At 69.5% G+C, this 112318-nt stretch carries 105 protein-coding genes (2 of these 105 only partly in view); 52 read left to right on the top strand and 53 right to left on the bottom strand.

Annotated features, from left to right (window positions below; genetic code table 11):
* Positions 1-285: the 3' portion of a hypothetical protein gene (locus tag AC6CHX_RS09515; protein WP_498272609.1), read on the top strand. It extends 15 nt beyond the left edge of the window; 285 of the gene's 300 nt are visible here — the last part of the coding sequence; the start codon falls outside the window, past its left edge; the stop codon is at positions 283-285.
* A gap of 28 nt (positions 286-313) precedes the next feature.
* On the opposite strand, the gene AC6CHX_RS09510 is transcribed toward AC6CHX_RS09515, so the two are convergent.
* Both AC6CHX_RS09510 and AC6CHX_RS09505 read right to left on the bottom strand, forming a co-directional pair.
* Entirely contained in the window at positions 314-1765 is a 1452-nt protein-coding gene (locus tag AC6CHX_RS09510) for a Na+/H+ antiporter NhaC family protein (protein ID WP_498272608.1), read from the bottom strand.
* Positions 1766-1861: 96 nt separating this feature from the next.
* Positions 1862-3475, bottom strand: coding sequence for an amidohydrolase (locus tag AC6CHX_RS09505; RefSeq protein WP_498272607.1), 1614 nt, complete (start codon positions 3473-3475; stop codon positions 1862-1864).
* Positions 3476-3558: 83 nt separating this feature from the next.
* Here AC6CHX_RS09505 and AC6CHX_RS09500 point away from each other — a divergent pair, with 83 nt between their 5' ends.
* Genes AC6CHX_RS09500 through AC6CHX_RS09480 form a run of 5 tightly spaced genes read left to right on the top strand, consistent with a single transcriptional unit; the run spans position 3559 to position 6469 of the window.
* Positions 3559-4215, top strand: coding sequence for a TetR/AcrR family transcriptional regulator (locus AC6CHX_RS09500; protein ID WP_498272606.1), 657 nt, complete (start codon positions 3559-3561; stop codon positions 4213-4215).
* A gap of 9 nt (positions 4216-4224) precedes the next feature.
* Positions 4225-4857: a metal-dependent transcriptional regulator gene (locus AC6CHX_RS09495; RefSeq protein ID WP_498272605.1), complete on the top strand. Its 633-nt coding sequence runs from the start codon at positions 4225-4227 to the stop codon at positions 4855-4857.
* Between the two features lie 53 nt (positions 4858-4910).
* Positions 4911-5723: an HAD-IIA family hydrolase gene (locus tag AC6CHX_RS09490; protein WP_029261258.1), complete on the top strand. Its 813-nt coding sequence runs from the start codon at positions 4911-4913 to the stop codon at positions 5721-5723.
* A gap of 3 nt (positions 5724-5726) precedes the next feature.
* Positions 5727-6305, top strand: coding sequence for a YdeI/OmpD-associated family protein (locus AC6CHX_RS09485; RefSeq protein ID WP_498272604.1), 579 nt, complete (start codon positions 5727-5729; stop codon positions 6303-6305).
* Positions 6302-6469 (top strand): hypothetical protein, encoded by a 168-nt coding sequence (locus AC6CHX_RS09480; RefSeq protein WP_498272603.1) that lies wholly within the window; start codon positions 6302-6304, stop codon positions 6467-6469. Before AC6CHX_RS09485 ends, AC6CHX_RS09480 begins: the two co-directional genes overlap by 4 nt.
* A gap of 138 nt (positions 6470-6607) precedes the next feature.
* On the opposite strand, the gene AC6CHX_RS09475 is transcribed toward AC6CHX_RS09480, so the two are convergent.
* The 8 genes from AC6CHX_RS09475 to AC6CHX_RS09440 all read right to left on the bottom strand — a co-directional run bounded on the left by AC6CHX_RS09475 (position 6608) and on the right by AC6CHX_RS09440 (position 15390).
* On the bottom strand, positions 6608-8236 hold the full coding sequence (locus AC6CHX_RS09475; protein WP_498272602.1) for an ABC transporter ATP-binding protein: 1629 nt from the start codon (positions 8234-8236) through the stop codon (positions 6608-6610).
* Positions 8233-9315, bottom strand: a complete 1083-nt coding sequence (locus AC6CHX_RS09470) for a serine hydrolase domain-containing protein (RefSeq protein ID WP_498272601.1) — start codon at positions 9313-9315, stop codon at positions 8233-8235. Before AC6CHX_RS09470 ends, AC6CHX_RS09475 begins: the two co-directional genes overlap by 4 nt.
* A 13-nt stretch (positions 9316-9328) precedes the next feature.
* Complete coding sequence (locus tag AC6CHX_RS09465) at positions 9329-9832, bottom strand: GNAT family N-acetyltransferase (RefSeq protein WP_498272600.1); 504 nt, start codon at positions 9830-9832, stop codon at positions 9329-9331.
* Entirely contained in the window at positions 9829-11019 is a 1191-nt protein-coding gene (locus AC6CHX_RS09460) for an anhydro-N-acetylmuramic acid kinase (protein ID WP_498272599.1), read from the bottom strand. The genes AC6CHX_RS09465 and AC6CHX_RS09460 overlap by 4 nt, the downstream gene beginning before the upstream one ends.
* Positions 11019-11924, bottom strand: a complete 906-nt coding sequence (gene murQ / locus AC6CHX_RS09455; protein WP_498272598.1) for an N-acetylmuramic acid 6-phosphate etherase — start codon at positions 11922-11924, stop codon at positions 11019-11021. Before murQ ends, AC6CHX_RS09460 begins: the two co-directional genes overlap by 1 nt.
* A complete protein-coding gene (locus AC6CHX_RS09450; RefSeq protein WP_029261265.1) occupies positions 11921-12808 on the bottom strand; it encodes an ABC transporter permease in 888 nt (295 codons plus the stop codon). The genes murQ and AC6CHX_RS09450 overlap by 4 nt, the downstream gene beginning before the upstream one ends.
* Positions 12805-13776, bottom strand: coding sequence for an ABC transporter permease (locus tag AC6CHX_RS09445; protein WP_091031746.1), 972 nt, complete (start codon positions 13774-13776; stop codon positions 12805-12807). The genes AC6CHX_RS09450 and AC6CHX_RS09445 overlap by 4 nt, the downstream gene beginning before the upstream one ends.
* 66 nt (positions 13777-13842) lie before the next feature.
* Positions 13843-15390: an ABC transporter substrate-binding protein gene (locus AC6CHX_RS09440; protein WP_498272597.1), complete on the bottom strand. Its 1548-nt coding sequence runs from the start codon at positions 15388-15390 to the stop codon at positions 13843-13845.
* Positions 15391-15556: 166 nt separating this feature from the next.
* On the opposite strand from AC6CHX_RS09440, the gene AC6CHX_RS09435 reads away from it, so the two are divergent.
* The 6 genes from AC6CHX_RS09435 to AC6CHX_RS09410 all read left to right on the top strand — a co-directional run bounded on the left by AC6CHX_RS09435 (position 15557) and on the right by AC6CHX_RS09410 (position 18668).
* Positions 15557-16459, top strand: a complete 903-nt coding sequence (locus AC6CHX_RS09435) for a MurR/RpiR family transcriptional regulator (RefSeq protein WP_498272596.1) — start codon at positions 15557-15559, stop codon at positions 16457-16459.
* Complete coding sequence (locus AC6CHX_RS09430; protein ID WP_498272595.1) at positions 16456-17604, top strand: MFS transporter; 1149 nt, start codon at positions 16456-16458, stop codon at positions 17602-17604. Before AC6CHX_RS09435 ends, AC6CHX_RS09430 begins: the two co-directional genes overlap by 4 nt.
* A gap of 119 nt (positions 17605-17723) precedes the next feature.
* Entirely contained in the window at positions 17724-17918 is a 195-nt protein-coding gene (locus AC6CHX_RS09425) for a hypothetical protein (protein WP_498272594.1), read from the top strand.
* 4 nt (positions 17919-17922) lie between these two features.
* The gene (locus AC6CHX_RS09420; RefSeq protein WP_498272593.1) at positions 17923-18162 is read left to right on the top strand and encodes a hypothetical protein; all 240 of its coding nucleotides are present in this window, start codon (positions 17923-17925) and stop codon (positions 18160-18162) included.
* Between the two features lie 4 nt (positions 18163-18166).
* Complete coding sequence (locus tag AC6CHX_RS09415) at positions 18167-18394, top strand: hypothetical protein (RefSeq protein ID WP_498272592.1); 228 nt, start codon at positions 18167-18169, stop codon at positions 18392-18394.
* A gap of 4 nt (positions 18395-18398) precedes the next feature.
* Positions 18399-18668, top strand: a complete 270-nt coding sequence (locus AC6CHX_RS09410; RefSeq protein ID WP_498272591.1) for a hypothetical protein — start codon at positions 18399-18401, stop codon at positions 18666-18668.
* A gap of 18 nt (positions 18669-18686) precedes the next feature.
* Here the strand turns inward: AC6CHX_RS09410 and AC6CHX_RS09405 are convergent, their stop codons facing one another.
* Positions 18687-19589, bottom strand: coding sequence for an ROK family protein (locus AC6CHX_RS09405; RefSeq protein WP_498272590.1), 903 nt, complete (start codon positions 19587-19589; stop codon positions 18687-18689).
* Positions 19586-20146: an orotate phosphoribosyltransferase gene (pyrE, locus tag AC6CHX_RS09400; protein ID WP_091227717.1), complete on the bottom strand. Its 561-nt coding sequence runs from the start codon at positions 20144-20146 to the stop codon at positions 19586-19588. Before pyrE ends, AC6CHX_RS09405 begins: the two co-directional genes overlap by 4 nt.
* 37 nt (positions 20147-20183) lie before the next feature.
* Between pyrE and AC6CHX_RS09395 the strand changes: the two genes are divergently transcribed.
* The gene (locus AC6CHX_RS09395; protein ID WP_498272589.1) at positions 20184-21047 is read left to right on the top strand and encodes an exodeoxyribonuclease III; all 864 of its coding nucleotides are present in this window, start codon (positions 20184-20186) and stop codon (positions 21045-21047) included.
* Between the two features lie 11 nt (positions 21048-21058).
* A complete protein-coding gene (locus AC6CHX_RS09390; RefSeq protein WP_498272588.1) occupies positions 21059-21868 on the top strand; it encodes a Cof-type HAD-IIB family hydrolase in 810 nt (269 codons plus the stop codon).
* Positions 21869-21884: 16 nt separating this feature from the next.
* Here the strand turns inward: AC6CHX_RS09390 and AC6CHX_RS09385 are convergent, their stop codons facing one another.
* The 3 genes from AC6CHX_RS09385 to AC6CHX_RS09375 are packed head-to-tail and all read right to left on the bottom strand — an operon-like array spanning position 21885 to position 23663.
* Entirely contained in the window at positions 21885-22535 is a 651-nt protein-coding gene (locus AC6CHX_RS09385; RefSeq protein ID WP_498272587.1) for a dihydrofolate reductase family protein, read from the bottom strand.
* On the bottom strand, positions 22532-23224 hold the full coding sequence (locus tag AC6CHX_RS09380) for a winged helix-turn-helix transcriptional regulator (protein WP_498272586.1): 693 nt from the start codon (positions 23222-23224) through the stop codon (positions 22532-22534). Before AC6CHX_RS09380 ends, AC6CHX_RS09385 begins: the two co-directional genes overlap by 4 nt.
* A gap of 1 nt (position 23225) precedes the next feature.
* Entirely contained in the window at positions 23226-23663 is a 438-nt protein-coding gene (locus AC6CHX_RS09375) for a VOC family protein (RefSeq protein WP_205820227.1), read from the bottom strand.
* Positions 23664-23803: 140 nt separating this feature from the next.
* Here AC6CHX_RS09375 and AC6CHX_RS09370 point away from each other — a divergent pair, with 140 nt between their 5' ends.
* The 5 genes from AC6CHX_RS09370 to AC6CHX_RS09350 all read left to right on the top strand — a co-directional run bounded on the left by AC6CHX_RS09370 (position 23804) and on the right by AC6CHX_RS09350 (position 29164).
* Positions 23804-25066 (top strand): sensor histidine kinase, encoded by a 1263-nt coding sequence (locus AC6CHX_RS09370; RefSeq protein ID WP_498272585.1) that lies wholly within the window; start codon positions 23804-23806, stop codon positions 25064-25066.
* A complete protein-coding gene (locus tag AC6CHX_RS09365; RefSeq protein WP_498272584.1) occupies positions 25063-25761 on the top strand; it encodes a response regulator in 699 nt (232 codons plus the stop codon). Before AC6CHX_RS09370 ends, AC6CHX_RS09365 begins: the two co-directional genes overlap by 4 nt.
* Before the next feature lie 35 nt (positions 25762-25796).
* Positions 25797-26984: a benzoate/H(+) symporter BenE family transporter gene (locus AC6CHX_RS09360; protein ID WP_498272583.1), complete on the top strand. Its 1188-nt coding sequence runs from the start codon at positions 25797-25799 to the stop codon at positions 26982-26984.
* 210 nt (positions 26985-27194) lie between these two features.
* Positions 27195-28079: an ABC transporter ATP-binding protein gene (locus AC6CHX_RS09355; RefSeq protein ID WP_136040891.1), complete on the top strand. Its 885-nt coding sequence runs from the start codon at positions 27195-27197 to the stop codon at positions 28077-28079.
* On the top strand, positions 28076-29164 hold the full coding sequence (locus tag AC6CHX_RS09350; protein WP_136040883.1) for an ABC transporter permease: 1089 nt from the start codon (positions 28076-28078) through the stop codon (positions 29162-29164). The genes AC6CHX_RS09355 and AC6CHX_RS09350 overlap by 4 nt, the downstream gene beginning before the upstream one ends.
* A gap of 137 nt (positions 29165-29301) precedes the next feature.
* On the opposite strand, the gene AC6CHX_RS09345 is transcribed toward AC6CHX_RS09350, so the two are convergent.
* Positions 29302-32793, bottom strand: a complete 3492-nt coding sequence (locus AC6CHX_RS09345) for a proline dehydrogenase family protein (protein WP_498272582.1) — start codon at positions 32791-32793, stop codon at positions 29302-29304.
* A 133-nt stretch (positions 32794-32926) separates the two neighbouring features.
* Here AC6CHX_RS09345 and AC6CHX_RS09340 point away from each other — a divergent pair, with 133 nt between their 5' ends.
* From AC6CHX_RS09340 to AC6CHX_RS09320, 5 genes are all read left to right on the top strand, one after another.
* A complete protein-coding gene (locus AC6CHX_RS09340) occupies positions 32927-33835 on the top strand; it encodes a LysR substrate-binding domain-containing protein (protein WP_498272581.1) in 909 nt (302 codons plus the stop codon).
* A gap of 104 nt (positions 33836-33939) precedes the next feature.
* Positions 33940-34527, top strand: coding sequence for a nitroreductase family protein (locus AC6CHX_RS09335; RefSeq protein ID WP_498272580.1), 588 nt, complete (start codon positions 33940-33942; stop codon positions 34525-34527).
* A 66-nt stretch (positions 34528-34593) separates the two neighbouring features.
* Positions 34594-36864 (top strand): ATP-binding cassette domain-containing protein, encoded by a 2271-nt coding sequence (locus AC6CHX_RS09330; protein ID WP_498272579.1) that lies wholly within the window; start codon positions 34594-34596, stop codon positions 36862-36864.
* 80 nt (positions 36865-36944) lie between these two features.
* Positions 36945-38456: an APC family permease gene (locus AC6CHX_RS09325; RefSeq protein ID WP_136040879.1), complete on the top strand. Its 1512-nt coding sequence runs from the start codon at positions 36945-36947 to the stop codon at positions 38454-38456.
* Between the two features lie 318 nt (positions 38457-38774).
* Positions 38775-40010, top strand: coding sequence for a hypothetical protein (locus AC6CHX_RS09320; RefSeq protein ID WP_498272578.1), 1236 nt, complete (start codon positions 38775-38777; stop codon positions 40008-40010).
* Between the two features lie 109 nt (positions 40011-40119).
* Here the strand turns inward: AC6CHX_RS09320 and AC6CHX_RS09315 are convergent, their stop codons facing one another.
* A complete protein-coding gene (locus AC6CHX_RS09315) occupies positions 40120-42339 on the bottom strand; it encodes an ATP-dependent Clp protease ATP-binding subunit (protein ID WP_498272577.1) in 2220 nt (739 codons plus the stop codon).
* A 138-nt stretch (positions 42340-42477) separates the two neighbouring features.
* Positions 42478-43677, bottom strand: a complete 1200-nt coding sequence (gene coaBC, locus AC6CHX_RS09310; RefSeq protein WP_498272576.1) for a bifunctional phosphopantothenoylcysteine decarboxylase/phosphopantothenate--cysteine ligase CoaBC — start codon at positions 43675-43677, stop codon at positions 42478-42480.
* A gap of 68 nt (positions 43678-43745) precedes the next feature.
* On the opposite strand from coaBC, the gene AC6CHX_RS09305 reads away from it, so the two are divergent.
* Together AC6CHX_RS09305 and AC6CHX_RS09300 are read left to right on the top strand one after the other, a co-directional pair.
* Positions 43746-44447 (top strand): NRDE family protein, encoded by a 702-nt coding sequence (locus AC6CHX_RS09305; protein WP_498272575.1) that lies wholly within the window; start codon positions 43746-43748, stop codon positions 44445-44447.
* A 119-nt stretch (positions 44448-44566) separates the two neighbouring features.
* Entirely contained in the window at positions 44567-45574 is a 1008-nt protein-coding gene (locus tag AC6CHX_RS09300; protein ID WP_498272574.1) for a LacI family DNA-binding transcriptional regulator, read from the top strand.
* A gap of 23 nt (positions 45575-45597) precedes the next feature.
* On the opposite strand, the gene AC6CHX_RS09295 is transcribed toward AC6CHX_RS09300, so the two are convergent.
* On the bottom strand, positions 45598-46581 hold the full coding sequence (locus AC6CHX_RS09295) for a GlxA family transcriptional regulator (protein ID WP_498272573.1): 984 nt from the start codon (positions 46579-46581) through the stop codon (positions 45598-45600).
* A gap of 85 nt (positions 46582-46666) precedes the next feature.
* On the opposite strand from AC6CHX_RS09295, the gene AC6CHX_RS09290 reads away from it, so the two are divergent.
* From AC6CHX_RS09290 to AC6CHX_RS09280, 3 genes are read left to right on the top strand one after another with little or no spacing between them, the layout of a single operon-like run.
* Positions 46667-46828, top strand: a complete 162-nt coding sequence (locus AC6CHX_RS09290) for a hypothetical protein (protein ID WP_168429585.1) — start codon at positions 46667-46669, stop codon at positions 46826-46828.
* Between the two features lie 32 nt (positions 46829-46860).
* On the top strand, positions 46861-47493 hold the full coding sequence (locus AC6CHX_RS09285; RefSeq protein ID WP_498272572.1) for a LysE family translocator: 633 nt from the start codon (positions 46861-46863) through the stop codon (positions 47491-47493).
* A 48-nt stretch (positions 47494-47541) separates the two neighbouring features.
* Positions 47542-48177, top strand: a complete 636-nt coding sequence (locus AC6CHX_RS09280; protein WP_498272571.1) for a hypothetical protein — start codon at positions 47542-47544, stop codon at positions 48175-48177.
* Positions 48178-48190: 13 nt separating this feature from the next.
* On the opposite strand, the gene AC6CHX_RS09275 is transcribed toward AC6CHX_RS09280, so the two are convergent.
* A complete protein-coding gene (locus AC6CHX_RS09275; protein ID WP_498272570.1) occupies positions 48191-49420 on the bottom strand; it encodes a glycosyltransferase family 4 protein in 1230 nt (409 codons plus the stop codon).
* 74 nt (positions 49421-49494) lie between these two features.
* Complete coding sequence (locus AC6CHX_RS09270; RefSeq protein WP_498272569.1) at positions 49495-50727, bottom strand: glycosyltransferase; 1233 nt, start codon at positions 50725-50727, stop codon at positions 49495-49497.
* 126 nt (positions 50728-50853) lie between these two features.
* Here AC6CHX_RS09270 and AC6CHX_RS09265 point away from each other — a divergent pair, with 126 nt between their 5' ends.
* The 3 genes from AC6CHX_RS09265 to AC6CHX_RS09255 are packed head-to-tail and all read left to right on the top strand — an operon-like array spanning position 50854 to position 52646.
* A complete protein-coding gene (locus tag AC6CHX_RS09265; RefSeq protein ID WP_498272568.1) occupies positions 50854-51441 on the top strand; it encodes a hypothetical protein in 588 nt (195 codons plus the stop codon).
* Positions 51442-51498: 57 nt separating this feature from the next.
* Entirely contained in the window at positions 51499-51957 is a 459-nt protein-coding gene (locus AC6CHX_RS09260; RefSeq protein WP_498272567.1) for a MarR family winged helix-turn-helix transcriptional regulator, read from the top strand.
* A complete protein-coding gene (locus AC6CHX_RS09255; protein ID WP_498272566.1) occupies positions 51954-52646 on the top strand; it encodes a hypothetical protein in 693 nt (230 codons plus the stop codon). The genes AC6CHX_RS09260 and AC6CHX_RS09255 overlap by 4 nt, the downstream gene beginning before the upstream one ends.
* A gap of 19 nt (positions 52647-52665) precedes the next feature.
* Here AC6CHX_RS09255 and AC6CHX_RS09250 read toward each other — a convergent pair whose 3' ends face one another.
* From AC6CHX_RS09250 to AC6CHX_RS09240, 3 genes are all read right to left on the bottom strand, one after another.
* Positions 52666-53076, bottom strand: a complete 411-nt coding sequence (locus AC6CHX_RS09250) for an MmcQ/YjbR family DNA-binding protein (protein WP_498272565.1) — start codon at positions 53074-53076, stop codon at positions 52666-52668.
* Between the two features lie 143 nt (positions 53077-53219).
* On the bottom strand, positions 53220-56228 hold the full coding sequence (locus tag AC6CHX_RS09245) for an alpha-mannosidase (protein WP_498272564.1): 3009 nt from the start codon (positions 56226-56228) through the stop codon (positions 53220-53222).
* A 156-nt stretch (positions 56229-56384) separates the two neighbouring features.
* A complete protein-coding gene (locus tag AC6CHX_RS09240) occupies positions 56385-57515 on the bottom strand; it encodes an MFS transporter (RefSeq protein WP_498272563.1) in 1131 nt (376 codons plus the stop codon).
* A 314-nt stretch (positions 57516-57829) separates the two neighbouring features.
* Between AC6CHX_RS09240 and AC6CHX_RS09235 the strand changes: the two genes are divergently transcribed.
* On the top strand, positions 57830-58861 hold the full coding sequence (locus tag AC6CHX_RS09235; RefSeq protein ID WP_498272562.1) for a LacI family DNA-binding transcriptional regulator: 1032 nt from the start codon (positions 57830-57832) through the stop codon (positions 58859-58861).
* Between the two features lie 7 nt (positions 58862-58868).
* Here AC6CHX_RS09235 and AC6CHX_RS09230 read toward each other — a convergent pair whose 3' ends face one another.
* Positions 58869-60179 (bottom strand): glycoside hydrolase 5 family protein, encoded by a 1311-nt coding sequence (locus AC6CHX_RS09230; protein ID WP_498272561.1) that lies wholly within the window; start codon positions 60177-60179, stop codon positions 58869-58871.
* 215 nt (positions 60180-60394) lie between these two features.
* On the opposite strand from AC6CHX_RS09230, the gene AC6CHX_RS09225 reads away from it, so the two are divergent.
* The 4 genes from AC6CHX_RS09225 to AC6CHX_RS09210 are packed head-to-tail and all read left to right on the top strand — an operon-like array spanning position 60395 to position 66797.
* Entirely contained in the window at positions 60395-61696 is a 1302-nt protein-coding gene (locus AC6CHX_RS09225) for an ABC transporter substrate-binding protein (RefSeq protein ID WP_498272560.1), read from the top strand.
* Positions 61697-61699: 3 nt separating this feature from the next.
* A complete protein-coding gene (locus AC6CHX_RS09220) occupies positions 61700-62629 on the top strand; it encodes a carbohydrate ABC transporter permease (RefSeq protein WP_498272559.1) in 930 nt (309 codons plus the stop codon).
* A complete protein-coding gene (locus tag AC6CHX_RS09215; protein WP_376101351.1) occupies positions 62626-63561 on the top strand; it encodes a carbohydrate ABC transporter permease in 936 nt (311 codons plus the stop codon). The genes AC6CHX_RS09220 and AC6CHX_RS09215 overlap by 4 nt, the downstream gene beginning before the upstream one ends.
* Positions 63558-66797, top strand: coding sequence for a GH92 family glycosyl hydrolase (locus AC6CHX_RS09210; protein WP_498272558.1), 3240 nt, complete (start codon positions 63558-63560; stop codon positions 66795-66797). Before AC6CHX_RS09215 ends, AC6CHX_RS09210 begins: the two co-directional genes overlap by 4 nt.
* A 17-nt stretch (positions 66798-66814) precedes the next feature.
* Here AC6CHX_RS09210 and AC6CHX_RS09205 read toward each other — a convergent pair whose 3' ends face one another.
* Positions 66815-68020: an endo-beta-N-acetylglucosaminidase H gene (locus AC6CHX_RS09205; RefSeq protein WP_498272557.1), complete on the bottom strand. Its 1206-nt coding sequence runs from the start codon at positions 68018-68020 to the stop codon at positions 66815-66817.
* 226 nt (positions 68021-68246) lie between these two features.
* Here AC6CHX_RS09205 and AC6CHX_RS09200 point away from each other — a divergent pair, with 226 nt between their 5' ends.
* Positions 68247-68492, top strand: a complete 246-nt coding sequence (locus AC6CHX_RS09200; protein ID WP_498272556.1) for a hypothetical protein — start codon at positions 68247-68249, stop codon at positions 68490-68492.
* 81 nt (positions 68493-68573) lie between these two features.
* Here the strand turns inward: AC6CHX_RS09200 and AC6CHX_RS09195 are convergent, their stop codons facing one another.
* The 14 genes from AC6CHX_RS09195 to AC6CHX_RS09130 all read right to left on the bottom strand — a co-directional run bounded on the left by AC6CHX_RS09195 (position 68574) and on the right by AC6CHX_RS09130 (position 83551).
* Positions 68574-70208 (bottom strand): fucose isomerase, encoded by a 1635-nt coding sequence (locus tag AC6CHX_RS09195; RefSeq protein ID WP_498272555.1) that lies wholly within the window; start codon positions 70206-70208, stop codon positions 68574-68576.
* Positions 70205-71734, bottom strand: coding sequence for an FGGY-family carbohydrate kinase (locus AC6CHX_RS09190; RefSeq protein ID WP_498272554.1), 1530 nt, complete (start codon positions 71732-71734; stop codon positions 70205-70207). Before AC6CHX_RS09190 ends, AC6CHX_RS09195 begins: the two co-directional genes overlap by 4 nt.
* A 104-nt stretch (positions 71735-71838) precedes the next feature.
* Complete coding sequence (locus AC6CHX_RS09185; protein WP_498272553.1) at positions 71839-72828, bottom strand: LacI family DNA-binding transcriptional regulator; 990 nt, start codon at positions 72826-72828, stop codon at positions 71839-71841.
* A 67-nt stretch (positions 72829-72895) separates the two neighbouring features.
* Complete coding sequence (locus AC6CHX_RS09180) at positions 72896-73819, bottom strand: dihydrodipicolinate synthase family protein (protein WP_498272552.1); 924 nt, start codon at positions 73817-73819, stop codon at positions 72896-72898.
* Positions 73816-74649, bottom strand: coding sequence for an SDR family oxidoreductase (locus tag AC6CHX_RS09175; protein ID WP_452326281.1), 834 nt, complete (start codon positions 74647-74649; stop codon positions 73816-73818). Before AC6CHX_RS09175 ends, AC6CHX_RS09180 begins: the two co-directional genes overlap by 4 nt.
* Before the next feature lie 27 nt (positions 74650-74676).
* Complete coding sequence (locus tag AC6CHX_RS09170; RefSeq protein WP_136042396.1) at positions 74677-75549, bottom strand: carbohydrate ABC transporter permease; 873 nt, start codon at positions 75547-75549, stop codon at positions 74677-74679.
* Positions 75546-76511 (bottom strand): carbohydrate ABC transporter permease, encoded by a 966-nt coding sequence (locus AC6CHX_RS09165; protein WP_498272551.1) that lies wholly within the window; start codon positions 76509-76511, stop codon positions 75546-75548. Before AC6CHX_RS09165 ends, AC6CHX_RS09170 begins: the two co-directional genes overlap by 4 nt.
* Positions 76512-76587: 76 nt before the next feature.
* Entirely contained in the window at positions 76588-77880 is a 1293-nt protein-coding gene (locus AC6CHX_RS09160; RefSeq protein WP_498272550.1) for an ABC transporter substrate-binding protein, read from the bottom strand.
* A gap of 228 nt (positions 77881-78108) precedes the next feature.
* Positions 78109-78549 (bottom strand): DoxX family protein, encoded by a 441-nt coding sequence (locus AC6CHX_RS09155; RefSeq protein WP_498272549.1) that lies wholly within the window; start codon positions 78547-78549, stop codon positions 78109-78111.
* Between the two features lie 126 nt (positions 78550-78675).
* Positions 78676-79545, bottom strand: coding sequence for a dihydrodipicolinate synthase family protein (locus AC6CHX_RS09150; protein ID WP_498272548.1), 870 nt, complete (start codon positions 79543-79545; stop codon positions 78676-78678).
* Positions 79542-81197 carry a tripartite tricarboxylate transporter permease gene (locus AC6CHX_RS09145; RefSeq protein WP_498272547.1) on the bottom strand — a complete coding sequence of 552 codons (1656 nt, stop codon included), beginning with the start codon at positions 81195-81197 and terminating at the stop codon, positions 79542-79544. Before AC6CHX_RS09145 ends, AC6CHX_RS09150 begins: the two co-directional genes overlap by 4 nt.
* A complete protein-coding gene (locus tag AC6CHX_RS09140; protein ID WP_498272546.1) occupies positions 81194-81748 on the bottom strand; it encodes a tripartite tricarboxylate transporter TctB family protein in 555 nt (184 codons plus the stop codon). The genes AC6CHX_RS09145 and AC6CHX_RS09140 overlap by 4 nt, the downstream gene beginning before the upstream one ends.
* Before the next feature lie 62 nt (positions 81749-81810).
* A complete protein-coding gene (locus tag AC6CHX_RS09135) occupies positions 81811-82779 on the bottom strand; it encodes a tripartite tricarboxylate transporter substrate binding protein (RefSeq protein WP_498272545.1) in 969 nt (322 codons plus the stop codon).
* Between the two features lie 109 nt (positions 82780-82888).
* Positions 82889-83551: a GntR family transcriptional regulator gene (locus AC6CHX_RS09130; protein WP_136042389.1), complete on the bottom strand. Its 663-nt coding sequence runs from the start codon at positions 83549-83551 to the stop codon at positions 82889-82891.
* A gap of 101 nt (positions 83552-83652) precedes the next feature.
* Here AC6CHX_RS09130 and AC6CHX_RS09125 point away from each other — a divergent pair, with 101 nt between their 5' ends.
* Genes AC6CHX_RS09125 through AC6CHX_RS09110 form a run of 4 tightly spaced genes read left to right on the top strand, consistent with a single transcriptional unit; the run spans position 83653 to position 87502 of the window.
* Positions 83653-84813 (top strand): PP2C family protein-serine/threonine phosphatase, encoded by a 1161-nt coding sequence (locus tag AC6CHX_RS09125; protein WP_498272544.1) that lies wholly within the window; start codon positions 83653-83655, stop codon positions 84811-84813.
* Complete coding sequence (locus tag AC6CHX_RS09120; RefSeq protein ID WP_498272543.1) at positions 84810-86774, top strand: glycosyltransferase; 1965 nt, start codon at positions 84810-84812, stop codon at positions 86772-86774. The genes AC6CHX_RS09125 and AC6CHX_RS09120 overlap by 4 nt, the downstream gene beginning before the upstream one ends.
* Positions 86758-87090: an STAS domain-containing protein gene (locus tag AC6CHX_RS09115; RefSeq protein ID WP_498272542.1), complete on the top strand. Its 333-nt coding sequence runs from the start codon at positions 86758-86760 to the stop codon at positions 87088-87090. The genes AC6CHX_RS09120 and AC6CHX_RS09115 overlap by 17 nt, the downstream gene beginning before the upstream one ends.
* Positions 87080-87502 (top strand): ATP-binding protein, encoded by a 423-nt coding sequence (locus AC6CHX_RS09110; RefSeq protein WP_498272541.1) that lies wholly within the window; start codon positions 87080-87082, stop codon positions 87500-87502. Before AC6CHX_RS09115 ends, AC6CHX_RS09110 begins: the two co-directional genes overlap by 11 nt.
* Positions 87503-87564: 62 nt before the next feature.
* Here the strand turns inward: AC6CHX_RS09110 and AC6CHX_RS09105 are convergent, their stop codons facing one another.
* From AC6CHX_RS09105 to AC6CHX_RS09080, 6 genes are all read right to left on the bottom strand, one after another.
* Entirely contained in the window at positions 87565-87978 is a 414-nt protein-coding gene (locus AC6CHX_RS09105; protein ID WP_498272540.1) for a heat shock protein transcriptional repressor HspR, read from the bottom strand.
* 154 nt (positions 87979-88132) lie between these two features.
* Entirely contained in the window at positions 88133-89116 is a 984-nt protein-coding gene (locus AC6CHX_RS09100) for a DnaJ C-terminal domain-containing protein (RefSeq protein WP_136042387.1), read from the bottom strand.
* Between the two features lie 7 nt (positions 89117-89123).
* Entirely contained in the window at positions 89124-89795 is a 672-nt protein-coding gene (locus AC6CHX_RS09095) for a nucleotide exchange factor GrpE (RefSeq protein WP_498272539.1), read from the bottom strand.
* 2 nt (positions 89796-89797) lie between these two features.
* Entirely contained in the window at positions 89798-91663 is a 1866-nt protein-coding gene (gene dnaK, locus AC6CHX_RS09090; protein ID WP_105711538.1) for a molecular chaperone DnaK, read from the bottom strand.
* A gap of 228 nt (positions 91664-91891) precedes the next feature.
* Complete coding sequence (locus AC6CHX_RS09085) at positions 91892-93205, bottom strand: HNH endonuclease signature motif containing protein (protein WP_498272538.1); 1314 nt, start codon at positions 93203-93205, stop codon at positions 91892-91894.
* An 89-nt stretch (positions 93206-93294) separates the two neighbouring features.
* Positions 93295-94044 (bottom strand): phosphotransferase, encoded by a 750-nt coding sequence (locus tag AC6CHX_RS09080; protein WP_498272537.1) that lies wholly within the window; start codon positions 94042-94044, stop codon positions 93295-93297.
* A gap of 97 nt (positions 94045-94141) precedes the next feature.
* Between AC6CHX_RS09080 and AC6CHX_RS09075 the strand changes: the two genes are divergently transcribed.
* Positions 94142-94942, top strand: coding sequence for a MerR family transcriptional regulator (locus AC6CHX_RS09075; protein WP_498272536.1), 801 nt, complete (start codon positions 94142-94144; stop codon positions 94940-94942).
* A gap of 19 nt (positions 94943-94961) precedes the next feature.
* Positions 94962-95624, top strand: coding sequence for a hypothetical protein (locus AC6CHX_RS09070; RefSeq protein WP_498272535.1), 663 nt, complete (start codon positions 94962-94964; stop codon positions 95622-95624).
* Between the two features lie 27 nt (positions 95625-95651).
* On the opposite strand, the gene AC6CHX_RS09065 is transcribed toward AC6CHX_RS09070, so the two are convergent.
* Positions 95652-96113, bottom strand: a complete 462-nt coding sequence (locus tag AC6CHX_RS09065; RefSeq protein WP_498272534.1) for a DUF3817 domain-containing protein — start codon at positions 96111-96113, stop codon at positions 95652-95654.
* Positions 96114-96267: 154 nt separating this feature from the next.
* Between AC6CHX_RS09065 and AC6CHX_RS09060 the strand changes: the two genes are divergently transcribed.
* Positions 96268-97185: a helix-turn-helix domain-containing protein gene (locus AC6CHX_RS09060; RefSeq protein WP_136042380.1), complete on the top strand. Its 918-nt coding sequence runs from the start codon at positions 96268-96270 to the stop codon at positions 97183-97185.
* Between the two features lie 228 nt (positions 97186-97413).
* Here AC6CHX_RS09060 and AC6CHX_RS09055 read toward each other — a convergent pair whose 3' ends face one another.
* On the bottom strand, positions 97414-98610 hold the full coding sequence (locus AC6CHX_RS09055) for an MFS transporter (protein WP_136042379.1): 1197 nt from the start codon (positions 98608-98610) through the stop codon (positions 97414-97416).
* A gap of 126 nt (positions 98611-98736) precedes the next feature.
* On the opposite strand from AC6CHX_RS09055, the gene AC6CHX_RS09050 reads away from it, so the two are divergent.
* Positions 98737-99855 (top strand): hypothetical protein, encoded by a 1119-nt coding sequence (locus tag AC6CHX_RS09050; protein WP_498272533.1) that lies wholly within the window; start codon positions 98737-98739, stop codon positions 99853-99855.
* A gap of 189 nt (positions 99856-100044) precedes the next feature.
* Positions 100045-100932: a serine protein kinase RIO gene (locus AC6CHX_RS09045; RefSeq protein WP_498272532.1), complete on the top strand. Its 888-nt coding sequence runs from the start codon at positions 100045-100047 to the stop codon at positions 100930-100932.
* Between the two features lie 130 nt (positions 100933-101062).
* Here AC6CHX_RS09045 and speB read toward each other — a convergent pair whose 3' ends face one another.
* The 4 genes from speB to AC6CHX_RS09025 are packed head-to-tail and all read right to left on the bottom strand — an operon-like array spanning position 101063 to position 106750.
* Entirely contained in the window at positions 101063-102010 is a 948-nt protein-coding gene (gene speB, locus AC6CHX_RS09040) for an agmatinase (RefSeq protein ID WP_498272531.1), read from the bottom strand.
* 59 nt (positions 102011-102069) lie between these two features.
* Entirely contained in the window at positions 102070-103686 is a 1617-nt protein-coding gene (locus tag AC6CHX_RS09035; RefSeq protein WP_498272530.1) for a thiamine pyrophosphate-binding protein, read from the bottom strand.
* Positions 103687-103696: 10 nt separating this feature from the next.
* Entirely contained in the window at positions 103697-105364 is a 1668-nt protein-coding gene (locus AC6CHX_RS09030) for an amidohydrolase (RefSeq protein WP_498272529.1), read from the bottom strand.
* A 48-nt stretch (positions 105365-105412) separates the two neighbouring features.
* Complete coding sequence (locus AC6CHX_RS09025; RefSeq protein ID WP_498272528.1) at positions 105413-106750, bottom strand: MFS transporter; 1338 nt, start codon at positions 106748-106750, stop codon at positions 105413-105415.
* A 210-nt stretch (positions 106751-106960) separates the two neighbouring features.
* Between AC6CHX_RS09025 and AC6CHX_RS09020 the strand changes: the two genes are divergently transcribed.
* From AC6CHX_RS09020 to AC6CHX_RS09005, 4 genes are all read left to right on the top strand, one after another.
* Complete coding sequence (locus AC6CHX_RS09020) at positions 106961-107869, top strand: Lrp/AsnC family transcriptional regulator (RefSeq protein ID WP_452326293.1); 909 nt, start codon at positions 106961-106963, stop codon at positions 107867-107869.
* Positions 107870-107927: 58 nt separating this feature from the next.
* A complete protein-coding gene (locus AC6CHX_RS09015; RefSeq protein ID WP_498272527.1) occupies positions 107928-108443 on the top strand; it encodes a DUF3253 domain-containing protein in 516 nt (171 codons plus the stop codon).
* Positions 108444-108593: 150 nt separating this feature from the next.
* On the top strand, positions 108594-110000 hold the full coding sequence (locus AC6CHX_RS09010) for an MFS transporter (RefSeq protein WP_498272526.1): 1407 nt from the start codon (positions 108594-108596) through the stop codon (positions 109998-110000).
* Between the two features lie 159 nt (positions 110001-110159).
* A complete protein-coding gene (locus AC6CHX_RS09005) occupies positions 110160-111077 on the top strand; it encodes a cation diffusion facilitator family transporter (RefSeq protein WP_498272525.1) in 918 nt (305 codons plus the stop codon).
* A 12-nt stretch (positions 111078-111089) separates the two neighbouring features.
* On the opposite strand, the gene AC6CHX_RS09000 is transcribed toward AC6CHX_RS09005, so the two are convergent.
* Positions 111090-111692, bottom strand: coding sequence for a MarR family winged helix-turn-helix transcriptional regulator (locus AC6CHX_RS09000; RefSeq protein ID WP_498272524.1), 603 nt, complete (start codon positions 111690-111692; stop codon positions 111090-111092).
* A gap of 103 nt (positions 111693-111795) precedes the next feature.
* Here AC6CHX_RS09000 and AC6CHX_RS08995 point away from each other — a divergent pair, with 103 nt between their 5' ends.
* On the top strand, positions 111796-112318 hold the 5' portion of the coding sequence (locus tag AC6CHX_RS08995) for a MarR family winged helix-turn-helix transcriptional regulator (RefSeq protein ID WP_498272523.1). It continues 335 nt past the right edge of the window; only the first 523 of its 858 coding nucleotides appear in the window; it begins with the start codon at positions 111796-111798; the stop codon falls past the right edge of the window.

The raw sequence follows: 112318 nt of genomic DNA, 5'->3' as shown, positions 1-112318 counted from the left end.
GCCCGCCGCAACGTCCGCATCCTCACCTGGATCGGACTCGCGACGGGCGTGATCGGCGGCCTGCTGATCGCCTTCCCGAACGTCATCGGCCCCGGCAGCCCGTGGGTGCAGCTCGCGCTCGGCGTCGCCACACTCGTCCTGGCGTTCCGCGCGCGCAAGATCGGCATCGCCGAGATCGAGGGATTCGACGGCCGGCTCTCGCTGGCCGCCGCCCTCCTCGGCTTCCTGGTCCTGTTCTTCGCCGGTCAGGCCGCCTACAGCCTCCTGGCCGCCGCGACGAGCTGACCCCCGCCGCCCGAACCGGTCGGTCGCCCTACGCCGTGACGAAGCCCGTCACCAGGTACATCACGAACGACAGTCCGGCGGCGATCCCGGCGTAGGGCAGGATCGCGAGCATGAGGTTGATCGGCTTGATGCCGATCGACCGCGACGCGAGGATGATGCCGTCGCCGTAGAGGCAGGTCGTGCTGCCGAGCGCCGCGCCGGAGAACACGGCGGCGCCCGCGAGGATCGGGTCGGCACCGAGGGCCAGCGCCAGCGGGAGGACGACCGGGGTGATCACCGCAGCGAGATCCCAGAACGATCCGGTGGCGTACGCGTAGATCCCGCACACCGCGAAGACGATGGCCGGCAGCAGCGCCGGGGTGAGCACCGGTTCGGTGACCTGGATCACGAACTCGGCGAGCTGCAGGGCGATGTTCATCTCCTGCACCATGAACGCCAGCACGGTGAGGATCATCACGAACAACATGCTCTCGATGCCCTCCAGCGCGGCATCCAGCACCCCGCGGATGCTGAGGCGGCGCTGCACGAGCACGATCACGAGGGTCACGGCGAGGGCCGCGGCGGTGCCGGCGACGACGTTGGCGTTGGTCGCGATCGTGACGCCGACGAGCACGACCATCGCGATCAGGAAGCCCCACGGCTGCGGCTTGCGCCCCGCATCCGCCTCGGCCGACGTCGCGAGCGCGGTGGCGACCCGCTGCGCGGTCGACCCGTCGGGGTCGTCGGCCTCGAGCTCAGCCAGGAGCGCCACCCCCTCGGCTCGCCGTTCGTCATCGGTGGTGCCGAGCGGGAAGACGTCGCCGTCGCGCTCCGCGCGGATCGCATCGCGCTTGATCACGCCGAGCTTCGGCAGCCATCCGATGCTCATCAGCAACGCGACCGCGAGGGCCGCCCACCCGAAGAAGATGAAGGGGATCGCCTGCAGGTAGGCGCCGAATCCGGTGCCCCCGACCGTGACGCCCTGCGCCTCGAAGAGTCCGGAGAAGAACAGCGCCCACGTCGACACGGGGACGAGGACGGCGATCGGCGCGGCCGTCATCTTCATGATGGCGCCGAGCTGCGTGCGCGGCACCCGGTAGCGGTCGGTGACCTGCTTCATCGAGGTGCCTGTGGTGAGCACGTTGAGGTAGTCGTCGACGAACAGCACGACCGACAGCAGGAAGGTCAGCACGGTCGACTTGCGGCGCGAGGTGACGAACCGCTCGGCCCACCGCGCGAAGTCGGTGACGATGCCCGACTTCTCGAACAGCATCATGAGGATGCCGAACAGCGCGACGATCAGCAGCAGCCACTGCGCCGTGGCGTTGGACAGCGCCTTTCCGGTGTACTCGACCCAGACGTCGAAGCCGCCCCAGCCGCCGAGGATCAGCGCTCCGGCGACGGTGCCGCAGAACAGGGCGAAGAGCGTGCGTCTGGTGGCGACCGCGACGATCAGGATCACCACGATGGGGAGGAGCGCGAGAGCGCCGAATTCGGGCATGGAGGTCACCTCAGTGTGAAGGGGGCGAGTGTGCGAAGGGGGCGGAGGAGAAGGGGCGAGTGCGAAGGGGGCGGAGGAGTGCGGTCGAGCCGGGGGTCAGGGCTCGGTGCCGCCGACGGCCGTCCCCTGCACGGGCAGGTCGGGGAGGTCGTCCGGGGAGACGTGCAGCGGGTTCTCCGCCCACACGGCGTAGTCGGCCCGGAACCCGGGGGCGATGCGACCGAGATCGGCGTCCCCCTGGGCCAGGGCGGCGCCCACGGTGTAGCCGTGCAGCGCCTGGTAGGGGGTGAGCGCCTGCTCGGGTTCGAAGACCGGGGCGTCGCGGTCTCCGGGACGGCGGCGCAGCATCGCCCAGGCGAGGCCGATGCGCGCGTCGTTCTGCGCGATGGGCCAGTCGGAGCCGAGCGCGAGCGGCGCCCCTGCGTCCCAGTAGTCGCGGGCGCGCCAGGCGCGGGCGGCGCGGGCCGGCCCCAGCTTGCGGGACCAGTCGTCCGAACCGTCGGCCTTGCGCCACTGCATGTGGAGGGGCTGCATCGAGGCGGTGATGCCCGCGGCGGCGATGCGGGCGACGTCACGGTCGGTCGTGGTCTCGAGGTGCTCGATGCGATGCGGGGCTCCCCCGGCGCTGCGGATGCCGGCAGCCAGGTACGCATCGACGACCTCCCCGACGGCACGGTCGCCGATGGCATGCGTCGCCACCTGGAATCCGGCCTCGGCGTAGCGTCGCACGGTGCGCGCGTACGCCGCGGCATCCTTCCAGAACGGCTCCAGCCCCGTGCCGGCGGTGTCCGGCTCGTACAGCCAGGCCGTACCGGTCTCGACCACGCCGTCGGCGTAGAGCTTGACGACGCCGCCCCGCCAGCGGTCGCCGCGCCGGTCGCGCATCGCGAGGTTCGCGCCCGTCCGCTCCTCGTCGAAGCCGGGCTCGTGGTCGATGGCCGAGACGATGCGGATCGGCAGCCCGGGCCCCTGCTCCAGAGCGTCCAACAGCTCGAGGGTGGCGAAGCCGCCGTCCATGATCGTGCCACCGGTGAGGCCGGAGTCGCGCAGACCCCGCAGGAGCTCGTGACCGACCGCCAGGGTCTGGTCGCGGGTCAGCGCGGGCGCGCTCAGCCGCACGGGCTCGTAGGCACCGAGTTCGCGCAGTTCGCCGGTCGGCACCCCGTTCACGTCGAGGACGACGCACGACGAGTCCTCGAACTCTCGCGCGCCGGTGATGCCCGCCCGGGAAAGTCCCGCGTGGCTCGCGAGCGCGGTGTGTCCGTCGAACAGGATGAGCAGCGCAGGCAGGCCGCGCACCGCATCCTCGATCGCGGCCGCCGTCATCGGCAGGTCGTGGAACACGTCGTAGTCGACGTTCCACCCGCGTACCCACGGGTCGGCGTCCTCGGCGAGCGCTCGATCCGCTTCGGTCCGCAGCGCCGCGAGGAGGTCGGCAGCGGTGGTCAGTCCCCCGAGGTCGATGCCGGCGGTCAGCTCGATCCCCTGGATCGGATGCAGGTGTGCGTCGATGAGTCCCGGCGTCACGGCCGCACCGCCGAGGTCGTGAACGACGGTGCGCGGGCCGCGCAGCTCACGGATCAGCGCGTCGTCGCCGACGGCGAAGAACCGCCCGTCGCGCACCGCGAAGGCCGTGGCGTGCGGGCGGCGCGGGTCCATCGTCACCACGTGTGCGCCGGTGACAATGGCGTCGGCGTCGAAACCGGTCATGACTGTACCTTCGTCGGTAGTGAATCGTTCGGTATTGAAAGAGTTTCAATAAAATACCAGACGCCTGAGCAGAATCGAGCACGATGACGAAATCTCCGCGCAGCGTCGGCCGACCGTCGACGCAGGTGCTCACCGAGGAACGCATCCTGAAGGCCGCCTTCCGGCTCAGCGCGCAGCGCACCCCGCGTCAGTTCACGATGACCGCGCTCGCGGAATCCCTCGGCGTGCGCACCTCCGCGCTCTATCACCACTTCGCCAACCGCGACGCCGTGATCCGCGCCATGCGCGGGCAGGTCAGTCGTGCGCTCGTCTCCCCCGTGCTGCACGAGATGCCCGTCGAAGACGCGCTCCTGACGTGGGCGCACAGCTACCGCGAGGCCGCCATCCGCGCCCCGGAGGCCATGGTGATGTTGGCGACCTCGCCGATCGACGCCGACGAGGCCTCCTTCGCCGACTACGAGCAGATCGCCCGCCTGCTCACTGACGACGGCTGGCCGACCGACACGATCGTGGATGCCATCGTCGCCCTCGAGGCCTTCATCATCGGCTCCGCGCTGGATGCCCTCGCGCCTGCGGACAACATGGCACCGGGCGAGCTCGCTCCGACGTATCCGACCTTCGCGGAAGCCGAGAGCGCCCGGGCGCGACTCAGCTCCGACCCCGCCCGCCGCACCTTCGAGATCGGGGTGCGGGCACTGATCCACGGCCTCACCTCATGGGCGCGCGAGCGCACCACGTAGGCTGGTCCGGTGGCATCCCCTGCAGCTGACGACTACCTGAAGACCGTCTACGCGCACACCGAGTGGCAGGACGCCCCCATCACCCCCTCGGTGCTCGCGGCGAAGCTCGGCATCGCTCCGTCGTCGGTCACCGAGATGGTGAAGAAGCTCGCCGCCGCCGGTCTCGTCTCGCACGTGCCGTACGGTGCGGTGCGGCTGACGGATGCCGGCACGCTCCGTGCCCTGGCGATGGTGCGCCGGCACCGCCTGATCGAGACCTGGCTCGTGAAGGAGTTCGACTACGGCTGGGACGAGGTGCACGACGAGGCCGAGGTGCTCGAGCACACCATCAGCGATCGGCTGCTGGAGGGCATCGATGCGCGCCTCGGACGCCCGCGGTTCGACCCGCACGGCGATGCGATCCCCGACGCCGACGGTCAGATCGAGCGCGAGCCGTTCGTGCTCCTCGCCGACGCTCCGGCCGGGCACGCCGGCCGTGTGCTGCGTGTGGATGACCGCGATCCGGAGTTGCTCCGGGCACTCGAGGCGCTGGGCCTGGCGGTAGCATCGACTGTCACGGTGACGGCATCCGGGGTGGAGATCGACGGCGTGCAGACGGCCCTGCCCGACGGTGCGGCACAGGTGGTCTGGCTCAGCGCCTGACGGCTCCGCAATACGGTCAGGTGTGCGTCGCCTGCGGCCTCTAGGCTGTGCACATGGCACAACGCGACGACATCGAATGCTGGCTCACCGACATGGACGGCGTGCTCGTCCATGAGAACGACGCCATCCCCGGAGCATCCGAACTGCTCGCCGGATGGGAGAGCGCGGGCATCCCGTACCTGGTGCTGACGAACAACTCGATCTTCACCGCGCGCGACCTCTCCGCTCGCCTCCGCACCAGCGGGCTGCACGTGCCCGAGGAGCGCATCTGGACCTCGGCCCTCGCCACCGCCGACTTCCTGAAGCAGCAGCTCCCCGGCGGCTCGGCGTTCGTGATCGGCGAGGCCGGCATCCTCACCGCCCTGCACGACGCCGGCTTCATCATGACGGAGACGAACCCCGACTTCGTGGTCGTCGGAGAGACCCGCAACTACTCGTTCGAGGCGATCACCAAGGCGATCCGCCTCATCATCGGCGGTGCGCGCTTCATCGTCACGAACCCGGATGCCACGGGCCCGAGCGCCGACGGACCGCTGCCCGCCACCGGCGCCATCGCCGCCCTGATCACGAAGGCCACCGGCAAGGAGCCGTACGTGGTCGGCAAGCCGAACCCGATGATGTTCCGCTCCGCTCTGAACAAGATCGGCGCACACTCCAAGCGCACCGGCATGATCGGCGACCGCATGGACACCGACGTCGTCGCGGGCATCGAGGCGGGTCTGCACACGATCCTGGTGCTCACCGGCATCAGCGACCAGGCCGAGATCGAGAAGTACCCGTTCCGCCCGGATGAGATCGTGCAGTCGGTCGCCGATCTGCTGCCGCGGATCACCGAGACGATCACGACGGTCAAGATCAAGAAGTAGCCGATGGGCGCACTCGACGAGGGCGAGCGGTTCCGAGCGGCGGATGCCGCGGCCTGGCGTGCCTGGCTCGAAGCGAACCACGAGCGGACGGCGGGCGTCTGGCTGCTGAGCGTGCGCGGCTCGTCCGACGGCGTCGGCTACGAGGATGCCGTGCGGCAGGCGCTCTGCTTCGGATGGATCGACGGCCCGGTACGTGTCTTCGACGACGGGACCGACGACCGCGCCAACGGACAGTGGTTCTCTCCGCGCCGCCCCGGCAGCGGGTGGGCCGCGACGAACAAGGCGCGCATCGCGGAGCTCGAAGCGGAGGGGGCGCTCGCTCCCGCCGGCATCCGCGTGCTCGAGATCGCGAAGGCGAACGGCTCGTGGACCCTGCTCGACGGACCGGAGGCCGGGATCGAGCCGGAGGAGTTCGCGGCCGCGCTCGACGCGGTGCCGGCCGCGCGCGAGAACTGGGACGCGTTCCCGAAGTCGGTCAAGAAGTTCGGGCTCACTCACATCGCGATGGCCAAGCGCCCGGAGACCCGCACGGCCCGCATCGCGAAGATCGTGGCGGATGCCGCAGAAGGGAAGCGTCCGTGAATCAGAGCGACGTACTGTTCCTGGTGGTCTTCCTGATCCTGCTCAGCTCGCTGACCGTGTTCGTCGTGCAGTTCGTGCGCTCACGGCGCGGACGCGGTGGCTCGGACGACGGCCGCGCCGGCTGGTGGGAAGGCCCCTGGGACGAGGACGACAAGTCCCGCTGAGTCCCTGCATCCGCTTCGCGTGCCCGTTTTCCGGTACGGATGTCGGGAGATCGCACGGATGTCGGACGAATGACGGGCTTTCGCCCCCGATCCGGCGCATCCTCCCGACAAGTGGACAGGCGCGGGCGACCCCGCCGGTCAGGACGCGAGCGTCGCTCCGGGGATCGCGGCGAGCAGCTCCCGGGTGTACGGATGCTGTGGGGCGTCGAAGATGCGCTCGGGGGTGCCGCTCTCGACCACGACGCCGCGCTGCATGACATGCACCTCGTCGGAGATCATCCGCACGACCGCGAGGTCGTGGCTGATGAACAGGTAGCTCAGCCCCAGGCGCTTCTGCAGGTCGGCGAGCAGGTCGAGGATCTGCGCCTGCACCAGCACGTCGAGTGCGGAGACGGCCTCGTCGAGCACCACGAGCTCGGGTTCGAGCGCGAGCGCCCGCGCGATGGCCACGCGCTGACGCTGACCACCCGACAGCTCGTGCGGCAGGCGCTCGGCCATCGCCGCGGGCAAGGCGACCTGCTCGAGCAGTTCGAGAACGCGGGAGTGCCGGGTGACCGCGGTGCCGATGCGGTGCACGCGCAGCGGTTCGGCGATGGACTGCTCGACCGTGTAGCGGGGGTCGAGTGAGGCGTACGGGTTCTGGAACACCGGCTGCACACGGCGGCGCAGGGCGAACAGCTCCTTGCGACGCAGCGTGGTGAGGTCGAGCCCGTCGAACAGGATCGACCCGGAGGTGGCGTCTTCAAGCCCGAGCACCATGTTCGCGGTGGTCGACTTGCCCGAACCCGACTCGCCCACGATCGATACCGTGGTGCCGCGACGGATCTCGAAGCTCACCCCGTCGACGGCCGTGAACGTCTGCGGCTCGCCGGCCTTGGGGGCGCGGAGGGCGAACTCCTTGCGGAGATCGCGGATCTCGACGAACGGCGTCCCGGTGGCGGCCTCGCGCTGCGGCAGTGCGTCGCGGCGGGAGGCGAGGCTCGGCGCCGCGGCGAGCAGCTGCTTCGTGTACTCGTGCTGCGGGTTGCCGAGCACCTCGGCCGACGTCCCCTCCTCCACGATGTGACCGCGGAACATCACGACGATGCGATCCGCGCGCTCGGCGGCGAGGGCCAGGTCGTGCGTGATGAGGAAGACCGCTGTTCCGAGCTCGTCGGTGAGAGTGTCGAGCTGGTCCAGGATGCGCCGCTGCACGGTCACGTCGAGGGCGGAGGTGGGCTCGTCGGCGATCAGCAGGCGCGGCTTGCAGGCCAGGCCCATTGCGATCAGCACGCGCTGGCGCATGCCGCCGGAGAACTCGTGCGGGTACTGGTGCGCCCGCTGGGCGGCATCCGCAATCCCCACCATTTCGAGCAGCTCGACGACCCGCGCCTTCGTGGCGTCGCCGTGCGTGTGGCCGTGCACCTCGAGCGCCTCGCCGATCTGCTCGCCCACACGCATGAGCGGGTTGAGGTTCGACATCGGATCCTGCGGCACGAGTCCGATCCCGGCACCGCGCAGGGAGACCATCGCGTTCTCGGGCAGGTCGGTGAGCTCGCGGCCGTCGAAGCGGATGCTGCCGGCGGTGATCACGCCGTTCTCCGGCAGCAGTCGGTTGACCGCGGCGGCGGTGGTCGACTTGCCCGACCCCGACTCGCCCACGATCGCGACGGTCTCCCCGGCGGCGACGTCGATGCTGATGTCGCTGATGGCGGTGACCAGTTCGGAACCGGTCCGGAAGGCGACGGCGAGGCCGCTGATGCTCAGCACGGGCTCGGTGGTGCTCATGATGGTGTTCCTTCGTTGTCGTCCAGGAGTGCGGGGAGCGCCGAGCGCCACAGCGCCTCGGTCGGTGCGGGTTCGGGGGCGAACAGGCGGTTGCTCAGCAGGACCGCGGCGGTGCCGGTTCCCGGAAGGAATCCCAGCGCGCAGCCCGTGAAGCCCGGGTGCCAGAGCATCCGGGTCGGTCGGCCGCCGACCACGACCGTGTCGCTGCGCCAGCCCAGCGCCTGCCCGGCGTCGGGACCGTCGCGGAACAGCTCGGCTGTAGCATCCGGATGCCACAGCTCGGGATGCCGTTCGGGAGCGGCGAGTGCGGCGCCGAGGGTCAGCAGGTCGTCGGCGCTGCTGAAGAGCCCGGCATGGCCGGAGATGCCGCCGCACGCGTGGAAGCAGTTGCCGTCGTTCACGGCGCCGACGATCTCCCGCTCGCGCCAGGCGAAGTCGCGGTCGGCGGTGAGGATCGGGTACGGCTCGCCGGTGGCGACCATGCGGCGCTCGGCGGAATCACCGATACCGGACGAGGCCACGGGGGCTGATACCGGGCCGAATCCGGTGCGGTCGAGACCGAGGGGCGCCGTGACGAGTTCGCGGACGGCCGCGTCCAGAGGCAGCCCGGTGACGGCGGCGACGATGCGGCCGAGGAGCATGAAGCCGAGGTCGGAGTAGTGACGCCCGTCGTCGAGGCCGTAGCGCAGCGGGATGGCATCGGCGGAGGCTGAGGGGTCGCCGGCGTGCGCGCGGTCGAGGTAGAGCGGCTGCCACTCCCAGAGACCTGCACGGTGCTGCAGCAGGTGGCGAACGGTCGTTCCCGGTGCGCAGGCCGTGCCCCGGACGAAGCGGTCGACCGGGTCGTCGAAGCCGAGGTCGCCCCGGCTGACCAGCCGCAGGATCGCCGTCGTGGTCGCAGCGACCTTCGATACCGAGGCGATGTCGAACGCGGTCGCGGTGGTCATGGGCACTCCGGCGAGGTCGGCCAGACCCCCGGCGGCGATGTCGCGCCCGGTGCCGGTGACCACACCCGCGACGGCGCCCCGCGGGGCGGACTCCGTGGCGAGGACCGCGGCGACGGCTGCGGCGGCAGTCATCTCAAGACCTCGCTCATGTCCACTCCCTGCGCATGCGCTGCTCGGGCTCGCCGAACTCCGGCTGCGTGCGGGTGGCTCCGTCGGCGTGCCAGCCCTTCGATTCGTAGAACCCGATCGACGGCGCATTCGCGGTGAACACCCACAGCGTCGCCGCCTCGGCCCCGGCGTCCTGCAGCTCTGCCGTCGCCTGCGCCAGCAGCACCCCGCCGATCCCTCCGCCGTGGGCGCGGGGCGAGACGTAGAGGGAGTGCACGGCGCCGTCGATCCGACCATCTCCCTCAGAGGTCGCGGCGTAGCGGGTGATCCCGACGATCCGGCCGTCCCGCTCGGCGATGAGCACGACGCCCACCGGATCCTCGAGCACCCGGCGCCACAGCGCCTCGGCCCGCTCGTCGGTCATCGCATCGATCGCCACGTCGGGGAGCACACCCCGGTAGCTCTCGCGCCAGCACGCGAGGAACACCTCGAGCACCCCGGACAGGTCGTCCGGGGTGGCGGGGCGCACCTGCAGGCTCACGATGCCGCGGCCTCCGTGAGCGAGAGGGAGTCGATGGCGGAGACGGGCTCCGGCATCTGCAGCGGGCCAACGCCGGGCGTGATGGTGCCGAGGATCCGCGGCTCGCGCGCACCGGTGCCGCCGGGGACGATCGCGGGGACTCCGTGCATCGTGGACCAGCCGATGAGGGCGAGGAGGATCGCCTCCTTGCTGTCGGCCGCAGCCCCGAGCTCGTCGGCGAGCACGACCTCGGTCTCGGGCAGCGCGGCTCGCAGTCCGTCGAGGATCAGCGGGTTGCGGCATCCGCCGCCCGACACGGCGAGGAACCCGATGTCGGCGGCCTCGACGTCACGTGCGACCGTGCGGACGGTGAGCTCGGTGAGGGTGCGCACGACGTCGGCGACGGCGATCTCGCGGCCCTGCGCGGCCAGGTGCTCGTGCACGTAGCCGAGGTGGAAGTGCTCCTTGCCGGTACTCTTCGGCGGGGTGAGGGCGTAGTACGGGTCGTCGAGCAGCGCGGCCAGGAGCCGCTCGTCGACCTGTCCGGTGCGGGCGATCGCGGCGTCGTCGTCGTAGCCGAGCGGGTTGAGGCCGTGCTCCACGATGACCGCGTCGACCAGCGCGTTCGCCGGACCGATGTCGTAGGCGACGAGGCCATCCTGACGCACCACGGTCATGTTCGAGATGCCGCCCAGGTTCAGGGCCGCCGAGATGCCGGCGCGCGAGCGCAGCAGCAGCTCGTCGAGGAACGACACCAGCGGGGCACCGTGTCCGCCGACCGTGATGTCGCGGATGCGGATGTCGGACACCACGGGGGCGCCGACCTTTTCGGCGATCCAGGCGGGCTGCCCGATCTGCAGGGTGCCCAGCGCGTGCGCACCGTCGACCCAGTGGTACACGGTCTGCCCGTGCGAGCACACCGCGTCGACACCGCCGACCTCGGCCGCGATGTCGGCGGCGACCTCGGCGAACGCCTGACCGATGAGGGTATCGAGCTCGGCCACCTCGGCGAGGGTCGTCTGCGCGGGCGGGAGCGCCGCGATCAGCCGCGCCCGCAGCTCGGGGGCGTAGGGCACGCTCGTCGCCGCGAGCACCCTGCCGTGCAGGTCCACCCCGTGGGCGGTGAAGCCGCCGCTGGTCGTGAAGTCGACGACGGCGGCATCGATCCCGTCGTGCGAGGTGCCGGAGATCAGTCCGAGGACGCGCATCAGTTCTCCTCCAGTGCGGTGCGCAGCCGGCCATCGGCTGCGTCCAGTCGTGCGGTGGCCGCGGCGAGGTCCTCACCGCGGCGGATCATGACCGACGCGAGCTTCACGTCGTAGGCGGCGGTCTCCAGAGCAGCCGCCGCCGTGTCGCGGTCGACATCCGCGATGGTCTGCACCATCCGGATCGCCCGCTCGCGCAGCTTGTGGTTGGTGGCCTTCACATCCACCATCAGGTTGCCGTAGGCCTTGCCGTTACGCACCATCGAGATGGTCGAGAACATGTTCAGCACCAGCTTCTGCGCGGTCCCCGACTTGAGCCTGGTCGAACCCGACAGCACCTCGGGACCGACCTCGACCTCGATGCCGTGCTCCGCCGCCGCGCTGAGCGCGGTGCCGACGTTGCAGGAGAGGCCGATGCTGAGCGCTCCGAGTTCGCGCGCCCGGCGGACCGCCGCGATCACATACGGTGTGCGGCCGCTGGACGCGATCCCGATCACGGTGTCGAGCGGGCCGATGCCGGCGGCGTCGATGGCCGCAGCACCCGCCTCCGCGTCATCCTCCGCACCCTCGACGGGGTTGACGATCGCGCCGGGCCCTCCGGCCATGATCGCGAACACCAGCTCCGGCGGGGTGCTGAACGTGGGCGGGCATTCCGAGGCGTCGAGCACGCCGATGCGGCCGGGGGTCCCTGCACCGACGTAGACCAGGCGTCCGCCCTGCGCCATGCGGGCGGCCGTGGCCTCGATCGCGGGGACGATCTGCCCGAGCGCGCGCTGCACGGCGGCCGGTACCGTGGCATCCGCCTCGTTCATCGTCTGCGCGAGTTCGGCCACGCTCATCAGGTCGAGCTCCGCGTAGCGGGGATCGCTGGCCTCCGTGGCGAGTCCGCCGAGGTCTTCCACCGTCATCGCTTTCCTCTGTTCCGGGGATCGAGACTGTCGCGCAGGCCGTCGCCGAGCAGGTTCAGACCGACGACGAGGAGCACGACGATCACGCCGGGCGCGATCATGGTCCACGGGGCGATCGTGACGAGCGTGCGTGCCTCGAAGATCATCGATCCGAGCGAGGGCGCGGGCGGCGGGGTGCCGAGTCCGAGGAAGCTCAGCGAGGCCTCGGTGAGCACGGCCCAGGACAGCGAGAGCGTGACCTGCACGATGATGATCGACGTGATGTTCGGCAGCACGTGCCGGAACATCGTCGCCATGCGGCTCTGACCGGTGCTCTTGGCCGCCTTGACGTACTCGACCTCGCGCAGCGACAGCACGGGCCCGCGGGTCACGCGGATGAAGATCGGCACGTAGACGATCGCGATGGCCACCGCGATCGTGAACCAGTTGCGCTCGAACACCGAGGCCAGCGACAGGGCGAGCAGCAGCGGCGGGAAGGCGAACAGGACGTTCGTGACCGCGGTGATCGCCCCGTCGGAGAAACCGCGGTAGAAGCCGGCGATGAGCCCGCACACGGTGCCGACGACGGTGGCGAAGGCGACCGCGACGACCGAGATGAGCGCCGAGTTCGCGACTCCGGCGGCGACGCGGGAGAACACATCGCGACCGAACTGGTCGGTGCCGAACCAGTGCACGGCCGACGGCGGCTGCAGGCGGGACGGCGGGTCCTGGGCGAGCGGATCGAACGGCAGCAACCCGAACGCCGAGACGAGGCTCAGCACCGCGAGCAGCACGACGATGATGAGGCCGGTGAGCCCGCTGCGGCTGCGCAGCAGGAGGCGCACGCGCTCCATGGTGCGCCCGCCGCCGGGGGCGAGGGCCGAGGTCTGAGAGATGTCGGTCATGCGGCACGCACCCGAGGATCGATGACCCGGTAGAGCAGGTCGGTGAGCAGGTTGACGATGACGAAGGCGAGCGCGATCACGAGGACGGTGCTCTGCACGAGCGCGTACTCCTTCTGCTGGATGCCGAGCAGCACCTGTCGTCCGATGCCGGGGAGCGAGAAGATCTGCTCCACCACGACGGCACCGCCGAGGAGGTAGCCGAACTGCAGGCCGGTCATCGTGACGATCGGCACGAGCGCGTTGCCGAGCACGTGGCGCACCTGCAGGCGGCGCGGCGGGACGCCCTTCGCCTTCGCGGTGCGGATGAAGTCGTTGGCGCGGATCTCGAGCACCGCGGTGCGGGTCGTGCGCATGATCGGTGCGGCGATGCCGAAGCCGAGCACGATCGACGGCAGCAGCATCTGCTGGAGGTTGAGCAGCGGGTCCTCGAAGAGAGTCGCGTAGGCCTGGCCATTGGGGTTGAAGCCGAACGACGAGGCGAGCACCGCCAGCAGAGCGGTGCCGAGCAGGAACGCCGGGATCGAGAGACCGGCGAGGCCGACAACCTGGCCGAAGCCGTCGCGCACCGAGTCGGGCTTCGAGGCCGAGAGCATTCCGAGGGGGATGCCGATGGCGAGGGCGATCACGATCGAGAAGATCGCGAGCTCGAAGGTCACGGGGAGGGCGGCGGCGGTCAGCTCGAGCACGCTGGTCTGCGCCCGGGACGAGAAGCCGAGGTTGCCGGTGAAGATGTTGCCGAGCCACGAGAAGAACTGCACGAAGAGCGGCTGGTCCAGACCGTAGTAGGCCTCGAGCGCCGCGCGCTGGGACGGCGTGAGGGCGGCGGCCTCGGTGCCGAGGCCGGAGCTGATCTGGTCGCCGGGGATGGCGCGCAGCATCAGGAAGACGAAGATGGCGACGCCGAGGAGCGTGCCGAGGGCTGCGAGGATGCGTCGCAGCACGCTGTTGCGGAGGAGCTGTCTGAACATGCGCGTGTGGGGCTGCCTGTCGTCGGGGAGGGAGGGGGCGCGGGGTGGCCGCGCCCCCTCGATCCGCTACTTGATGGAGGTGGTCCGCAGGTACTGCAGCGAGCCGTTCACCATGGGGACGAAGCCGTCGACGGTCGAGGCCGTCGCCGTGTAGGTGTAGCTCGTGAACAGCCAGATCCATGCGGCGTTGTCCTCGAGGTTCTCGGAGACCTGCGCGTAGATGTCCTTGCGCTTGTCCGGGTCGGCCGTCTGGCGCCCCTCGGCGAACAGCGCGTCGAGCTCGGGCGAGGAGTAGCCGGCGACCTTGTTCAGGTTTCCGGTGCTGGTGAAGTAGCGGCCGTACATGCCGTCGGGGTCGGGACGACCGCCGTTGAGCGCGACGGCGGCGTCGAAGTCGGCCGCGATCCAGCGGTCGACGAAGGCACCGGACTCGAGGACCTCGATGTCGAGCGTGATCTTCGCGTCGGCGAGCTGGGCCTTGAGGTTCTGCGCCTCGTTGACCGAGGTGGCGTACTCACCCTGCGAGACGATCGTCCTGACGGTGACGCCGTCTTCCTTGCCCGCCTTCTTCAGGTAGTCGGCGGCCTTGTCGAGGTCGCGCTCCGGGCACGGCCGCGCCTCGGGGTCGGACTTGTACGCGGGAGAGGTGATCGGGCCGGTGACCTCACCCTCGCCGAGGGCTGCGGTGTCGAGCACCTCCTGGCGGTCGATCGCGCACTGGATGGCGAGACGCACGTTGACATCGGCGAGGTCGCCGCGCGTGGCGTTCAGCTGCAGCGCGTGGTAGCTCAGCTGCGGGGTCGTGGCGACCTCGACGTTGGCACCCTCGGCGGTCTGCGCGACCAGCGGGTCGTCGAACACCGCGAGCTGCACGTTGCCGGACTGCATCGCCGAGACGATCGACGACTCGTCGGGGATCACGCGGAACTCGACGGTGTCGAGCAGCGCGGCGTCGCCCCAGTAGTCCTCGTTCTTGGCGAGCGTGATCGACTGGCTCGCCTTGCGGCTGTCGAGGACGAACGGACCGGTGCCGTTCGGGGTGGTGTTGAGTGCCTCTTCGGTGTCGTCCGAGGACAGCATGGCCATGTTGATCACGGCGAGGTTGGCGGGAAGGGCGGCGTCGGGAGCGCTCAGCGTGAGGGTGACGGTCGTCTCGTCGGTGGCCTCGACCGCGGTGACGGAGGCGAGGGAGCTGCTCGCGACGGCGGCGGTGGCCTCGGCGGCGATGGCGTCGAGCGAGTACTTGACGTCTTCGGAGCCGAAGGTGCTGCCGTCGGCGAACGTGACGCCTTCACGCAGGTGGAAGGTCACGGTGAGGCCGTCGTCGGAGACGTCCCACGACTCGGCGAGGCCGGGGACGACGTTGAGATCCTCGTCGAACTCGGTCAGCGTGCCGTACAGGTTCTGCAGCACGTTGACGGCCTGGAACTGCGTGGCCTTCCAGGGGAACAGGGTGTCCGGGTCGCTGGTGACGCCGATGACGAGGTCGCCGCCGGCCGCGCCCTCCGAGGAGCCGGAGGTGGATGCCGGTGCGGAACAACCGGTGATCACGAGCGCCAAAGCGGCGGCCGTGGCGGTGAGAGCGCCCAATGACGCTCGCCGTGCTGTGCTCATTACAGATTCCTCCTGGCTGGGACGCGTCGCCGTGGCGTCGGGTCAGGCGCTGTTGCCTGCCGCCCCGTGAACGTCGTCGGTCTTGGTTGGTACCAAAAGTACACGAACGTCACTACAGATGTAACAGAAGTTCCTCTACTGTTATGAACAGCGATCGGAGACCGCCATGTCCAATGAAGCTGCCCGCGAAGAAGCCGGCGCACACCCCGTCCTCGTCCGCATGCGCGCGATCCGTCCCGAGCTGCGTCCGAGCGAACAGCGCATCGCCGACCTCTTCCTCGCCGATCCTGCCGGCACCGCGGGGCTGTCGATCGCCGAGCTCGCGCAGCGCTGCGACACCTCGACCACCTCGGTCGTGCGGTTCTGCAAGCGGCTCGGCTACGAGCACGTGCGAGAGCTGCGCAACCACGTGCTGCGCGACGTGGAGCGGGAGACGTTCGACACCGCAGCCCTCCCCGCCGTCTCCGGAGACATCGACCGCAACGACACGCTGGCCGACATCGTCGCCAAGGTCTCGCTCGCCGAGACGCTCTCCCTCGCCGACACCGCGAAGGTGCTCGACACCGAGTCCCTGCGCGCCTCGGTCGAAGCCATCACGTCCTCGACCAGGGTCGACATCTTCGGCGTCGGCGCGAGCTCCATCGTCGGGCTCGACCTGCAGCGCAAGCTCACCCGCATCGGTCGCACCGCACTGGACTGGTCCGACCCGCACGCCGCCTGGACCTCGGCGGCGACGCTCGGCCCGGGCAACGTCGCGATCGCCGTGTCGCACAGCGGCGCGACCACCGACACCATCGAATTCCTGCTGCTCGCCCGTCGGGCAGGAGCCACGACCATCGCGATCACCAACCACGCCGGGGCACCGCTGGCCGACCAGGCCGACATCGTGCTCACGACGGCCGCGCGCGAGACGGGGTTCCGCTCGGGTGCACTCGGAAGCCGGATCGCGCAGCTCATGGTGGTCGACTGCATCTTCATCGGCGTCGCCCAGTCGAACTACGACCGCTCGATGGAGGCGCTGCGCGACACGTTCGCCGCCGTGCACCGCGTGCGGGCGGCCGGGGCGTGACCGACCGGGAAGGGCACGTGCGGGCAGGACTCTTCGCGGCGTTCGCGGGGCTCGGGGTCACGGCGGCCTTCGTCCCGGCGGTGCTCCCCTCCGCAGAGCGTGCGATCGGGGCCGATCTCAGCGCCGCCGTCCCCGCGCTCTTCGCGGGGCTGCTGGTGGGCGTGCTCGTCTCCGGCCCGCTCCTCGTCCGCTTCCCACCGCGGATAGCGCTCATCCTCGGCAGCGCACTCCAGGCTGCCGCCGTCATCGCCGTTGCGGTCGCGGGCACTCCCGCGCTGTTCATCGCCGCGGCGGCCGTCGCCGGGTTCGGGTTCGGGCTGGTCGAGGCCTCGGGTTCGGTGGCGGCGAAATCCGTGGCGGTCGGCAGTGCGACGGGGCTGCTCAGCGCACTACTGGGGACGGTCGCGGTCTGCGCCGCGGTCACGCCGCTCCTGGTCGCCGTCGCGTCCGATGCGCGTCCCGTGCTCGGCCTCCTCGCGGTGGTGCCCCTCATCACGGTCGTGATGCTCGACGGCCCGACTCCTGCGGTCTCCGTCGCCGAGGCTCCCGCGCATCGCGACGTGCGGGGGCTGCTCGTGCTGCTGCCATTTGCAGTGGCGCTGCCGCTGTACGTCGGCGTCGAGACCGTGCTGTCCGGCTGGTCGGCCGTGATCCCGGAGCGCATCCTCGAGGTCGATCCCGCTCTCGCAGCTCTCGGAACCTCGGCGTTCTGGACGCTGATGGCCGTCGGCCGTTTCAGCGCGGCGGCGCTGCGCCGAGCGTCCGTGTCACCGATCGTGATCCTCGTCGCCGCGACGACCGGGGCCGCCGTCCTGATGGCGACGGCCGGGATGCTGGTGGGGTCCGAGCCGGTGTGGGCGCTGGTCGCGCTGGCCGCGGTGGTCGTGCTCCTCGCCCCGAGCTACGGACTCATACTGGGGCTCGCCCTCGACCGGCTGGATCCGGCTCGCAGCGCGGCAGTGACCGGAGCACTCGTGGCCTGCGGCGCGGTGGGCGGCACGTTCGTCCCCACGCTGATCCTGCTGGTGGGCCGCGACCCGGCCTCGAGCACGACCTTCTTCGTGTCGGCTGCGCTGTGCGCACTGGTGCCGGTGCTGGTGCTGGGGGCGGTTCGGAATCCCGGACCGGCGACCGCGGCGACCTGACCTCTTCTCCACACCTCGCACCATCCGCGACCTCTTCACAGATGCTGGAATACCGGCGCGCGCACCGGGAAGGGCGGCGTAACGTCGTCGATACACCTATCCGGACAAGGAGAGCACGCGTGTCCACGGAGACCCTCGCGATCATCATCAGCGCCATCGGTGTCGTGGTGACGCTCGGCACGAGCATGTTCGTCGGCGCCGCCTGGATGGTCCGCCGCATCGACGCCGTCGCCGCCGACGTCAGCGACCTGAATCTCTCCGTCGCGCGAATCGAAGGCCCGCCACGGCACTTGCTCACCGCAGAACGGAGATGAGACGGTGACCACCGAGACCGCCACGATCGTCGTCAGCGCGATCGGCACCGTGCTCACCCTCGGCGCCAGTCTCTTCGCCGTCGGCACCTGGATGATCCGCCGCATCGACGACCGCATCGACGCCGTCGACGAGAAGCTCAGCACCCGCATCGACGCCGTCGCCGCCGACGTCACCGATCTCAAGATCTCCGTCGCCCGACTCGAAGGTCCGCCACGGCACCTCCTCACTGTAGGAAGGGGATGAGGCCGTGACCACGGAGACCTGGACGATCGTCGTCAGCGCGATCGGCATCGTGCTCACCCTCGGCACGAGCACGTTCGTCGGCGCAGCCTGGATGGTTCGCCGCATCGACGCCGTCGACGAGAAACTCAGCACCCGCATCGACGCCGTCGCCGCCGACGTCACCGACCTGAAGATCTCCGTCGCCCGCCTCGAAGGTCCGCCACGGCACCTCCTCACCGCAGGACGGGGATGACGCCGTGACGACCGAGACCTGGACCATCGTCATCAGCGCGATCGGCATCGTGCTCACCCTCGGAACGACCCTCTTCGCCGCCGGCGCCTGGATGATCCGCCGCATCGACGACCGCATCGACGCCCTCGACGAGAAACTCAGCACACGGATCGACGCCGTCGACGAGAAGCTCAGCACCCGCATCGACGCTGTCGCCGCCGACGTCACCGACCTGAAGATCTCCGTCGCCCGACTCGAAGGTCCGCCACGACACCTGCTCACCGCGAGTCGCTGAGCAGCGTCCCGGACGAACCTACCGCAGCACGAGGGCGGCGGCGCCGATGAGCGGCCCTTCGTCGCCGAGCCCCGAGCGCACCACGCGGGTGCGGCGCGAGTACTCGTGCACCGCGCTCGCGGTGAGCGCCTGCTGCACGAGGTCGATGTAGTCGGCAGACACACGTGAGAATCCGCCCCCGATGGCCACGACGTCGAGGTCGACGAGGGTCGCAGCGTCCGCGAGAGCCTCGCCCACGGCGCGCGCCGAGCGCTCGATCGCCGCCCGGGCGACGGGGTCGCCGGCAGCCGAATCACGCGCGAGGTCCTCACCCGTCGCCCCGGTCCATCCTTGCTGCTGCGCCCAGGCGGCGCTCGCGGGACCCGAGGCGATCTCCTCGAGAGTCAGCCCGCCTTCACGGCGCACCTGTCCGAGGTGTCCGGCGTTGCCCGTCGCACCGGGGATGTACGCCCCGTTCGCGACGAAGCCGCCGCCGACGCCGGTCGAGACGACGATCGACAGTGAGGCACCGGCGCCCTGGGTCGCCCCGAGCCAGGATTCGGCGAGGGCGAGCGCTCCGCCGTCGTGGCCGAGGATGGTGCGCACATCTCGCCCCACGACCGTGGATGCTGCCGCGTGAACCGCCTCAGCGAGCGCGAAGCCGCGTGCGAGTGGCATGTTGACGGGCATGATCGTGCCGAGGGTCCGATCGACGGGGCCGGCGCTGCCCGCACCCGCACCGACGAGCTCGGCATCCGCGGGCAGCGCGGCGAGCGCGTGCTCGACGATCGCGACGACGGCGGCGTTCAACGACTCGAACGTGGCGTCCCGACCGGTCGCCTGCCGGCTGCGGCTGCCCGTGACGAGCACGCCGTCCTCCGCGACGAGCGCGGCCTCCATCTTCGTGCCGCCGACGTCGACGGCCAGCGCGTAGCGCGTCACTGCGGGTCGAGTCCGAGGTCATCGAGGTCGAAGGCGGCGCGCCACTCGAGTCCCTCGGCTTCGATGGCGGCCTGCGCCCCGGTCTTGCGGTCGACGATCACGGCGACGGCGACGATCTCGGCGCCTTCCTTGCGCAGTGCCTCGACGGCCTTGAGCGCCGACTGTCCGGTGGTCGAGGTGTCTTCGAGCACGACGACCCGCTTGCCCTTGACGTCGGCCCCCTCGATCTGACGGCCGCGGCCGTGGTCCTTCGGCTCCTTGCGCACGACGAACGCGTCGAGCGGGCGCTCGGTGGCGACCGAGGCGTGCAGCACGGAGTTCGCGATCGGGTCGGCCCCGAGCGTGAGACCGCCGACGGCCACGACGTCGAGGTCGCCGATCAGATCGAGCATGATGCGGCCGATGGCGGGGGCCGCCCGATGGTCGAGCGTGAGCTTGCGCATGTCGACGTAGTACGTCGCCTTCTTGCCGCTGGAGAGGGTGAAGTCGCCGTGGAACACCGCCTCGTCCTTGATCAGGTCGAGGAGGGTCTGGCGGTCTGCGTCGAGTGCGGTCACGGCATCCAGTGTAGGAGGTGGGCTCTAGGCTTGACGCATGCGCTTGGCCACCTGGAACGTCAACTCCATCCGCACCCGCGTCACCCGCACCGTCGAGTTCGCCGTCCGTGAAGACATCGACGTGCTCGCGATGCAGGAGATCAAGTGCAAGCCCGAGCAGTTCCCTTACGCGCCGTTCGAAGAGGCCGGGTACCACGTCGAGGTGCACGGGTTGAATCAGTGGAACGGCGTCGCGATCGCGAGCCGCCTGCCCATCACCGACGTGCGCACCGCGTTCGACGGGATGCCGGGGTTCGCGAAGGGGCACGAGGGTCCGGATGCTCCGCTCGAGGCGCGCGCGCTCGGCGTGATGGTCGACGGGGTGCGGGTGTGGAGCCTGTACGTGCCGAACGGCCGTTCGCTCGACGACCCGCACTACCTCTACAAGCTGCACTGGCTGGAAGAGCTCAAGAAGTCGACGGCCGCCGAGCTGTCGGCGAACCCCGACCTGCCGCTCGCCCTGGTGGGCGACTTCAACATCATCCCGTTCGATCACGACAACGGGGATCCCGACATCGTGGTCGGCCGCTCGACGCACGTCTCGCAGCCCGAGCGCGATGCGTTCTTCGCGTTCGCCGATGCCGGAGTCACCGACGTGGTGCGCCCGCTGCTTCCGGAGGGCTTCACCTACTGGGACTACCAGCGCCTGAAGTTCCCGCGCAACGAGGGCATCCGCATCGACTTCGTCCTGGGCTCGCGCACTCTGGCTGAGGCGGTGACGGGTGCATCGATCCACCGGAACGAGCGCAAGGGCGAACAGCCCAGCGATCATGTTCCTGTGGTGGTCGACCTCGACGGTCGCCGTCTAGGAACAGGCGGCGACGCTGACGATGACGACGACCTTCCGATGATCTTCTCCTGACGGCCGTTCCTGTGACCGTGCGGCTGATCGCCACCGATCTCGACGGCACGCTGCTCGACTCCTCTTCCACTGTCACGCCGCGCACGCGGGTGGCGCTCGATGCGGCCCGCGATCGCGGCATCCACGTCGTCCCGGTGACCGCGCGCCAGCCCATCGGGCTGCGTGCCATCGCCGGCGATGCGGGTTTCGACGGCTGGGCGCTGTGCAGCAACGGCGCCTACGCCGTGCGTCTGGACAACGGACGGATGCTGTTCGCCGAGGAACTTCCGCCCGACACGATCCGCGCCCTGGTCGAGGCGCTGCGCGCGAGCATCCCGGGCCTGCTGTTCGCGAGCGTGCGCGAGGGCGGGGAGACCTTCGTGGCGCAGGACGGCTACGCCGAGATCGCCCAACTCTCCGACCACAAGCGCGACCCTCGAACGATGGGTGGCGTGCCGCTCGAGCAGGTGCTCGCGGCGCCGAGCCTGAAGCTCGTCATCCGGCATCCGGAACTCGCCCCTGCCGCGCTCTTCGACACGCTGCGCAGCCTCGGGCTGACCGGGTTCGAGGCGACGCTGTCCGGCGCTCCGTTCGTCGAGGTGATGGCCGAGGGCGTCACGAAGGCCACCGGGCTCGCCCGCCTCTGCGACCACCTCGGCATCGGCCGCGCCGACGTGGTCGCCTTCGGCGATGCGCTCAACGACGTCGAGATGCTGCGCTGGGCAGGGCACGGCGTCGCCATGGCCCATGCGGAACCCGTGGTTCAGGACGCGGCTGACGAGACGACCACCTCGAACGACGACGACGGCGTCGCTCAGGTGATCGAGCGCCTGCTCGGCTGACGCGGCACGCCCATGCTCACCCGAACGTGCCGACCTCCGGCACGCGATCGGTGCGCCCGTAATGGAGGAAAGTCACGCCGGCCTCGTCGGTGACCGGCGGCCGCAACAGGCGCAGCACCGACGGCAGTGCCCCGTCGTCGAACACCTTCTTGCCCGCGCCGAGCAGGATCGGGTAGACCCAGAGGTTCAGTTCGTCGAAGAGGCCCTCGGCGAGAAGGGTGTGCACGAAGTCGATGCTGCCGATCACGTGCACCTCGCGGTGCGCCTTCCGCATCGCGCCGATCTCGGCGGCGAGGTCATCCCCGACCCGGGTGCTGCCCTGCCAGTCGAGCGCGAGATCTGCATCCCTCGTCGCCACGTACTTCGGGACGCGGTCGAACAACCGGCCGATGTGGCCGTCGGGACCATCGGTGTGGTGCGGCCAGTACGAGGCGAAGATGTCGTAGGTGCGACGGCCGAGCAGCAGGGCGTCGAGGCCCCGCATCCCGTCGTCGACCTCGGCACCCATGCCCGGTGACGGGTACCCCGCCTGCCAGCCGCTGAAGCGGAAGCCACCCGAGGTGTCTTCGCCCACGCCGCCCGGTCCCTGCGCGACGCCGTCGAGGGTCATGAAGAGGTCGATCAGGATGCGACCCTGTGCCGCATCCTGCAGGTCATCGGTGCTCATGTCGTGCTCCCTACAGTCAGCCGTGCGATGTGGAAGGTGGCCGCGAATCCATCCAGCCGCGACTCGTCGCCGCGGACGACCGCGACGACGTCCTGCGCGAGCGCCTCCTCCGGCGTGATCTCGCCGCCGATCAGTCGCCGGATGCCGGGACCGGCGACGATCACCGCATCCGGCTCCCCCTCGGGCAGCCGTCCGCCGACGGGCGGGGCCGGGGGCGCGAGCTGCGCGACCCGGAGCTCGCCGTCACGCACCGAGGCACGGAGGGCGACGTCGCCGACGTGCAGCTCGTACTCGGCATCCGTCGCCGCCTCCGCCTGGAATGCCGTGCGCAATGCCATGGTGAGCGAGTCCGGGGTGACCACGTCGCCCTCCTCGGGGTCGCCCATCGCCTGGAAGCCCCACCGGCCGAGGGCGAGCATGATCGGCTCGAACGACCGACCGTACGGGGTCAGCTCGTAGACGAGGCCGCAGTTCAGCAGGGGCACGCGGCGGACCACCCCGCCCTCCTGCAGCTCCTTCAGACGGGTGGAGAGGATGTTGGTGGGAATGCGCGGCAGGCCCTGCTTGAGGTCGGTGTATCGCCGCGGCCCGACGAGCAGATCGCGGACGATGAGAAGACTCCACCGTTCGCCGATCAGTTCGACGGCCGTCGTCACACCGCAGTACTGGCCATAGCTGCGCGCCGCCATGTCAGGCCGAGGCCGCGTGGTCGGCCACGTGATCCGGACCGTTCTCGACCGCCTCGGGGGTCATGTAGAGGAAGCCGAGGGAGTTGCCGTCGGGGTCATCGAGGTCGCGCGAGTACATGAAGCCGTAGTCCTGCACGGGCTTCGGCTCGACGCCGCCGGCGGCCAGGCCCTTCGCGAGGATCGCGTCGACCTCTTCGCGCGAGTCCTGGCTGAACGCGACGGATACCTGGGCGACCTCGTTCGGGTCGGCGATGGGCTTGTCGGTGAAGGTGGCGAAGAACTCACGTTTGAGGACCATGAAGTAGATGTCCTCGCTCCACACGATGCAAGCGGCGTTCTCGTCGGTGAACTGCGGGCTGATCTGGCAGCCGAGCGCCGTGTAGAACGCTTTCGCGCGCTCGAGGTCGCTGGTGGGCAGGTTGACGAAGACCTTGGTCATGATGACTCCTTTGTCGAGGTGATGACGACGATACTTGCAAATAACAACCTTGCTTGTCAATAGCAAGTTGCGCGCTTGCCGAGCCTCCGATCCACCGCGCGGGGGATGCCACGATTCAGCCGTCGCCCTACGGTGGAGGGATGCCTGCCACTGCGTTCACCCGCACGCCGACCGAGCGACAACGACGATCCGATGTCATCCTCGCCGCCGTCATGTTCGTCGGCGCCGTGCTGAGCGCCGGGCTGTCCTCGATCGCCGAGATCTACGGTGACGAGCAAGCCCCGCTGTGGTGGGCCCTGGTGTACGCCGTCGTCGCCACCGCTCCCCTGGCATTCCGCCGCCGCTGGCCGGGCACGGCCGCCGTGATCGTGGCCGTGGCCTACTTCACGGCCGTCACGATCCGCGTGCCCGAGATCTACGTCGGCAACATCGTGATGTTCCTCACGCTGTACACGGTCGGCGCCTGGATGAACGACCGGCGTCGCGCGATGCTCGTGCGGGTCGGGATCATCGTCGGCATGTTCGTGTGGCTGATCATCACGATGTACCGGGACGCGATCAGCGAGGCGGACAAGGCTGACGTCGCCGCCGGCGCCATGTCGCCCTACGTGGCCTTCATGCTCATCCAGCTGCTGCTGAACGTGCTGTACTTCGGCGGCGCGTACTACTTCGGCGAGCGCTCCTGGGCGGCGGCCGAGCAGCTCGCCGTGCTCGAGCAGCGCACGGCGGAACTGGAGCGTGAGCGCGAGGTCACCGCGGCCCAGGCCGTCGCTCTCGACCGGGTGCGCATCGCACGCGAGCTGCACGACGTCGTCGCGCATCACGTCTCGGTCATGGGGGTGCAGGCGGGCGCCGCGCGTCTGGTGCTCGATCGCGATCCCGCGCAGTCGGCGCGCATCCTCACCGGGATCGAGGATTCGGCGCGCGACGCGATCCACGAACTGCGTCAGCTGCTGGAGACCCTGCGCACGCCCGGCGGCGAGACGACGGATGCGGCGTCCACCCTCGCGCTGGACGACATCGCCGAGCTCGTCGAGGCATCCACCGAGGCCGGGCTGCCGACCGAGTACGCGGTGATCGGGGAGCCGGTGCCGGTGCCCTCGCTGGTCGCCGTGAACCTGTACCGGATCGCCCAGGAGTCGCTGACGAACGCCCGTCGCCATGCCGGCAGCGGGGCTACCGCCGACGTCCGCGTGCGCTACGAGGACGACGGTGTGGAGGTCGAGATCGTGAACACCGGACGAGCGGTCACCCACCTGCGTCCGGGGCTCGGCCAGCTGGGCATGCGGGAGCGGGCCGCCGCATCCGGGGGCACGCTCGAGGTCGCGCCGCGGCCGCTCGGCGGGATGCGGGTGCGCGCCCGCGTGCCCCTGCCCACGGCGACCGGATCGAGCGTGCGATGAGCGACCCGATCCGCGTGCTGCTGGTCGACGACCACGCGCTGCTGCGCGCCGGCTTCCGCACCATCCTCGACACCCAGCCCGACATCACGGTGGTCGGCGAGGCTTCATCGGGGACAGAGGCCGTGGCGCAGGCATCCGCCCTGCGTCCCGACGTGATCACGATGGACGTGCAGATGCCCGACATGGACGGCATCGAGGCGACCCGTCGCATCGTCGCCGATCCCGCGGTCGAGGCCGCCATCGCGATCGTCACGACCTTCGACAGGGACGACTACCTGTACCAGGCGCTGGATGCCGGAGCCAGCGGTTTCCTGCTCAAGAACGCGGGCGCGGAGGACCTGATCGCCGCGGTGCGCGCTCTGGCGGCAGGCGACGGGATGCTCGCGCCCGAGGTGACCCGCCGGGTGCTCGCACGGTTCGCCGCGACCCCCGCGCCGGCGCCCTCACCGGCACCGGCGGCCGTCCCGATCGAGAGCGCCGCGGTGCCGAGGGTCACGCTCGCCGAGCCGCTCACCGACCGTGAGGCCGAGGTGCTGACGCTGCTCGCCGATGCGCGCAGCAATGCCGAGATCGCGCGGGCGCTGTACATCGGCGAGGCCACGGTCAAGACGCACGTCTCCCGCATCCTGCAGAAGCTGGGCGCCCGCGATCGCGTGCAGGCCGTCGTGCTCGCACACCGCATGGGTCTCGCGTAGGCGGCCCGACGCGCCTGCGCGATAGCCTCGGAGCCATGCCCGAATCACCCTCCCTGTCGCGCCCGATCCTGGCGGGGGTGGTGACGGCCCTGGTCGGATTCACGAGCTCGTTCGCGGTCGTGCTGACCGGGCTCGATGCGGTCGGGGCGGATGCGGCGCAGGCGGCCAGCGGACTCCTCGCGGCCAGCCTCACCATGGGTCTCGCATGCGTCGTGCTCGCCTGGCGGTACCGGATGCCGATCACCGTGGCGTGGTCGACCCCCGGGGCCGCCCTCCTCGTCGCGACCGGGACCGTCGAGGGAGGCTGGCCGGCGGCGGTCGGCGCCTTCCTCGTCACCGCCGCCCTGATCCTGCTCACGGCGCTCTGGCCCGCGCTCGGCGCCCTGATCGCCCGCATCCCGCCCTCGATCGCGCAGGCGATGCTCGCCGGTGTGCTGCTGCCGCTGTGCCTGGCGCCGATCACGGGCATCGTCGCGAATCCGTGGGGCGTGGTGCCGGTCGTGCTCACCTGGCTGGTGTTCGCGCGACTCGCGCCGCGATGGGCGGTTCCCCTCGCGTTCGTCGCGGCCGCCGTGGTCGTGGCGGTCTCCCTCATCGGCGCTTCCACTGTGGACGAAGGCACCCCGTTCGACCCCGCCGTGCTGCTCCCCCGGCTCGAGTTCACCGCTCCGACGTTCACGGTGGGGGCACTGGTCGGCCTCGCGCTGCCGCTGTTCATCGTGACGATGGCCTCGCAGAACGTGCCGGGCATCGCGATCATGCGCAGTTTCGGGTACGAGGTTCCGTGGCGTCCGGCCATGCTGGTGACGGGTGTCGGCACGGCTCTCGGCGCGACGGCCGGCGGGCACGCCATCAACCTCGCCGCGATCAGCGCCGCCCTGGCCGCGTCACCGGACGCCGACCCCGACCCGAAGCGGCGATGGGTGGCGGGCGTCTCGACCGGGGTGTCCTACCTCGTGCTCGGCGGGTTCTCCGCCGCCTTCGCCGCACTCGTGGTGCTCGCGCCCGCCGCCGTGATCCCCGCGGTCGCCGGTCTCGCGCTGTTCGCCGCGTTCGGGTCTGCGGTGCAGCAGGCCATCGACGATCCGGGCGAGCGCATCCCCGCGGTCGTGACCTTCCTGGTCGCGGCATCCGGCATCTCGGTGCTCGGGGTCAGTGCCGCGTTCTGGGCCCTCGTCGCCGGGCTCGTGGTCCGCACGGTCCTCCACGCCCGCCGCCCCTGACCCGGGGTCGGCCACCCCCTTGCCGAGCGCACGACTTCTTCACGCGAACATCCTGTGCACTCGGCAGCATCCCGTGCACTCGGCGGCGGGATGCGGGCGCGGCGGACGACGAGGGGCGGGGGTCAGCCGCGGGACGGACGGGAAGGAGTCCGCCACGCGGGGGATGCCCGGGGCCGCCCTGCTCCGTAGCGTGAGGGTATGACGACAGGAATGCTCGAACTCTCCGGCATCACCAAGAGCTACGGCTCTCGGCGCGTGCTCGACGACGTGTCCTTCACGGTGGCCCCCGGCCGCCTGACGGGGTTCGTCGGCGGCAACGGCGCCGGCAAGACCACGACCATGCGGATCGTCCTGGGGCTGCTGTCCTCGGACGGCGGCCGGGTCGACCTCGACGGCGCGCCGATCACGGCCGAAGACCGCCGCCGCTTCGGGTACATGCCCGAGGAGCGCGGTCTCTACCCGAAGATGAAGGTGCTCGAGCAGATCGTCTACCTCGCCCGCCTGCACGGCTTCGGCAAGCAGGAGGCCACCGACCGGGCGACGGAGCTCCTTACCGAGTTGGGCCTCGGCGAACGGTTGAACGACACGATCGAGTCGCTGTCGCTCGGCAACCAGCAGCGCGCGCAGATCGCCGCCTCGCTCGTGCACGACCCCGAGGTGCTCATCCTCGACGAGCCGTTCTCCGGTCTCGACCCGCTCGCGGTCGACGTGGTCGCCGGAGTGCTGCAGTCCAGCGCCGCGAAAGGCGCATCCATCCTGTTCTCCTCCCACCAGCTCGACGTGGTCGAGCGCCTGTGCGACGACCTCGTGATCCTCGCCGGTGGCACGATCCGCGCCTCAGGCTCCCGCGATGCGCTCCGCGCCGAGCACGCCCGCGACCGCTATGAGCTGGTGTCGGCCGGAGACGCGGGATGGCTGCGCACCGAGCCCGGTGTGACGGTCGTCGACTTCGAAGGCGGCTATGCGCTTTTCGACGCGGACGGCCCCGAGACCGCCCAGCGCGTACTCCAGTCCGCCGTGCAGCGCGGCGATGTCGCGAGCTTCGCGCCGAAGCATCCGTCCCTCGCCCAGATCTTCAAGGAGGTCATCCAGTGAGCACCCCCGCCCCCGTCCGCAGCAGCAACGGCATCTGGCTCGTCGCCGAGCGCGAGATCGGATCGAAGCTCCGCAGCAAGGCCTTCCTGATCTCCACCGGCATCCTCCTGGTGCTCGCGCTCGCCGGCATCATCCTCGGCGGCTTCGCCAGCAAGAACACCGACACGACGCCGATCGCCGCGACGGCGGAGACGGCATCCGTCGTGTCGGCGATCCCCGGAGTCGAAGTCACCGAAGTGGCCGACCAGGCCGCCGCTGAGGAGCTCGTGCGCGACGACAAGGTCGACGCCGCGGTGCTGGAAGGCGATGGTCCCTCCGGTTACACGATCATCGCCCTGCAGGATGCCCCGGGCTCGATCGTCTCGGCACTGTCGATCTCTCCCGAGGTCGTCATCCTGGAACCGGCGACCACCAACCCGCTGCTGCGCTACTTCATCGCGATCGCGTTCGGCCTGGTGTTCATGATGGCCGCGGCGACTTTCGGCGGCACGATCGCGCAGAGCGTCGTGGAGGAGAAGCAGACGCGCGTGGTGGAGGTGCTGCTGTCGGCGATCCCGGCGCGCACGCTCCTCGCCGGCAAGGTGATCGGAAACACGGTGCTCGCGATGGGGCAGATCCTGGCCCTCGCGGCGGTGGCCACGATCGGGCTGATCGTCACCGGTCAACGCGAGGTGCTCACGACCCTGGGAGCGCCGATCATCTGGTTCGCGGTGTTCTTCCTGTTCGGCTTCATCCTGCTGGCGGCCATGTTCGCGGCCGCCGCCTCGATGGTGTCGCGCCAGGAGGACATCGGCTCGACGACCACGCCGATCACGATGCTGATCATGGCGCCGTACATCCTGGTCATCGTCTTCAACGACAACCCGCTGGTGCTGACGATCATGTCGTACGTGCCGTTCTCGGCCCCGGTCGGCATGCCGATGCGTCTGTTCGTCGGCGAGGCGCAGTGGTGGGAGCCGCTGCTGAGCCTGGTGATCCTGCTCGCGAGCTGCGTGGCCGCGATCGTCATCGGCGCGAAGATCTACGAGAACTCGCTGCTGCGCATGGGCTCGCGGGTCAAGCTCAAGGAGGCGCTGCGCGGCTGACGCGTCTCGCGCCTCGCGCCTCGCGCCGAGACCCCGCCTTCACGCCGAAACCCCCTGTTGCGGATGTCTGCAGCAGGGGGTTTCGGCGGTTACTCGGGGTTTCGGCGGTTACCCGGTCTCGGCGGGCAAGTACCGGGTCAGATCACGCCGTCGGCGAGAGTGGTCGGGTTGCCGAAGCGGTGGTTCGTGATCGAGACGGCCTGCTCGTGCAGGAACGGCAGGATCTCGACGCGGCCGGCACCGGTCACAGCGTGCGACCACACCGCCACGTCGGGGCTCCCGTCGAGCGCCTCGTGCAGTGCCGCGGCGTCGCCGCCGACGAGACGCACGCGGTGCCACGAGTTCGCCGCCTTCGCGTAGCGCTTGGTCCATGCGGCATCCGACTCGTGCTTCACGGTGACCCCGTGCGCCCGCAGCGCCTTCTCGACGCGCGAGGGCAGCGCCGGCGCCGACACCGTGAACGGGCTGCCGCTGCGCAGGGCGGCGGCGAGCACGCGGATGCCGTCGACGAGTGGAGCGTTCTCGCTGATGCGCACATCGACCGCGACCGGACGGTAGCGGAACAGGTTGCGCTCGACTCCGAGGCCCGACTTGTCGCTGACCGCACCGAACTCGTCGACCCAGGCGCGCTCGTCGGATGCCGCGGCGCGGTGCAGCCATTCAGCTTCGGCCGCGTCGACCTCGGAGGCGGCAGCATCCAGCAGCGCGCCGACCACCGGCACGACGGCCGCGCTCGGCGCGCCGGCCGGGAGCTCCGCCGGAGCCCACTCGCCGAGGCCGAAGAGGTAGTTCGGTCCGCCGGCCTTCGCGCCCGCACCCACGGCCGAGCGCTTCCAGCCGCCGAACGGCTGACGCTGCACGATCGCCCCGGTGATGCCACGGTTCACGTAGAGGTTGCCGGCCTCCACGCGGTCGAGCCAGGTGGCGACCTCGTCGGAGTCGAGCGAGTGGATGCCCGCGGTCAGGCCGTAGTCGACCGCGTTCTGCAGGCGCAGCGCCTCGTCCAGGTCCTTGGCGTGCATGATGCCGAGCACGGGGCCGAAGAACTCGGTCAGGTGGAAGTACGAGCCCTCGCGCACACCGGTCTTGACGCCGGGAGTCCACTGCTTCCCCTCGTCGTCGAGCTTGCGCGGCTTGACGAGCCAGCGCTCGCCCTTCTCGAGCTTCGTCAGCGCCGTGAGCAGCTTGCCGTTCGCGGGCTCGATGATCGGACCCATCTGCGTGGCCGGGTCGTCGGGCAGCCCGACGCGCATCGAGGTCACGGCATCCACCAGCTGACGCTCGAACCGCTTCGAGTCGGCCACCGATCCGACCAGGATCGCCAGCGACGCCGCGGAGCACTTCTGCCCCGCATGACCGAACGCACTGCGGGCCACGTCGGCGGCCGCGAGGTCGAGGTCGGCGGAGGGAGTGACGATGATCGCGTTCTTGCCGCTGGTCTCGGCGAGGAGAGGCAGGTCGGAGCGGAACGAGCGGAACAGCTGCGCCGTCTCGTACGCCCCGGTGAGGATCACCCGGTCCACGGCGGGGCCGGCGACGAGCCGCGTGCCCAGGTCGCGGGAAGCCAGGTCGACGAGCGCGAGCAGGTCACGCGGCACACCCGCGGCCCACAGCGCTTCGACCATCACCGCACCGCAGCGCTGGGTGAGCTTGGCCGGCTTGATGATCACGGCCGAGCCAGAGGCCAGACCGGCCAGCACGCCACCTGCGGGGATCGCGACCGGGAAGTTCCACGGCGGCGTGACCACGGTCACCTTCGACGGCACGAACTCGGCGCCCGAGACGGTCTCGAGATCCTTCGCGCGCTCGGCGTAGTAGTGCGCGAAGTCGATGGCCTCGCTGATCTCGGGGTCGGCCTCGGCGATGGTCTTGCCCGCCTCGTGGGCCATGATCTCGATGAGCTGCCCCCGGCGCGCGGCGAGCTCGTCGCCGGCGCGGTGGAGCACGGCGGCGCGGTCGGCGGCGGGCAGGGCGGCCCACTTCTCGGCAGCGGCGGTGGCTGCGGTGAAGATGCCGTCGAGCTCGGCATCCGTCTCGACCTTCGCGATCGCGATGGTGTCGAGGCCCAGCGTCGATCCGACCGAGCGGATCAGGATCTCGCGCCCCCACGCCCGGTTCGCGGCGATGGCCGGATCGGTGTCGGCCTGGTTCTCGAAGCCCGTCGTGGTGCCTGCGGGAGCCTCCACCGTGCGGTCCTGCACGCGGTGAGGTGCCGGGACGTACTCCGGAGCATCGGTCTCCAGCGCGGCCAGCGAGCGCTCGAAGCGCTCCCGCTCGCGGGTGAGGAGAGTCGGGTTCGAGGCGAGCTCGAACACGGCCGACATGAAGTTCTCCGGGCTGGCGTTCTCTTCGAGCCGGCGCACCAGGTACGCGATCGCGACGTCGAACTCGGCCGGGTTCACGACCGGCGTGTAGAGCAGCAGGCGTCCGACGTCCTTGCGGACGGCCTCGGCCTGGCCGGTCGCCATGCCCAGCAGCATCTCGTACTCGACGAGGGGCTCCGCCTCCCCCTGGGTCCCTGAGCCTGTCGAAGGGCGCGCCACCCCGCGCGCCTGCGCGAGCAGCCAGGTGTAGGCGATGTCGAACAGGTTGTGGCCCGCGACGCCGATGCGCACGGCATCCAGACGCTCGGGGGTCATCGCCCAGTCCAGCACCCGCTTGTAGTTGGTGTCGGAGTCCTGCTTGGTGCCGTAGGTCGCGAGCGGCCAGCCGTGGATCGCGGCGTCGACCTCTTCCATGGCGAGGTTCGCGCCCTTGACGACGCGCACCTTGATCGGCGCTCCGCCCTTCGCCCGGCGGGCCGCAGCCCACTCCTGCAGGTGCTGCATCGCGCCGAGCGCGTCGGGCAGGTAGGCCTGGAGCACGATGCCGGCCTCGAGGTTCTCGAGCCCCGGCTGGTCGAGGATGCTGGTGAAGGCCGCGATCGTCAGGTCGAGGTCGCGGTACTCCTCCATGTCGAGGTTGATGAACTTGGCCTTGCCCTTGGCTTCGGCGCGGGCGGCGAGCTCGTAGAGCGGGGTGAGCTTCTCGACGACATCGGCCACGGCCTCGTCGAACGACCACATCGACAGCTGGCTGACCACGCTGGAGACCTTGATCGACACGTAGTCGACGTCGTCGCGGGCGAGGAAGTCGCGGGTGCCCTGCAGGCGGTGCCCGGCTTCGCGCTCGCCGAGCACGGCCTCGCCGAGGAGGTTGAGGTTGAGGCGGTTGCCGCTCTTGCGCAGCTTCGCGATCGCGGGGCCGAGCTTGGAGGGCGTGGCGTCGAGCACGAGGTGTCCGACCATGGCGCGCAGCACGCGGCGCGAGATCGGCACGACCACGCCGGGCAGCTTCGGCGCCCAGAAGCCGCCGGTCTTGATCGCGGCCCGGAGGTAGCCGGGCAGCAGGCTCGGGGTGATCTCCGAGATCTCGGCGAGCTTGCGACCCGCGACACGCAGGTCTTCGGGGCGCATGACGCCGTCGACGAAACCGACCGTGAACGCGAGTCCGTTCGGGTCTTTGAGCACCTCGGACAGGCGCTGGGCGGCCGGTTCGACGGGGTGCGTCTCACTCTCGGCGAGCCAGCGCTGCACGAGGGCGGCGACGTCTTCTGTGCGGGGAATGGTGGTGTCGGCGGCGACAGGCATCGGGGGACCTTCCAAGAGAGCGCACACCGGGGTTTCATGTGCGGCTGGATCATTGTCCTGCCGGTCGGTAGGCTCCGTCTATCAACCGATTTGCGTGGATTCTGTTCACTCAAGCTGAACGAATGGAACGACCGTGCTCGACGTCAACCGCCTGCGGATGCTCGTGGAGCTGTCGCGCCGCGGAACCCTCTCCGCCGTCGCCGACGCCCTCTCGTACAGCAAGGCCTCGGTGTCGCAGCAGTTGAGCGCACTGGAGCGCGATGTGGGGGTGCCGCTGCTGCGCCGAGTCGGCCGCGGCGTGCAGTTCACGCCGCAGGGGAATGTGCTGGTGACCCAGGCCATCGGCATCCTCGATCAGCTCGAGCACGCCGAGGTCGCCGTCGCGGAGTCTCTCACCGAGGTGACGGGCACCGCGCGCATCGCCGTGTTCCAGTCGACCGCGCACTCCCTGCTGCCGCGTGCGCTCGAGTCCCTCAAGGAGAGGCATCCGGCCCTGCGGGTCGAGGTCACCGAGTGCGACCCGGAGACCGGGCTCGTCGGGGTGTCCAGCCGCGACTTCGACCTGATCCTCGCCGAGCAGTATCCGGGGCGGACCCGCCCGATCCACGCCGACCTCGACCGGGTGGTGCTCGCCCACGACACGATCGCCCTCGCCCGGCATCCCGGAGCGCCCACGCACGCGGATGCCGTCGCCGCTCTGTGGTCGACCCGCGACGAGCCGTGGGTCCTGGAACCCGAGGGCACCGCATCCCGAGCCTGGGCCGAGCAGCTCTGTCGCACGGCCGGGTTCGAGCCCGACGTGCGGTTCGAGATCGCCGACCTCACCGCGCACGTGCGGCTGATCCACGCCGGGCTCGCGGTCGGGCTGCTGCCCGAGCTCGTGTGGGCCGGCGACACCCCGACCGTCGATCTGGCGCCGCTCCCCCGCGAGCCGCGGCGCGAGATCTTCTCCTCGGCACGGCGCGTGTCCGCCGCCGCCCCGTCCATCCGCGCCGTGCGCAGCGCGCTCGCGGACGCCGCGTCGCACAACCTGCCCGCCTGACGAAGACACGCAACGAAACTCGGGAATATGCATGCACATGCATCTGTTCTGTCCCGTGTACCCGGACGAAGGAGTCCGATCCACTCCTTCTGAAAGGCACTTCCGTGAGCACTCCCGTCATCGACCGCACCGCCCCGACCGAGCACCCCGTCCTCGACGTCCTCGCCGGCCGCTGGAGCCCCCGCGCCTTCGACGCGCAGAACTCGATCGACGAAGCCAAGCTCGCCACCGCCCTCGAGGCCGCCCGCTGGAGCCCGTCCGCCAACAACACCCAGCCTTGGCGCTTCATCGTCGCCCGCCGCGGCACCGCCCTGCACGCCCAGGTCACAGGCGCCCTGATGGGATTCAACCAGGCATGGGCGGGCAACGCCGCTGTGCTCGTGGTCGCGATCGCCGAGACGGCCACGGCCGACGGCACGCCGATCACCCACGCCCTGTACGACCTCGGTCAGGCCGTCGCGCACTTCTCGGTGCAGGCCCACCACGACGGCCTCGTCGTGCACCAGATGAGCGGCTTCGACCCGGAGGTCGTCCGCGAGTTCGCCGACCTCGAAGCCCGCTTCGTCCCCACCACGGTCTTCGCCGTCGGCGAGTTCGGCGACATCGAGGCGCTTCCCGAGGTGCTGCAGGAGCGCGAGGTCGCTCCGCGCGTGCGTCGCCCGATCGACGAGACGGTCGTCCTCAGCGCCTGACCCGCGCCCACCCTCCGCTGTCGACGGGGCCCCCGGATTGTCCGGGGGCCCCGTTAGCGTTTCCGGATGGACACTCTCCGCATCACCGGCGCGCGGACGAACAACCTCCGCGACGTCTCGGTCGACGTTCCCAAGAAGCTGCTGACCGTCTTCACCGGCGTCTCCGGGTCGGGCAAGTCGTCGCTGGTGCTCGACACGATCGCCGCCGAGGCGCAGCGACTCGTCAACGACTCGTATTCGACGTTCATCCGCGCGCGGCTGCCGCAGATGCCGGCGCCCGACGTGCAGTCCATGGACGGCCTGACCTTCACGGTGCTGATCGACCAGCGTCGGTTCACGGGCAACGCGCGCTCGACGGTGGCGACCGCGACCGACCTGGCCTCTCTCGTGCGCCTCGTGTTCTCTCGCGTGGGCGAGCCGTCGGCCGGCTACTCCCCCGCCTATTCGTTCAACGATCCCTCCGGCATGTGTCCGACCTGCGAAGGACTCGGCACGGTCTACGACATCGACATCGACGCCCTGATCGACCCCGAGAAGAACATCGACGAGGGGCCGGTGCGGTTCAGCCTGTTCCGCCCTGGCGTGTACCGGTGGAAGCGATTCGCGTACTGCGGGCTGTTCGACCGTGCGAAGCCGCTCAAGGACTACACGGCCGAGGAGATGGACCAGTTCCTCTACGCCGACAAGCTCAAGCTCGACGACCCGGACCCGCGGTTCCCCCAGAGCGCCCGGTTCGACGGCGTGATCACCCGCATGCGCGACGTGTTCCTGAAGCAGCGCCCGGTGAAGATGTCACCCCAGGTGCGTGAAGAGCTCGACCGGCTCGTGACCCATCACACCTGCCCGGACTGCCGGGGCGCGCGAGTGAACGAGGCGGCGCGGGCGAGCCTCATCGACGGGCGATCGATCGTGGACTGGATGCGGATGCCGGTGGCCGAGCTGCACACGCTGCTCGACGCCTTCGACGATCCGCGGGTGGCACCGGCGGTCGAGGGCATCCGTCATGTGCTCGACGCCCTGCTCTCGGTCGGCCTCGGCTATCTCCCGCTCGACCGCGAATCGTCGACCCTGTCCGGCGGCGAGGCGCAACGGGTCAAGATCGTGCGCCACCTCGGCAGCGCCCTGACCGACGTGACCTACGTGTTCGACGAGCCGAGCACCGGGCTGCACCCCGCCGACATCCAGCGCCTCGTCGCCCTGCTGCAGCGGCTGCGCGATGCGGGCAACACGATCCTCGTCGTCGAGCACCACCCGCAGGTGATCGCGGTAGCCGATCACGTGGTCGACCTCGGGCCCGGGGCGGGCTCCGCCGGCGGCATAGTGCAGTTCGAGGGCACGCCCACGGCGTTGCGCGGCAGCGACACCCTCACCGGACGAGTGCTCGCCGAGCCGTTGACGATCCGCGAGACGGCGCGGGAACCCTCGGGTCGCATCACCGTGAGGGATGCTCGATCGCACAACCTGCGCGGGTTCGACGTCGACGTCCCGCTCGGCGTGCTCACCGCGATCACGGGGGTCGCGGGTTCGGGAAAGAGCTCTTTCGCCACGGTGGAGCTGCCGCGCCAGCATCCCGAGTTCACGGTCGTCGGGCAAGACCCGCTGCGCGGCGGAGCGCGGTCGACGACGCTGAGCATCCTGCGCATCGCCGATACGGTGCGCGAGGTGTTCGCGGCCGAGTCGGGCCTCGACCCGTCGTGGTTCAGCTTCAACTCGCGAGGAGCCTGCTCCACCTGCCGTGGGCGTGGGCACATCACGACCGAGCTCGCGTTCCTCGACGACGTCTCGCTGCCCTGTGATGCCTGCGGCGGCCTGCGCTTCAATCCTAAGGCGCTCGGCGTGCGGGTCGACGGCGCCTCGATCGCCGACGTCCTGGCTTCGACGCCCGCCGAGGTCAGCGCGCTGTTCTCCGCCCACCCCGATGTGGTCTCGGCGCTGGAGTGGGTGCAGCGCACCGGTCTGAGCTACATCCCGGTGGGACGGTCGCTCGACACGCTCTCGGGCGGCGAGAAGCAGCGGCTGCTCCTCGCCCGGCATCTCAGTGATCCGCGGCGCGACCCCGCCGACCGGATCATCCTCGACGAGCCCACCTCGGGCCTGCATCCGACCGACGTCGACACGATCAACACCCTCTTCGACGATGTGCTCGATGAGGGCGCGACCCTGGTCGTGGTCGAGCACAATCTGCGCGTGGTCGCGCGCGCGGATCATGTCATCGACATCGGCCCCGGTGCCGGCTCCGACGGCGGGCGGCTGATCTTCGCCAGCACTCCGGCGGCGATCGTGCGCGACGCCGCGTCGCTCACCGGCCGAGCCCTGGCCGTAGCCTCCGAGGCCTGAACACCCTCGGGCCGGAGGGCAGACGCTGGAGCGCCGTTTGTGAGGGGTGCGGCGCGACGCTCCGATCTACAATCGTCGGCATGGCAATCCAGCGAAGGATCAAGTCCGTCGAACAGTCGATGGCAGAGACGCACGACGAGAAACGCTCCCTGAAACGCTCCCTGGGCGTGTGGGATCTCGCTGTCATGGGCGTCGCGGTCGCCGTCGGTGCCGGCATCTTCTCGGTCGGCGCCGAGGCGTCCGCGCGGCATGCCGGCCCGGCCGTCATCGTCTCGTTCATCATCGCCGCGGCCGTGTGCGGGCTCGCGATCCTCTGCTACGCGGAGTTCGCCTCCTCCATCCCGGTCGCGGGTTCCGCCTACACCTTCACCTACTCGACCCTCGGCGAGTTCCTCGCCTGGATCATCGGCTGGGACCTGATCCTCGAGATGCTCATGGCGTCGGCCGTGATCGCGAAGTACTGGGGCGTCTACCTGGGCGATGCGGTGTCCCTGTTCGACCTCGAGATCCCGATGACCCTCCAGATCGGACCGCTCAGCTTCGACTGGGGTCCCGTCGTGATCGTCGCGATCTTCACGCTGCTGCTCGCCCTCGGCACGCAGCTGTCCAGCCGCGTCAACAGCGTGTTCACGGTGATCAAGGTCGCGATCGTGCTGTTCGTCATCGTCGTCGGACTGTTCTTCATCAACGGCGCCAACTACTCCCCGTTCGTGCCGCCGGCGCAGGAGGGCGCGGCATCGGAGAGCGTCTGGACGCAGTCCCTCTTCTCGTTCATGACCGGCTCCGACCCCTCGATCTACGGGGTGTTCGGCATCCTCAGCGGCGCGGCCCTGGTGTTCTTCGCGTTCATCGGCTTCGATGTCGTCGCCACGAGCGCCGAGGAGACCAAAGACCCCAAGCGCACTGTCCCGCGCGGCATCATGCTCGGCCTCGTGATCGTGACCGTCCTGTACGTGCTGGTCGCGATCGTCATCACCGGCATGGTCTCGTACACCGAGCTCGCGAAGCTCGAAGAGCCCTCTCTGGCGAGCGCGTTCGAGCTCGTCGGGGCGACGTGGGCGGCGCAGGTGATCGCCATCGGCAGCCTCGTGGGACTCACGACCGTGGTGATGGTGCTGCTGATGGGCCTCGCGCGCGTCGTGTTCGCGATGAGCCGTGACGGCCTGCTGCCGCGCTCGCTGAGCGTGACGAACGCGAAGCGCGGCACCCCGATCCGCATCCAGCTCATCGTGGGCGTCGTGATCGCGATCATCGCCGGCTTCACGGATGTGCAGGTGCTGGGCGACATGATCAACATCGGGACGCTGTCGGCCTTCGTGCTGGTGAGCATCGGTGTGCCGATCCTCCGCAAGAGCCGACCCGACCTGGAGCGCCCGTTCACGGTGCCGCTGTCTCCGTGGCTGCCGTGGATCTCGGCGCTCGCCTGCTTCTGGCTGATGCTGAACCTCAGCACCGAGACCTGGGTGCGCTTCGCCATCTGGCTCGCGCTCGGCCTGGTGATCTACTTCGCATACTCGCGGCGGCACTCGCTGATCGGACGGGAGCTCGAGAAGGACGCTCTCGGCGGGCTGCACCGCCCACCCCTGCGGTAGCCGCGTCGCAGCGGCCTTGCGACCATCTCCCGAAATGAAGGAGAACTCGCGCTTCGAAGGATGCATTGCAGCATCCGCTCCTTCATAGCGTGAGTTCTCCTTCAGAACGTGCGGCGGTCGCGCGGCTCAGGAGGGAAACGCCTCAGTCGTCGAGCAGATCCGCCTCGATCACGTCGTCGTCGACGGGCGTAAACCGATACTCCGGCACTCTCGTCGTGCACCCCCACCGTCGTGAACGAACGCGCATTAGCCTCGTGGACTGTGAGGCTCGACGAGTTCCGACGCGATATCGCCCGGGTTCTGAAGCACGCGACGCCCATGATGCTCGCCCAAGTCATCCCTCTCGGCGCATCGTTCGTCCTGATCGCGGTAGCACTCGCGCTCGGTCGAGCCGGCTTCGCAGCCATCATCGGAACGACCGCGACGATCAGCGGTCTCGGAACCCTCATCAACGTCGGCGTCGGGATCGGCACCCTGCGCGAGCTCGCCGTCGCCCGCACCGACGGGGGCCTGATCACCTCCGCGATAGCGACGAATCTGCGACTCGCGTCGGCAGTGTCGTTCATCGTGATCGCGGTGAGCGCCGCAACCGCCGTCGCGCTCAGCCTCGCAACGCCGCACAGCTCAGACCTCGTGGTCGCGCTCTGGATCGCGTTGATCCTCCAGCTTCCCGCCAATGCCCTGTCTTCGCACACCAGTGTGCTCGCCGCCGCCTTTCAACACCTCGGGCGAGAGAAGGACAACCTCGTCATCACGCTCACGCGCACGCTCATCGGCCTGGCGATCGGCCTCGCGATCGTCGTCTTCGTGTCCGATCCGCTCGCCGCGATCGCCCTGCAATCGGTCGTCGCCTCGCTCATGGTCATCGCCATGCTCTGGGAACGTCGGCGGCGACTAGTCCGAGCCGGAATCCGGGTCCGCGTTCTCCTCGCCCCCGACTTCTCGCCCCGCCGCATCGGGGATCGCGTCCTGAACTCCCTCGACGGCGCCGTCTTCATGGTGCTGTTCATGGTCGCGCAGCTGGTCGCGGCCAGCATCTCCGCCGAAGTCGCGGCTCAGGTCGCCGCCGGTGTCGCGCTGTGCCGGACCGTCATCATCCCGCTGAAGATGGTGGGCCAAACCGCCGGGCGGATGACGCTTCAGGACCGCGGTCGGGAGCCTGCGTACCGCGCGGCGTCGTACGGCGTCGTCGGCATCTTCGTCGTCCCCCTCGCGCTGTCGCTCATCCTGCTCTCCGCGTTCGGCCTGAGCCCGGTGGGTGATCCGGTGCTGGGTCTGCTGATCGCCCTGCAACTCCTGCTCGAGCCGTTCTCCGGATCGCTGTTCGCCTACATGAAGGTCACCTTCGGCGCCAGAGCAGGACTGCTCGGGCTGATCCTCACCTATCTCGTGCTCGCGCCCGCCGCGCTGATCGTCTGCAGGTTCACGGCCCCGAGCGCGGTAGGCCTGTGGGCCGCTCTGCTCCTCGTCAGGCTCCTCTTCAGCGTGGCGAACCTCGCTGCACTCCGGACGCTCCTGCGCTCACAGCTCCACCCGACCACCCGCCCGAAATGAAGGAGAACTCACGCTTCGAAGGATGCTGTGCAGCATCCGCTCCTTCATAGCGTGAGTTCTCCTTCAGAACGTGCGGCGGTGGGTTGCCCGGCCCCGCAGGGGAAGCGCCTCAGTCGTCGAGCAGTTCCGCCTCGATCACGTCGTCGTCTTCCTCGGGCTCGGGCGCGGGCTCCGGCGTCGTGGAGGTGAGGACGAGGCCCGCACCGTCGGCAGCGACATCCACCCGCACGGTGTCACCATCGTGCACACCGCCCGAGAGCAGCGCGGTCGCCAGCTTGTTCTGCACCTCGCTCTGGATGAGGCGGCGCAGCGGCCGGGCACCGAACATCGGGTCGTACCCGCGCTCGGCGAGCCAGGCGCGCGCATCCGGTGTCACGGCGAGCGTGAGCCGGCGGTCCTTCAGGCGGTCGTGCAGCTGGTCGACCGAGAGTTCGACGATCTGCGCGAGGTCGTCTTCGCTGAGCGCCGAGAACATCACGATGTCGTCGAGGCGGTTCAGGAACTCCGGACGGAACGCCTGCCGCACGAGCGCCATGACCTGCTCGCGCTTGACCTCGGGCGACAGCACCGGATCGATGAGGATCGGCGAGCCGAGGTTCGACGTGAGGATCAGGATCACGTTGGAGAAGTCGACCGTTCGGCCCTGACCGTCGGTCAGACGACCGTCGTCGAGAACCTGCAGCAGCACGTCGAACACCTCGGGGTGCGCCTTCTCGACCTCGTCGAGCAGGATCACGCTGTACGGACGACGCCGCACAGCCTCGGTCAGCTGACCGCCCTGCTCGTAGCCGATGTATCCCGGAGGGGCACCGACGAGCCGGGACACCGAGTGCTTCTCGCCGTACTCCGACATGTCGATGCGCACCATCGAGTGCTCGTCGTCGAACAGGAACTCCGCCAGCGCCTTGGCCAGCTCGGTCTTGCCGACACCGGTCGGCCCGAGGAACAGGAACGACCCGGTCGGACGGCCGGGGTCGCTGATGCCGGCACGCGAGCGGCGAACGGCATCCGACACGGCCTTGACGGCATCCTTCTGCCCGATCAGGCGCTTGCCGAGCTCGCGCTCGAGGTGCAGCAGCTTCTCGCTCTCACCCTGCAGCAGGCGGCCGACCGGGATGCCCGTCCACGCGGCGATGACCGCGGCGATGTCCTCCTCGGTGACCTGCTCGTTGACCATGCGCGGTTCGGCGGGGGTCGCCGCCTCGGCCTGCTCGGCTTCGGCGATGTCGCGCTCCAGGCGCTTGATGGTCTCGTACTCCAGCTTCGAGGCCTTCGTGTAGTCGGCGTTGCGCATCGCGAGGTCGCGCTGGGTGATCGCGTCGTCGAGCTGCTTCTTGAGCTCGCCGACCCGGTTCAGGCCCTGACGCTCGCGCGCCCACCGGGCCTCCAGCCCTGCGAGTTCCTTCTCCATCTCGACGAGGTGCTCACGGAGCGTGCCGAGGCGCTCCTTCGACGCGGCGTCCTTCTCGCGTTTGAGAGCCAGCTCCTCCAGCTTCAGCCGGTCGACCTGGCGCTTGAGCTGGTCGATCTCGACCGGCGAGGAGTCGATCTCCATCTTGAGCCGCGACATCGACTCGTCGATCAGATCGATCGCCTTGTCCGGAAGCTGGCGCGCGGGAAGGTACCGGTTCGAGAGTGCGGCAGCGGCGACGAGGGCACTGTCGGAGATCGTGACACCGTGGTGCGCCTCGTAGCGCCCCTTGAGTCCGCGGAGGATCGCGATGGTGTCCTCGACCGTGGGCTCGCCGACGTACACCTGCTGGAAGCGACGCTCGAGCGCGGCATCCTTCTCGATGAACTCGCGGTACTCGTTGAGCGTGGTCGCGCCGATCAGGCGCAGCTCGCCGCGGGCCAGCATGGGCTTGAGCATGTTGGAGGCCGCGACCGAACCCTCGCCGCCACCCGCACCCATCAGCACGTGCAGCTCGTCGATGAACGTGATGACCTGGCCGTCGGACTCGGTGATCTCCTTGAGGACCTGCTTCAGCCGCTCTTCGAACTGCCCGCGGTACATGGCGCCGGCCACGAGAGCCGAGATGTCGAGGGTGACCAGTTCCTTGTCCTTGAGCGACTCGGCGACGTCGCCGGCGACGATGCGCTGGGCGAGGCCTTCGACGACGGCGGTCTTGCCGACGCCGGGCTCACCGATCAGCACCGGGTTGTTCTTGGTGCGGCGGGTGAGGACCTGGCTGACGCGACGGATCTCACTGTCGCGTCCGATCACCGGGTCGAGCTTGCCCTCGCGGGCGCGGTCGGTCAGGTTGATGCCGAACTGCTCGAGGGCGGACTGCTGGTCTTGGTTCTGGTTGCCGGTCTGCGGGTTGCTCATGCGCTCCTCCTGGAGATGCTCCTTCTGGTCGTCTCCCGCCGACCGGACGGACGGCGGGATCAAAGTTGAGTCGTGTTGACTCAAGTTTAGCACTCGGTCGCATTCTCCTCCAGTCGATGTCCCGCGCCGAGCCCGGCCTCAGCGCTCCCGCTGGACGGCGTCCCAGATCGCGGCCGCGACCGCACGTTTCGAGCCGGATGCCGCGCCGGCATCCGCCCCGCCCGGGCCGAGGATGTGCACGGCGTTCTCGGCGCTCTCGAACCCGCGTTCCCAGCCGACCTCGTTCACGACGAGCAGGTCGACCCCCTTGCGCTGCTGCTTGCGGCGAGCGCGGGCGAGCAGCTCGGCCTCGTCCTCCGGGGTCTCGGCCGCGAAGGCGATGACGAGCTGCCCGGGTCTCCGGCCCGAGGAGAGTGCGGCGACGATGTCCTCGTTCTCGACCAGCTCGATCGCGGGCACTCCCCCGCTCTCCTTCGTGAGCTTGCGGTCCGACACCGCGACCGGCCGATAGTCGGCCACGGCCGCCGCCATCACCACCACGTCGGCGCCCGGGGCCTCCCGCTTCATCGCGTCGGCGAGGTCCGCCGCCGATCCGACGGGGACGACGCGGATCGCCGGATGCCGCACCTCGGCGAGCACGTCGCCTGCGATGTTCGCCGCGACCAGGGTCACCTCCGCGCCGCGGGCGGCAGCCTCGGCCGCGAGGGCCGCGCCCTGCCGGCCGCTGGACCGGTTGCCGAGGAAGCGCACGGGGTCGATGGGCTCGCGTGTGCCGCCGGCCGAGACGACGACGCGCACACCGGCGAGGTCTCCGGGAGCGAGCAGCGCCTGTGCCGCCGCGAAGATCTCCTCGGGCTCCGCCATCCGCCCGGGTCCGCTGTCACCGCCCGCGAGTTCGCCGTCCGCGGGGCCGACGAGGTGCACGCCGCGCTCCCGCAGCGTCGCGATGTTCGCCTGCGTTGCCCTGTTCCGCCACATCTCGGCGTGCATGGCCGGAGCGATCAGCACCGGGGCCTCGGTGGCGAGCAGGGTCGTGCCGAGGAGGTCGTCGGCGAGTCCTGTGGTGATCTTGGCGATCGAGTTCGCGGTCGCCGGCGCCACGATCACGAGTTCGGCGGCCTGGCCGAGCGCGACGTGGCGCACCTTCGCCACGTCGTCGTGCACGCTCGTGGTGACCGGGTGGCGACTGATCGCCTCCCAGGTCGGCAGCCCCACGAAGCGCAGCGCATCCTCGGTGGGCACCACGGTCACGTCGTGCCCACCCTTCGTGAGCAGGCGCACGAGGTGCACCGTCTTGTACGCGGCGATGCCGCCCGTGACTCCGACGACGATGTTCACGTCTCGATTCTGCCCCAGCATCCACCGCCGCGGGCCGACACCGGCATCATCGACCTAGACTTGGCCCCGTGTGCACGGTCGTGATCGATGTCGAGGATGCCGGTGTCGCGAGGCTTCTGGCGGTGCGTGACGAAGACCCCCAGCGGCAATGGGACGCTCTCGGCCCCTGGTGGCCGGAGCAGTATCCGGGGGTGATCGGCATCCGGGATCGTCGCGCGGGCGGGGCCTGGCTCGCCGCGAACCCCGCGGAGCACCGGCTGGCGGTGCTGCTGAACCGCGCTGACGTGCGCGACCTCCCCGACGCTCAGGCCGTATCCCGCGGATCCCTCGCACTCGAGTCGGTCGTGGGCCGCTCCCCCGTCGCCCCGCTGCCCATGCACGGCTTCAACCTGCTGGAGGTCGGGCCCGAGGGCGCGCGCGTGCTGTCGTGGGATGGCGTCGAGCTTCGCGAGACCCCCATCGTGCCCGGCACGCACATGATCGCGCACGACGACCTCGACGACGAGGCGACGCCGCGGATCACCGCCTGGCTGCCCGAGTTCCGCGCGCTGGGTCCGACGGCCGACTTCGAGGACTGGGCGGCCGAATGGACCGCGCTCCTCGCGTCGTCGGCGAAGCTCGCCCCCGAGGACGACCGCGCGATCATCCGCGACAACCGCCCGCACGGGTACCCCACGCAGTCGCTCCTCTATGCGACGGCATCCGTCACCCCCGCAGGCCTCGAGGTGCGCGACCACGCGCTCCCCTCGCCGGCGCACTGGAGCGTGTGAGCGCACATTCCCCGCATTCCGGCGATGCGAGCAACGGATGCGCCACGCCGAGGACTGCGTAGTCATTCCTCTCCTCCACCCGGTCTAGCATGGGAAGCCCGGCACGAAGAGGAGGGCCCATGCCGCCGAAGTCCCGCGGTGTGACCAGCGTCGACGTCGCCCGAGCGGCGGGCGTGTCGCAGACGACGGTGTCCCGCATCGTCAACGGCCATGAAGGCGTCTCGGAGCGGGTGCGCGCCAAGGTCGAGGCGGCCATCCAGCAGCTCGACTACCGCCCCAACCTCAGCGCCCGGAGCCTCGTCACCAGCCGCACCCAGACGATCGGCGTCGTGCTCGGCGACCCGCGCAACAGCTACTACGCCGAACTGCTGCACACCATCAGCGACGATCTCAACCGCGCCGGATATCGCGCTCTCATCCTCAGCGGTCGCGCCGACACCACCGAAGACCTCGCGAGGACCCTGCGGGAGACGAACGTCGACGGCGTCATCCTCACGACGACTCTGCTCTCGCCCGATGACGAGGGTCGCATCGTGTCGCTCGGCGTCCCCGCGGTGACGATGGGCCCCGGGGCCGTGCCGGACAACGACTCGATCTCGCCCGACAACATGGACGGAGGCCGCATCGCGGGTCGCCATCTGGCGTCTCTCGGCCATCGACGCATCGGAGTGATCGCCGGACCGCTCGGCACGACCTCGGTGCGCGATCGGCACGAAGGCTTCCTGTCGGAGCTCGAGGGCGCAGGGGTCGCGTTCGACCCCTCGCTGCTCGACGTCGCCGACCTCGACTACACCCGAGCGTTCGAGGCCGCGACACGCCTGCTGCAGCTGCCGGAGCCTCCCACCGCACTCTTCTGCCACAACGACCTCGTGGCTTTCGGCGCCTTGAACGCCGCGAAAGCACTCGGAATCGGCGTGCCGGACCAGGTGTCGGTGCTCGGGTTCGACGATGTCGCGATGTCGTCGTGGCAGGCCTTCGATCTGACCACGGTGCGTCAGCCGATCCTCGACATGGCGCACGGTGCCGTCGAGCTGCTGCTCGCGCGTCTCGCCGCGCCGGAGCAGGATGCCGCGCACGTGCTGCTGCCCTGCTCGCTCGTCGAGCGTTCGACCACACGGGCGATCTGACCGGAACGCCGACGCCGGCCGGCTCAGGCCGCCGGCACCGCCGAAGCCTCTGAATCCTCGGCGCAGGAGAACCGCGCCCGGTAGGCCGTGGGCGTGAGTCCGAGCACCCTCGCGAAGTTCTGCCGCAACACGGCCGCCGAGCCGAACCCGCACTCGTCGGCGATGTGGTCGAGGGGAAGGTCGGTGCGCTCCAGCATCCGCTGGGCATGGATGATGCGCTGGCGTGCGAGCCAGGCCGCGGGCGTCGCGCCGTACTCGGCCTTGAACCGTCGGGCGAAGGTGCGCGGCGACATCAGGGCTCTGGCCGCGAGCTGATCGACTCCGAGGTCGTCGCGGAGGTGCTCGACGGCCCAGTCGGCGACCGCCGCGAGCGAGTCGGTGGCGACCACGGGGATCGGACGGTCGATGAACTGCGCCTGGCCGCCGTCACGCTGCGGGGGCACCACCATGCGACGCGCGATGCGGTTGGTGAGCTCGGCGCCCACCTCCTGGCGGAGCAGATGCAGGCACGCATCGATGCCGGCGGCGGTGCCGGCGCTGGTGATGATCTTCCCGTCCTGCACGAAGAGCACATCGGGGTCGATGTCGATCTGCGGGTACATGTCGGCCATCACGTGCGCGTACATCCAGTGCGTCGTCGCACGTCGCCCGTCGAGCACGCCGGCGGCGGCGAGGATGAACGAGCCGCTGCAGACGCTCATCACCCAGGCGCCGCGGTCGACCGCGTGCCGGGCGACGTCGAGCAGGAGCGGATCGATGTCGCCCCAGCGCTCGCGCGGCACGGGGCAGAACACGACGAGGTCGGCTTCGTAGGCGAAGGCCAGGTCGTGCTCGACGTTGACCGAGAAGCCGATCTTCGACTTCACCACGCCCGCGTGCGGGGCGACGATGCGGAAGTCGAAGTTCGGCACGCCGTCGGCGGACCGATCGAGCCCGAACGCTTCGCAGGCAACGCCGAACTCGAACGGCGCGAAGCCGTCCTGGATGACGCAGGCCACTGTCTTCATGCACACTCCCGGTTGGCAGTTTTCGTACGATGATAGTCGATTCTGCCACTCGTGACAGTTCAGCATCGAACGTAGCGTTTCTGCCATGATACTCGTCATCGCACTCATCGCTCTGGTCGTGTGGGCAACCGTCGCCACCGTCGTCGAACTCCGTCGCGACGGCTACCACCGCGCGCCGACCGACTGGAGTCGCATCGGTGGTCGCGACATCCACCAGCAGGCCGAGTCCGGGCACGGCTACCGCTGAACCCGGCTCGAGCCGCGGTGTATGGTCGGCTCATGATCCCGCTGGACAACCTCGTCGCCTTCGCCGTCGCCTCCGTCGTGATCATCGTCATCCCCGGTCCGAGCGTGCTGTTCGTGATCGGCCGCTCACTCTCGCTCGGCCGGCGCGCCGGCGTGCTCAGCGTCGTCGGAAACGCACTCGGCACCGTGCCGGCCGTCCTCGCCGTGGCCTTCGGGGTCGGGGCGATCGTCGCCTCCTCCGTGGTGGCGTTCACCGTCATCAAGATCGTCGGCGCCGCCTACCTGGTCTGGCTCGGCGTGCAGGCGATCCGCCACCGCCATGACCACGTCCCGGATGCGGGTCGCGCACCGGCCTCCGCCGCGAAGCTGCTGCGCCAGGGCTTCATCGTCGGGCTGACCAACCCGAAGACGATCGCGTTCTTCGTGGCCGTGCTCCCGCAGTTCGTCGCGCCGGCGGCCGGCCCGGTCTGGGCGCAACTGCTCCTGCTCGGGCTCACCTTCCAGGCGCTCGCACTGGTCTGCGACAGCGTGTGGGCCCTCGCCGCCGGAACCGCGCGCACCTGGTTCGCCCGCTCACCCCGCCGCATGTCGACGCTCTCCGGAACCGGGGGCGTGATGATGATCGGCCTCGGCGGCACACTCGCGCTGACCGGCGCCAAGAGCTGAGCCGATTCCCCCGTGCGGATCGCGGGCACCACGGCTACGCTCGTCGTCATGAGCGAGCCCTCGCAGCCTCCCGCGCACCTGCCCGCCGATCCGCAGTACCCCGGCACGCACACGTTCCCGACCCACGCGTCCAGTGCGCCACCCTCTGATCCGGCCGACCCCGCTGCCCCGGCTGCTCCTGCTGCTCCTGCTGCGTATCCGACCGCCGCCACTCACCCGGCCGGCGCTCCCGCGTATCCGACCGGCTCCGCCTACCCACCCGGCTCCGCCTACCCCAACGGCTCCGCCTACCCGACCGCAACCCCGGGCTATCCGGGTGGAGTTCCGGGCCAGCCCGCGCCGTGGCCGGCCACTCCCGGAGCCCCCACGGCCGTTGCCGGCAGCATGCTCGGCCGCACCGCCTTCGTGATCGCCGTGGTCACGCTCGCGGTCAACCTCATCTCGTCGATCGTCCGACTCTTCATCTACACATCGGACTTCGGGTACGGAGCGGCCTACGCGATCGACGACGCGATCGGCGTGATCTCGTTCTTCGCGTATGCCGTGGCCCTCGTGCTGGGCATCATCGCCGCGCGCCGACCGGGCGCGCGCCTCCTCACCGGCATCGCGATCGGGATCGCCGGAGCCGGTGCTCTCGGGATGATCTTCAGCTGGGTCGGCATCGCGTTCCTGCGCTTCGTCTGAAGCTCAGCCCTCGTCAGCGCCCGGCGCGCACCCGCTCGTAGACGTCGATCATGGCCGCCGTGCGCGACGACTGCCGGAACGCCTCCGAAACCTCGGGAACCGGGGTGGGCGCGGTGCCGGCGGCGATGTCGGATGCGGCCCTGCCCAGGGTCTCCGCGAGCGCGGCCACCCGTCGGGTCTCGAGCTCCCGTCCGGAAACGGTGGTGCCGGCACCCGGAACCGCCCACAATCCCCCGCCGAGCTCGGCCGCGATGTCGGGGTCGCAGATCACGGAGGGCGTGCCGAGGGTGGCCGCCTCGAACGGGGTCATCCCCTGGGTCTCGAAGCCGATCGACGTCTGCACGAGCGCGTCGGCGGCGGCGATCCGCTCCAGGGTCTGCGGGTAGGTCAGCCGTCCGGCGAAGCGCACGCCGTCATGCCCGCGCACGATCTTCTCGGCCGCGGCGCGCTGCCCTCCGCCGCCGATGATCTCGAGTTCCGCGTCGATTCCGGCGGCGACGAACGCCTCGAGGAAGGGAAGCAGGCGCTTCTCGGGGCTCATCCGGCCGAGCCAGACGAACCGGGGCGGTCCCGGCTCCCTGACTGCGGGTCGTGCAGCGAGCGTCTGTGCACGCAGGTCGTCGTCGATGCCGTTCCAGATCACGTCGACCCGCGGGAAGACATCGTGTTGCTCCAGGCGGCGGGCGAAATGCGTCGACGGCGCGGTCACGGCGGATGCTCCGACGGCGAGTCCACGCAGGAACGCCCAGCCGTCCGCGCCGCGCACCGGGTCGCCGATCCCGCGCATCGCCCCGCGGCGCCAGGCGTTCAACACGCCGAGCACGGGCCGGTGCAGCGGGGTCACGGCCGCGATCCCGACGTCGACGCGGTTGTGCATCGTGTGCACGACCGGGATGCCGTGTCGCTGGGCGTAACGGTGACCGATGAACGCCCCCCAGAAGTCAGCTTGCACGTGCACCAGGTCGACCGGCGGGCGGCGGGTCATCGCTCTGTCGAGGAAGCGGTCGGTCGCGCGCCCCGGCCAGCTCATGGAGTACTCGCGGTCGAGCGTGATCGGCACCGAGGGGAGGTCGATGTACGCCCCGCCGTGGGTATCGGATGGCGTGCGCGATCCGTGCATCTTCGGCGCGACGACCGTGACCGTGTGTCCGGCGCGTTCGAGGAACTCCCGCTGGAGCCGCATCGACACCTGCGCGCCGCCGAGGGAGTCGAGGTGCTGATCCCCGAAGAAGACGATGTGCATGGCGGGTTACTCCGCCGCCGACGCGTCGCGGCGCCGTGAACTGATGGGGATACTGTGCATGGCGGGTTACTCCGCTACTCCGGCAACGGCTCGTCGCGGTACAGCGCCTCGAAGGTGTCGAGTGTGCGGTTGATGTCGTGGATCGCGACACCGTCGAGCGAAGCGCGCTGCATCCGCTCGTACTCGGCGGGGTCGGCGGTGAGCACGTCGGTCAGGCGCGCGGCGAGCTCGTCGACGTTGCCCGGCTCGAACAGGTAGCCGTTCTCACCATCGTGCACGAGGTGCGGGAGCGCCACGGCATCCGCCGCGACGATCGGCAGCGCCGACGCCATGGCCTCCATGGTCGCGATGGACTGCAGCTCGGCGATCGACGCGATCACGAACAGGCTCGCTCGGGACAGCAGTGCCCGGAGCTCCTCGTCAGTGGTGCGCCCGTGGAACGTGACGCGGTCGGCGAGACCGAGCTGCGCCGCCAGGTGCTCCAGCTGCTTGCGCTGGTCGCCGCCGCCGACGATGTCGAACGTGGTGTCGAGGGCCGGGTCGAGCTTCGTCATCGCCTTGAGGATGACCTCGACCTGCTTCTCGGCCGTGAGGCGTCCGACGAAGACGATGCGGTTCTTGTCGCGCGGGGCGATCACGGGCGAGTACTGCGTGCGGTCGATGCCGCAGCTCACCGGGATCACTCCCTCCACCTCGACCGTCTTCTCGAGGAAGTCGGCGGCGCGACGCGTCGGGGTGGTGATGGCACGGGTCTTGTCGAAGGTGCGCTTGGCGTCGGCCCAGGCGAACTTGAGCACGAGGTCGTCGATGAACTTCGGCATGGTCGTGTGGTCGAGGATGTTCTCGGCCATGACGTGGTTGGTCGCGATGACCGGGATGCCGCGCTCGTTCGCGATGTAGGCGAGGCCGCGGCCGATCACGATGTGCGACTGGATGTGCACGACATCCGGCTGCACCTGGTCGATGACCTTGCGGGCGTAGTGCTTCGAACGCCACGGCCACACGAACCGCAGCCAGTCGTGCGGCGCCCAGCGCACCGACGGCAGACGGTGCAGCGTCATCGGCTCGCCCTCGATGACCTCGGTGTGCGGCTGCGCGCGACGGTAGGCCTGGTTGGGGGCCACGACGTGCACGTCATGTCCGCGCTGCACGAGCCCTGCGGCGAGGCGCTCGGCGAAGCGGGCGGCGCCGTTGATGTCGGGCGCGAAGGTGTCGCAGCCGATCACGATCTTCAACGGGCGGGGCGCGGGGGCGGCGGCGGGGCCGCTCGACGGATCGATCGGATCGTCGGAGGAGGTCACAGACATGCTGCCTTACGATGTGGCGGCCAAGGGAAAGCCCTGGTCGGGGCGCTGGCCACTCTACCCGAGGGGTCTGATCGGACAGCGGCGGCATACCGGCATCCCCTCAGCCTCAGCCGATACCGTGGAGCCATGCGACTGACTGCCGACGCCGATCCCCAGCTGTGGATTCCCGTGACGGACTCGCTCGGGTGGAAGGGCCGCCGGCATCGCAAGGCGGCGATCCGCATGCTCCTGGGTCAGGTCAACGCCGCCGTGGGTGCGACCGAGCGCCCCGGGTCCCGGTTCGGCGCGTGGGCGATGAGCCAGGCGGCGCCGATGCTGATGAAGCGGGCGGATGGCCGCGTCCTGGTGTGGACCTGGAAGGCCGAGCCGGAGCTGGTCGTGGCGATGGCGTCGGCGCAGGTCCTGACCCCCGATGTGCGGATCGCTCGCGCATCGATGCCGATGGACTTCGACGACACGGAGTCGTTCCCCACCCGGCTCGGCGTCGGTGAGAAGCTGCTCGTGCCGATGCCGCCTTCGCCGGCGTCGCCGCCCTTCGCGACCTACACCTGGGACACGGGCACCCATCTGGTGACGCTGACCGCGGTGTGCAGCGACAAGGAGCGGTTCGGCACCCTGACCGGCGCGCTCGACGATCTGGCGCGCAGCATCCGCATCGCCGACGACCTCACCGGTGGAGAATCCCCCGGCGTGCTGCGGCTCGATCCCGCCTGAGCGCGCTCGCCCTTCACAACTAGTGAAGTCAGGTAACTATGTATTAGCATCAGCATTATGAACCCGCTGCTGCTCGACCGCCTGCTCCAGATCGGCGACCTCTTCCAGCGCGACATGGCGCGGGCGTTCGACGGCACCGGCCTCACCACGGCACGCGTGCATCTGCTGTGGATGCTGCAGCACGCCGGGCCCTCGACGCAGCAGACGCTGGCCCGCCTGTGCGAGGTCACTCCGCGCAACATCACCGGCCTCGTCGATGCGCTGGAAGCATCCGGTCACGTGCGCCGCACCCCGCACCCGTCTGATCGGCGGGCGGTGCTCGTCGAGCTGACCCCCTCGGCCACCGAGACGATGGCGCAGATGCAGAAGGAGCACGCCGAGCTCAACGCGACGCTCGTCGCGGCCGTCGCCCCGGAAGATCGCGACGCCGTGGAGCGCGGCATCACCGCCATCGCCACCCACCTCGAGCAGCTCGTGACTCAGGCGGCGAGCGAGCCGGGGAAGGACGCCCCGTGAGCGCCGAGCCGAGCGTGAGTCGGGCGCACCAGCCCACCCCGCCGCCCACCCCGACCCGCGCCGCCCGCATCCTCAACATGCTCCACCGTGCGCTGATCGCCGAGCTCCGCGTGTACTCGAGCATCGGTCGCGCGATCGCTCGGCGCCCTGCGGTCCCGGAGGGCGGCACCGGCATCGGCTACCACCGCCCGGTGCTGACCGTGCTCATCATCTTCATCGTGCTGTCCGCCGTCGAGATCCCGATCCTCGATCTGATCGTGCACCCGTGGCCGGCGGTGCGCATCCCGATCCTCATCCTCGGGATCTGGGGGCTGACCTGGATGATCGGGCTCCTGTGCGCGATGCTGCTTCGTCCGCATGCCGTGGCGCCGGACGGCATCCGAGTGCGGAGCGGCTTGGAGGTCGACGTCTTCGTCCCCTGGGATGCGGTCGCCTCGGTGGCGATCTCGAAGCGCGTCGACGAGCCGAAGCAGCCGCGCATCTCCGACACCGACCACGGAGCCGAGTACGCCGAGCGGATGCAGGACGAGACGAACATCGAGATCGAACTGGAGCGTCCGTTCGCGATCCGCCTTCCCGGCCTCGCGCCGCGCGGCGGTGAGCACCAGGTCACCAGCATCCGGCTCTGGGCGGATGAGCCGCGCGCGTTCCTCGACGCCGCCCGTCCGTTCCTGGCCGCCGCCGGCTGAGCGCGCGCGACAACGCGGCTCAGTCCAGTCCGCGCTCCGCGAGCCACTCCTTCGCGACCCGCGCGGGCACTCGCACCAGCCACGCATCCGTGATGATCTCCGTCAGCCGATCGCGGTCGATGACGTCCAGACGCACGAGCAGTCCGGGGTAGCCGTCGAAGTGCGGGATCGTGAACAGAACCTCGGGCTCTGCGGCGAGCAGCGCCTCCTTCTCCTCGAGGTCGGCGACGCGCACCGCGAGCACCGTTCCCGCCGGCCACTCCCGCCCGAGCTCCGCGAGCTGCCGCAGGTCGGTCGCACTCGGGCCGCGGAGCCACGCGAACTGCCCGCTCTTCAGCCGCCACGCCGCCTCGCCGGTGTGACCGCTCACCGCTTCCTCGGCCCCCGGGAGGGCGAGGGCGATCGCCCGCGCGTCGTCGATGCTCGCCATCCCGCCATCGTCGCGCACGCGGGCGGCCGCCACAACAGACAGACACGCGAGCGCGCACGCGAGATCAGGCACACACGCGAGATCAGGCATGTCCGCGGGCGTTCCGCCTGATCCCGCGCGTCCGCCTGATCACACGCCCTTGCTCAGCGCAGGATGCGCAGCGTCCGCACCTCGAACGGACGCAGCTGCAGTCCTCCACCGGTCCGCGCGTCATCGATGTCGTCTTCGATCAGGCTCACCTCGCGCACCTCGCGGTGCTCGAACCCGACCGAGAGCTCACCGGTCGCGCGTCGTCCAAGTGCCTCGTACACGCGCACGATCACGTCGCCGGACCCGTCGTCGGCGAGCTTGACCGCCGACACCACGATGCCCTCGCCCTGCACCGACACCAGCGGCTCGACCTCGCGCGCACCGCGCACGACGCTCGGGAGCGCGTTGATCCGGATGCCCTCGGCCGTCGCGATCGCCGCATCCGCACCGATCACGAAGCCCACCTCGATCTCGTGGTGACCGTGGTCGGTGTCGGGATCGGGAAACCGCGGCGCCCGCAGCAGCGACAGTCGCACGGTCGTCGTCACGGCGTCGTCCGACACCTCGCGCGACGTGTCGTAGCCGTAGATGGAGTCGTTCACGAGGGCGACGCCGAAGTCCTGCTCGCGCACCAGCACGAACCGGTGCATCGAGGTCTCGAACTTCGCCGCCTCCCAGCTGGTGTTCGTGTGCGTGACCCGTGACTGGTAGCCGAACTGGGTCTCGGCGTCGGTGTGCGCGGCCTGGATGTCGAGCGGGAAGGCGAGCTTGAGCAGCTTCTCGGTCTCGTGCCAGTCGATCTCGTTGCGCAGCAGCACGGTCCGCGAGTCCGGCTGCAGGATGATGGTCTGCTCGATGGTCGACTCCGAGAACGGACGGACGACCACGATCTTCGCGGCCCGACCGACCACCGATGCCTCGATCGACGTGACGGCGGTGAGGTCGTCGACGCTGTTGCGGTAGTACCGGTCGATGTCCCACGCATCCCACATGTTCGGGAAGTCCTGGTGCAGCTGGAACAGGTTCGCCGCCTTGCCCGCAGCCACCGCCTCGCGCTCGGTGGCTTTGTCGACTGCCGAGACGATCAGCCCCTCGGCCGAGACGAGCACCGAGACGAGCTCGTTCTCGAGCCGCCAGCCACCGTCTTCCTCCGTGAGCGACACCGGCGCCGCCGTGGGCTCAGCCACGAACGCCGCCCCGAGGGCGCGTCCGCGACCGACCGACGTCGGCTCGAACTGCAGCGCGCGGTCACCCTCGCCCGCGAGCGAACGGCGGGCGGCATCCGCGATGTCCTGCGCATCCGAGAGCACGTCCGACAGCACGGCGACGGCCTCGCGGTGCACCCACGCGATCGACGTGCCGGGCAGGATGTCGTGGAACTCGTGCAGCAGCACGGCCTGCCACAGCCGATCGAACTCGGCCTGCGGGTACGCGGCACCGGTGCGCACGGCATCCGTCGCCGCCCACAGTTCGGCCTCGATCAGCGCGTGCTCCGCCCAGCGGTGCAGCGCCTTGGTGGCGTGCTGGCTGGTGAGGGTTCCTCGGTGCAGCTCGAGGTACAGCTCGCCGACCCAGACCGCCGGATGCGGCAGCTCGGCCTTGGCGGCGTCGAAGAAGACGTCCGGATGCTCCCACACGACCTGCGCGCTGCCCTCAAGATCGCGCAGGCGCTCGGCCTTGCCCGTCATCTCACGGGTCGTGCCGCCGCCGCCGTCGCCCCAGCCGACCGGGGCGATCGACCGGGAGCTGAGCCGGTTCTCCTTGAACTGACGAGAGGCCTTCGCGACCTCCATGCCGCTCAGCTGCGAGTTGTACGTGTCCATCGACGGGAAGTGCGTGAACACCTGCGAGCCGTCGATGCCCTCCCAGAGGAACGAGTGGTGCGGGAAGACGTTCTGCTGGTTCCACGAGATCTTCTGTGTGAAGAACCACTCGAACCCGGCACGGCGCATCAGCTGCGGCAGAGCGGGCGAGTACCCGAAGCTGTCCGGCAACCACACGCCCTTCGACCGGATGCCGAACTCGCGCTCGAAGAACCGCTGGCCGTGTGAGAACTGCCGCACGAGCGACTCCCCCGTCGGCATCACGGTGTCGGACTCGACCCACATGCCACCGAGCGGCAGGAAGCGCCCGGCGGCGACGGCGGCCTTGACCCGCTCCCACACCTCGGGGCGGTGCTCCTTGATCCAGGCGTACTGCTGCGCGCTGGACATGCCGTACTGGAACTCGGGCTGCTCCTCGATGAGCGTCGTCATCGACGAGGTGGTGCGCGCGACCTTGCGGATCGTCTCGCGCACGGGCCACAGCCAGGCCGAGTCGATGTGCGCGTGACCGACGGCCGAGATGCGGTGCGCGCTGGCCTCGGCGGGCGCGGCCAGCACGTCGGCGAGGCGGGCACGGGCGTCGCCCGCGGTCTCCACGATGTGCTGCAGGTCGAGAACGTCGAGAGCGTCGTCCATGGCCTGCAGGATGCGCATGCGCCGCGGCGAGGTGGCCGGCAGCTCAGCCTGCAGCTCGAACAGCACCTCGAGGTCGAGCGACAGGTCGAAGACCTCCTGCTCGAACACGGCCAGGTCCATCCGCCGCGCGCGGTACAGCGGCTCTTTCGAGGAGGTGAGGATGTCGCCCTCCTGCGTCGGCAGGAAGGGGTGGTAGTCCAGGAGCACCGGGTTGGATGCCGCCTCGAGGTACAGCTCGACCGGCTCGTCGCCCTCGGCCGTCTCGGTGATCGGCACCCACTGGTTGCGCGGGTTGATGCTCTTCACCGGGATCGGGTCGGATCCTGCGGCGTTCGGACGGTAGGCCAGGGCCTCGCACTGGAAGCCGGTCATGTTCACGTCGAAGCCGAGGTCGATGAGCGCTTCGACCCGGCGCCCCGCCCACTCGGCGGGCACGCGCCCGGTGAGCCGGAACCAGGTCGTCCCCCAGGCGGGGCCCCATGGTGCGCCGACGACGCCGGGCTCGAACGCGAGGGCGAGCCCCTCGGCGGGTGCGATCGGCTCGCCGGGCAATTCGTGGATCTCGACGTCCAGCGGCACGGACGCCGAGTGGATCGCCGGGCGGATGCGCTCCTCGAGGACCCGCTTGACGCGGCCGACGGTGAGCGAGGTGTCGTCATGCATGGGAATCTCCGGGCTCGACGGTGAGGGCTGGTCCGCGGCGCGACGGGCGACGCCGTGTTGATGCTATCGGATTTACTAAAACGATCTAGTAGCCAAGTCTAAGCGCATCGTCACTTCTTCCGCGAGATGGAGATCGGTTCCGTCCTCGGCGGCCCCTCAGGACCGTTCCGTCATAGTGACGAGCGCGACGATCACGTAGAGGACCACGCTCGGGAGGACGGCGACGATCGGGTTCGCTGAGTCCGCCAGGACGCCGACGAGAATCGCCGCGGCGCCGGCGGTGAAGGAGCTGAGAAGCGAAACGACCGAGGTGGCACCCGCGCGCTGGTCGTCGGACACGACCGCCTGGAACTCGGCCTGACAATACACGCTGATCGCGATGTGAAGGAGGACATGAATCCCGAAGCAGAGAACGATGAGCACGACAGGAGCGAAACCGGCGAAACCGAAGATGGCGGCAATGTTCGCCGCGACGAGCACGTAGAAGACCCTGCGATCGATCCGACGGTTCCCGACCAGTTGCCCGCCCAGGACGCCGGCGATCTTCATCACCGCGAACCCCGCAAGGACCGCGAAGATACCGGTGCTCCCCAGGCGAAGTTGCCAGAGAAGGAAGGGCGCGACGAGCGCAGCATCCGCCGCAATCGACAGCCACGCGCGCGGATGTCTGGCGATTGCGCCCAGCCCGATCAGATAGGACCGCAGCGGCTCCAGGTGTCGCCGACTTGACGTTCGATCCTTCGGCCGCCAGAGGAAGAAGCAGAGTCCCGCAATACCCATGAACAGGGCCCCCAAGCCCCAGATGAGTCGCGGCTCCCTGAGAAAGCCGAGGAGCCCGATCCCACCGCCGAGGAGCGAGGTCGCCGATCCGAGAACCGCAACGAGACCGATGATCTTGCGACGATCATGGGCGCCCACATCGCCGATCCTGTTCAAGATGAATGCGATCGAGGTCCCACTCATGGCCGCCGCGCCGATCCCGGCGATGGCTTCGGCAGCGAAATCAGACCAGGCCCCGAAGGCTAGGAAGAAGAGAACGAGACCAACGAAACGGAGACCGTTGCCCATCTGAATGGCGGCCCAGTGCGATCTGCGATCGAAGATCATGGCCGATGGAAGCTCTGCCACGGCGACGCTGATATTGAAAGTCGCTGTCAGGGCACCGATTGCGACGACGGCGTATCCGCGATCGTGGAAATAGAAGTTGTCGAAAGCGCTGAAGCATCCGACCCCGATCCCGCTGATCGCGAGGAATACCCAGATTCCAAGACCCGTCTTCTTGACCATCACATGAAGAGAGGGCCGGTGTAGGTGACTCGCCGCGCGGCCACGCCGCCGTGCGCCAGCTGCCCGCATGGGGGGAACTCGGCCTGTGCAGGGTCGTGCAGGGCGCTCATGTATCTCCTTGCAAAGCGGGGGCCAGAGCCAGGGTTGTCGCGCCACCCGCGGAGGGGCAAGGGTAGAGCATCGGCATTCCGATATGAGAGAGATCCGGTTCGCGTTTGCCGCCGAATCTCAGGATCGTGCCCGCGCGACCGACCGCTTCAAACGCATCGTCACTTCTTCCGCGAGACTAAATCGATCAAGTATTGTGAGGGACTATGACTCCGGCGAAACGCGTCACCATCGCCGACATCGCGCGCATGGCGGGAGTCTCCCCCGGCGCCGTCTCGTTCGCTTTGAACGGCCGCCCCGGCGTGAGCGACGAGACCAGACAGCGCATCCTCACGATCGTTGAGGAGAACGGCTGGCAGCCGAGTTCCGCAGCGCGCGCGCTGGTCGGGGCGCGCGCCAACACGGTCGGATTCGCGCTCGCCCGACCCGCCCGGTCGCTCGGCTCCGAGGCCTTCTTCACCGACCTCATCGCCGGTATCGAGTCACGACTGTCGGAGAGCAAGGTGAGCCTGCAGCTGCGGCTGGTCGCCGACATCGCGGAGGAGATGGAGGTGCACCGGCAGTGGCGCTCCTCCAACCAGGTCGACGGCTTCATCTTCATCGACCCCCGCGACGGCGACCCCCGCGTCGGGCGCATCGAAGCTCTCGACGCACGGGCCGTGATGATCGGCTCCGAACCCGCCCCCGAAGGCTCGGTGCCGAGCGTCTGGATCGGCGACGACACCGTCGCCGAGACCCTCTTCTCCTACCTCGCCGCCCTCGGGCACGCCCGCATCGCCTATGTCGCCGGCCCCGCCGAACTCGAGCACACGCGACTGCGCGCCGAGGTGCTCGAGCGCATGTCCGCCGATGGCCTCGAGGGCGAGATCATCACCACGGACTTCTCGCCCGCGCGCGCCTCCGCCGTGACGAGAGCGCTGCTGTCAGGCCGGCAGCATCCGACCGCGATCGTCTACGACAACGACGTGATGGCGGTCGCGGGTCTCCGCGTCGCCCAGGAGATGGGCCGCGCCGTGCCGCGCGACGTCTCCCTCGCCTCGTTCGACGACTCGGTCATCGCCGGTCTCATCAACCCGTCGATCACGGCGATGACGCGCGACACCTTCGAGCTCGGCGAACGCGCCGCCACCCTCCTGCTGCAGCAGATCGAAGCGGGAGTGAACCTGCCGAGCGTCGAGGGCCCGACGCCCGTGCTCACCGCGCGCGAGAGCACGGCTCCACCTGCGCGCACGGCCTGAGCAGCCGTCAGCCCTGGACGACGGTGTTGACCGATCCGTAGGGGTCGACGACGTCGGCCGACAGGTCGGGACGGATGAGACGACGGATGCCTCGCGCGTCGAGCACTGCGGGGTCGAGCGCGTCGCGCGACGTGACCAGTGCCGGATCGAGGCCCGCGGCACAGGCATCCACCCAGGCCTGGAACACCGCACCGCCCGGGCTCAGCGCCGCTCGACTCACCGGCACCTCGCGGTCGTCGACGTCCACCACGATCGCCGTGTCCCTCACGGGCGGCGCGACCCGCTGCCGAAGCTCCGGGATGAGCTCGGCAAGGCGCCGCCCGATCGGCTTCGCCGCACCGTCCTGCCCGATCAGACCGAGCGAGTACTCCAGCTCGGGGAAGTCGCCGAGGTCGCGGCTCACGTCGTGCGAGCACCACCAGGTGATGCCCCAGAGGTTCTCGGTGCGCGCCGCCGAGCGCACGGTCGCCTCCAGGAAGCCCGGCATCTCGTCGTCGGTGAGGCAGTTCGACGGAGCGCCCACCTCCTGCAGCCACACCACCCGGTCAGGGTCGGTCGCGAAGGCGCGGGAGAGCTCGATCAGGTACTCGGCATGACGATCGGACGCGACGGAGCGACCGCCGTAGCGCTGGGCGGTGCCGTTGAAGATCCAGGAGTGGATCGTGGTCATGGCACCCAGCCGCGACGCATGCGCCGGGGTGAAGCCGTGGCCGTCCATGTACCAGACCGCGTCGTACTCGCTGTGGACGTGCGGGAGCCCCGGCGCCGCAGCCTCCGCCGCCGCCAGCAGAGTCGAGATCCAGCCACCGGCCTCGTCCTCCGTGACCGGCCACGGCGACGGATGCGTGTGCGCGGAGAACTGGTTCGTCTCGTTGCCGAGCGTCAGACCGAGGAAGTTCGGCGCATCGCCCAGCGCCCGCCCGAGCCGGTCGACGAGTGCGACCTGCCCCTCGAGAGCGCGGGGATCGGTGAACATGTTCTTGTCGTGCCACGTGTACAGCCACGACGGGACGAAGTCGAAGCTCGAGAGGTGCCCCTGGACCACGTCGATCCCGGCCCCCATGCCGAACTCGCCGGCGATGTCGACCACGGCGCGCACGTCGTCGATCGCCTTCTGCCGGATGAGTGTGCGGTTCGGCTGCAGCACGGTCCACAGCGGGAAGACCCTGACGTGATCGAGCCCGAGCTCGGCCAGTGCGGCGAAGTCACGGCGCACGTCGTCGGGAGTGAAGTCGAGCCAGGAGTGCATCCAGTCCTTGGACGGCGTGTAGTTCGCCCCGAACCTCACAGGGGCATCGAGGGCGCCGCGCTGCGTCATGTGTCAGACCTTTCGGACGTGCCCTTCGAGGAGGGCGGATTTCGCACCACTATAACGCTTGAGCAACAAGGCGCACCCATCTTCTGCCGATCGCCGCAAGGCCCACGCGCGCGGGCCTTGACAGGCGCGGAATCGGATGGTTTCATCTGCTAAAGCGTTCCAGTGCCATTTTGATGGACGGAAGGCAGAATCGCCCGCCTCGAGGAAGAAGCACGATGAAGATTCGGACACGCATTGCCGCCCTGGCAGGATTCAGCATCGGCGTTCTGGCGCTGACGAGTTGCACCGGGGGTGGCGCCACCGCCGGTGACGCGGGCCCCATCGACACCTCGGGCGACCTGAGCGGCACCATCCAGTTCCAGACCTGGTCGCTCAAGAACGAGAAGTTCACCCCGTACTTCGAAGACCTCATCGACGCGTTCGAGAAGGAACACCCCGACGTCACGGTCGAGTGGCTCGACCAGCCGGGAGACGGCTACCAGGAGAAGATCCTGAGCCAGGCGAACGCCGACACCCTCCCCGACGTGCTCAACCTGCCGCCCGACATCGCGTACCCGCTGGTCGCGGCGGGCAAGCTGGTCGACCTCGAGACCGCCGACCCCGACCTGAAGTCCGCCTACAACACGGGTGCCTGGGAGGCCTACAGCCAGTACCCGGGGATGGAAGGCACCTTCGGGCTGCCCTGGTACCTCTCCAGCGACGCCTCCTGGTGGAACCTCGCGCAGCTCGCCCCCTTCGGCGTCACCGAGGAGAACCTCCCGACCACGGTCGACGAGCTCCTCACGCTCGCGAAGGACGTGGCCACCGAGTCCAACGGCAAGGTGCAGCTCCTCTCCTCGATCCCGGCCCTCGACACGTTCACGGCCGCCGGCATGGAGGTCATCAACGACGAGGGCGAGTTCGACTTCAACACCGACGAGGCCGCCGCGATCATCGAGAAGTACGCCGACGCGTACGCCGCGGGTGCGATGCCCGCCGAGGCGCTTACCGGTGACTACGGCGGAAACGCGGAGGCGTACATCCAGGAGAAGGTCGCCTTCACCACCGGCGGCACCGGCTTCACGACCGACCTGCAGAAGGACGCACCTGCCCTGCTCGAGAACACGGTGGCGACCCCGCGCCTCGGTGTCGCACCGCTGTACGTGCAGGGTCTCAACGTCTCGGCCGACTCCGACAACAAGGAGGCCGCGCTCGCCTTCGCGGAGTTCGCGACGAACCAGGAGAACCAGGTGGCGTTCTCGTCCCTCGCCGTCGGCACCGCCCCCGGCACGGCCGAGGGTGGCGACGAGGTCGTCGACAACATCGCCGCCACGGTCACCGACCAGAAGCAGCTGTCGGCGATCGACACGGTGTTCGGCGCGATGAAGGACGCCAAGGCGCTGCCCTTCCAGTGGACGTCCGACATGGCCACCTACATGACCCAGCAGATCGCCCTCGCAGTCAACGGCGAGGCGGACGCGAAGGCCCAGCTCGACAAGATCGTCGAGTACGCCAACGCCAACCGCGTGGACAAGTAAGCCATGCGTGCGAGCACCGGCATCCCGGCCAGCAGGAAGACCACGATGAGATCCCACCGGTGGTTCACACCCTGGCTGCTCCTCGGGCCCGCCGTCGCCTGGGTGCTGGTGTTCGCGCTCTGGCCGTTCCTGAACACGGTCTTCCTCAGCTTCACCGACGCCAAGCCCTTGCGGACGCCTGAGTTCGTCGGCGGCGCGAACTACGAGCGCATGTTCGGCGACGAGATGTTCTGGAACGCCCTCACCACGTGTCTCATCTACGTGGTGGTGTGCGTGCCCCTGCTGACGATCCTGCCGCTCCTGCTGGCGCTCCTCGTGCAGAAGAAGCTCCCCGGCATCTCGTTCTTCCGCACCACGTTCTACTTCCCCGTGATCGCCTCGGTGGTCGTGGTCGCCCTCATCTGGACCTGGCTGTTCGACAGCCGGGGCATCATCAACCAGACGCTCGAGTTCCTCGGGCTGGTCGACAAGCCGATGGCGTTCCTCGTCGACCGCTGGCTGCTGCTCGGCTGCGCCATCCTGCTCACGGTCTGGAAGGGCCTGGGCTACTACATGGTCGTGTACCTCGCGGCGCTCGGGAACGTCGGCAAGGAGCTGCACGAGGCGGCGATGCTCGACGGCGCCGGCTCGTTCCGTCGCTTCCTGTCGGTGACGATCCCCTCGGTGCGCGGCGCGATGCTCCTCATCTCGGTGCTCATCGCCGTGTCCGCCATGAGGGTGTTCGCCGAGCTCGACGTGCTCTCCAAGAGCACAGGCGGCCCGGGCGGATACGACATGTCGCTCGTGATGCTCATCCGCCAGGTCGGCTCCGGCCTCAACGGGAACATCGGATACGCCTCCGCCATCAGCGTGGCGCTGTTCCTGCTCACCCTCATCCCCCTCGTCGCGATCGCCGTCATGAATCGCGAGAAGAAGGCGAAGGTCTCCGCATGAGCACGCTCACGCCGCCCCGCTCGACCGACGACGCCCGCCCCTCCGAGGAGCTGTCGGCACCGCCCCGGGAGCGCATGTTCCGCCGCCGCGGCTCCGGCGACTTCAGCAAGCCGACCCTCGGCGGGCTGATCGGTCGATACGCCCTTCTCCTCTTCGTGCTCGTGCTCGTCATCGGGCCGTTCATCTGGCAGCTGTCGACGTCGTTCAAGGGACCGCAGGAGAACATCTACTCGTTCCCGCCCGAGCTCATCCCGCGCGAGCCGACGCTGCAGAACTACAGCAGGGTCGCCGACATCGTGCCGGTGTACCTCTATGCCTGGCACTCTCTGCTCGTCTCGGTCGGCACGGTCGTCAGCAACGTGGTCCTGGCGACGTTCGCCGGCTACGCGCTGGGATGCATGAGGTTCCGCGGCAAGTGGATCGTCATGGCGATCCTGCTGTCGACGCTGCTCTTCCCCGGTGAAGTGACGGTCACCAGCAACTTCCTCACGATCCGCGCTCTGGGGCTGGCCGACACCCTCTGGGGCGTGTTCCTCCCCGGCGCGATCAGCGCGATGAACGTGCTCCTGATCGCCACGGCGTGCCGCATGATCCCCAAGGACGTGCTGGATGCCGCGACCGTCGACGGCGCGACGACCTGGCAGCGCATCCGGCACATCGTGTGGCCGAACATCCGCGGAATGGTCTCGGTGGTCGCGATCTTCGCGTTCATCGGTGCTTGGGACGACTACCTGTGGCCGCTCATCGTGCTCTCGGATCCGTCGAAGTACACCCTGACGGTGGGCATGGCGTACCTGAACAGCAGCTTCTCGGTCGACCCGCGCCTGATCGCCGCCGGCACCATGATCGCGCTCGTGCCGATCGTCATCATGTTCTCGTTCACGCAGCGGTTCTTCTTCAAGGGCGTGCAGGAGGGCGCGATCAAGGGGTGAGCGCCGCGCATCTGACGCCGGCGGACGGGCCGGCACATCCTCCCTCCTCCCGTGCTCGTGCGGGCGTGCTGCCCGGCGCGGTGCACGCCTTCGCGTTCGACCCCTCGCTCGGCGAGCAGCGGATCGATGTGCCGGGGCTCGCCGACCTCGAGATCTCCTCGGACACCGTGCTGCACTGGGCGTTCTATGCCGACGGCCCTGCGGCGACGCTTGCCCCGCACGCGGCACTCGCCGTGACGGTGGATGTGCGTTTCCCCGACGGCACACGACTGAGCGAGGCTTCGGCCGTGCGCGATCGCTACGACTTCCCGATCACGGCGCACGCCCAGTTCGGCGCCCGGTGGAGCATGCCCGAGCAGTGGAACGCCGACACCGTCTCCCTCGCCCCCGTCGCGCACGGCACCGGCACCGTCGAGATCGTGCTCGGCACCGCATCCCTCCCCGGTGCCCCTGACCTCCCCGCGCGGTGCGCCGGGTTCGTGCAGGTCGTGGTCGAAGAGCGTGCTCCCTCCGCCGACCTCGACCCCGTCGAACGGGTCGACACCCGGCGCGGATCACATTCGGGCCCGCGGTTCTCACGCGGCAACACCATCCCGGCGGTGGCGATGCCGCACGGGTTCACGTTCGTCACCCCGGCGACCGACGCGGAGGACGCCCGCTGGCCCTACCGTCCTTTCCTGCACGACGATCCTCAAGGTCGCCGGTTGGAAGCACTGCAGTTCTCCCATCAACCGAGCCCGTGGATCGGCGATCGCTCGGTGCTGCAGTTGATGCCGTTCCTCGGCCGCCCCGCCTCGTCGCACGCGGCTCGTCGGCGCTGGATCGTGCCCGGCTCCGAACGCGCCCGGCCGCACGAGTACGCGGCGGAGCTCGGCGACGACCTGCGCGTCGAGATGACGGCGACGTCGCACGCAGCCGCGTTCCGCGTGCGCAGTGCGGATGCTGACGCGCCGGTGGGGTTCATCATCGATCAGCTGACCGACGACGGATGCCTCGACTGGACCGATGACGGGGGCTTCGAGGGTTGGATCCCTGAGGGCCCGGAGGATTGGGGCAACGCACCCCGCTGCTTCTTCGCCGGATCGGTGCAGCAGGCTCCGCACGGCGAGGAGAGAGCTGACCGCGGACCACTCGACGACGACGGGCGGGGCAGGGTGGCGGGATACATCGGCGGACGCGGGTCGCTCGAAGTGCGCATCGGCATCTCCTTCCTGTCGGTGGAGCAGGCCCGGCACAGTCTCGACTCCGAGGCTCCGGCGACCATCCCCTATGAGGAGCTGCGAAACGCGGCGGCTGACGCCTGGAACCGGCTGCTCGGCCGCGTCACGATCCCGCCGCTTCCGGAAACCGACGCCCCGTACCGATCGCTCGCCGACGAGGAGAATCGGGCACGGATCGCCGCCGCGCTCCACCGGATGCACCTGTACCCCAACAGCGCGGCCGAGAACGCCGGGACGGCGGAGGCGCCCGTCTGGCGATTCGCCGATGTGTTCGCCGCGCGAGAGTCGCACGACGAGGGCGGAGTCGCGCCGGCCGTCGACGGCGAGCTCGTCGTGAACAACGGCTACTGGGACACGTACCGCACCGAGTGGCCGGCACTCGCCCTGCTCGATCCCTCCCTCGCCGGGCGGCTCCTCGACGGGCAGCTCGAGCAGTACCGTCGCGGCGGTTGGATGGCGAGATGGAGCGCGCCGGGCTATGTCGACAGCATGGTCGGCACCTCGAGCGACCAGATCTTCGCCGATGCCGCCCGTTGGGGCGTGGGATTCGACCGCGTCACGGCATTCGAGAGCGGATGGCGGAACGCGTGCGAGCCGGGGCCGGATGCGCGCCGCGGCCGCAAGGGCATCGCGAGGGGCCGGTTCACCGGTTACATCTCTTCGGACGTGCCGGAGGGCATGAGCTGGAGCATCGAGAACGCGGTGAGCGATGCCGCGCTCGGGAGGCTCGCCGCGCAGCTCGCCCGAGAGGTCGCATCCGATTCCGCATCCGAGACCGAATCCGCTGCCGCGCGCTATGGATCCTTCGCCCGATACTTCGAGAATCGCGCCCGGTCGTACCGCGCGCTGTTCGACCACGACACCGGATTCTTCCGCGGCAAGGATGACGAGGGCGCGTTCGCCCGTTCCGGGTTCGATCCGCGGTCCTGGGGCGGCGACAACGTCGAGACCAACGCCTGGGGCATGTCGGTCGGCGCCGTGCACGACGGCGCAGGCCTCGCCGACCTCTACGGAGGTCCCGCCGGTCTCGGACGCCACCTCGACGCCCTGTTCGCAGAGCCGGAGACGGCCGACGAGCGCTTCGGCGGCGCGTACGGCACCGTCATCCATGAGCAGCGGGAGGCGCGGGCGCTCCGTGCCGGGATGTGCGCGATCTCGAACCAGCCGGCGCACCACATCCCCTTCATGTACGCGTTCAGCGACCGGCCGTGGAAGACCGCCGGTATCGTGCACGACCTCGCCGGACGCCTGTTCGCCGGCGCGCACATCGGCCAGGGGTTCCCGGGCGACGAGGACAACGGCGAGATGAGCGCCTGGTGGCTGTGGGCCGCGCTCGGGCTCTATCCGCTGGAACTCGCCTCGGGCCGGCTGCGGATCGGGTCGCCGCTCTTCGACGACGTCCGCGTGGATTGCGGCGACGGCTCCTCGCTGCGCATCCGGTCCGTGCGGAGTGAGCCGTCGGCGCGCGTCCTACTGCGGGCTCGCCTCGACGGGGTCTCGCTGCCGATGGCCGAGCTGCCGATCGACGCACTCGTCGGCGACGCCGTGCTGGAGCTGGAGTTCGGGGTCGACCCGGCCACCGCGCTCGAACAGGCCCCTTCCGCCGACGACGTCGCGGTCTGGCGGGCGGACCTGACGTCCGGTCCCGGTCACCCCATCGCGTCGCCCGAGGCCCTCGCTCCCGAGCGGATCTTCGACGACGGTTCGCCATCGGGTGAGGCCGGCGTCATGCTGCGCCCCGGGGAATGGGTGGGATGGCGGTTCGGGGAGCCTCGAGGCGTCACCGACGTCAGCGTGACGCTTGTGGTGGCTGCGACATCGTCATCGTCTCTTCGGTGGGAGGCCGAGGGGACGGATGGCCGGTGGATACCGGTCACGATGACGCACAGCGCGGAACTGCCGGCAGACCGCACGACGCCCTTCACGCTGACCTCGCCGATCGTGACCTCGGCACTCCGCGTGCGCGCGGTGGCCGAGGTCACGATCCGTCAGCTCGAGTTCTTCGACCTGGACTGATCACTCAGGTGTGCTGATCACGGCGTCAGGACGAAGGGCACCTCGGTGCGGTTGCCGGCGACGTCGAACACCTCGAGCGTGTTGGCACCGGCGACGGCGCCGAAAACGCCGGGCTTCACGAAGTTGAGGTCGCTCCACTTGTCGTCGGTGAGGTCCTTCTGCACGCCGTTGACGGACACGCGGTCGATCTTTCCCGCATCGTGGAGCTTGAAGCTGACCTTCGAGTAGCCGGCGTCCGTCCCCGTGGTGAAGGGCGTTCCCTTCTTGACGGTCACGGTGGGGGCCGTGGTGTCCTTCGGCGCGGCCCGGTACTCCGTCGCCTCGCCCTTGAGCTCCTGCGTGATGCCGGAGAGGAGATCGGACTGATCCGTCGCCGTGAGGTTGTACGCCACGTAGACGCCGTAGCCGTCGGAGACCGTGCGCTCGGCGAAATCCGTCGCCGTCGCCGCGCTCACGTTCGAGAGGTCGATCGCCGCTGCTCCGAGGCGGGACCTGTCGTCGAGCCCGGGAACGGTGGGTGCGTTGTAGGTCGGGTAGTACGGGTTCCAGGCGTAGTCGAGCACCGCTGCGGCGTCGAACAGGCTGAAGTCCGTCACGGTGTACGTCTCGCCGATCGCGTACAGGCTGATGATCTTGTCGGGACCGAGACGGTCGCGGAGTGCCGTGGCCAGCCATCCGAACGACTGAGCGTTGGGCTGCGGGGTGCCGTTCGCCCCGTAGTTCGTCCACTCGTCGTCGAAGTCGATGCCGTCGAGCCCGTAGGTCGTCACCGCATCGGCGAGCTGTGCGGCGAACGCATCCGCCTGCTCATAGGACGTGAAGTTCGCGAAACCCGCCCCCTGATGATTGCCGAGCACCGAGAGCAGGACCTTCGTGCCGCGCGCCTGCACCGGGCGGATCTGGTTCTCCGCGTCGTCGAGGGTCTCGGTGACGCGCTCGTTGAAGTGCAGGTACGCCTTCTCACCGTCGTAGTTGATGTTGGCGGCGAAGATCATCGCCAGGTCGACGGCCGGTCGGCCTGAGTCGGCGAGCGTGTAGTCGGCGACGTTCGCTAAATCGTTCGAGTTGACTTCGACATAGACGGCGAGCTGCGGATCTTCTCCGGACTTCTCTGTCGCGGCGGCCGGCGCCACAGCGACAGCGCCCGAAACGGCGAGTGCAAGACCCGCGACGGCGGCGAGCCCCTTTCGGAACCGGTGAATCCTGACGTGCGGCTGACTCATGGCAGATCGTCTCCTTCATCATCGATATCGAGATCAGGCCGCATCGGCGCGACCTGCGGCCGACTATATCGCTTAAGTGAACGGAGGTGAAGAACCGCTATCGAGAGGCGAACTTTCGTTCTGCACCGAGGCGTGAGCCCAGGGCTGTGCCCACAATTGGCGGCCTCCCGGCGTCGCGACACCGGAATACCGTGACAACGTGGGCACCCGGATTCAGACTGGAGGCATGCGCTTGAACGACCCACAGGTATGGACGCTGATCGGGGTGTTCGCCGCCGTCATGCTCGGTGGCATGACGCTCATGACGACGCAGCTCAGCCGAGCGATCCGCGCCGAGGTCGGCCGAGTCGACGCCACCCTCTCGGCGCGCATCGACGGCGTCGACGCACGCCTGGGGCGCATCGAGTCGAAGGTCGACGACCTCGACAAAGAACTCACGAACCTCGCCGTGCGGTTCTGGCGGTCACAGTAGCCCTCCACCAAAAACAGAAGACGGGGACGGATGCGCCGGCACCCGTCCCCGTCGTCACGACGCGCGCCCTCGCCGCTCAGTTCAGACCGCGACGTCTCCCACGAGGTTGACCTTGATGCCCATTCCGGCGAACATCGCAGCCTTCGCGATCAGGGCCTTGTCGGCTGTCTCGGCATCCGGAGCGTAGACGAGCTGCGCATGGTTCGCCTTGTGGCGTGCCATGAACTGATCGCGGGAGACGCCGTGCAGCACGACGTGCGCGATCGGCCACTCCGGGTTCGTGGCGTCCTTTCGGCGCTGGGTCTCCTCCGCCGGCAGCTCGACGACCGAGGCGCGGAAGATGTCGGCCTGCAGAATGCCGTCGGCGATGAACACACGCGACAGCACGATCTCGCCGGGCTTCGAGACGCCGTTGATCGTGGCTCCGCCTGCGGGGAAGAACACGTGCCCCTGCCGCCAGCCCTCGGCGTTCTGCCACCCGCCCAGGTGAGATGCCGGAACCGAGCCCGAGATCTCGTAGACCCAGACGAACTGCCCGTCGAAGTCCTCGCCCCAGCGCACATCGTGCAGGGTGTTGTCGGGCACGAGGCCCATCGCACGCCAGACGCGGTCGGTCACGAGCGCATCGACCGCGACGCCCTCATCGGCCTCGTTGAAGTGCGGGAACGCGCGCCCCTCGTGCAGCACCCGCGAGCCGTCGCGCGAGGTCACCGGCGGGCGCTCGGTCGAGTTCAGGATGCCCTCGGCCAGGTCGGATGCCGGCACCAGGTCCTTCAGACCCTGCTGGTACTGGATGCCGACCGCATCGAGTCCGAAGTCGTCGGCGATGCGGAGCGCGGCGATGTACATCTTCAGCTGCCACTGCACCTGCTCACGGGTGAGCTCGGTGGTGGCGTCCTCGCCGTACCGGAAGGTCATGCCCGCGTCGATCAGCCAGTCGTAGGCCGCGTCCGCCTCGGCCTCGGTGACTTCGAGCATCTCGGCGTACAGGGCCGACTGCGACAGCCGCTCCTTGTAGATGCCCGTCTGGTTGAGCAGCTCGTCGTCGAAGATCGCGTTGTACATGCCCATGCAGCCCTCGTCGAAGACGCCGATGATGGCCTTCTCGGCGAGGAGCTCCGCGGCGAGCGCCTCGCCCAGCTGCTTCTCGGGGCTGTCGGGGAGGGCGGGGAGCGCGCGCACGTGCGAGGCGTCATGGGTGATGGCGCCCGTCTGCGTCCACTCCTCGATGCCCGCCTTGAACCAGTCGTCGGAGTAATCGACGGACCAGGTCGTGGCGTAGGGCTTACCCATCTTCGTCAGGCCGGCGTTGAGGCCGAGGAGTCCGACGAGGCCCGGCCAGTCGCCGGCGAAGTTCGCGACCGTGAGGATCGGGCCCTGGTGCGTGCGGAGGCCGGCGAGCACATGGTGGGAGTACTGCCAGTTGGCGATCGCCACGACCAGCGGGGCATCGACCGGGATGTCCTTGAAGACCTCCAGGCCCATGCGCTGGCTGGAGATGAATCCGTGACCGGTCTCCGGGTCGACGCCGAAGGGTCGGATGACCTCCCAGCCGAGATCCGCGAGCACGCCCGTGACGCCGGCCTCGAGCTCGACCTGGGTGGGCCATCCGGCGATGTTCGCGGATTCGCGCAGGTCGCCCGAGGTGATGAGGTACGCCGTCTTCGGAGCGACTGCCGGACGGGATGCCCGTGCGGGCAGGGTGTAGGTGGTCATGATGCCTCCGGGTTGGGGATGGGGGTGGTGCCGCGCTGCTCGGCGGCGAGTTCATGGACGACGCTCTTCGTCGCGTCGTACAGGCGTACGTACCGGTCGAAGAGGGTGTCGTAGGCGAGGCGCAGGTCGGGGTTAGGGGCGATGCGCTCGGTGATGGGGTTCCAGTCGGTGATGAGCGGCGGTTCGCCGTCGGCTGCCACGGCGACGGCGGCCAGGAAGGCGGCGCCGTAGCTCGCACCGATCGTGGTCTGCGGCACCTCCTGCACGAGACCGGTGACGTCGGAGACGATCTGCAGCCACAGCCGGCCCTGCGTGCCACCGCCGACCGCGACGATCCGGCGGATGTCGGCGCCGGCGGCCCGCATGGTCTCGACGTTGTGCCGCACGCCGAGGGCTGTGGCCTCGAGCGCTGCCCGGTACAGGTCGCCTCGGGTGTGCTCCAGGGTGAGTCCGGCGATCACTCCCCGCGCGTCCGGGTCCTGGATGGGAGTGCGTTCGCCGGCGAAGTACGGGAGCATCAGCACACCCCGGGCGCCGACCCCCGACGCCTCCGCCTCGGCGAGGAGTTCGGGATAGTCGGTGCCGGTCAGCTCCTTCAGCCAGGCGGTCAGCGCGCCGGACGTCGAGAGGCCGCCGGCGAGGTTGCGGGTTCCGGGGAACGCCCCGGCCGTGGTCCACATCGACGGTGTGCGCAGCGCGGGCTCCCCCGGCGTCACCGCGTTGGTGAACACCATGAACATGGTCGTCCCGTACATGAGCATGAGGTCGGCCGTCTCGTGCGCGCCGACGCTGACAGCCTCGGTCCAGGCGTCGATCGTGCCCGTGATGACGGGCGTGCCAGCCGGGATCCCGGTCGTCGCGGATGCCTGCACGGTGACGGCGCCGGCGATGTCGCCCGCCCAGGCCAGTCGCGGCTGCACGATCGTGGTGGCGTAGCGACCCCAGAACGGGGCATGCCACCGCTCGCTCTCGATGTCGTAGAGGGGCGAGACCTGGCTCGCGGACTGGTGGTCGAAGACGTACGCGCCGGTGAGTCGACGGACGAGCCAGGATGCGGGCATGAACAGCCGGCGGGCGCGTGCCCAGGCCTCCGGCTCCTCCTCGGCGATCCAGGCGATCTTCGGGCCTCCCGCCTGCGAGGTGAGCACCGAGCCTCCGATGCGGGTGATCTCGTCGACGCCGAGTTCGGCGGTCATCCGCTCGATCTGGGCGGACGCGCGGGTGTCGACGCCGTAGAGGATCGCGGGCCGGACCGGTTGATCGTTCTCGTCGGCGAGGAGGATGCAGGGCCCCATCCCGCTGACGCCCACAGCGACGACCTCCGCGTCGGGGTGTGCCGAGAGAAGTTCGCGGGCGATGTCGACGAACTCGTCCCACCAGATCGAGGCATCCATCTCCACCCAGCCGGTGCGCGGCCGGGAGACGTCGTGCGTCCGGGTGGTGGTGGCGATGATGGTTCCGTCGGCTGCCGCGAGCACGCCTTTGGTGCTCGATGTGCCGACATCCACCCCGAGGGTGCATCGCATGGTGTCCTCCTTGATCACGCCTGAGGAGATCGTAACTGAAATCGATTTCACAGCGCAAGCGAAGATGATGGTTGCGTATGCAGGCGGCCGAGATCAGCTCGACGTCAGGCCGGACGCGCGGCCGTCGCGTGGCGGGTCTCGCCCCGCAGCACGACCGTGCGCGGGGCATGGGTGCCGCCGGCGATGCGCTCGAGGAGCATGCGCGCCGCGGTCACCCCCATGTGCCGCGCGGGCAGCCGCACCATCGTGACGGCGGTCGGCGAAAGCGTCGTGAAGGGCAGCGACCCGACGACGGCGACCCCGACGGCCGGCGGGGTGAGTCCGTGTTCGGTGAGCACCTGGATCGCTCCGACACCGATGAGGTTGTTTCCGGCGACCACGGCGTCTGGTGGGTCAGGAAGGGCGAGCAGCTCTTCCATCGCTGCCCGTGCGCCGTCGACACGGAACGTCGCGAACCGCTGCAGCTCGTCGATGTCGGCCGCACGTCCCGCCGAGGTGAGCGCCGCCCGCCATCCGGCAGCGCGCTCGGCAGCGGTGTCGATGTCTTCCGGACCGCCGATGTACGCGATGCGCCGGTAGCCGACGGCGATGAGCGACTCGGTCGCCGCGACGCCCGCCTCGCGGTTCGCCATCACGACCACATCGAGCTCGTGGCGGGTGACGCGGTCGACGGCCACCACCGGCCGACCGGTGGAGAGGATGCTGTCGAGATCCGTCTCCTTCGACGCGGCCGCGATGATGACGCCGGACATGTGCTCGGCGATCGCGATCTGCAGGTACGTCGCCTCTTTGACGGTCTGCGAGTCGGAGTTGCAGAGCACCACCGAGTATCCGGCTTCGGAGGCGACATCCTCGACCCCGCGAGCCATCTCGGTGAAGTACGGGTTCTCGATGTCGGGGATGACGAGGGCGATGACCTCCGAGCTCTGCGTGCGTAGGGTGCGCGCGGCACGGTTCGGCGTGAAGTTCAGCTCCTCCGCAGCAGCCCGCACGGCCTCGATCTTCTCGGGCGAGACCCGGGTGCCGTTGAACACCCGCGAGACGGTGGCCGGCGAGACGCCCGCACGCCGCGCGACGTCGTAGATCGTGGTCATTTCCCGCCCTCTGCTGCCCGGATGCTTCACCCTACCGGCCTCCCCGGACGACGCCCGCGATCACACGTCACGAGCCCGCGCGGGCATCCTCCTCGGCGGTGACCGCGATGTTCTCCTGCAGCCGGGCGAAGACCACGTCCAGGCGCGCGCGCCCGTCGTCGTCGAGCGCCGGGAGCGGGGAGCGGCAGTCGCCGAGCGGCACCGACAGCTTGCCGCCGAGGTACTTGGCCGCACCGAACACGCCGACCTCGACCATGCCCTCGACGGTGTCGTTGATGCGCACCTGCACGGCGCGTGCTCCCGCGAGGTCTCCCGCATCGAATCGGCGCCGCAGCGAGCGGAAGAGCTCGATCTGCAGGCTCACGGTGGTGCCGATCGCGCCGCGGGCGCCGATCGACAGCGCCGGCAGGTAGAACTCGTCGAAGCCGTTGATCAGGGTCAGGTGCGGGTAGCGGCGGAGGATCCGCTCGGCACCGTAGAGGTTGCGCGAGGTGTGCTTGACGCCGATCACCTGCGGCAGCGCGAGCAGCTCGTCGAAGCCGCCCTCGGAGATGTCACGTCCCGTGAACTGCGGGATGTTGTAGAGGATGAAGGGAAGCTCGACCGCGTCGATCACGGTGCGGAGGTGCCGCACGACATCCGCCGTGGAATAGCCGTAGTACAGCGGCGGGATCATCGAGATCGCCCCGACACCGGCCTGCTTCGCCGCGGCGGCGATGCGGACCGCCTCTCCCGTCGACATCGCTCCGACGTGCGAGACCACGGGCACGCGCCCCGCGGCGGCCGTCACCGCGGTCTCGGCCACCGCGATGCGCTCGGCCTCGGAGAGCAGCACGCCCTCGCCGGATGACCCGCAGATGTAGAGGCCCTCGACGCCGCGGCGGATGTCGGCGTCGAGCATGGTCGCGAGCGCGCCGTGGTCGACGCTCTCGTCTCGGCGCATCGGGGTGACCGCCGCCGTGAACAGACGTGTGCCGAGCAGGTCGCTCACCACGCGGTCCATCCGCCGTCGACCACCAGGTTGGAGCCGGTCATGTACGTCGAGGCGTCGGACGCGAGGAAGACCAGGGCACCGTTGTACTCGTCGGCCTCGGCCATCCGTCCGATCGGCATCCGGGCGATGTAGTTCGCCTGGAACTTCGCGTCCTGCGTGTCGCGGCGGACGCCCGAGGGCGTGAGCGTGTTGACGCGGATGCCCGCCCGGCCCCAGTACGTGGCGCAGTAGCGGGTGAGGTTGTAGAGCCCCGACTTCGCGGCCGAGTACGCCACCGGCTTGATGAAGGGGATGCCGGTGTCCTCGGCCTTGTAGGCGTAGATGTCCTGCACGGGAGACACCATGCCGTAGATCGACCCCACGTTCACGATCGAGCCGCCGACGCCGGCGTCGCGCATCCGCCGGCCCGCTGCCTGCGTCACGAGGAACGTGCCGACGAGGTTGGTGTCGACGACCTCACGGAACACCTCGACGGGGAACTCCTCGAACGGCCCGGAGACCTCGGGCGGCGCGCTGGGCTGCGTGTCCAGACCGGCATTGTTGACGACGACGGTCGGCACACCCCAGGTCTCGGCGACCCGGTCGAGCCCGGCGTCGACGCTGGCCTGGTCGGTGATGTCCATCGCCACGGCGAGCAGACGCCCATCCGGGTCGTCGATGCCGAGACGCGCGGCGGGATCGGCCACCTCGCTGCGGGAGGTCACCGCGACGCGCGCGCCCCGCTGGTGCAGCGAGCGGACGAACTCCGCTCCGATCTGGCCGAAGCCGCCGGTCACGACGACCACCTTGTCCCGCACCGAGAAGAGCGGGTCGAGTCCTTCAGACATGTATCGATACTCCAGATTGCAGGGCGCTCAGCCCTTGACGGATCCCGCGGTGAGCCCGGACACGATGCCGCGCTGCGCCCACAGGAAGAAGATGATCGCGGGCAGCGCGAACAGCAACGCGCACAGCATGACGACGTTCATCGGCGTGTAGAACTGCCCGAGGAACGACGACAGCCCGACGGATGCCGGCCACAGGTCGGACGACGAGATGAAGGTGTTCGCGAACATGAACTCGTTCCAGCCGTCGAAGAACGCGATCACGGCAGCGGCCGCGATGCTCGGCATGATCAGCGGCAGGACGATCGTGGTCAGGATGCGCAGGCGCGAGCAGCCGTCGATGCGGGCCGACTCCTCGATCTCGTACGGGATCTTGTCGATGCCGCTCTTGATGATGAACATGCTCACCGGCATCACGAACGCGGTGTCGGCGAGCACGAGTCCCCAGTGGCTGTTGAGCAGCCCGGCGCCCGCGAAGATCGCGTACAGCGGGACGATGATCAGCGCCTCCGGCAGCATCTGGGTGCTGAAGAAGATGAAACCGGCGACGCCGCGGCCGTGGAACTTGTACCGGCTGAGCGCGTACGCGGCCATGGTCGCCAGCACGAGGCTGAGGATCGTGGTGCCGGCGGCGATCACGAACGAGTTGCCGAGCCAGCGCAGGATCGGGATGTCGGAGAGGAATCCGCCCCACTGCCCGATGTTCTGCACTTCGGGGAGCAGCGGCTGGCTGCCGCCGTAGAGCGACGCCTCGGTGCCGAGTGAGGTGGCCAGCATCCAGTACACCGGGAATCCGGCGAAGACGACCAGCAACGTGATGAGGACGGCCTTGCCGAGGCTGCCGAACTTGGCGCCGATCCCGCGGCGACGCGGGAGATCGGTGGGGATGCGCACGGTGGTCATCGCTGGCTCTCCTGACGTTCTTGGATCTGCTCGACGATGAAGTAGACGACCGTCACCAGCAGCGACAGCACCAGGCCGAGGGCGCCGATCGCCGCGGCCCGTCCGAGGTTCTGATCCTGGAACGCCGTGCGGTAGACGTTCACGACGAGCGTGTTGGTGACGTCGAGCGGCCCGCCACCGGTGATCAGGAAGATGATCTCGAAGCGCCGGATCGACCAGATCGTCATGAGCAGCGTGATGACGCGGACGGTCGGCATGATGTGCGGCAGGGTGACCGCACGGAAGGACTGGAAGCGCGTGGCGCCGTCGACCCAGGTCGCTTCGCGGAGCTCGTGCGGCACGCTCTGCAGGGCGCTGAGCATGACCAGCATCACGAGCGGCGTGAGCTTCCAGACCGTCGCGAGCGTCACCGCGAACAGCCCGTACTGCGGATCGACGAGCCAGCCGTGCTCACCGAGGCCGAGCGCTGCGGTGGTGCGGTTCAGGATGCCCTGCTCGTTGTTGTAGATCCAGACGAAGATGAGGGCGGCGGCCACCGTCGGCACGGCCCACGGGATCGTGGCGATGGCGCGGATGATGCCGCGACCCTTGAATGCGGTGTTGAGCAGCAGTGCTCCCGCGGTGCCGATGCCGACCGAGAAGACCACCGTGAAGAGCGTGTAGAGGAGGGTCGTGATGACGGACGACCAGAACTTGTCGCTCGACAGCAGGTATTCGTAGTTCTCCATGCCGACCGGCCGTCCCCCGGAGGGGTTGACGAGCTTGGTCGCGGTGAACGACAGCAGCACGCCGCGGATCAGGGGGAAGACCGTGAAGATCGCCAGGTAGGCGATCGCCGGGAAGAGGAAGAGGTAGGCGCCGTTGCGCTCGATGAAGCGTCCGATCGCGCCGGTGTCGCGGCGTCGCCGTGGCGGCGAGGCAGAGGGCGTCGTGGGTCGCGCCTCGAGCGTGGGGGTGGCCATGGCCGGGGGTCCTTTCGCGTGTCGCAGGGATGACCGAGGAGCGGGCGACGGGGGTGAAGCCCGCCCCTCGGAGTGCTCAGCCGAGCTCGGCTTCGAGGCTCTCCTGCACCTCGGCGAGCTTCGACTTCACGTCGCCGCCGTTGACCCGCAGGTCTTCGACCGCGGTGAGGACCTCACGCCAGACGACCTTGCTCTCGGTCTCGAAGCCCTCGACGAGGGTCGACTTCGAGGTCTTGGCGGCCTCGAGGAACTGCGTCGCCCACGGGTTCGCCTCCAGGAAGGCGGCGTCCGGCTCGACGTCGGTGGCCATGGCCGAGGCACCGAGGCCCGCGCGGATGGCGGTCTGGCCCTCTTCGCCGAGCACCCAGCGCACGAAGTCCTTGGCGGCCTCCTTGTTGTCGCTGTTCGCGTTGACGGCGATGATCAGCTGCGAGTTCGAGCCGGGGTTCGCGAGGGGCAGCGGAGCCGCGCCCATGTTCTGGCCGTTCACGGCGTTGTCCGGGTTGCTCGTGATCGTCGTCGCGACGCCGGAGTTCTCGAACAGCATTCCGACCTGCCCCTGGCCGAACTTCGCGCGGTAGGTCGACGCGTCGTCGCCGATGGGGGCGACGCCCGAGGCGAACGTCTCGAGGAACGCCTCGACGGCCTCGACGTTCTCGGCCTTGTCGATGGTCAGCTTCTTCCCGTCGCTGAGCTCGCCGCCGAATCCGTAGATCCAGTTGGCCATCTCCAGCGTCCAGCCGTCGATCTCGGCGGTCTGGTGACGGCCGGCCCAGCCGGCGATCCCCAGCTCATCCTTGATCGTCTTCGCCGTGGTGAGGAACTCGTCGAACGTCGTCGGGACCTCCAGCCCCAGCTCGGTGAAGATGTCCTTGTTGTAGATGACGGTGCTGTAGGTCGGGCGCTCCCAGTTGAAGCCGTACTGCCCGCCGTCGAAGACTCCGGCCTCGTTCGTGTTGTTGAGGGTGTCGCCGAGCTCGTCGGCGATGTCGTCGAGCGGCTCGAGCACGCCGGCGTCGACGAGCGAGGCGAACTGGCTGTCCTGCAGCACCATCACGTCGGGGCCGCCGCCGGCACCCAGCTCGGTGCTGAGCTTGTCGGCGTAGTTCGCGAACGGGATCTCGACCTTGGTGAGCTCGACGTTGTCGTCCGGCCCGGTGTAGCCCTTGACGGCGTCCCAGATGATCGGGCCCTTGCCGTCTTCGAGGAACTGCCAGTTGGAGAACGTGAGCTCTCCCCCGGCGCTCCCGGCATCCGCCGAGTCGTCGCCGGCGGCACAGCCGGCCAGGGCGATGGTCGCGACGGCGACGAGGCCGGTGATCCGCAGCGCGCGTGCGCGGCGGGACGGGTGTGCGTGGTTCGACTTCACTGTTCACTCCTTTGGGCAGCAAGTTCTATGCGACGGTGCATCCGAGTTCTCGCCGGGTCTGCGTGAAATCGGTTTCATCACCATAACTCCGCATTCACAGCGGTGTCAAGAATGAAATGGTTACGCAACCTTATCGCGCCCTCCGTCCCCAGGAGAAAGGGCACCGACCCCGCAGACGACGGATGCCGCGGGGGTCACCCCCGCGGCATCCGTGTCACTGCTCTCCGGTCAGGCGAGCCAGGCCGGTGCCCGACCGCGCAGGAACGCGCCGTCGACCGAGAACCGTCCGGCGCCGGTGAGCGCGAGGGCCAGCGCCGCGGCGCCGAGGACCGCGACGAACTCGTATCCGCCCTCTCCGACCCAGAGACCGGCGGGCAGGTGCACGGCGACGAGGGCGACGATCATGTCGACCGCGAGCAGGATGCCGACGGGGCGCGTGAAGAGCCCGAGCATCAGCAGGAGACCGCCGACGAGTTCGACGAAGGCGACGACGGGCGCCGCGATCTCGGGAACGGGGATCCCCATGCCGGCGAAGCTGCCGATCGTTCCGGGCAGCGTGAACTCGAAGATCTTCTGCGCGCCGTGCGCGGCGAAGATCGCACCGACGACCACGCGCAGGACGAGGAGTCCCAGCGAGGGTGCGGCGGAGGAGGCTTTGGTGTTCGTCATGAGGAGTTCTTCCTTCGTGGCAGGACACCCGCGCGCCAGGCGCGGAGCAGGGTCGTTCCCTGCTTCCACGCTAGGAAGCGCACTTTTCCATCTCCTGTGATCGCCCCTCTTCCGGGCGGCACACGGTCAGCGGTGCGCGGCGACCACCTCGGCGACGGCGGTGCGCTCGGCATCGCTCGGTTCGGCGATGGCCATGCGGCAGTAGGCGTCGACGACGTCGAGCACGCGGTATGCCTCCTTCATGCGGGCCATGTCTCCGCCGATCAGCGAGACCACGTCGTCGACCGCGGACTGGGCGGCCGCGATCGCCGTGGCATCACCCGATCGTCCGGCCTCGGCCAGGGCTCGGAACGGCTTCGGGGTGACCGACGAGACTCCGGACACCACCCCTTGCGCGCCCGCGTCGACGGCGGCGATGAGGTCGCGGTCGGCACCGGTGTACAGCTCGAAGTCGGCGGGGACGACGGCGCGGTACGCCGCGATCTCGTCGAGGGACAGCTCGCTGAGCTTGGCTCCGACGATGTTGGGCAGTTCTGCGAGCCGCACCAGCAGTTCGGGCGAGACGGTGTTGCCGCTGCGCGCCGGATAGATGTAGACGTACAGACGCCCGTCGCCGACGGCATCCGACACCGCCTGGAAGTAGTCGAAGATCGCCTCCTCGGTCGACTTCAGGTAGTACGGCGTGAGGGCGGCGAACTCTGCCACGCCGAGGCCCTTGGCGATCTCGACGAGCCGCACCGCCTCGAAGGTGCTGGGCTGGCCGACGTGCACGATGACGCGCATGCGGTCCTGCAGCTCCTCGACGGCGGCGGCGGCGAGGGCCGTGAACTCGGCGACGTCGACGGCCGGGAACTCCCCGGTCGTGCCGAGGATGAAGGCGCCCTCGTTGCCCGATTGGCCGACGAAGCGGAAGATCGCGCGTGACCCCTCGAGGTCGAGGCTGCCGTCGCGGCGGAACGCGGTCGGGACGGCGGTCAGGATGTCGTAGCGGGTCACTTCTCGGTCTCCTCGGAGTTCTTGCGGGGCTTGCGGGCGCGGCGCGCGGGGACGTCGACGTTGCGGACGGTGGAGGTGAGGAGGTCGGGCTGAGCGGCGAGCTCGTCGTGCGCCTTCTCGATCTGCTGGATGCTGTCGTCGTGCAGGATCGAGTCCGCGAGTGCCGCGCGCTCGGCGCGGGGCCTGCGGGCGGCACGGATCGCCGGCATCACGATCGAGAGCACGGCCAGCGCGAGCAGCACGATCGCGATCGGGCTGACGACCTCGAAGAACGGCCGCGTGGGGAGGATCGCCAGCGTGCGGGCGAGGTTCTCCTCGGCGAGCGGTCCGAGGAGGAGGCCCAGCACGATCGGGCCCGCGGGCACCTGCATCCGCTTGAGCAGCACGCCGATCACGCCGAAGACGAGCATGGTGACGACGGTCGAGAGGCTGTTCGAGGTGGCGTAGGTGCCGATGATGCAGAAGATCAGGATGCCGCTCCACAGGTACGGCTGCGGCACGTCGAGGAGCTTCACCATGCCCTTCATACGCACCAGGCTCAGGCCCAGCGAGAGGATCGTCGCGATGAGCATGATGCCCACGATCGAGACCACGAGGTCGGGGCGGTTCGTGAACAGCGTCGGCCCGGGGGTGATGCCCCAGATGATCATCGAGCCGATCATCACGGCCATCACCGAGTCACCGGGGATGCCGAGGGCCATGGTGGTGGTGAGCGAGCCGCCGAGCGTGGCGCTGGAGGCGGTGTCGCTGGCGGCGACGCCCTCGATGGACCCCTTGCCGAACATCTCGGGGTGCTTCGAGGCCTTGCGCGCCCGCTCCCAGCCGATGAGTCCGGCGATGTCGCCGCCCGCCGCGGGGATGAGGCCGACGCCGAGTCCGACGGCGCCGCCGACCGCGGTCGCGCGGCCGCTCTGCTTCAGCTCGGCGCGGTTCGGCCACCAGCGGCCGAGGCTCGAGATCGGACGCACGGCGGACTTGCGGTGCGTGAGCAGCTGGTCGAACAGCTCGGCGATGCCGAAGAGGCCGATGATGACGGCGATGAAGTTCACGCCCTCGACGAGTTCGAGCACCCCGAAGGTGAAACGCTGGTCGGCGGTCGCGGCGTAGGTGCCGACGCTGCCGAGCATGAGGCCGAAGAGTCCGGCGAGGATGCCCTTGAGCATCGACTTCGATGAGATGCCGATCATGATCGCGATGCCGAAGACGACGAGTGCGAACAGCTCCGGCGACTTGAAGTAGTCGCGGGCGAAGCTGGCGATGGGCACCGCGGCGACCGAGAACAGCACGAGCGAGGCGAGGATGCCGACCGCCGAGACGATCGCCGAGATGGTCAGGGCGAGACCCGCCCTCCCCTGCTTGGCCATCGGATACCCGTCGAGGGTGGTGGCGATGGAGGCGGGAGTCCCGGGGGTGTTGATGAGGATCGACGGCACCCGGTCGCCGAAGTTCGCGGCGACGTAGATGGTGAGCAGCACGGCGAGTCCCTGCACGGGTTCGAGGGTCATCGTGAATCCGGCGGCGAGCGCGACGGCCATGGTCGCGGTGATGCCGGGGAAGGCTCCGACCATGAAGCCGAGCACGAGACCGACGAGCATGTAGAGCAGGATCGAGATGTCGAGGAGCGAGTTCAGCCCCTCCATGAGCGCGTTCACAGGGGGATCCTCAGGAGCATCCCGAACACGACGTAGACGAACGCCGTGACGGAGGCGGAGTAGATGATGAGGCTCAGCCAGCGGCGGTGGCCGTAGAGGAGCATGAGGGCGGCCATCAGCAGGGCTGCGGCGACGGGGAACACCTCGACGCGGTAGCCGAACAGGACGACCGAGCCCAGCGACCAGAGCGCGATGAAGGCGCCGGTGATCGCGAGGGTGGCGATGACGCGCAGGTAGCCGCCGGGCTGGATGCGCTCGAGGTCTTCGCGGGTGGGGGCCGGGCGGGTGATAGCGACGGCGAGCAGCGCGATGGCGATGACCACTCCGGTGACCCCGATGACGAGGGGCCAGAAACGGGCGTCGATCTGCCCGGCGGCGGCTTCGCGGCGCAGCGGGATCTGCGTCGAGAGGAAGAGGTAGCCGGAGGTGAAGGCGAGGGCGACGACCGCGAACACGATCTCTAGGCGCCGGGAGGCGGGCGCGCCCTGGTATTCGCCGGCAGGCTCGTCGTGGCCCGCCGGTTCCGCGACGGTGTCGGGGGTGGACATCATGCTCCTTCTTTCGTCGACGAGGAACGGCTGCGGGGCCGGTCTGCACCGGCCCCGCAGTGTTCTCAGCCCAGGAGGTCCTTGAACAGGTCGAACTGCTCGTCCACGAACGTCGTCCACTCGGCGGAGTCGCGGTACACGACCAGGTTCCCGGCGTCGGCCTGGAACTTCTGGTAGCTGTCGGACTCGGCGGCCTCCTTGACCGCGGCCTCGAGCGTGGACTTCACGTCATCCGGCAGGCCCTTGGGGGCGTAGATGCCGCCCCAGCCGCCGAAGATCACGTTCTCGCCGATGGCCTCTTCGACCGTCTCGACGTCTTCCGCGTCGGGGTGGCGCACGTCGTTCATGACGGCGAGGATGCGCACGGATTCGCCCTGGGCCAGTGCCTCGCCGAGTCCGGAGACGGCGGCGACGGTCTCACCGGATGCGGCAGCCGCGACGGCTGTCGCTCCGCCGTCGTAGGGAACCGGGGTGAAGTCGGCGTCGGTCGCGCTGCCGAGTCCGACGGTCGCGGCCTCCCAGATGGAGCCGGCGCCGGAGTTCGCGACGGTGACGGCGCCGGCCTTCGCCTGGGTGACGAGGTCTTCCAGTGTTTCGATGCCGCTGTTCGCGCCGACCGTGACGACCCCGGGGGCGAGCATGATCTGGCCGAGCAGGTCGAAGTTCTCGGGCAGGACGTCGGCTCCCTGCGTGGTGTTCAGCATCGCGATCTCGACGGGGGCGAATCCGATGACGTAACCGTCGGGATCCTGCGCGCCCACGTACTCCATCGCGAGAGCGCCGGCGGCACCCGGCATGTTCTCCGGGATGACGCTGACGTCGAGGATCTTCTCGAGCTCCGTGGCGAGCGCGCGCGACGAGAGGTCGGATCCTCCGCCGGGGTTGGCCTGGATGATGAGGCGGAGGTCGTTCTCGGGGAAGGCCGATCCGGCTTCTTCGCCCTCTTCGACCTTGGTGCAGGCCGAGACGATGAGAGCGGTGGCTGCGAGGGCGGCGATCGCGGCGGCCGCCCGGGTGATGCGCTTGCGGGGCATCTTTGCTCCTCTACGTGGGTCGACCTTGTTGTCGACTCCCTGAGGCTAGCAGTGTTGACTGTTAACAGTCAACACTCATGCGACCTCTTCGGCCAGCGGATGCACCCACTCAGGCGCGGGCGGCGAGCTCGGCGAGCATGCGTTCGCGGGCGCCGTCCAGGTGCTCCGACAGCACCTTCGCCGCCTGCGCGGGCTTCCCGCTGCGCATCACATCCATGAGCTTGACGTGGTCACCGGATGACTCGTGCAGGTCTTCGTCGTGGTTGATGGTGACCTCGAGCAGAGCGGTGAACGTCGGGAGGTACTGGTTCCACGCACCCTCGAGGCGGGGGTGGTCGGCGAGGGCGTAGATCTGCGAATGGAACTCGAGGTCGGCGACGACGAAGGCCGCGTGATCGCCGGCATCCGCTGCCTCTCCCATGCGCCCGACGGCGGCCGCCATCGCGGTCCAGCGGGAGTCGTCTTCGACGCGCATCGCCCGGGAGAGCGCGAGCTGCTCGAGGGCACCGCGCAGGCTGTAGAGCTGATCGACGTCGTCATGGGTGAGGCCGACGATGTAGACGCCGCGGGGGCGCTGCACCTCGACGAGCTTCTCGAAGCTCAGCTGGGTCAGCGCGTCGCGCACGGGTCCGCGGCTGACCGAGAACTCCTCGGCCAGTGCCTCCTCGGTGATGCGTGCGCCGGGGGCGAGTTCGCCGCGCACGATGCGCTGCCGCAGGACTCGGGCCACCTGCGCGCCGAGGGATTCTCCACGCTTCACGGACTGCGTCATGGTGACCTCCTGTTAACTGTTGACAGGATACACACCCGCTCTCCACGCTCGGCTTTCGTTCGAGGGCATGTCAGGATGAGAAACGACCGGGAGGGCGGGAGATGTTCGACGAGCGAAGGCGTCAGGAAGCGCTCGAGGAACTGGGGATCCTTGATACACCGCGCGACGAGCGCGTAGATCGAGTGGCACGACTGGCCAAGGAGATGTTCGGCGTCCCCATGGTGAGCGTCTCGCTCTTGGACCGGGATCGGCAGTGGCGGAAGTCGGAGATCGGGCTCGGAGGAGATGAGGCCCCGAGACAGGACTCGTTCTGCGACTACACGGTCCGGCAGGATCGGACCGTGATCGTCGAAGACGCGCTCGCGACCGAGGTCTTCGCCGACAACCCGTTCGTGGTGGGCGATCCACATCTGCGCTTCTACGCCGGGCACCCGCTGCACGCGCCCGGCGGCGAGCCCATCGGGACCTTGTGCGTGCTCGACACCGAGCCCCACACGCTGTCGGATGCGCAACAGAGCCTGCTGCGCGATCTGGCGTTCTGGGTGCAGACGGAACTGGCGAACGACGCCGAGCTCGATCATGCGGCCGTGATCCAGAGTGCGCTCCGTCCGCACACGCATCCCGTCGTGCCCGGATACACGATCGCGGGAGGAGCGGCATCACGCGGGCGCCTCGCCGGCGACTTCTACGACCTCAGCCTCCACGACGGCGCACTGCGGGTGACCCTCGCCGACGCGATGGGAAAGGGCACGGGTCCGGCGCTCGTCGCGGCGAGCGTTCGCGCCTCACTGCGCACGGCTCCTGGACGATCCCTGGCTGCCGCGATCGCGGATGCCGACCGTCTGCTCGAGGAGGACCTGGCCGACACCGCGATGTTCGTCACCGCGGTGCACGCAGAGCTCCAGCCGGAGACCGGCGAGCTCGAGGTGATCGACGCCGGCCACAGTCTCGCCTTCATCCTGCGCACGGACGGGTCGTGGGAGCATCTCCGGTCGACGAGCCTGCCGTTGGGGATGGGGATGGGGCTGCAGCCGGCCGAGGCCCGCGAGCCGCGGTTCGCCCACCTCGCCCCCGGCGACGCGTTCGTCTGCTGCAGCGACGGCCTGCTCGACGTGCTCGACCCCGACGACCCGTTCGCGCACGTCCACCGCGTGCTCTCCGCCCTGGGACCCGATGGCGCGGTCCGCGAAGCGCTCCGACTCGCCGACGACGATCGCGCCACCGACGACATCACCGTGGTCGTGGTGAGGCGTGACCGATGACCGTGCGCTTCGCAGTGATCCGCATCCTCGCGGTGCTGTCGGTGCTGCTGGGCGTGAACTACGTCGCCTGGCGCTGGCTCGAATCGGTGAACTGGTCCGCCTGGTGGATCGCGGTCCCACTGGTCCTGGCCGAGACGTACAGCCTGATCGACACCATCCTCTTCTCCTCGACGATGTGGAAGGCCCGGATCAGGCCGACGCCGACGTCGCCGCCCGAGGGCACGGTCGACGTCTTCATCGCGACCTACGACGAGCCGATCGAGCTGGTCATGACCACGGCCCGCGCCGCCGCGCGGATCGCGTATCCGCACACGACGTGGGTGCTCGACGACGGCTCCCGTCCCGAGCTCGAAGCCGCGGCGCGGGAAGCCGGTGTCGGATATCTGACGCGCTCGGCGGACTGGGCGGGTAAGCCGCGGCACGCGAAGGCCGGCAACCTCAACAACGCGCTCTTCGAGACGGACGGGGAGTTCCTGCTGATCCTGGACGCCGATCAGATCCCCGACCCGCTGATCCTCCACCGCACCCTCGGCTACTTCGCCGACGACGAGAAGGTCGCCGTCGTCCAGACACCGCAGTGGTTCGTGAACGTCGACGAAGCGGATCCACTCGGCAGCCAGGCGCCCCTGTTCTACGGGCCGATCCAGCAGGGCAAGGACGGGTGGAACGCCGCTTTCTTCTGCGGATCGAATGCTGTTCTCCGTCGCGAGGCGCTGATGCAGCTCGGCATCATCGGCTACGTGCGAGAGGTCACCGATTCGGCGGGCAAGGCGCTGCGGACGGCCGAGATCATGATCGACAAGGAGATGCGGGAGTCGTCGAGTGCCGAACTGTCGCGCGAGCTCTCCGTCCTCCAGATCGCCATCCGTCGCGGAATCCGCGATCTCGCAGCCGGCGTGCCCGTCGCCGACGTGGCGGACGAGGTCGGCGGGGCTGTCGACCGTGCCTCGCGCATCCTGGTGGCACAGGATCTGGCCGGGATCCGGGCCGACCTGGAGGAGCTGGGCGCGCTGCCCATCGCGCAGGATGCGGAGCTCGATGCCGTGATCGTCGACGAGGCGGGACTCGCCGCTCTCGCCGAGTCCGATCTCTCTCCGATCACCGCTCTGGATGCCGTACGGGGGCTGCTCGACGCGCTTCGTCTGGACCGGGGCGAGGAGGCTCAGCCGATCCTGCCGCTGGCGACGATCTCCGTGACGGAGGACATGGCGACGGCGATGCAGCTGCACGCTCTCGGGTGGCGCAGCGTGTACCACCACGAGATCCTCGCCAAGGGACTCGCGCCGGAGGATCTCCGCACCATGCTCACGCAGCGTCTGCGCTGGGCGCAGGGCACGCTGCAGGTGATGCTGCGCGACAATCCACTGGTCAAGCGGGGACTGTCGTTCGGTCAGCGGTTGATGTACTTCGCCACCATGTGGAGCTACCTCTCGGGGTTCGCCGCGATCGCGTACCTCGCCGCGCCGGTGATCTACCTGGTGTTCGGCGTGCTGCCGGTCACCGCGTGGTCTGTCGACTTCTTCGCGCGGTTCCTGCCGTATTTCCTCGTGAACCAGCTGCTGTTCCTCGTGGTCGCGAAGGGGGTGCGCACATGGCGGGGCCAGCAGTACTCGCTCGCCCTGTTCCCGGTGTGGATACGCGCGTGCGTGACGGCTTTCGCCAACGTCGTCTTCCATCGCCCGCTCGCTTTCGCCGTCACCCGCAAGGACGGTCGCGATCCGCGGGGTGTGCCCTGGCGCGAGATCTGGCCGCAGCTGACCGCCATCGCCGTCCTGAGCGTGGCATTGGTGATCGGGGTGACGCGGGTCATCCTGGGAACGGCCGACGGCGTCGGCACGCTCGTGAACACGGTCTGGGTCGTGTACGACCTCGTGGTCCTCAGCGTCATCATCCAGGCGGCTCGCTACCGCGGCCCGGCCGCCGTCCTGCTCGAGAAGGAGTCCCATGGAACTGTCCACTGACACTCGCGACGGGTACGCCGTGATCACGCTCTCCGGGCGCCTCACCGCATCCGGTGCACCCCTGCTCCGCAACGCGGTCGGCGACCTGGTGACGGCCGGCGAGCCGCACATCGTGATCGAAATGGCAGAGCTGGCCTTCGTCGATTCCTCCGGCCTCGGCGCCCTGGTCGGCGGCCTGAAGAGCGCGAGGGTCGCCGGCGGGGACTTGCGCATCGCCGCCGTGCCCGATGCGGTGCGTACGGTCCTGCGGCTGACGAACCTGGATCGTGTGCTCCGTGACTACCCGACGCCGGAATCGGCGTTCGATGCCCGGTGAGACCCGCCGTGCCCGCCTGAGCGGGCCCGCCGGGCTGGCGACGGTCGAGGAGATCCTCGACACCCTGGAAGGACTGTGGCCGGAGCTTCCGGACGTGCCGGCCGAGGACCGCACCCTGTTCTCCCTGGCTGTGAGCGAGATCGCGACCAACATGGTGCAGCACGGGGAGGTGACCGCGTCGCGCACGCTCTCGGTGGAGATCGTCCTCTCCGCCGACAAGCTGCGGGCGATGCTCGTCGACACGGCGCCTCCCGCATCCATCGACTGGCATGGCGTCGCGATGCCCGACGTCGACAGCGAGAGCGGTCGTGGACTGGCATTGGCGCGCACCGTGCTCGACGAGTTCTCGCACACCTACGACGACCGGGGCAACACCTGGGTGCTCGTCCGTCGTGTCCGGATCGACCGCTGAGGCGGCAGGAAAGCGGACTCACCGTTGCGCGGTACCCGACCTCGGCGCTCCCGCGCGGATCCCTAGGCGCTCCCGCGCGGATCCCAGAGCACGACCTCGGTCGAGCGGCGCAGGCGACGACCGGTCGGCATGGGTACCACCCCCGAGGAACCGGCGGCGAACACACGCACGCCGGGGCGATTCTCACGTTCGGCGCGCAGCGCGCCCTCGAGCACGGCGATGCGGCTGCGAAGTGCCCGGTTCTCGTCTTCGAGGTCGAGCAGGCGGGCGATCGCGGGAAGGCTCATGCCTTCGGAGGAGAGCTGGGCGACCTCGCGCAGCTGCTCGATGTTGCGGGGCGAGTAGCGGCGGGATCCGCCTTGGGTGCGTCCGGGCACGACCAGACCGATGCGGTCGTACTGCCGCAGCGTCTGCGGGTGGAGGCCGGACAGCTCGGCGGCGGCCGCGATCGCGAACACCGGGGTGTCAGCGTTCATCACAGGAACCTCTCTCCTCCCCCGGAATCGCACGCAGGCAGAAGCGCCCACGCAGGCAGATGCGCCCACGCAGGCAGAAGCGCCGGAACAGGCGAGTTCTTCACAGAACGGCCTGATCCGGCGCGAACGCCTGCGTCGGCGAGAGTCCGGCTCGTCATCGCCGTGCCTTCGCCATGAGCTCGGCCCGCGGGTTCTCCTCGGGCTCGAGCTCTTGGAACTTCTTCAGTGCTTCGCGTGCGGCGTCGTCGAGGTGCGTCGGCACCGCGACCTGGAGCTCGGCGAGCAGATCGCCGGTGCCCTTGGAGGTCGTGACTCCGCGTCCCTTGACGCGCAGCACCCGCCCGGAGGGGGTGCCGGGTGCGACGCGGAGCTTGACCACGTCGCCGCTGAGCGTCGGGACCTCGATCGTCGCGCCGAGAGTCGCCTCGGTGAAGGTCACTGGGACGACGACCCGCAGGTTCAGACCGTCGCGCGTGAAGACCGGATGCGGGCGCACCGCGATCTGCACCACGATGTCTCCGCTCTCTCCGCCGTCGGGCGAGGGACGACCGCGGCCGCGCAGACGGATCTTCTGCCCGTCGGCGACGCCCGCGGGGATCTTCACCTTGAACGGCTTGCCGTCTTCGCCCTGCAGGGAGATGGTCTCGCCCTGCACGGCGGTGACGAAGTCGAGCGTGGTGCGCGCCGTGACGTCGGCGCCGCGCTGCGGACCGCCGAAGCCGCGGTATCCGCCGCTCGTCTGTCCGAAGCGGCCGTTGCCGAAGCTCGCGCCCTGGCCCTGGTTGAACATCGCGAAGATGTCCTCGAAGTCGGCGGTCTGCCCTCGGCCCTGCTGGCCGAAGCGGCTGAACACGTCTTCGAAGCCGCCGGCGCCCTGACCGCTCGCCGTGAAGCGAGCGCCGGAACCCATGGCGCGGATCTCGTCGTACTCCTTGCGCTGTTCGGCGTCGGAGAGCACGGAGTAGGCCTCGCTGATCTCCTTGAACTTGGCCTCCGCTTTGGCATCACCCTGATTGGAGTCCGGGTGGTACTTCCGCGCGAGCTTGCGATACGTCTTCTTCAGATCCGCATCGCTGACGTCCTTGGAGACCCCGAGGGTCTTGTAGAAGTCCTTGTCGAACCAATCCTGGCTGGCCATCGATCACCTACTCCGCAGGGACAGCGACGACGACCTTCGCGGGGCGCAGCTCGACGTCTCCGAGGCGGTAGCCCACCTCGACGACCTCGAGGATCGTGGTCTTCTCGGCACCGGGGGTCGGCTGCTGGAAGATGGCCTCGTGGCGCTGCGGGTCGAATTCCTCGCCCTTCTCGCCGTACGCGACCACTCCGAGACGCTCCACGACCGTGCGCACCTTGTCGGCGATCACGGCGAACGGGGTGCCGTCGACGAGGTCACCGTGCTGAGCGGCGCGGTCGAGGTCGTCGAGCACGGGGACCAGGCCCTTGGCGGCCTCGCCCTTCGCACGTTCGATCTCGACCTGACGCTGCTCCTCGGTGCGGCGACGGTAGTTGGCGTACTCGGCCTGGAGGCGCTTGAGGTCGTTCAGCAGGGTCGACTCGAGGTCGGCGAGCACGGCGTCTTCTGCCGCGGCCTCGCCGGTCTGGGTCGCTCCGAGGATGTCGTCGACCGTGAGGTCGTCGGCCGTCTCCGGATTCACGGCGCCATCGATCGGGGTCTCGTCCGACCCCTCGGCGGCTGCCGCCTCGCGGGAGTCCTGGTGGTGCGGCGCGGGGCCGGACGCCTGAGCGTCCGACCCCTCGCTGCGACCTTCGGCGGACTCAGGATTCTGGTTCTCGTCGAAGTTCTTGTCCGTCATGATTACTTCTTCTCGTCCTCGTCGTCGACGACCTCGGCGTCGATGACGTCTTCCTCAGAGGAGGGAGCGTCACCGGCCGGAGCCTCGCCCTCAGCCGAAGCGCCGGCTGCGGCATCCGCCTGCGAGGAGGCGTAGATGGCCTCGCCGAGCTTGGACTGGGACTGGTTGAGCTTGTCGAACGCGGTCTTCACGGCCTCGTCGTCTTCGCCGGCCAGCGCCGTCTTGAGCGCGTCGACGTCGGCCTTGACCTCGGTCTTCACGTCTTCGGGCAGCTTGTCGTCGTTCTCGGTGATCAGCTTGTCGATCGAGTACGCGAGCGTCTCGGCCTGGTTGCGGACCTCGGCGGCCTCGCGGCGAGCCTTGTCCTCGGCCGCGTGCTCCTCGGCCTCGCGGACCATGCGCTCGATGTCTTCCTTCGACAGCGAGGAGCCGCCGGAGATGACGATCGACTTCTCGGTGCCGGTGCCCTTGTCCTTGGCGGACACGTGCACGATGCCGTTGGCGTCGATGTCGAAGGTGACCTCGATCTGCGGGATGCCGCGGGGGGCCGGGGCGATACCCGTCAGCTCGAACGTGCCGAGCGGCTTGTTGTCGCGCGTGAAGTCACGCTCGCCCTGGAAGACCTGGATCGCGACGGACGGCTGGTTGTCGTCTGCCGTGGTGAAGGTCTCGCTGCGCTTGGTCGGGATGGCCGTGTTGCGCTCGATGAGCTTGGTCATCATGCCGCCCTTGGTCTCGATGCCGAGGCTCAGCGGGGTGACGTCGATGAGGAGGACGTCCTTGCGCTCGCCCTTGAGGACACCGGCCTGGAGCGCGGCTCCGACGGCGACGACCTCGTCCGGGTTGACGCCCTTGTTCGCGTCCTTGCCGGTCTCGCGCTTGACGAGCTCGGCGACCGCGGGCATACGCGTCGATCCACCGACGAGCACGATGTGGTCGATCTCGGACACCTTGATGCCGGCTTCGCGGATGACGTCCTCGAACGGCTTCTTGGTGCGGTCGAGCAGGTCCTTCGTGAGGTCCTCGAACTTGGCGCGGGTGATGGTCTCGGAAAGCGACACCGGGCCCGACTCGGTCAGCGACAGGTACGGCAGGTTGATGCTGGTCGAGGTTGAGGAGGAGAGCTCCTTCTTCGCCTGCTCGGCAGCTTCCTTGAGACGCTGCAGGGCGATCTTGTCGCCCGAGACGTCGACGCCCGTGGTCTCCTTGAACTGCTTGATCAGGTAGTCGACGAGACGCTGGTCCCAGTCGTCTCCACCGAGGCGGTTGTCACCGGCGGTCGAGCGCACCTGGATCGTGGAGAAGTCGTCGTCCTTGCCCACCTCGAGCAGCGACACGTCGAACGTTCCGCCACCCAGGTCGAAGACCAGGATGAGCTCGTCTTCCTTGCCCTTGTCGAGGCCGTAGGCCAGAGCTGCCGCGGTGGGCTCGTTGATGATGCGCAGGACGTTGAGTCCCGAGATCTCGCCGGCCTCCTTGGTGGCCTGACGCTCGGCGTCGTTGAAGTACGCGGGGACGGTGATGACCGCGTCGGTCACCGTGTCACCCAGGTACGACTCGGCGTCGCGCTTGAGCTTCATGAGGATGCGCGCGGAGATCTCCTGCGGCGTCCACTTCTTGCCGTCGACGTCGAAGCTCCAGTCGGTGCCCATGTGGCGCTTGACGGAGGCGATCGTCCGGTCGACGTTGGTGACGGCCTGGCGCTTCGCGGTCTCACCGACGAGCACCTCCCCGTCCTTGGTGAAGGCCACGACCGAGGGGGTCGTGCGGAAGCCCTCGGCGTTGGCGATGACCTTGGGCTCGCCGCCCTCGAGGACGCTGACGACGGAGTTGGTGGTTCCGAGGTCGATACCGACAGCACGTGCCATGTGTTCTCTCCTTTGTTGGAAGTTCTCTGGTTGGGAAGTTCGTTGTGGTGGATCTCCGCTGTGGTGCGGAAATCCGCGGCGATCAGGGAAACCTGAGTCGCGATGGCTCAACTGTACGCCTGGCCCTTGACCGTGTCAAATCAACTTGATACGAGTCGACTCAAGTTTGCGGAACGCGCGCTCGGGAGCCTTCTGCGCCTGATCGGAACCTGCGCTCCGAGCTGCGGATCAGAAGGGCGCCGGGGCATGTCCCTCGACGAACGTGACGGCATTCTGAGGTTGCGGTCGATCGATGTAGACCCTGCCCGTCGGGCTCGTCCACGCGTAGGTGCCGTCGCCGAGCGCCTCGACGACCCATGGGGAATGGTGTTTGAGCACGTGGTGGCGGCGACACAGATGGCCCAGGTTTCTCGAGGTGGTCGGGCCGCCGTGGGCGGCGTCGTGATGATGGTCGATATCGCACTCGCGTGCCGCGTGCCCGCAGGTCGGGAATCGGCAGCGTTGATCGCGTGCCCGCAGATACCGTTTCAGTTCGGAACCGGGCCGATAGCGATCGACCGCGAGGAGCGCCCCGGTGATCGGGTGGGTGAGGATCCGATCCCACCCGGACGCGGCACCCGCAAGAGCTTTCGCCGTGCCGGCGTCGATCGGCGTGCGCCCATCGAGTTCGGCCGGCATCGAACCTTGTCCCATCAGGGTCGTGACCGGAACGGTGACCGAGACCGATCCGCGGATCGCAGCGAGGAGCCCGTCGATCGTGTCGTGTCCGGCGGGAGCGCCCGTCAGCAGCAGGTCGAGAGCGAGGTCGGCGCGGAGCTGCGCGGTGGTGCGCTGATCGCGTTCCGACTGTTCCTGCGCGCACTCTGCCTCCTGCGCCGAATCCGGCTCCGGAGACCCCGGCTTCTTCACCTCCTGCGCCATCTGCGTCAGTCGCTCGAAGACACCATGAACGAGCGCGGACGGGCCGAGCAGCCCGAGTTGCGACATCCCATCGCCGACGTCTTTCACCCACACCGACCGCTTCTCCCGCGCATCCCGGTGCCGCTCGTCGACCGATCGCGACTGGAACCGCTCCGCGACCCGCCGCCCGTGCCGTGACACCCGGTTCGGGGATTCCGACTCGGCGAACGGGACCATCTCGGCGGAGTAGGCCGCTCGATCCCCTGCTTCGTCCAGATGCTCTGCCGCATCGCAGATCGCCCGCGCATGCGCGGCGCTGATTCGGCCGGCTCCCTGGGCGGCCCACACCAGCGGGAAGCGCTCCACTCTCCACACCGCGTCGGTCATCCGCGCCTGCACCGTGCGGTCGCTGAGCCGCAGCGCCGCCGCCATCTCGGCCGCGACCGTGCGAGCCGCGAGGTCGCCGAAATCGGGATGGGCCGCCTCGTCGGCCACCTGCAGCGCCAGCCGGGAACCGACCGCGAGAACGCCGTCGCGCGCGGCCTGCAGACTGCTGATGGTGCGCTCCAACCCGACGAGCATGTCGGTGAGCTCGCCGAGCGTCTTCATCTGCTCGACCGTCGCATCCACCATTGCTGCCATATCCCGAGTCAACCAGGGGCCACCGACATTCAAACGCCCAGATCAGAGCGAGAAAACGAAATACCGATATGCGGTCGGGAAAGAGGCGCTCAGCCCTGTTCGATCGCCCGGAGCCACACCCGCCGGTGTTCCCGGACGTACCGCAGAGCCCTCGCCCAGTGGTCGCCGTGACCGCTCGCGTACATCGACGCCCAGGGCCCCTCCCCCGTCGAACGCGCACCCTCGAGGAGCGCGAGCATCGCCGCCGTCCGCTCCTCCATCGCCTGCGGCAGGTCACGCCGCAGGGCGGGGTTTGCGCCGTAACCGTCGACGATCGCCGCGAGATCGCCGGCCGCGCCCTCCGCATCGCGCTCGACGTCGGACAGGGTGAACGCCTGCGCTGCATAAGCGAGATCCCAGAGCCGGGTGCTCGGGGCGGACGCATCCCAGTCGATGAAGACCCATCGGTCCCCGATGACGAGGTTCCAGGGGCCGAGATCGTTGTGGCACACGATCTCGGCCGCCGGGGCGGGGATCGCGGTCCGCCACACGGCGTTCTGCGGAGGCACATAGTGAGCGCTCGCGTCATGGATCCGCCGGATCATCGAGCCGACCCGGCGCAGGTCGTCCGCGGACAGCGGAGCGCACGAGATCCCGAGCCTGCCAGGGACGAATTCGACGACCTGCCGCCCTTGCTCGTCTCGGCCGCGCGGTTCCGGAGCATCGACTCCCGCCGCCCGCAGCACCGTGACGAAATGGCTGACGCTCGGGGTGGCATCCGACCACGCTTTGCGCACGGTATCGCCGATGCGCACCACCGTCCCGCTCGCGTTCCCCCCTGTCAGCACCTCTTCGTCCACGCGTCGACGTTAGCGCAGCGCCTCGACGAGCATCCGACCACACGTTCCCGGACGCGATACTTGACCCTGACACTGTGGCAGACGGGAGAACAGAGACATGTTGTCCATCGGAGCGTTCGCGCAGATCGGCCAGGTGACCCACCGCATGCTGCGGCACTGGGACACGGCCGGCCTGCTCGTCCCCGCCCACGTGGACGAGTTCAGCGGCTACCGCTCCTACGACCCCTCGCAACTGGATCGGCTGCATCGGATCGTCGCCCTGCGTCAGCTGGGCTTCGGGCTCGATGACATCTCGTCGATCCTCGACCGGGGAGTCGACGCCGATCGCATCGCCTCCCTGCTGCGGATCCGCCGCGCAGAGGTCGAGCTGGAGCACCGGGTCGCCGCAGAGAGACTCGTCGACGTGGAACGGCGCCTCCACCTCATCGAGAAAGAGAACCACATGTCCCGGATCGAGATCGTCGACAAGCCCCTCCCCGCCGTCCGCCTCGCCGCCATCCGCACGGTCGTCCCCGACCAGCCTTCGGTCGCCGGCGTGGTCGGCCCATCGTTCGACGCAGTGGCTGCGATCATCGGCGACGAGCACTCGCTCTCCACCCCGATCGCCCAGTACGAGACTCTCGACGACGGCCTGCAGGTGACGACCGGGTACGTGTACACCGGACCCGCACACGACGGATTCGAGATCATCGAGCTTCCGGCCGCAGACGACGCGGTGTGCGGCATCCATCTCGGCTCGGTGGACCGCATCTCCGAGAGCTGGCACGGCATCCACTCCGAGATCTTCGCCCGCGGTCTGGTGCACGACGGGCCGTGCCGAGAGCTCTACGTGCGCGCCGTGTCGGATGATCAGTCGGACTGGGTCACCGAGCTGCAGCAGCCGGTCAGACGCGGCTGAGGTCGCTAGGCTGACCGGCATGACGTGGACCGCCTCCGCCACCCGCCGCATCGGCACCGCAGCCGCCATCGTGACGCTCGCGATCCTGCCGCTGAGCGGATGCCTGTACTCGCAGATCCCGGTCGCGTCACCCTCCGAGGCGCCGTCGCCCGGCACGGAGACCGACGAGACGGAAGCGCCGGTCGGAGGGACGACGCTGAGCTTCGACGAAGGCCTCGAACTCTCGAACGACGCGTACATCGAGTGGGGCGACGGATTCCTCGCCGACGAGCGGTGGGAGACGATCTCGCCCGACGACGGCAACGGCGGCTGGACGTACGGCACGGCCGACGGCACCTGCACGGTGCGGTTCTGGCAGGGGCACATGACCGATGTCCCCGTGGTCGAAGGCGACGACAGCGCATCGTCGGATGCCATCCTCGGCGTGCTGCTGGAGACCCCGACGGCCGACATCACCCCCGTCGCGACCACCGGCGAGTTCAGCTATATGACGGGCGGGACCGGCGGCGTCGAGATGCGTCAGGTCAGCGCCGTGGAGGGTTCCCGCTCCTGGCTCATGGCTGCGCGCGCGTTCACGCAGACCGGAGTCGGCCTCTACACGATCGTGGACTGCACCGCCAACGACGCGGAGAAGATCATGGATGCCGTCAACGAGGCGAACGCGATCGTCGTCACGCCCTGATCGCCACACCCTCCCCTCGAAGGCGATTCACTTGCCGCCGGGAGGACCGACCAGCAGCAGGATGACGTACAGCGCCACGATGCCGACGGCCAGCAGCAGCGCGAGAACCCAGGGCCGGCGCAGGAACCACCGCATCAGCCGGTCGTACCAGCGGCGATCCCGCGGGTCGCCCGTGGCCTCCAGCCGCCAGGCACCATCGAGACGCCCGGTGCGATGCAGCCAGATCTCCATCGGGATCGTGGCGTACGGCACCACGGCGCTGACCACCGCGAGCACGCCGACGCCAGGGTGCCACCGCTGGTTCAGCGCGACCAGGATCGCCGTCGCCCCGTAGGCGAGGAACACGAATCCGTGGATGCCACCACCCACCGTCACCACGACCCCGGGCGCACCGACGGCGCGGGCGATGATCGCGGCGATCAGGATCGTCCAGGTGATCGCCTCCGCGATCGCGAGAACTCGGAACAGGCGGTCGGGGGTGCGGAACACGGGTCTCCTCGGGTGGGGGTCCTCCCACCGTATCCGGCGGTCATCGCCGTCGAATCAACCGAATGGTTGAGACCGGCGTGACAACGGGGGCGCTTCGCGCTTCGAAAGAGCTCGACTGCGGAATATCACGCTGTGCGGAGGCGTTGCCGAAGGCATGGTGACAGTGGACGCGGACGCGATCTCGCAGGTGCTCGGCGCCGTCGACCTCCGCGTCGGCATCGGCCGCCGGACGACTCTCGCCCCCGGTGCGCTGCTGCCGATCCCGACCGGCGCCATCACCCTCGTGTACATCGTCGACGGCGGTGTGCACGGGCATCCTCCGCTCGGCGACGGCTGCCGCCTCGACGTCGACCCGGAGTCGCATCGCCTCACGGTCGACCCGGCCAGCCGCCGCGATCTCCTCGTCGCGGGCGACGCGTTCCTCACGCTCGGCCGCACGCCGTTCGCACTGGAAGCCCAGGGCGACACGAGCCTCATGATCGCCGAGATCGTGCTCGCGGATGCGGCGTCACCGCTGCCCGCGCTGCTTCCGCCGTTCCTGACGGTCACCGGCTTCGACGCCATCGAGCCGGCCGCCGCCGCACTCGCCCTGAACATGGGCGTCGTCGACCACACGGTGGAGCCGGCGCGTCAGGGCGACCCGGTCATCTGCCGCATGATGGCGACGACCGTGCTGCTGTCGGTCATCCGCGCCTGGGCGGCGAACGGCTGCGCACCGGCGGGCTGGCCGTCGCTGTCGAACGACCCGTTCCTCGACCGCGTCGTCGACGCCATCCACGAGGAGCCCGGTCGCGACTGGACGGTCGAGCGCCTCGCCGGCATCGGCGCCATGTCGCGGTCGACCTTCGCCGAGCGGTTCCGCAACGCGGTCGGCCGCTCCCCCGCGGACTACGTCACCGAGGTGCGGGTGGATGCGGCGAAGCGGATGCTCGACGCCGGGCGAAGCGTGTCGGAGATCTCCCGCGAGCTGGGCTACGCCTCGGATGAGGGGTTCAGCCGCGCGTTCCGCCGCCGCACCGGCCTGACCCCCTCGTCGTGGCGGATGGCCAACCGGATCCCCGTCTCCGCCTGACGCCGTCGCGCCCGACCGTCCCGTCCGCCCCGTCCGCCCCGTCCCGGCCCGCCCCATCCCGGCCCGTCCCATCCCGCCCCGTCACGTCACAACTTCGGAGATACGGCGAGACACGCCGCCGTCGCGGCCCCCACCCCGGCGCGTCGCCCTCGATCTCCGAAGTTGTGCACGCACGAGGAAGCGAGAGTGGCGGGGCGGGCCGGCGGCAGCGGGTCGGAGCACACCCGGTCAGGCGCGACTGCTGACCCGGTTCGACACCCCGAAGAGCACGGCACCCGCGAGCAGCGCAGACGCACCCAGCACGTAGACCAGCTCGACGTTCAGGGTGTCGACGAGCAGTCCGCCCACGCCCGCGGCCAGGGTGATCGCGCCCTGGAACCCCACGACCACGAGGCTCCCGCCGGCCTCGAGCCGATCCGGCATCCGGTGTCCGACCCAGGTGTTGGCGACGATCAACCAGGACGAGAAGAAGAAGCCCCACACCACCACCACAATGCCCACGCCCAGGATCGAGCCGGAGAACAGGATCATCGAGATCACGGACACGGCGATCACCAGCGGCGCGAACACCGCGAAGAAGGCGAACGTGCGGTCGATCACGAGACCGATCGTGATGTTGCCGAGCAGGCCGCCGACGCCGAACAGCGCGAGCAGCACCACGATCGTGGAGGCATCGACCTCGGGAATGCGCTCCAGCGCCAGACGCACGTAGGTGTAGGCGAGGAAGTGGCCCAGCACGACGAGCACGTGCCCGATCATCCCGAGCCCGATTCCCGGCCGGCGCAGGGTGTCGACGAGGAGCCGCAGGCTCGACGCGCGTTCGGCCGGCACCGACGGCAGCGCGAAGCGCAGCACCACCGCGAGCACGACCATGAACCCGCCGGCGAGGGCGAAGACCATCCGCCAGTCGACCAGTTCGCTCAGCATCACACCCAGCGGCACGCCCGCCACCGTGGCCAGCGAGACTCCGGCCGAGGTGAACATGACCCCGCGGCCGAGGTTCTCCGGGCCCGCGAGCCGGGCGGCGACCGTGATCGACATCGCCCAGAAGGCGCTGATCGCGGCCCCCAGCAGGAAACGCGCCAGCAGCACGATGATCAGGTTCGGCGAGATCGCCACGATGAGGTTCGACACCGCCGCGGCGAGCGCCATCCACACGAGCAGCGACCGCCGGTCGAGGCGCGGGAAGATGAGTCCGACCGTCGGCGCGACGACGAGGCCGACGAGAGCCGTGACCGTCACGGTCTGGCCGGCCTGGCCGGGGGTGACGCCGAGGCCATCAGCCATCTCCGTCAGCACGCCGTTGGGGAGGAACTCGGCCGTGACCAGCAGGAAGCCCATCAGCATCAGCACGATGAGTCCGCCGTAGCGGATGCGGGTGACGGCCGTGGCCGGCACGGTGGGGACGGGCGCTGTGGTGGTCATGGTTCCACGGTCGCAGCATCCGGATGCCGCCGCCCGACCGGTCGTCCGCCGCAACCGACCGATCGTCCGATCGCCCCGGCACCACCGGCACACCGATCTCCCAGCCGGAGCTTGCAGAGTGTGAGCATGCGGGATCGGGGAGGGGCACGGCGGCGGATGCTGCACGGTGCCGCCATCGTCACAGCGATCATGTTCGTCTCCGGGTGCACGCCGCCCGCGGCAGGACCGGACGACTGGGCCCTGGAACCGATCTCGTTCCAGAACTCCTTCGTCGGCACCGGACCGCAGGCCACGCCGGCCGGTCCGCCGACCGACCGGACATACGGGATGCACGTGCTGTCGTCCGACGGGGCCGGCGGGTTCTGGACCGCATCCTCCGGGTCATGGCTGCACGTCGGGGCCGATGGCGAGACACTCGCCAGGTTCGACACCGAACCCGGCGACCCCCTGTCGCGGATCGGGGCGATGGCGCCGCTGTCGCCGACCGAGCTGGTCGTGCTGCAGGGCGATCGCGTCCATGTGATGCCGATGCTCTCGGTGCTCGACACCACGACCATGACGGTTCGTGATCTGCCGGGCGACACCGTCGGCGACGAGGGCGACCTCGACTTCGGGGACTTCGAGTTCGGCGACGTCGCCGTGCACGACGGCGACGCGATCGTGGTGCGCTACCAACCGCGCCCTCCCGACGACTACCTCGACTACGAGGTGCTGCGCGTCGACCTCGACAGTGGAGCCAGGACCCTGCTGCACAGCGGCCCGGTCGAGATCGACGAGGCTCCGAGCGCTCGGCCCGGCGTTCCACCGATCGGCATCGACGTCGACGACGCCGGGCGCGTGTATCTCGCGACCCCGACCGCACGGATCGTGCTCGCCGCCGACGGCACGGAGCTGAGCCGCGAGCCGCAGGTCGCCGACCACCCGCTCGTCGCCGTCGCTCCCGACGGCACAGCCCTGTGGTGGGGCGGAGAGCCCGAGCAGAGCGACGCGCAGGGCGTGATCGTCGGCGGCTCCTCGGAAGCGCGAGCGGCGGTCGAGCCCCGCATGCGCTGCGATGCGACGTCGAGCGACGGCACCCGCCTCCGCAGCGATGCCCTGCGCCTCAGCGACTCCGGCGGACAGCATCCACTCCCCTTCCTGTGCGGCGCGAACGCCGCCGCGTGGACGGGCGGTTCCTGGGTGGTCGCGACCGGCGGCGAGGGCGACGGCGTCGTGATCCGACTCACGCCGCCCGGCGGGAACTGACACTCACCTCTGGACACATCCGGCGGCGACCCCCTATGCTCGACGACGCACCGGGACGAGCCCGGGAAGCCCGACCGGAAGGAGCCGAGGACATGAACATCGTCGTTGTCGCGCTCACCGCCGACCACCTTCCCCTCGAGGCCACCCGCTCCTGATCCTGGCGTGGCCTCCTGCTCCCGGAGCCACACCTTGTCTGAACTCTTCGCTTCCTCGGAAGCCGCGTCCTTCGACGCATCCTTCGACGCATCCTCGTTCGATTCCCTCGAAACCGAACTCTCCTTCGCCGACGTCGATCCCGGAGAAGGTCAGCGCTGGTCCACGTGGCCGGCGATCACCCCGTCCGAGCGCGGCCCCGAGCCGTGGCCGGCGTGGGTGGTGACCTCGGCGGGCGCGCTCGACACCGAGCGCGGCATCCTCAAGACCGGCAAGGAGGCCGACGTCTTCCTGCTGGAACGCGCAGTGCCGGACGACCCCACCCAGCGCACACTGCTGGCGGCGAAGCGCTACCGCAGCGCGGAGCACCGCAGCTTCCATCGCTCTTCGGTGTACACCGAGGGCCGCAGCACCCGGAACACCCGCGACACCCGAGCCCTCGCGAAGAAGTCGGAGCACGGTCGCGCGGTCGCCGCGGCACAGTGGTCGTTCGCCGAGTTCGAGGCGCTGTGCCGGATGTGGGAGCTCGGCGCACCGGTGCCTTATCCGGTGCAGGTCAACGGCACCGAGCTGCTGATGGAGTTCCTCGGCGACGCCGACGGCACGGCCGCACCCCGCCTGGCCCAGGTGCGCAGCGACCGTGTCGAGCTGCGGGAGTACTACGCCCAGGTGGTCGAGCTGATGCGGATCTTCGCCGCGGCCGGCTTCGCCCACGGCGACCTGTCGGCCTACAACCTGCTCGTGCACGAGGGGCGGGTGCGTGTGATCGACCTGCCCCAGATCGTCGACATCATCGCGAACCCGCAGGGGCTCGACCTGCTGCACCGCGACTGCGTGAACATCTGCGACTGGTTCGCCCGCCGCCGCGTCGACTGCGACGCCGAGGAGCTGTTCGCCGAGCTGCTCGCGGCCTCGTACACGTGATCCGGGCCGCCCCTGCCCGTTCCGGTCGCAGTTGCTGCCGCCGGTGCCTGTTCCGGTCGCAGTTGGTGCCGCCGGATCGGCCGTCGGGCGGCACGAAGTGCGACCGGAACAGACGGGTCAGTCTCGTGGGCTAGGCGGCGAGGCGGGCGGCCAGCAGCGTCACGAGCTCGTACACGACGTGGCTCGCGGCGATGCCGGTCATCTGCGCGTGGTCGTAGGCGGGCGACACCTCGACCACATCCGCGCCGACGATGTCCTGCGAGGACAGGGCACGCAGGATCCGCAGCAGCTCGCGGCTCGTCAGCCCGCCCGCCTCGGGGGTGCCGGTACCGGGCGCGTGGGCGGGGTCGAGCACGTCGATGTCGATCGACACGTACAGCGGCTTGTCGCCGATGCGCTGCAGGATGCGGGCGATGCCGGCCTCGACCCCGTGCTCCTCGATGTACTCGCTCGACACGATCGAGAAGCCCAGGCGCTCGTCGTCTTCGAGGTCCTGCTTCGAGTACAGGGGTCCGCGCGTGCCGACGTGGCAGCTTGCGGTGAGGTCGATCAGCCCCTCCTCGCTCGCGCGGCGGAAGGGGGTGCCGTGCGTGATCGGAGCTCCGAAGTAGGTGTCCCACGTGTCGAGGTGCGCGTCGAAGTGCAGCACCGCGACCGGACCGTGCTTCGCCGCGACCGCCCGCAGCAGCGGCAGGGCCACCGTGTGGTCGCCGCCGATCGTGACGATGCGCTGCACCTGCTCGCCGAGTGCCAGCGCCGCGCGCTCGACCTCGGTCACCGCCTCGGTCAGGTCGAACGGGTTGACCGGGATGTCACCGGCATCCACCACCTGCGCGATCGCGAACGGCGACACGTCCTGCGCCGGGTTGTACGGGCGCAGCAGTCGCGAGGACTCGCGCACGTGCGACGGACCGAACCGCGTACCCGGTCGGTAGCTCACGCCGGAGTCGAAGGGGATGCCGACGACGGCGATGTCGGCACGCGGCACGTCTTCGATCCGCGGCAGCCGCGCGAAGGTCGCGATGCCGGAGTAGCGGGGGTTCACGGACGCATCGATGGGGCCCACGTTCTCGGTCATTGCTCGTTCCTGTTCGTCGGGGAGGGTCAAGTCGGGGAGGATTCGTCGGATGCTGGTTCTCAGAGGGCGTGCTGCGGGATGTGCACCAGCTGCACGCCGCCCTCGGCGATCGCGGCGCGGATGCTCGACCCGATGTCGTCGCGCCGTTCCACGCGACGCCCGGTCGCACCGAAGGCCGTGGCGAGGGCCGCCCAGTCGGGCTGCACCAGGTCGACGCCGATCGGGGTCATGCCACGGTCGACCTCGTTCTGCCGGATCTCGGCGTAGCCGCCGTTGTCGACGCACACGACCGTGACGTCGAGGCGCTGCTCGACCGCGGTCACCAGCTCGTTCACGCAGAACATCAGAGCACCGTCGCCGATCACCGTCACGACCGGGTGCTCGGTCTGCGCGACCCGTGCGCCGATCGCGGCGGGAAGCCCGTAGCCCAGGGTCGCGTACGTGGGCGTGTACAGGAGGGAGTGCGGATGCTCCGCCTGCAGCACACTGCCGAGCGCCATGTACACGATCTGGGACGAGTCGCCCGCGACGATCGCGTCGTCGGGCAGGGCGTCGGCGATGATCTCGGCGAGCGCGACCGTCTCGGGGGCGGTCTCGCGCATCTCGGCGTCGATCGCGGCGCGGTCGGCGGTGAGCTCGCGCGGCGAACGCGTCTCGGCGGGGAGCATCTCCAGAAGAGCGCCCGAGACCGCCGCCGCGTCACCCGTGAGCCCCACGGTCGCGATCAGGTTCTTGTCGCGCTGCGCGGGCGAGATGTCGATGCGGATCACCGCGCCACGGGCCTCGAGCCGCGGCGCCCAGAGCTCGGCCTCGCCGAGCTTCGAGCCGACCACGAGCAGCACGTCGGCGTCTTCCGCCACCGCCCGGGCCGCGGCGAGACGCAGGTTCGAGCCGAGCGAGAGCGGATGCCGCTCGTCGACCACGCCCTTGCCGTTCAGGGTCGTCAGCACGGGGGCGCCGAGGCGCTCGGCGAGGGACGTGACCTCGTGCGCAGCATCCACCGCTCCCCCGCCGGCGACGATCACCGGGTTCTTCGCGGAGGCGAGCAGCCGTGCCGCCTCGGCGAGTGCGGACGGATCCCCGGAGACCCGCGCGGGGACCGGACGCGGCCGCCGCGCTTCGGCGGGGACATCGGCCGGCGCCTCCAACACGTCGAGCGGGATCTCGATGTGCACCGGGCGCGGGCGACCGGTGCGGAACAGGGCGAAAGCGTCGTGCACGGCCTCGACCGCCTCGGCGGCGCTGGTCACCCGGCGCGACCACTCGGCGATCGCGCCGACCATGGCCGTGGCATCCTTCGTCTCGTGCAGGGTGCCCACGTCGGCGAACTCCGCCCCGAGCGGCACTCCGGGCGAGAGGACGATGAGCGGCCGCGACTCGCAGAACGCCGTGCCGATCGCGCTCATCGCGTTCTGCAGGCCGGGGCCGGAGGTCGTGATGACCACGCCGGGCAGACCGGTCTGCTGCGCCCAGCCGTCGGCACCGTAACCGGACCCCTGCTCGTGACGGTTCGTCACGGCGCGGATGCCGAGGTCGGCGAGCGGCCGGTAGAGCTCGAGGTTGTGGGTGCCGGGGATGCCGAAGATCGCGGTCACGCCGTAGGCGCGGATCGTCTCCAGCACGGCGCGTCCGGCGGTGTCGGCGTACTGCTCGGCCGGGGTGGTGTCGTTGCTCATCGTGTCATCCTCACACCCGGTGACGGCGCGTGCCGTCGACCCAGGTCTCGCGCACCGTGATCGCCGAGATCTCCTCGGCGGGAGCTGCCAGCGGGTCACCCGAGAGCACCGCGAAGTCGGCGTACTTGCCGACCTCGAGCGAACCCAGGTCGTCTTCGCGGCCGATCGACACGGCACCCTCGATCGTGTGGGCGCGGAGGGCGGCGAGCGCGGAGACCCGCAGGTCGTCGGGGCCGAGCTTGTGTCCACGGCGGGTGACGCGGGTGACCGCGGTCTGGATGGCTTCGAGCGGGATGGGCTCGGCGACCGGAGCATCCGACGAGATCGTGAACGGGACGCCCGCACGCTCGAACTCGCCCAGCGGGTTGAAGCGCTCACCCGGGGTGCCGATGGCCTCCTCCACGCCCTCGCCCCAGTTGAAGTAGTGCTGGGTCTGGTTGACCGGACGGATGCCGGCGACGGCCATCCGTCCGATCTGCTCGGGCGTCGGCAGGCCGCAGTGCTCGATGCGGTGGCGGGCGTCGGCATCCGGATGTTCGGCGAGCGCGGCCTCGATCGCCGACACGACCATCTCGATCGCGATGGGCGATTGCGCGTGTGTCGCGGTCTGCAGCCCCGCGGCGTGCGCCTTGCTGATGAGCCCGGCATACTCGGCCGGCTCGTGGTAGAGCTGCCCGGTGCGGCAGGGGTCGCCCACGTAGCCGTCGGGGAAGTACGCGGTCCAGCCGCCGAGCGTGCCGTCGGCGTAGAACTTGATGCCGGCGAAGCTGAGGTGTGCGTTGCCGAACTGACCGACGAGGCCCATCTCGAGCGCCTCGTCGAGCAGGTGCGAGAGCAGGTACATCGACACGCGCAGCTCGAGGCGTCCGGCCTCGGCGAGGCGCAGGTACATGTCGAACTCGCGCCGCGTGACCTGGCAGTCGCCGATCGAGGTGACACCGCCGGCCAGGAAGCGCTGGGTCGCGGCGTCCAGCTGGCGAAGGTGCTCCTCCGGCTCGTCGGCGAGGTGGAAGTTCGGGCCGTGGTGACCGATCTTCACGCCGTGCACACCCGTGAGGATGTTGCACGCCGCATCCGACAGCTCGCCGGTCAGCTCGCCGTCCGCGTCGCGGAAGAACTCGCCGCCCTCGGGATTCGGGGTGTCGCGGTCGACACCGTTGATCTCCAGCGTGTGGGAGTTCACGACCCCACCGTGGCCCGACGCGTTCATGAGGTACACCTCGCGGTCGGCCGCCACCTCGTCGAGCTCGAAGCGGGTGGGGTGCCGCTTCTCGGCCAGGTTGCGCTGCTCGTAGCCGTAGCCGCGCACCGGGCGCCCCTCGGGGAGCTCGGCCGCCGCCGCCTTCAGCAGCGCCACGATCTCGGGGATGCTGCCGGCCTTCTCCGGCCCGCAGTCCACCCAGCTCATCATCTGCCCGAACATGAGCGGATGCGCGTGGGCGTCGACGAAGCCGGGGACGACGACCGCGTCCCCCAGGTCGATGCGTTCCGGAGAGAGCCCACCCCGATCGGCCGCCGCCTCGCACTCGGTGAGGGTGCCGATCGCGAGGATCCGCCCGCGGTCGGTCAGCATCGCCGTGGCCGTGGTGGCCGCGGCATCCGCGGTGTGGATGGCGTGCGCGGTCAGGAGGAGGGGAGCCGTCTGAGCCGAGCGGTCGAAGGGGGTGAGCTTTCTCATGGGGAACCTGTTCGCGGTCGTGGCGTGCGGTGGAGGAGGCGGTGCCGGTCAGGGCAGGCGGTTCGCCGTCGTGTCCGTACGCGCGGTGAAGGACGCCGTCACGGGAGCCTCGTCGGAGTGCTGCGGCGCGAGACGCGTGCAGATGCCGGCGATGACAGCCATCCCGATGAACATCGCGATGACCGACCAGATGCTGCCGGTCCAGGCGATGAGCTGCGTCGCGAACCAGGGCGAGAACCCGGCCCAGACCGCCGCACCCACGCCGTAGGAGAGCGCGATCGAGGTGTAGCGGGCCTGCGGGCGGAACATCTGCGAGAGCAGAGCGGCGATCGGGGCGTAGGTCGCGCTCATCGCGATGCGCACCAGCGAGGCGAACAGGAAGATGAGCGGCTCGATGCGTCCGGGCAGGATCAGCAGGAACGGCACGAACGTGAGCACCGAGGTGATCAGGCCGATGTACATGACGTTCTTGCGGCCCCACTTGTCGCCCAGCCAGGCGACCGGGAGCGTCACCACGAACTCCACGAAGGACGCGATCGTCATGGCGTCGAGGATGACCTGCTCGCTGATCGCGACCGTGTCGCCGGTGGCGTACGCCGTGGCGAAGGTGGTGGCCAGGTAGTAGCCGCCGGTCGAGATCGGCAGGATGCCGATGCCGAGGAGGATCGGACGCCAGTTGGTGCGCAGCGCGAAGGCCAGCGGCATCGACTGCTTGCGGCCCTCGACCTTCGCCTCGAAGACCGGGGTCTCCTCGACGCGGTAGCGCACCCAGAAGCCGACGCCGACCAGCACGATCGACAGCAGGAACGGGATGCGCCAGCCGCCGTTGATGATGAAGTCGTCGCCCATGCGGGTCATGATCGCGAAGATGCCGGAGGCCAGCAGCGCACCGGCCGGGTTGCCGAGCTGCGTGAAGCCGCCGTAGAAGGTCTTGGACTTCTCGGGAGCGTGCTCGACGCTCATGAGCACCGCGCCGCCCCATTCGCCGCCGACCGCGAGACCCTGCACCGCGCGGAGCAGGATCAGGAGGATCGGGGCGAGGATGCCGATGTTCTCGTAGGTCGGGAGGCAGCCGACGAGTACCGTGGCCGCGCCCATCATCAGCAGTGTGATGACGAGCGACGTGCGCCGGCCGAGCTTGTCGCCGATGTGGCCGAAGATGATGCCGCCGAGGGGGCGGACGAGGAAGGCGACCGCGAAGGTCGCGAAGGCCGCTGCGGTCTCGGCCAGCCGGTCGCCGCTCGGGAAGAACAGCGGACCGAAGACGAGCGCCGCGGCGGTCGCGTAGACGTAGAAGTCGTACCACTCGATGGTGGTGCCGACGAAGGCGGCGATGCCGGCACGGCGTGCCCGGCTGTGCGTGCCGCTGGTGGGGGTAGTGGTCATGAGGGTGCCCGCTCCTTTGCGGAAGATGTCGGATAGCGAAGGATGCTACGGCGGCACAGGACGGTCGGCAAGGGCAGAACTCCAGCGAGAACGAGTATTCACTGAGTATCTGATCGTCGTTTCGTGCAATGCGTGCCTTCCCCACGGCCTCGCCCCCTCTTACACTGAACATGCGCGCGGCGAAGCGTGCGATCGCGGGAAACTGAGGAAATGGGCGGAACCATGGATTTCGACGCCGAACTGATCCGTGCGCTGCAGGAAGACGGTCGCGCCAGCATCCTCTCCCTCGCCCAGCGACTCGGGCAGTCGCGGGCCGCCGTCGCGGCACGGCTGCGCACGATGCTCGCCGACCGGACGGTACGGGTCGTGGCCGCCGTCGATCCCGTGTTCCTCGGGCAGCATGTGCTCGCCCACATCTCCATCCGCACCGACGGCGCGGTCGAGCTCGTCGCCGAGCACCTGCGCGACATGAGCGAGACCGTGCTGGTGTCGGCGGTCGGTGGCGCGCACGATGTGGTCACCGAGGTGCGCGTCGGGTCGATGTCGGAGCTGCACGACCTGCTCGCCCTGATCCGCGCGATCGACGGCGTGCTCGACATCAGCACCATCATCTACTCGACCGTGATCAAGGGGTTCTTCGTCTCCGAGTACCACGGCGGCGTCACGCTCGACGCGATCGACGAGGCCCTGATCGAGCAGCTGCAGACCGACGGGCGCAAGAGCTTCCGCGCGCTGGGCGAGGAGGTGCGGCTCTCCCCCTCCGCCGTCGCCACCAGGGTGCAGCGGCTGATCGACGGCGGAGTGATCAAGATCAGTGCGGTCGAGGCGCGCGGCCTCGCCCACCGGCAGCTGTCGATGGGCGTGGGCATGACCCTCGGCGACGACGACGATGCCGTGATCGACGAACTGCGGCGCGGACGCGGGGTGGACTTCGCCGCGCGCACCCTCGGTCGATTCGACGCCGTGGCCACGCTGGTCGAGCCTTCGGCTGGGGCGCTGTACGCGAGCCTCGAGCGCCTGCGCGCGCTGCCCGGGGTGACGCGCATCGAGGCCTGGCTGCACCTCGCCGTACTCAAGGAGGACTACGCCCGCACGCTCCGGCCGCTCCGAACGGACTGAGCCGGCGGTGCCCGTCAAGGGTCTGGAGCGGCCCCCTCGAGCCGAAGACACTGTCGGCATGGCGACGCGCGAGAAGGATGAACGCGACGACGGAACCGGCCCGGAGCGCACCCCGGACGGCCACCACATCATCGTGAACGGACGGCGATGGCAGGCATCCGACCCGGCGATTCCCGACCGGTTCCGCCAGGAGCTGGTGGACGAGCTGATGGCGGCCCGGCGCGCGGTGAAGGCGTCGGAGCCCGACGCCCGACGACGGGTGCAGGACGCGAAGACGGCCCTCGGCGAGCGCGGTGCGCCCTGGTGGGAGGAGCGCTCGGGTGACGCCTTCGACGAGCGCATCGCCGCGGCGATCCGGGCCCTCACGCGCAAGCGGTCGGAATCCTCGATCTGCCCGAGCGATGTCGCGCGCGCGGTCGGCGGCGAGTCGTGGCGGGCAGCCATGGCGGACGTGCGGCGAGTGGCTGCCGGACTGGCCGACCGGGACGAGGTCGTCGTCACGCAGAAGGGCGACCCGGTGCGCATCGAGGATGCCCGCGGGCCGGTGCGGATCCGCCGCGGCCCCGCGCTCTGATCCGGGTCTCTCACGCGGGCTTCCGGTCGCAGTTCGCGCCGCCTTCCGGACGCGCAGGCGTCACCAAGTGCGACCGGAAGCGGGAGAGAGCGGTATGTGCGTGCGGCGCGTCGTCACCGGCCGTTCACCGGGCGCGGCCAGACTTCCAGCATGAGTGAACCCGATCCTCGCCAGGGCGTCCCCGAGCCCGTGGCCACCGCGAACAGCGGCGCCGTCGCCGTCGTCGGCCTCGACCTGCGCGGCGAGACACCCGCGCCCAAGAAGCAGGTCTACTCGTGGGCGCTGTGGGACTGGGCGACGCAGCCCTTCAACACCGTCATCCTCACGTTCGTGTTCACCGCGCTCTACCTCGTCGGCGAGGGCTTCCTCCCCGCCGACGTCGCAGCACTCGATGCGAGCGACCCGGCTCGGATGGCCGCGGAGGCAGACCTCGCCTCCGGCCTGGGGCTGGGGTCGACCATCGCGGCCTTCGGCATCCTGCTGCTCGCCCCGGTGCTCGGCCAGCGGGCGGATGCCGCGGGGCGCCAGAAGCTCTGGCTCGGGATCGGCACCGGAGCCCTGATCCTCTGCATGCTGGGCCTGTGGTTCGTCGAACCGACGCCGAGCCTGTTCTGGCTGGGCGTCGCCCTGATCTCGGCCGCGACCGTGTTCCAGGAGATCGCCGCGGTGAACTCCAACGCGATGCTCATCGGCATCGCGAACCCGAAGAACGTCGGCCACATCTCGGGGCTCGGGTGGGGCTTCGGGTACCTCGGCGGCATCATCGCCCTCGTGATCGTCGTGCTGCTCGACACCTTCGACTGGTTCGGCATGTCGACGGACAACGGCCTCGCCTATCGACTGATCGCCGTCGGATGCGCCGTGTGGGCGATCGTCTTCAGCATCCCGATCTTCCTCAACGTGCCGGAGCCGTCGCTCGGCCGCCCGGAGCGCAAGGTCGGCTTCTTCGCCTCCTACCCGCTGTTGGTCAAGGACGTCGTGGGGCTGTACCGCAACGAGGAGACGCGGCCCACCTTCTGGTACCTGCTGGCGAGCGCCGTGTTCCGCGACGGCCTCGGGGGTGTGTTCGCATTCGGGGCGATCATCGGCACGGCCGTCTTCAAGTTCGAGGCGCAGGACATCATCATCTTCGGCATCGTCGCGAACCTGATCGCCGGCGTCTCCACGATCGCCGCCGGCCGACTCGACGACCGCCTCGGCCCGAAGCGGATCATCCTCGCCTCGATCGGCTCGATGATCGTCGCCGGCCTCGCGGTCTTCTTCCTGCGGGACGCCGGGTCGATAGTCTTCTGGATCGGCGGCCTCGTCCTGTGCGCGTTCGTCGGCCCCGCTCAGGCGGCGGCACGCTCCTTCCTCGCAAGGGTCACCCCGGCCGGCCGGGAGGGCGAGATCTTCGGTCTCTACGCCACGACGGGTCGCGCTGCGAGCTGGATGGCCTCCGGTGCCTGGACGCTCCTGATCGTGCTGACGAGTCAGACCGCCTACGGCATCCTGGGCATCGTGATCGTCCTGATCGCCGGCTTCCTGCTGCTGCTCCCGGTGAAGGCGCCCCGCTGAGTCGTGAACGCCCCGGCGCGAGTAGCCTGCACGCCCGCCCGCACAACTTCGGATCTCGCGGGCGACACGCCGGGCTTGGGCTCCGCATCCCGGCGCGTCGTCATCGAAGTCCGAAGTTGTGTCGGGGCGCCATCGGTGCGGCGGGAGTAGCCTGACCGCGTGACCGTGATCCTCGCCTTCCTCGCCAACATCCTCGTCGCGGTGGCGAAGACGATCGCCGCGATCATCACCGCCTCGGCATCGATGGTCGCCGAGGCGGCGCACTCGTGGGCGGATGCCGGGAACGAGGTGTTCCTCCTGATCGCCGACCGCAGCGGCGCGAAGACGAAGGATGCGCGGCATCCCCTCGGCTACGGACGCAACGCCTTCGTGTGGTCGCTCATCGCCGCCTTCGGCATCTTCACGGCTGGATCGATCGTGTCGATCATGCACGGGATCCAGGAGCTGTCCGACACCGGCCCCGTCGAGAGTCCGATGGTCGCGTACATCGTGCTCGGAGTCTCGTTCGTGCTGGAAGGCGCGTCGTTCACGCAGGCGATGCTGAAGTCGCGGCGGCTGGCGAAGGAGCGCGGATCGTCGACCTGGGACTTCGTGCTGGAGACGAGCGACACGACGCTGCGTGCCGTGTTCTTCGAGGACTCCGCCGCGCTCATCGGCCTGGCCATCGCGGCGGGCGCCATCGCGATGCACCAGATCACCGGCGTCGCCGCCTGGGATGCGATCGGCTCGATCCTCGTCGGCGTGCTGCTCGGCGTGGTCGCGGTCATCCTGATCCGGCGGAACATCATCTTCCTCGTCGGGGCCACGGCGGCGCCGAAACTGCGCGCCCGCGTCGGCACCGCCCTGCTCGGACTCGAGCAGATCGAACGCGTCACCTACCTGCACATCGAGTACGTGGGTCCGAACCGACTGTTCATCGTGGCCGAGATCGACCTGGCCGGCGACGCCCGTGAGCACGATGTGGCCCGACGGCTGCGCGATGTCGAGCGGCGGATCGAGGCGCATGAAGCCGTCGAGACGGTCGTGCTGTCGCTCTCGGTCGACGACGAGCCGTCGCTCGAGTTCGCGCGCGCTTAGAGCCCGGCCGGCTCAGCGCTGCCAGTTGTCGGCGAGCTTGTTCAGCAGCCGGGCGAGCTCGACGCGCTCGTCATCGGTGAAGGATGCGAGCGCGGTCGTGAGCATCTCGCGACGCTCACCGCGCATGCCGCGGGCGAGCTTGCGCCCCTCGTCGGTGAGCGCAATTCGGGTGCGTCGCGCGTCGTCGGGGTCGGCCTCGCGGCGCACGAAGCCGCGCTCGACGCCCTGCTGCACGAGCCGTGAAGCGCGCGGCTGATCGACCCCGATCGCGATGCCGAGGTCGCTGACGCTGAGCGGAGCGGATGCCGCGGCCAGGGCCTCGAGCATGCGCATGCGAGCGGGGCCGCCGAGCCGACCGGACGGGTCGGACATCCAGGGGGGCATGCCCGGGTGACCACGGTGGTGGTCGAAGTGATCGTGAGCGTCGTCGCCGTGCGGATCCGCGTGCGGACCGCCGTGCCAGCCGTGCGGGCCTCCGTTACCGCGACCGCGCTCGGCGGCGCCGCGACCGCCTGGGCCCCGATCACCGGGACGACGCCCGCGCAGGCGGGACAGCGCCTGCGCGATGGATTCGGCGGGATCCTGCGCGGCGGGGTCGTGCGGTTCGGTGGTCACGGCTCGATTTTACATGCGACTTGACATGCATCGCGACTCCATGTCACACTACATGTACATGCACTGTGACATTCACATGCACACTGACAACTAAGGACTCCCCATGAACACCTCTGAATCACAGAACCCCGAGAACACCACCCGCCCCTTCGGCTACTGGCTGAAGGCAGCCGACCGCCTGATGGCGGCGGAGTTCGCCGCCGCCTTCGACGGTGAGCACGCCACCCGCCGTGACTGGCGGATCCTCAACATCGTCGACGGCACCGTCACGGCGGACCGTCCGCTGAACGCACACAAGCTGCACCGACTCGTCGAGCGCGGCTGGGTCGCCCCCGAGGGCGACGGCTGGACGCTCACCGACGACGGCCGCGCGGCGAAGGACCGCCTCGGCGCCCTCGTCGACGGCATCCGCGCAAAGGTGTCGAGCGCTGTCTCCGACGAGGAGATGGCCACCACGCTCGCCTCGCTCGAGAAGGTCGCCCGCGCCTTCGGCTGGGACGAGGAGACCCCTCTGCCCCGCGGCCGCCGGCACGGCTTCGGCGGACCCCGCCACGGCCGCGGCTTCCCGCGCGGCTTCGGGCGCCGGTTCGGTCGCGGATTCGGTCACGGCGACGGCCGCGGCTTCG

This window comes from Microbacterium sp. GQ128, from assembly GCF_059758615.1.
Note: the sequence above shows the minus strand (reverse complement) of the source record. Positions and strands in the feature narration are given on the sequence as shown.

Bases quoted from the DNA above. Each gene is read 5' to 3' on its own strand.
- AC6CHX_RS09510 (WP_498272608.1), bottom strand. From the start codon at position 1,765: ATGCCCGAATTCGGCGCTCTCGCGCTCCTCCCCATCGTGGTGATCCTG.
- AC6CHX_RS09505 (WP_498272607.1), bottom strand. From the start codon at position 3,475: ATGACCGGTTTCGACGCCGACGCCATTGTCACCGGCGCACACGTGGTG.
- AC6CHX_RS09500 (WP_498272606.1), top strand. From the start codon at position 3,559: ATGACGAAATCTCCGCGCAGCGTCGGCCGACCGTCGACGCAGGTGCTC.
- AC6CHX_RS09490 (WP_029261258.1), top strand. From the start codon at position 4,911: ATGGCACAACGCGACGACATCGAATGCTGGCTCACCGACATGGACGGC.
- AC6CHX_RS09485 (WP_498272604.1), top strand. From the start codon at position 5,727: ATGGGCGCACTCGACGAGGGCGAGCGGTTCCGAGCGGCGGATGCCGCG.
- AC6CHX_RS09475 (WP_498272602.1), bottom strand. From the start codon at position 8,236: ATGAGCACCACCGAGCCCGTGCTGAGCATCAGCGGCCTCGCCGTCGCC.
- AC6CHX_RS09470 (WP_498272601.1), bottom strand. From the start codon at position 9,315: ATGACTGCCGCCGCAGCCGTCGCCGCGGTCCTCGCCACGGAGTCCGCC.
- AC6CHX_RS09460 (WP_498272599.1), bottom strand. From the start codon at position 11,019: ATGCGCGTCCTCGGACTGATCTCCGGCACCTCGCACGACGGGATCGAT.
- murQ (WP_498272598.1), bottom strand. From the start codon at position 11,924: ATGACGGTGGAAGACCTCGGCGGACTCGCCACGGAGGCCAGCGATCCC.
- AC6CHX_RS09450 (WP_029261265.1), bottom strand. From the start codon at position 12,808: ATGACCGACATCTCTCAGACCTCGGCCCTCGCCCCCGGCGGCGGGCGC.
- AC6CHX_RS09445 (WP_091031746.1), bottom strand. From the start codon at position 13,776: ATGTTCAGACAGCTCCTCCGCAACAGCGTGCTGCGACGCATCCTCGCA.
- AC6CHX_RS09440 (WP_498272597.1), bottom strand. From the start codon at position 15,390: ATGAGCACAGCACGGCGAGCGTCATTGGGCGCTCTCACCGCCACGGCC.
- AC6CHX_RS09435 (WP_498272596.1), top strand. From the start codon at position 15,557: ATGTCCAATGAAGCTGCCCGCGAAGAAGCCGGCGCACACCCCGTCCTC.
- AC6CHX_RS09395 (WP_498272589.1), top strand. From the start codon at position 20,184: ATGCGCTTGGCCACCTGGAACGTCAACTCCATCCGCACCCGCGTCACC.
- AC6CHX_RS09385 (WP_498272587.1), bottom strand. From the start codon at position 22,535: ATGAGCACCGATGACCTGCAGGATGCGGCACAGGGTCGCATCCTGATC.
- AC6CHX_RS09380 (WP_498272586.1), bottom strand. From the start codon at position 23,224: ATGGCGGCGCGCAGCTATGGCCAGTACTGCGGTGTGACGACGGCCGTC.
- AC6CHX_RS09375 (WP_205820227.1), bottom strand. From the start codon at position 23,663: ATGACCAAGGTCTTCGTCAACCTGCCCACCAGCGACCTCGAGCGCGCG.
- AC6CHX_RS09370 (WP_498272585.1), top strand. From the start codon at position 23,804: ATGCCTGCCACTGCGTTCACCCGCACGCCGACCGAGCGACAACGACGA.
- AC6CHX_RS09365 (WP_498272584.1), top strand. From the start codon at position 25,063: ATGAGCGACCCGATCCGCGTGCTGCTGGTCGACGACCACGCGCTGCTG.
- AC6CHX_RS09360 (WP_498272583.1), top strand. From the start codon at position 25,797: ATGCCCGAATCACCCTCCCTGTCGCGCCCGATCCTGGCGGGGGTGGTG.
- AC6CHX_RS09355 (WP_136040891.1), top strand. From the start codon at position 27,195: ATGCTCGAACTCTCCGGCATCACCAAGAGCTACGGCTCTCGGCGCGTG.
- AC6CHX_RS09345 (WP_498272582.1), bottom strand. From the start codon at position 32,793: ATGCCTGTCGCCGCCGACACCACCATTCCCCGCACAGAAGACGTCGCC.
- AC6CHX_RS09330 (WP_498272579.1), top strand. From the start codon at position 34,594: ATGGACACTCTCCGCATCACCGGCGCGCGGACGAACAACCTCCGCGAC.
- AC6CHX_RS09325 (WP_136040879.1), top strand. From the start codon at position 36,945: ATGGCAATCCAGCGAAGGATCAAGTCCGTCGAACAGTCGATGGCAGAG.
- AC6CHX_RS09320 (WP_498272578.1), top strand. From the start codon at position 38,775: ATGATGCTCGCCCAAGTCATCCCTCTCGGCGCATCGTTCGTCCTGATC.
- AC6CHX_RS09315 (WP_498272577.1), bottom strand. From the start codon at position 42,339: ATGAGCAACCCGCAGACCGGCAACCAGAACCAAGACCAGCAGTCCGCC.
- AC6CHX_RS09300 (WP_498272574.1), top strand. From the start codon at position 44,567: ATGCCGCCGAAGTCCCGCGGTGTGACCAGCGTCGACGTCGCCCGAGCG.
- AC6CHX_RS09295 (WP_498272573.1), bottom strand. From the start codon at position 46,581: ATGAAGACAGTGGCCTGCGTCATCCAGGACGGCTTCGCGCCGTTCGAG.
- AC6CHX_RS09290 (WP_168429585.1), top strand. From the start codon at position 46,667: ATGATACTCGTCATCGCACTCATCGCTCTGGTCGTGTGGGCAACCGTC.
- AC6CHX_RS09285 (WP_498272572.1), top strand. From the start codon at position 46,861: ATGATCCCGCTGGACAACCTCGTCGCCTTCGCCGTCGCCTCCGTCGTG.
- AC6CHX_RS09280 (WP_498272571.1), top strand. From the start codon at position 47,542: ATGAGCGAGCCCTCGCAGCCTCCCGCGCACCTGCCCGCCGATCCGCAG.
- AC6CHX_RS09275 (WP_498272570.1), bottom strand. From the start codon at position 49,420: ATGCACATCGTCTTCTTCGGGGATCAGCACCTCGACTCCCTCGGCGGC.
- AC6CHX_RS09270 (WP_498272569.1), bottom strand. From the start codon at position 50,727: ATGTCTGTGACCTCCTCCGACGATCCGATCGATCCGTCGAGCGGCCCC.
- AC6CHX_RS09265 (WP_498272568.1), top strand. From the start codon at position 50,854: ATGCGACTGACTGCCGACGCCGATCCCCAGCTGTGGATTCCCGTGACG.
- AC6CHX_RS09260 (WP_498272567.1), top strand. From the start codon at position 51,499: ATGAACCCGCTGCTGCTCGACCGCCTGCTCCAGATCGGCGACCTCTTC.
- AC6CHX_RS09250 (WP_498272565.1), bottom strand. From the start codon at position 53,076: ATGGCGAGCATCGACGACGCGCGGGCGATCGCCCTCGCCCTCCCGGGG.
- AC6CHX_RS09245 (WP_498272564.1), bottom strand. From the start codon at position 56,228: ATGCATGACGACACCTCGCTCACCGTCGGCCGCGTCAAGCGGGTCCTC.
- AC6CHX_RS09240 (WP_498272563.1), bottom strand. From the start codon at position 57,515: ATGGTCAAGAAGACGGGTCTTGGAATCTGGGTATTCCTCGCGATCAGC.
- AC6CHX_RS09235 (WP_498272562.1), top strand. From the start codon at position 57,830: ATGACTCCGGCGAAACGCGTCACCATCGCCGACATCGCGCGCATGGCG.
- AC6CHX_RS09230 (WP_498272561.1), bottom strand. From the start codon at position 60,179: ATGACGCAGCGCGGCGCCCTCGATGCCCCTGTGAGGTTCGGGGCGAAC.
- AC6CHX_RS09225 (WP_498272560.1), top strand. From the start codon at position 60,395: ATGAAGATTCGGACACGCATTGCCGCCCTGGCAGGATTCAGCATCGGC.
- AC6CHX_RS09220 (WP_498272559.1), top strand. From the start codon at position 61,700: ATGCGTGCGAGCACCGGCATCCCGGCCAGCAGGAAGACCACGATGAGA.
- AC6CHX_RS09215 (WP_376101351.1), top strand. From the start codon at position 62,626: ATGAGCACGCTCACGCCGCCCCGCTCGACCGACGACGCCCGCCCCTCC.
- AC6CHX_RS09205 (WP_498272557.1), bottom strand. From the start codon at position 68,020: ATGAGTCAGCCGCACGTCAGGATTCACCGGTTCCGAAAGGGGCTCGCC.
- AC6CHX_RS09200 (WP_498272556.1), top strand. From the start codon at position 68,247: ATGCGCTTGAACGACCCACAGGTATGGACGCTGATCGGGGTGTTCGCC.
- AC6CHX_RS09195 (WP_498272555.1), bottom strand. From the start codon at position 70,208: ATGACCACCTACACCCTGCCCGCACGGGCATCCCGTCCGGCAGTCGCT.
- AC6CHX_RS09190 (WP_498272554.1), bottom strand. From the start codon at position 71,734: ATGCGATGCACCCTCGGGGTGGATGTCGGCACATCGAGCACCAAAGGC.
- AC6CHX_RS09185 (WP_498272553.1), bottom strand. From the start codon at position 72,828: ATGACCACGATCTACGACGTCGCGCGGCGTGCGGGCGTCTCGCCGGCC.
- AC6CHX_RS09175 (WP_452326281.1), bottom strand. From the start codon at position 74,649: ATGTCTGAAGGACTCGACCCGCTCTTCTCGGTGCGGGACAAGGTGGTC.
- AC6CHX_RS09170 (WP_136042396.1), bottom strand. From the start codon at position 75,549: ATGACCACCGTGCGCATCCCCACCGATCTCCCGCGTCGCCGCGGGATC.
- AC6CHX_RS09165 (WP_498272551.1), bottom strand. From the start codon at position 76,511: ATGGCCACCCCCACGCTCGAGGCGCGACCCACGACGCCCTCTGCCTCG.
- AC6CHX_RS09155 (WP_498272549.1), bottom strand. From the start codon at position 78,549: ATGACGAACACCAAAGCCTCCTCCGCCGCACCCTCGCTGGGACTCCTC.
- AC6CHX_RS09140 (WP_498272546.1), bottom strand. From the start codon at position 81,748: ATGATGTCCACCCCCGACACCGTCGCGGAACCGGCGGGCCACGACGAG.
- AC6CHX_RS09135 (WP_498272545.1), bottom strand. From the start codon at position 82,779: ATGCCCCGCAAGCGCATCACCCGGGCGGCCGCCGCGATCGCCGCCCTC.
- AC6CHX_RS09130 (WP_136042389.1), bottom strand. From the start codon at position 83,551: ATGACGCAGTCCGTGAAGCGTGGAGAATCCCTCGGCGCGCAGGTGGCC.
- AC6CHX_RS09125 (WP_498272544.1), top strand. From the start codon at position 83,653: ATGTTCGACGAGCGAAGGCGTCAGGAAGCGCTCGAGGAACTGGGGATC.
- AC6CHX_RS09120 (WP_498272543.1), top strand. From the start codon at position 84,810: ATGACCGTGCGCTTCGCAGTGATCCGCATCCTCGCGGTGCTGTCGGTG.
- AC6CHX_RS09115 (WP_498272542.1), top strand. From the start codon at position 86,758: ATGGAACTGTCCACTGACACTCGCGACGGGTACGCCGTGATCACGCTC.
- AC6CHX_RS09110 (WP_498272541.1), top strand. From the start codon at position 87,080: ATGCCCGGTGAGACCCGCCGTGCCCGCCTGAGCGGGCCCGCCGGGCTG.
- AC6CHX_RS09105 (WP_498272540.1), bottom strand. From the start codon at position 87,978: ATGAACGCTGACACCCCGGTGTTCGCGATCGCGGCCGCCGCCGAGCTG.
- AC6CHX_RS09100 (WP_136042387.1), bottom strand. From the start codon at position 89,116: ATGGCCAGCCAGGATTGGTTCGACAAGGACTTCTACAAGACCCTCGGG.
- AC6CHX_RS09095 (WP_498272539.1), bottom strand. From the start codon at position 89,795: ATGACGGACAAGAACTTCGACGAGAACCAGAATCCTGAGTCCGCCGAA.
- dnaK (WP_105711538.1), bottom strand. From the start codon at position 91,663: ATGGCACGTGCTGTCGGTATCGACCTCGGAACCACCAACTCCGTCGTC.
- AC6CHX_RS09085 (WP_498272538.1), bottom strand. From the start codon at position 93,205: ATGGCAGCAATGGTGGATGCGACGGTCGAGCAGATGAAGACGCTCGGC.
- AC6CHX_RS09075 (WP_498272536.1), top strand. From the start codon at position 94,142: ATGTTGTCCATCGGAGCGTTCGCGCAGATCGGCCAGGTGACCCACCGC.
- AC6CHX_RS09070 (WP_498272535.1), top strand. From the start codon at position 94,962: ATGACGTGGACCGCCTCCGCCACCCGCCGCATCGGCACCGCAGCCGCC.
- AC6CHX_RS09060 (WP_136042380.1), top strand. From the start codon at position 96,268: ATGGTGACAGTGGACGCGGACGCGATCTCGCAGGTGCTCGGCGCCGTC.
- AC6CHX_RS09055 (WP_136042379.1), bottom strand. From the start codon at position 98,610: ATGACCACCACAGCGCCCGTCCCCACCGTGCCGGCCACGGCCGTCACC.
- AC6CHX_RS09050 (WP_498272533.1), top strand. From the start codon at position 98,737: ATGCGGGATCGGGGAGGGGCACGGCGGCGGATGCTGCACGGTGCCGCC.
- speB (WP_498272531.1), bottom strand. From the start codon at position 102,010: ATGACCGAGAACGTGGGCCCCATCGATGCGTCCGTGAACCCCCGCTAC.
- AC6CHX_RS09035 (WP_498272530.1), bottom strand. From the start codon at position 103,686: ATGAGCAACGACACCACCCCGGCCGAGCAGTACGCCGACACCGCCGGA.
- AC6CHX_RS09030 (WP_498272529.1), bottom strand. From the start codon at position 105,364: ATGAGAAAGCTCACCCCCTTCGACCGCTCGGCTCAGACGGCTCCCCTC.
- AC6CHX_RS09025 (WP_498272528.1), bottom strand. From the start codon at position 106,750: ATGACCACTACCCCCACCAGCGGCACGCACAGCCGGGCACGCCGTGCC.
- AC6CHX_RS09020 (WP_452326293.1), top strand. From the start codon at position 106,961: ATGGGCGGAACCATGGATTTCGACGCCGAACTGATCCGTGCGCTGCAG.
- AC6CHX_RS09015 (WP_498272527.1), top strand. From the start codon at position 107,928: ATGGCGACGCGCGAGAAGGATGAACGCGACGACGGAACCGGCCCGGAG.
- AC6CHX_RS09010 (WP_498272526.1), top strand. From the start codon at position 108,594: ATGAGTGAACCCGATCCTCGCCAGGGCGTCCCCGAGCCCGTGGCCACC.